Origin of the sequence: Rhizobium album (genome assembly GCF_003122325.1) — a bacterium.
Taxonomy (GTDB): domain Bacteria; phylum Pseudomonadota; class Alphaproteobacteria; order Rhizobiales; family Rhizobiaceae; genus Metarhizobium; species Metarhizobium album.
Genome location: NZ_QFBC01000005.1, coordinates 173014 through 288356, shown reverse-complemented (window position 1 = coordinate 288356; position 115343 = coordinate 173014). Strand labels below are relative to the sequence as shown.

General features: G+C 64.2%; 102 protein-coding genes and 1 pseudogene (2 of these 103 only partly in view). 77 read left to right on the top strand and 26 right to left on the bottom strand.

From position 1 onward, the window contains the following. The 16 genes from DEM27_RS14220 to DEM27_RS14145 all read left to right on the top strand — a co-directional run. Positions 1 to 1140, top strand: partial view of a glutamine synthetase family protein gene (locus DEM27_RS14220; RefSeq protein WP_109458899.1) — the 3' portion only. It extends 204 nt beyond the left edge of the window; the window shows 1140 of its 1344 coding nt (coding positions 205-1344); the start codon falls outside the window, past its left edge; it ends in the stop codon at positions 1138 to 1140. A gap of 42 nt (positions 1141 to 1182) precedes the next feature. Continuing rightward, a complete protein-coding gene (locus tag DEM27_RS14215) occupies positions 1183 to 2331 on the top strand; it encodes an ABC transporter substrate-binding protein (protein ID WP_109458898.1) in 1149 nt (382 codons plus the stop codon). 87 nt (positions 2332 to 2418) lie between these two features. Continuing rightward, positions 2419 to 3513, top strand: a complete 1095-nt coding sequence (locus DEM27_RS14210; RefSeq protein WP_165823428.1) for an ABC transporter ATP-binding protein — start codon at positions 2419 to 2421, stop codon at positions 3511 to 3513. 2 nt (positions 3514 to 3515) lie between these two features. After that, a complete protein-coding gene (locus DEM27_RS14205) occupies positions 3516 to 4391 on the top strand; it encodes an ABC transporter permease (protein ID WP_109458896.1) in 876 nt (291 codons plus the stop codon). Then, entirely contained in the window at positions 4391 to 5224 is an 834-nt protein-coding gene (locus DEM27_RS14200; RefSeq protein ID WP_109458895.1) for an ABC transporter permease, read from the top strand. Before DEM27_RS14205 ends, DEM27_RS14200 begins: the two co-directional genes overlap by 1 nt. Positions 5225 to 5242: 18 nt before the next feature. Further along, positions 5243 to 6412: an iron-containing alcohol dehydrogenase gene (locus tag DEM27_RS14195; protein WP_109458894.1), complete on the top strand. Its 1170-nt coding sequence runs from the start codon at positions 5243 to 5245 to the stop codon at positions 6410 to 6412. A gap of 377 nt (positions 6413 to 6789) precedes the next feature. Further along, positions 6790 to 8364 (top strand): sugar ABC transporter ATP-binding protein, encoded by a 1575-nt coding sequence (locus DEM27_RS14190; protein ID WP_109458893.1) that lies wholly within the window; start codon positions 6790 to 6792, stop codon positions 8362 to 8364. Next, entirely contained in the window at positions 8364 to 9362 is a 999-nt protein-coding gene (locus tag DEM27_RS14185) for an ABC transporter permease (protein WP_109458892.1), read from the top strand. The genes DEM27_RS14190 and DEM27_RS14185 overlap by 1 nt, the downstream gene beginning before the upstream one ends. Beyond that, positions 9359 to 10390, top strand: a complete 1032-nt coding sequence (locus DEM27_RS14180) for an ABC transporter permease (RefSeq protein WP_109458891.1) — start codon at positions 9359 to 9361, stop codon at positions 10388 to 10390. The genes DEM27_RS14185 and DEM27_RS14180 overlap by 4 nt, the downstream gene beginning before the upstream one ends. 184 nt (positions 10391 to 10574) lie before the next feature. Continuing rightward, positions 10575 to 11792: a sugar ABC transporter substrate-binding protein gene (locus tag DEM27_RS14175; protein ID WP_109458890.1), complete on the top strand. Its 1218-nt coding sequence runs from the start codon at positions 10575 to 10577 to the stop codon at positions 11790 to 11792. Between the two features lie 74 nt (positions 11793 to 11866). Continuing rightward, on the top strand, positions 11867 to 13153 hold the full coding sequence (hisD, locus tag DEM27_RS14170) for a histidinol dehydrogenase (RefSeq protein ID WP_109458889.1): 1287 nt from the start codon (positions 11867 to 11869) through the stop codon (positions 13151 to 13153). 23 nt (positions 13154 to 13176) lie between these two features. Then, positions 13177 to 14226: a LacI family DNA-binding transcriptional regulator gene (locus DEM27_RS14165; RefSeq protein WP_109458888.1), complete on the top strand. Its 1050-nt coding sequence runs from the start codon at positions 13177 to 13179 to the stop codon at positions 14224 to 14226. Further along, entirely contained in the window at positions 14223 to 14786 is a 564-nt protein-coding gene (locus DEM27_RS14160) for a hypothetical protein (protein WP_109458887.1), read from the top strand. The genes DEM27_RS14165 and DEM27_RS14160 overlap by 4 nt, the downstream gene beginning before the upstream one ends. Before the next feature lie 21 nt (positions 14787 to 14807). Next, entirely contained in the window at positions 14808 to 15698 is an 891-nt protein-coding gene (locus tag DEM27_RS14155; RefSeq protein ID WP_109458886.1) for an N-acyl homoserine lactonase family protein, read from the top strand. Further along, positions 15695 to 16642, top strand: coding sequence for a 3-hydroxyacyl-CoA dehydrogenase (locus DEM27_RS14150; RefSeq protein WP_109458885.1), 948 nt, complete (start codon positions 15695 to 15697; stop codon positions 16640 to 16642). Before DEM27_RS14155 ends, DEM27_RS14150 begins: the two co-directional genes overlap by 4 nt. After that, a complete protein-coding gene (locus tag DEM27_RS14145) occupies positions 16639 to 17382 on the top strand; it encodes an SDR family NAD(P)-dependent oxidoreductase (RefSeq protein ID WP_109458884.1) in 744 nt (247 codons plus the stop codon). Before DEM27_RS14150 ends, DEM27_RS14145 begins: the two co-directional genes overlap by 4 nt. 35 nt (positions 17383 to 17417) lie before the next feature. Here DEM27_RS14145 and DEM27_RS14140 read toward each other — a convergent pair whose 3' ends face one another. Both DEM27_RS14140 and DEM27_RS14135 read right to left on the bottom strand, forming a co-directional pair. Beyond that, positions 17418 to 18494: a four-carbon acid sugar kinase family protein gene (locus DEM27_RS14140; protein WP_165823427.1), complete on the bottom strand. Its 1077-nt coding sequence runs from the start codon at positions 18492 to 18494 to the stop codon at positions 17418 to 17420. Between the two features lie 16 nt (positions 18495 to 18510). Beyond that, positions 18511 to 19290, bottom strand: a complete 780-nt coding sequence (locus DEM27_RS14135; RefSeq protein ID WP_109458882.1) for a DeoR/GlpR family DNA-binding transcription regulator — start codon at positions 19288 to 19290, stop codon at positions 18511 to 18513. Positions 19291 to 19456: 166 nt separating this feature from the next. On the opposite strand from DEM27_RS14135, the gene pdxA reads away from it, so the two are divergent. Both pdxA and DEM27_RS14125 read left to right on the top strand, forming a co-directional pair. After that, positions 19457 to 20476, top strand: a complete 1020-nt coding sequence (gene pdxA / locus DEM27_RS14130) for a 4-hydroxythreonine-4-phosphate dehydrogenase PdxA (RefSeq protein ID WP_245445831.1) — start codon at positions 19457 to 19459, stop codon at positions 20474 to 20476. A 98-nt stretch (positions 20477 to 20574) separates the two neighbouring features. Continuing rightward, a complete protein-coding gene (locus tag DEM27_RS14125; protein ID WP_109458880.1) occupies positions 20575 to 23022 on the top strand; it encodes a heavy metal translocating P-type ATPase in 2448 nt (815 codons plus the stop codon). A gap of 82 nt (positions 23023 to 23104) precedes the next feature. Here DEM27_RS14125 and amaB read toward each other — a convergent pair whose 3' ends face one another. Beyond that, positions 23105 to 24643: an L-piperidine-6-carboxylate dehydrogenase gene (amaB, locus tag DEM27_RS14120; protein ID WP_109458879.1), complete on the bottom strand. Its 1539-nt coding sequence runs from the start codon at positions 24641 to 24643 to the stop codon at positions 23105 to 23107. 111 nt (positions 24644 to 24754) lie between these two features. Beyond that, positions 24755 to 26038: an NAD(P)/FAD-dependent oxidoreductase gene (locus DEM27_RS14115; RefSeq protein WP_109458878.1), complete on the bottom strand. Its 1284-nt coding sequence runs from the start codon at positions 26036 to 26038 to the stop codon at positions 24755 to 24757. 150 nt (positions 26039 to 26188) lie between these two features. Here DEM27_RS14115 and DEM27_RS14110 point away from each other — a divergent pair, with 150 nt between their 5' ends. Together DEM27_RS14110 and DEM27_RS14105 are read left to right on the top strand one after the other, a co-directional pair. Then, positions 26189 to 27079, top strand: a complete 891-nt coding sequence (locus DEM27_RS14110) for a LysR family transcriptional regulator (RefSeq protein ID WP_109458877.1) — start codon at positions 26189 to 26191, stop codon at positions 27077 to 27079. A 95-nt stretch (positions 27080 to 27174) separates the two neighbouring features. Then, positions 27175 to 27411: an Lrp/AsnC ligand binding domain-containing protein gene (locus DEM27_RS14105; protein ID WP_109458974.1), complete on the top strand. Its 237-nt coding sequence runs from the start codon at positions 27175 to 27177 to the stop codon at positions 27409 to 27411. Here the strand turns inward: DEM27_RS14105 and DEM27_RS14100 are convergent, their stop codons facing one another. The 4 genes from DEM27_RS14100 to kce form a co-directional block, all read right to left on the bottom strand. After that, positions 27412 to 27816, bottom strand: coding sequence for a DUF3307 domain-containing protein (locus DEM27_RS14100; protein WP_109458876.1), 405 nt, complete (start codon positions 27814 to 27816; stop codon positions 27412 to 27414). Between the two features lie 86 nt (positions 27817 to 27902). Further along, positions 27903 to 28937, bottom strand: a complete 1035-nt coding sequence (locus tag DEM27_RS14095; protein ID WP_109458875.1) for a histone deacetylase family protein — start codon at positions 28935 to 28937, stop codon at positions 27903 to 27905. A 24-nt stretch (positions 28938 to 28961) separates the two neighbouring features. Beyond that, on the bottom strand, positions 28962 to 29474 hold the full coding sequence (locus DEM27_RS14090; protein WP_109458874.1) for a GNAT family N-acetyltransferase: 513 nt from the start codon (positions 29472 to 29474) through the stop codon (positions 28962 to 28964). After that, the gene (gene kce / locus DEM27_RS14085) at positions 29474 to 30406 is read right to left on the bottom strand and encodes a 3,5-dioxohexanoate:acetyl-CoA acetone transferase (protein WP_109458873.1); all 933 of its coding nucleotides are present in this window, start codon (positions 30404 to 30406) and stop codon (positions 29474 to 29476) included. The genes DEM27_RS14090 and kce overlap by 1 nt, the downstream gene beginning before the upstream one ends. A 242-nt stretch (positions 30407 to 30648) precedes the next feature. Here kce and DEM27_RS14080 point away from each other — a divergent pair, with 242 nt between their 5' ends. The 3 genes from DEM27_RS14080 (at position 30649) to DEM27_RS14070 (ending at position 33952) form a co-directional block, all read left to right on the top strand. Further along, positions 30649 to 31473, top strand: a complete 825-nt coding sequence (locus tag DEM27_RS14080; RefSeq protein WP_109458872.1) for a transporter substrate-binding domain-containing protein — start codon at positions 30649 to 30651, stop codon at positions 31471 to 31473. A gap of 58 nt (positions 31474 to 31531) precedes the next feature. After that, positions 31532 to 32812 carry an NAD(P)/FAD-dependent oxidoreductase gene (locus DEM27_RS14075; protein WP_109458871.1) on the top strand — a complete coding sequence of 427 codons (1281 nt, stop codon included), beginning with the start codon at positions 31532 to 31534 and terminating at the stop codon, positions 32810 to 32812. Between the two features lie 168 nt (positions 32813 to 32980). After that, complete coding sequence (locus tag DEM27_RS14070) at positions 32981 to 33952, top strand: amino acid ABC transporter permease (protein ID WP_109458870.1); 972 nt, start codon at positions 32981 to 32983, stop codon at positions 33950 to 33952. Between the two features lie 104 nt (positions 33953 to 34056). Here DEM27_RS14070 and DEM27_RS14065 read toward each other — a convergent pair whose 3' ends face one another. Beyond that, positions 34057 to 34494 carry a PfkB family carbohydrate kinase gene (locus DEM27_RS14065; protein ID WP_109458869.1) on the bottom strand — a complete coding sequence of 146 codons (438 nt, stop codon included), beginning with the start codon at positions 34492 to 34494 and terminating at the stop codon, positions 34057 to 34059. Positions 34495 to 34665: 171 nt separating this feature from the next. Here DEM27_RS14065 and DEM27_RS14060 point away from each other — a divergent pair, with 171 nt between their 5' ends. The 5 genes from DEM27_RS14060 to DEM27_RS14040 all read left to right on the top strand — a co-directional run bounded on the left by DEM27_RS14060 (position 34666) and on the right by DEM27_RS14040 (position 39351). After that, on the top strand, positions 34666 to 35397 hold the full coding sequence (locus DEM27_RS14060) for a GntR family transcriptional regulator (protein ID WP_109458868.1): 732 nt from the start codon (positions 34666 to 34668) through the stop codon (positions 35395 to 35397). A gap of 142 nt (positions 35398 to 35539) precedes the next feature. Further along, positions 35540 to 36451: a glycine betaine ABC transporter substrate-binding protein OsmF gene (gene osmF, locus DEM27_RS14055; RefSeq protein WP_109458867.1), complete on the top strand. Its 912-nt coding sequence runs from the start codon at positions 35540 to 35542 to the stop codon at positions 36449 to 36451. Positions 36452 to 36509: 58 nt separating this feature from the next. Beyond that, entirely contained in the window at positions 36510 to 37676 is a 1167-nt protein-coding gene (locus DEM27_RS14050) for an ABC transporter permease (RefSeq protein ID WP_109458866.1), read from the top strand. Further along, positions 37673 to 38611 (top strand): ABC transporter ATP-binding protein, encoded by a 939-nt coding sequence (locus DEM27_RS14045; protein ID WP_109458865.1) that lies wholly within the window; start codon positions 37673 to 37675, stop codon positions 38609 to 38611. The genes DEM27_RS14050 and DEM27_RS14045 overlap by 4 nt, the downstream gene beginning before the upstream one ends. Continuing rightward, positions 38608 to 39351, top strand: coding sequence for an ABC transporter permease (locus DEM27_RS14040; RefSeq protein WP_109458864.1), 744 nt, complete (start codon positions 38608 to 38610; stop codon positions 39349 to 39351). The genes DEM27_RS14045 and DEM27_RS14040 overlap by 4 nt, the downstream gene beginning before the upstream one ends. Positions 39352 to 39552: 201 nt before the next feature. On the opposite strand, the gene DEM27_RS14035 is transcribed toward DEM27_RS14040, so the two are convergent. Then, positions 39553 to 40440 carry an aldose 1-epimerase gene (locus DEM27_RS14035; RefSeq protein ID WP_109458863.1) on the bottom strand — a complete coding sequence of 296 codons (888 nt, stop codon included), beginning with the start codon at positions 40438 to 40440 and terminating at the stop codon, positions 39553 to 39555. Positions 40441 to 40607: 167 nt separating this feature from the next. Between DEM27_RS14035 and DEM27_RS14030 the strand changes: the two genes are divergently transcribed. The 9 genes from DEM27_RS14030 to DEM27_RS13990 all read left to right on the top strand — a co-directional run bounded on the left by DEM27_RS14030 (position 40608) and on the right by DEM27_RS13990 (position 49771). Next, the gene (locus tag DEM27_RS14030; protein WP_245445829.1) at positions 40608 to 41546 is read left to right on the top strand and encodes a DUF1403 family protein; all 939 of its coding nucleotides are present in this window, start codon (positions 40608 to 40610) and stop codon (positions 41544 to 41546) included. Between the two features lie 314 nt (positions 41547 to 41860). Further along, on the top strand, positions 41861 to 42076 hold the full coding sequence (locus DEM27_RS14025; protein WP_109458861.1) for a hypothetical protein: 216 nt from the start codon (positions 41861 to 41863) through the stop codon (positions 42074 to 42076). 472 nt (positions 42077 to 42548) lie between these two features. Then, positions 42549 to 43289, top strand: coding sequence for an ATP-binding cassette domain-containing protein (locus tag DEM27_RS14020; RefSeq protein ID WP_420028820.1), 741 nt, complete (start codon positions 42549 to 42551; stop codon positions 43287 to 43289). Continuing rightward, a complete protein-coding gene (locus DEM27_RS14015) occupies positions 43286 to 44329 on the top strand; it encodes an ABC transporter permease (protein ID WP_420028819.1) in 1044 nt (347 codons plus the stop codon). The genes DEM27_RS14020 and DEM27_RS14015 overlap by 4 nt, the downstream gene beginning before the upstream one ends. An 87-nt stretch (positions 44330 to 44416) precedes the next feature. Continuing rightward, positions 44417 to 45352, top strand: a complete 936-nt coding sequence (locus tag DEM27_RS14010) for a sugar-binding protein (protein ID WP_420028825.1) — start codon at positions 44417 to 44419, stop codon at positions 45350 to 45352. A 159-nt stretch (positions 45353 to 45511) separates the two neighbouring features. After that, a complete protein-coding gene (locus DEM27_RS14005) occupies positions 45512 to 45967 on the top strand; it encodes a MarR family winged helix-turn-helix transcriptional regulator (RefSeq protein WP_109458972.1) in 456 nt (151 codons plus the stop codon). Further along, a complete protein-coding gene (locus tag DEM27_RS14000; protein WP_165823426.1) occupies positions 45964 to 47943 on the top strand; it encodes an FUSC family protein in 1980 nt (659 codons plus the stop codon). Before DEM27_RS14005 ends, DEM27_RS14000 begins: the two co-directional genes overlap by 4 nt. A 162-nt stretch (positions 47944 to 48105) precedes the next feature. After that, on the top strand, positions 48106 to 48717 hold the full coding sequence (locus DEM27_RS13995; RefSeq protein WP_109458857.1) for a transglutaminase-like cysteine peptidase: 612 nt from the start codon (positions 48106 to 48108) through the stop codon (positions 48715 to 48717). 205 nt (positions 48718 to 48922) lie between these two features. Beyond that, entirely contained in the window at positions 48923 to 49771 is an 849-nt protein-coding gene (locus tag DEM27_RS13990; RefSeq protein WP_109458856.1) for an MBL fold metallo-hydrolase, read from the top strand. 129 nt (positions 49772 to 49900) lie between these two features. Here the strand turns inward: DEM27_RS13990 and DEM27_RS13985 are convergent, their stop codons facing one another. Next, a complete protein-coding gene (locus DEM27_RS13985) occupies positions 49901 to 50110 on the bottom strand; it encodes a hypothetical protein (protein WP_109458855.1) in 210 nt (69 codons plus the stop codon). A gap of 156 nt (positions 50111 to 50266) precedes the next feature. Between DEM27_RS13985 and msrA the strand changes: the two genes are divergently transcribed. Further along, positions 50267 to 50791, top strand: a complete 525-nt coding sequence (gene msrA, locus DEM27_RS13980; protein ID WP_109458854.1) for a peptide-methionine (S)-S-oxide reductase MsrA — start codon at positions 50267 to 50269, stop codon at positions 50789 to 50791. 62 nt (positions 50792 to 50853) lie between these two features. Here the strand turns inward: msrA and DEM27_RS13975 are convergent, their stop codons facing one another. From DEM27_RS13975 to DEM27_RS13965, 3 genes are all read right to left on the bottom strand, one after another. Then, complete coding sequence (locus DEM27_RS13975; RefSeq protein WP_109458853.1) at positions 50854 to 52344, bottom strand: DHA2 family efflux MFS transporter permease subunit; 1491 nt, start codon at positions 52342 to 52344, stop codon at positions 50854 to 50856. A gap of 119 nt (positions 52345 to 52463) precedes the next feature. Further along, a complete protein-coding gene (locus DEM27_RS13970; protein WP_109458852.1) occupies positions 52464 to 52961 on the bottom strand; it encodes a hypothetical protein in 498 nt (165 codons plus the stop codon). A 92-nt stretch (positions 52962 to 53053) separates the two neighbouring features. Continuing rightward, positions 53054 to 54154: a D-TA family PLP-dependent enzyme gene (locus DEM27_RS13965; RefSeq protein WP_420028824.1), complete on the bottom strand. Its 1101-nt coding sequence runs from the start codon at positions 54152 to 54154 to the stop codon at positions 53054 to 53056. A gap of 121 nt (positions 54155 to 54275) precedes the next feature. Here DEM27_RS13965 and DEM27_RS13960 point away from each other — a divergent pair, with 121 nt between their 5' ends. The 6 genes from DEM27_RS13960 (at position 54276) to DEM27_RS13935 (ending at position 59718) form a co-directional block, all read left to right on the top strand. Further along, positions 54276 to 54665: a RidA family protein gene (locus DEM27_RS13960; RefSeq protein ID WP_109458850.1), complete on the top strand. Its 390-nt coding sequence runs from the start codon at positions 54276 to 54278 to the stop codon at positions 54663 to 54665. Between the two features lie 93 nt (positions 54666 to 54758). Continuing rightward, complete coding sequence (locus DEM27_RS13955; RefSeq protein ID WP_109458849.1) at positions 54759 to 55901, top strand: ROK family transcriptional regulator; 1143 nt, start codon at positions 54759 to 54761, stop codon at positions 55899 to 55901. Then, the gene (locus DEM27_RS13950) at positions 55898 to 56665 is read left to right on the top strand and encodes an ATP-binding cassette domain-containing protein (protein ID WP_109458848.1); all 768 of its coding nucleotides are present in this window, start codon (positions 55898 to 55900) and stop codon (positions 56663 to 56665) included. The genes DEM27_RS13955 and DEM27_RS13950 overlap by 4 nt, the downstream gene beginning before the upstream one ends. 36 nt (positions 56666 to 56701) lie before the next feature. Beyond that, positions 56702 to 57742, top strand: a complete 1041-nt coding sequence (locus tag DEM27_RS13945) for a sugar ABC transporter substrate-binding protein (RefSeq protein WP_109458847.1) — start codon at positions 56702 to 56704, stop codon at positions 57740 to 57742. 213 nt (positions 57743 to 57955) lie between these two features. Continuing rightward, on the top strand, positions 57956 to 58951 hold the full coding sequence (locus DEM27_RS13940; RefSeq protein WP_109458846.1) for an ABC transporter permease: 996 nt from the start codon (positions 57956 to 57958) through the stop codon (positions 58949 to 58951). Continuing rightward, a complete protein-coding gene (locus DEM27_RS13935) occupies positions 58948 to 59718 on the top strand; it encodes an SDR family NAD(P)-dependent oxidoreductase (protein WP_109458845.1) in 771 nt (256 codons plus the stop codon). The genes DEM27_RS13940 and DEM27_RS13935 overlap by 4 nt, the downstream gene beginning before the upstream one ends. 51 nt (positions 59719 to 59769) lie before the next feature. On the opposite strand, the gene DEM27_RS13930 is transcribed toward DEM27_RS13935, so the two are convergent. The 3 genes from DEM27_RS13930 to DEM27_RS13920 all read right to left on the bottom strand — a co-directional run bounded on the left by DEM27_RS13930 (position 59770) and on the right by DEM27_RS13920 (position 66227). Further along, a complete protein-coding gene (locus tag DEM27_RS13930) occupies positions 59770 to 60429 on the bottom strand; it encodes a peroxiredoxin (protein ID WP_109458844.1) in 660 nt (219 codons plus the stop codon). A 168-nt stretch (positions 60430 to 60597) separates the two neighbouring features. Further along, positions 60598 to 62577 carry a CHASE2 domain-containing protein gene (locus DEM27_RS13925; RefSeq protein WP_109458843.1) on the bottom strand — a complete coding sequence of 660 codons (1980 nt, stop codon included), beginning with the start codon at positions 62575 to 62577 and terminating at the stop codon, positions 60598 to 60600. Further along, on the bottom strand, positions 62577 to 66227 hold the full coding sequence (locus DEM27_RS13920) for a FecR domain-containing protein (protein WP_109458842.1): 3651 nt from the start codon (positions 66225 to 66227) through the stop codon (positions 62577 to 62579). The genes DEM27_RS13925 and DEM27_RS13920 overlap by 1 nt, the downstream gene beginning before the upstream one ends. A 169-nt stretch (positions 66228 to 66396) precedes the next feature. Between DEM27_RS13920 and DEM27_RS13915 the strand changes: the two genes are divergently transcribed. Beyond that, entirely contained in the window at positions 66397 to 66906 is a 510-nt protein-coding gene (locus DEM27_RS13915; protein WP_245445843.1) for a Pycsar system effector family protein, read from the top strand. A gap of 3 nt (positions 66907 to 66909) precedes the next feature. Here the strand turns inward: DEM27_RS13915 and DEM27_RS13910 are convergent, their stop codons facing one another. Continuing rightward, positions 66910 to 68406 carry a hypothetical protein gene (locus DEM27_RS13910; protein WP_128755507.1) on the bottom strand — a complete coding sequence of 499 codons (1497 nt, stop codon included), beginning with the start codon at positions 68404 to 68406 and terminating at the stop codon, positions 66910 to 66912. Positions 68407 to 68770: 364 nt separating this feature from the next. Here DEM27_RS13910 and DEM27_RS13905 point away from each other — a divergent pair, with 364 nt between their 5' ends. From DEM27_RS13905 to DEM27_RS13880, 5 genes are all read left to right on the top strand, one after another. After that, positions 68771 to 70084, top strand: coding sequence for an ABC transporter substrate-binding protein (locus DEM27_RS13905; protein ID WP_109458840.1), 1314 nt, complete (start codon positions 68771 to 68773; stop codon positions 70082 to 70084). 230 nt (positions 70085 to 70314) lie between these two features. After that, positions 70315 to 71196: a branched-chain amino acid ABC transporter permease gene (locus DEM27_RS13895; protein WP_109458838.1), complete on the top strand. Its 882-nt coding sequence runs from the start codon at positions 70315 to 70317 to the stop codon at positions 71194 to 71196. Then, the gene (locus tag DEM27_RS13890) at positions 71193 to 72155 is read left to right on the top strand and encodes a branched-chain amino acid ABC transporter permease (protein ID WP_109458837.1); all 963 of its coding nucleotides are present in this window, start codon (positions 71193 to 71195) and stop codon (positions 72153 to 72155) included. Before DEM27_RS13895 ends, DEM27_RS13890 begins: the two co-directional genes overlap by 4 nt. Further along, positions 72143 to 72874 (top strand): ABC transporter ATP-binding protein, encoded by a 732-nt coding sequence (locus DEM27_RS13885; RefSeq protein ID WP_109458836.1) that lies wholly within the window; start codon positions 72143 to 72145, stop codon positions 72872 to 72874. The genes DEM27_RS13890 and DEM27_RS13885 overlap by 13 nt, the downstream gene beginning before the upstream one ends. 2 nt (positions 72875 to 72876) lie before the next feature. Continuing rightward, positions 72877 to 73575 (top strand): ABC transporter ATP-binding protein, encoded by a 699-nt coding sequence (locus DEM27_RS13880; protein WP_109458835.1) that lies wholly within the window; start codon positions 72877 to 72879, stop codon positions 73573 to 73575. On the opposite strand, the gene DEM27_RS13875 is transcribed toward DEM27_RS13880, so the two are convergent. Then, entirely contained in the window at positions 73568 to 74008 is a 441-nt protein-coding gene (locus tag DEM27_RS13875; protein WP_245445827.1) for a MarR family winged helix-turn-helix transcriptional regulator, read from the bottom strand. The two genes, DEM27_RS13880 and DEM27_RS13875, sit on opposite strands and share 8 nt — an antisense overlap. Positions 74009 to 74298: 290 nt before the next feature. On the opposite strand from DEM27_RS13875, the gene DEM27_RS13870 reads away from it, so the two are divergent. The 7 genes from DEM27_RS13870 to DEM27_RS13840 all read left to right on the top strand — a co-directional run bounded on the left by DEM27_RS13870 (position 74299) and on the right by DEM27_RS13840 (position 83162). Continuing rightward, positions 74299 to 75150 (top strand): FAD binding domain-containing protein, encoded by an 852-nt coding sequence (locus DEM27_RS13870; protein WP_109458833.1) that lies wholly within the window; start codon positions 74299 to 74301, stop codon positions 75148 to 75150. Next, positions 75147 to 77948, top strand: coding sequence for a molybdopterin-dependent oxidoreductase (locus DEM27_RS13865; RefSeq protein WP_205908898.1), 2802 nt, complete (start codon positions 75147 to 75149; stop codon positions 77946 to 77948). The genes DEM27_RS13870 and DEM27_RS13865 overlap by 4 nt, the downstream gene beginning before the upstream one ends. 12 nt (positions 77949 to 77960) lie before the next feature. Next, positions 77961 to 79454 (top strand): 6-hydroxynicotinate reductase, encoded by a 1494-nt coding sequence (locus DEM27_RS13860; protein ID WP_109458832.1) that lies wholly within the window; start codon positions 77961 to 77963, stop codon positions 79452 to 79454. A gap of 3 nt (positions 79455 to 79457) precedes the next feature. Continuing rightward, the gene (locus DEM27_RS13855) at positions 79458 to 80408 is read left to right on the top strand and encodes a UPF0280 family protein (protein ID WP_245445825.1); all 951 of its coding nucleotides are present in this window, start codon (positions 79458 to 79460) and stop codon (positions 80406 to 80408) included. After that, a complete protein-coding gene (locus DEM27_RS13850) occupies positions 80378 to 80959 on the top strand; it encodes an amino acid synthesis family protein (RefSeq protein WP_109458831.1) in 582 nt (193 codons plus the stop codon). The genes DEM27_RS13855 and DEM27_RS13850 overlap by 31 nt, the downstream gene beginning before the upstream one ends. Continuing rightward, positions 80956 to 81540, top strand: coding sequence for an amino acid synthesis family protein (locus tag DEM27_RS13845; RefSeq protein ID WP_109458830.1), 585 nt, complete (start codon positions 80956 to 80958; stop codon positions 81538 to 81540). The genes DEM27_RS13850 and DEM27_RS13845 overlap by 4 nt, the downstream gene beginning before the upstream one ends. A gap of 548 nt (positions 81541 to 82088) precedes the next feature. After that, a complete protein-coding gene (locus tag DEM27_RS13840; RefSeq protein ID WP_109458829.1) occupies positions 82089 to 83162 on the top strand; it encodes a DUF475 domain-containing protein in 1074 nt (357 codons plus the stop codon). A 49-nt stretch (positions 83163 to 83211) separates the two neighbouring features. Here DEM27_RS13840 and DEM27_RS13835 read toward each other — a convergent pair whose 3' ends face one another. The 3 genes from DEM27_RS13835 to xylF all read right to left on the bottom strand — a co-directional run bounded on the left by DEM27_RS13835 (position 83212) and on the right by xylF (position 86562). Next, on the bottom strand, positions 83212 to 83994 hold the full coding sequence (locus tag DEM27_RS13835; protein WP_109458828.1) for an ATP-binding cassette domain-containing protein: 783 nt from the start codon (positions 83992 to 83994) through the stop codon (positions 83212 to 83214). A gap of 15 nt (positions 83995 to 84009) precedes the next feature. Then, the gene (locus DEM27_RS13830) at positions 84010 to 85323 is read right to left on the bottom strand and encodes a sugar ABC transporter permease (protein WP_109458827.1); all 1314 of its coding nucleotides are present in this window, start codon (positions 85321 to 85323) and stop codon (positions 84010 to 84012) included. Positions 85324 to 85521: 198 nt separating this feature from the next. After that, positions 85522 to 86562 (bottom strand): D-xylose ABC transporter substrate-binding protein, encoded by a 1041-nt coding sequence (gene xylF / locus DEM27_RS13825; protein ID WP_109458826.1) that lies wholly within the window; start codon positions 86560 to 86562, stop codon positions 85522 to 85524. 235 nt (positions 86563 to 86797) lie between these two features. On the opposite strand from xylF, the gene DEM27_RS13820 reads away from it, so the two are divergent. Continuing rightward, positions 86798 to 88024, top strand: coding sequence for an ROK family transcriptional regulator (locus tag DEM27_RS13820; protein WP_109458968.1), 1227 nt, complete (start codon positions 86798 to 86800; stop codon positions 88022 to 88024). A 154-nt stretch (positions 88025 to 88178) separates the two neighbouring features. Beyond that, positions 88179 to 91106: an aminotransferase gene (locus tag DEM27_RS13815; RefSeq protein ID WP_109458825.1), complete on the top strand. Its 2928-nt coding sequence runs from the start codon at positions 88179 to 88181 to the stop codon at positions 91104 to 91106. A gap of 14 nt (positions 91107 to 91120) precedes the next feature. Here the strand turns inward: DEM27_RS13815 and DEM27_RS13810 are convergent, their stop codons facing one another. The 3 genes from DEM27_RS13810 to cueR all read right to left on the bottom strand — a co-directional run bounded on the left by DEM27_RS13810 (position 91121) and on the right by cueR (position 92985). Further along, a complete protein-coding gene (locus DEM27_RS13810; protein WP_109458824.1) occupies positions 91121 to 91804 on the bottom strand; it encodes a M15 family metallopeptidase in 684 nt (227 codons plus the stop codon). Continuing rightward, positions 91801 to 92484, bottom strand: coding sequence for an NADase-type glycan-binding domain-containing protein (locus DEM27_RS13805; protein ID WP_109458823.1), 684 nt, complete (start codon positions 92482 to 92484; stop codon positions 91801 to 91803). The genes DEM27_RS13810 and DEM27_RS13805 overlap by 4 nt, the downstream gene beginning before the upstream one ends. 93 nt (positions 92485 to 92577) lie before the next feature. Beyond that, positions 92578 to 92985, bottom strand: a complete 408-nt coding sequence (cueR, locus tag DEM27_RS13800; RefSeq protein WP_109458822.1) for a Cu(I)-responsive transcriptional regulator — start codon at positions 92983 to 92985, stop codon at positions 92578 to 92580. Between the two features lie 193 nt (positions 92986 to 93178). On the opposite strand from cueR, the gene DEM27_RS13795 reads away from it, so the two are divergent. The 4 genes and pseudogenes from DEM27_RS13795 to DEM27_RS13780 all read left to right on the top strand — a co-directional run. Next, positions 93179 to 93574 carry a hypothetical protein gene (locus DEM27_RS13795; RefSeq protein WP_128755506.1) on the top strand — a complete coding sequence of 132 codons (396 nt, stop codon included), beginning with the start codon at positions 93179 to 93181 and terminating at the stop codon, positions 93572 to 93574. Positions 93575 to 93661: 87 nt separating this feature from the next. After that, complete coding sequence (gene secD / locus DEM27_RS13790; RefSeq protein ID WP_109458820.1) at positions 93662 to 96181, top strand: protein translocase subunit SecD; 2520 nt, start codon at positions 93662 to 93664, stop codon at positions 96179 to 96181. Between the two features lie 134 nt (positions 96182 to 96315). Further along, positions 96316 to 96771, top strand: coding sequence for a baeRF12 domain-containing protein (locus DEM27_RS13785; RefSeq protein WP_109458819.1), 456 nt, complete (start codon positions 96316 to 96318; stop codon positions 96769 to 96771). Between the two features lie 184 nt (positions 96772 to 96955). After that, a pseudogene (locus tag DEM27_RS13780) lies at positions 96956 to 98374 on the top strand (NAD(P)-dependent oxidoreductase); the annotation flags it as partial. Positions 98375 to 98377: 3 nt separating this feature from the next. Here the strand turns inward: DEM27_RS13780 and DEM27_RS13775 are convergent. After that, the gene (locus tag DEM27_RS13775) at positions 98378 to 99394 is read right to left on the bottom strand and encodes a LacI family DNA-binding transcriptional regulator (RefSeq protein ID WP_109458817.1); all 1017 of its coding nucleotides are present in this window, start codon (positions 99392 to 99394) and stop codon (positions 98378 to 98380) included. A 300-nt stretch (positions 99395 to 99694) separates the two neighbouring features. Here DEM27_RS13775 and DEM27_RS13770 point away from each other — a divergent pair, with 300 nt between their 5' ends. The 14 genes from DEM27_RS13770 to DEM27_RS13705 form a co-directional block, all read left to right on the top strand. Next, positions 99695 to 101311 (top strand): extracellular solute-binding protein, encoded by a 1617-nt coding sequence (locus DEM27_RS13770; protein WP_109458816.1) that lies wholly within the window; start codon positions 99695 to 99697, stop codon positions 101309 to 101311. 85 nt (positions 101312 to 101396) lie between these two features. Next, positions 101397 to 102257, top strand: a complete 861-nt coding sequence (locus DEM27_RS13765) for a carbohydrate ABC transporter permease (RefSeq protein ID WP_109458815.1) — start codon at positions 101397 to 101399, stop codon at positions 102255 to 102257. Between the two features lie 29 nt (positions 102258 to 102286). After that, positions 102287 to 103207: a carbohydrate ABC transporter permease gene (locus tag DEM27_RS13760; protein ID WP_245445823.1), complete on the top strand. Its 921-nt coding sequence runs from the start codon at positions 102287 to 102289 to the stop codon at positions 103205 to 103207. A gap of 3 nt (positions 103208 to 103210) precedes the next feature. Continuing rightward, positions 103211 to 104305, top strand: coding sequence for an ABC transporter ATP-binding protein (locus tag DEM27_RS13755; RefSeq protein ID WP_109458813.1), 1095 nt, complete (start codon positions 103211 to 103213; stop codon positions 104303 to 104305). A 2-nt stretch (positions 104306 to 104307) separates the two neighbouring features. Next, positions 104308 to 105366: an ABC transporter ATP-binding protein gene (locus tag DEM27_RS13750; RefSeq protein ID WP_109458812.1), complete on the top strand. Its 1059-nt coding sequence runs from the start codon at positions 104308 to 104310 to the stop codon at positions 105364 to 105366. Between the two features lie 36 nt (positions 105367 to 105402). After that, a complete protein-coding gene (locus DEM27_RS13745) occupies positions 105403 to 106494 on the top strand; it encodes a Gfo/Idh/MocA family protein (RefSeq protein ID WP_109458811.1) in 1092 nt (363 codons plus the stop codon). A gap of 21 nt (positions 106495 to 106515) precedes the next feature. After that, positions 106516 to 107430: a sugar phosphate isomerase/epimerase family protein gene (locus DEM27_RS13740; protein ID WP_109458810.1), complete on the top strand. Its 915-nt coding sequence runs from the start codon at positions 106516 to 106518 to the stop codon at positions 107428 to 107430. 227 nt (positions 107431 to 107657) lie between these two features. After that, a complete protein-coding gene (locus DEM27_RS13735; protein ID WP_109458809.1) occupies positions 107658 to 108839 on the top strand; it encodes an aldose 1-epimerase family protein in 1182 nt (393 codons plus the stop codon). After that, complete coding sequence (locus tag DEM27_RS13730) at positions 108836 to 109630, top strand: SDR family NAD(P)-dependent oxidoreductase (protein WP_109458808.1); 795 nt, start codon at positions 108836 to 108838, stop codon at positions 109628 to 109630. The genes DEM27_RS13735 and DEM27_RS13730 overlap by 4 nt, the downstream gene beginning before the upstream one ends. A 30-nt stretch (positions 109631 to 109660) precedes the next feature. Continuing rightward, on the top strand, positions 109661 to 110854 hold the full coding sequence (locus DEM27_RS13725; protein WP_109458807.1) for a CaiB/BaiF CoA transferase family protein: 1194 nt from the start codon (positions 109661 to 109663) through the stop codon (positions 110852 to 110854). Position 110855: 1 nt separating this feature from the next. After that, a complete protein-coding gene (locus DEM27_RS13720) occupies positions 110856 to 112001 on the top strand; it encodes a type 2 periplasmic-binding domain-containing protein (RefSeq protein WP_109458806.1) in 1146 nt (381 codons plus the stop codon). 7 nt (positions 112002 to 112008) lie between these two features. Beyond that, positions 112009 to 112779, top strand: coding sequence for an enoyl-CoA hydratase/isomerase family protein (locus DEM27_RS13715; protein ID WP_109458805.1), 771 nt, complete (start codon positions 112009 to 112011; stop codon positions 112777 to 112779). A 120-nt stretch (positions 112780 to 112899) separates the two neighbouring features. Then, complete coding sequence (locus DEM27_RS13710; protein ID WP_109458804.1) at positions 112900 to 114051, top strand: fumarylacetoacetate hydrolase family protein; 1152 nt, start codon at positions 112900 to 112902, stop codon at positions 114049 to 114051. An 18-nt stretch (positions 114052 to 114069) separates the two neighbouring features. Further along, positions 114070 to 115343, top strand: partial view of an aldehyde dehydrogenase family protein gene (locus DEM27_RS13705; protein ID WP_109458803.1) — the 5' portion only. It continues 160 nt past the right edge of the window; only the first 1274 of its 1434 coding nucleotides appear in the window; it begins with the start codon at positions 114070 to 114072; the stop codon falls past the right edge of the window.

The window sequence follows — 115343 nt, the reverse complement described above, 5'->3', positions numbered from 1 at the left end:
CGCGACGGCTCCTTCGTGGATCGTTCGGCAACGATTTTTGCCGACAGCGTCCGCCGCTATCCCTTCGCCGAAAATACCGCACTGTGCCTGGCCGATTTCAGTGGCGAGTTCGGCCGCCGGTCGCCGCGCAATGTCTGCATCTCCCAGCTTGAGCGGGCCGCAGACCTCGGCTTCGACGTCCATTCCGCCTTCGAATTCGAGTTCTTCGTCTTCGACGAAACGGCGGAAAGCATGCGTGCGAAGCAATATCGCGACCTGACGCATTTCGCCCAGGGAAACCGCACCTATTCGCTGCAGACCTCGGCGCTCTACGGCGACCTGCTGCAGGGCCTCGATGCGACCATGGCGGCCATGGACGTCAGGCTCGATGCCATCCACACCGAGCTCGGCCCCGGCTGCTTCGAAGCGCCGCTGGTGCATGCTGAAGGCATCAAGTCGGCCGACGACGCGATGCTGTTCAAGAATTTCGCCCGCGCCTATTTTGCCCGCAACAACAAGACGGTGAGCTTCATGTCGAAGCTTTCGCCAAAACTGTCCGGTCAATCGGGGCACCTGCATCTTTCGCTGCGCGACAAGGCCGGCAATGCCGTTTTCGCCGATCCTTCCGCGCCGGACGGATTGAGCGCGACCGCCCGCCACTTCGTCGGCGGCCTCCTGAAATACATGCCGGAACTGCTGGCGATGTGCTCCTCGACAGTCAACGCCTACAAGCGGCTGGTGCCGGGCGCCTGGGCGCCGACCGCGGCGAACTGGGGCGTGCAGAACCGCACGGCTGCCATTCGCGTCATCAACGATACGCCCGAGGCGACCCGCATCGAGTTTCGCGTGCCCTCTGCCGACACCAACCCCTATCTGGCGCTGGCCATGCTGCTCGGCTCCGGCCTTGCCGGCATCCGCGAGGGCATCGAGCCGCCGCCGAGCAGCGGCGAGGATTTTTACGCCGGCACGCCGGCACCGCAGGCGGTTTTCCCGCGCGATCTTCACGAAGCATCCGCCCGCCTGCGGGCGAGCACATTCGCCCGCGAAACATTCGGGGATGATTTCGTCGAAAGCTTCGCGGAAAGCCGCGCCGTGGAACATGCCGAATACCAAAGGCAGGTCAGCGAGTGGGAGATCAGGCGCTACCTCGGTGTCGTCTGAGCATTTCCAGTCGATCGATAGTGAGAAGAGAGGAAGGAAAAAATGAAAAAGGGAACAGCAGATATCGGCAACACATTCGGCAGCATCGGCCGCCGCTCGGTCCTCAAGGGCATGGGCGGTCTGGGCCTTGCCGCGGTCGCCGGCAACTTCCTGGCGTCGCGAGATGCCAGGGCGGCCGAAAGCCTCAACTACATGTGCTGGGAAGGCTACAACGCCCCCAGCATTCTGGAGCCCTTCCAGAAGCAGAAGGACGCGTCGATCTCCATCGACTTGATCACCGATTCCGCCGGCGGTTTCGCCAAGCTGGCGGCCGGCGCATCGCGCGATTTCGACCTCGTTTCGTCCGACAGCCCGTGGATCCAGCGCATGGGTCCGGCCGGCTTCTGCCGCTTCATCGACGAGGCGGATTTCGCCGGGCAGTTTGCGGAATTCTATCCGCAGTTTCGCGCCCCCTTCGCGCCGCTTGCCTTCGAAGGCAAGGCGACCGGCCTGCCGACGCGCTGGGGCTGGGTCGGCCCGACCGTCAACACCAAGTTCGACAAGCTGGAGACCTGGTCCAGCTATGCGCCCGTCTTCGACAGCGCCTACAAGGACAAGATTTGCCTGCTCGATTGGGGTGACTGGCCGATCATGCCGCTGGCCCTCTATGCCGGCATCAACCCCTACGAAGAACTCGATGAGGCGGCGCTGGAAGAAGTCCGCAAGGTGCTGCGCGCCGCCTTCAAGAACACCCGCGCCATCGTCGCCGACCTTGCCGTCGCCCAGAAGGGCCTGATCGACGGTTCGTTCCGCGCGCTGATCGGCGGCGGCACCTATGCCACCTCCGCCCTGCGCATGAAGGGCCACGACTACATCCAGTCGATCGTCCCCGAGCCGAAGAACGGCCTGAAGCAGGGCATCATCTGGATGGAGGCCACCGGCCTCATCGACAACGGCAAGAATTCGCAGATCGCCGCCGACTTCCTGAAGTATATCGTCTCTCCGGAAGTCGCAAAGCAGCTTGCCATCACCGAAGCCACCTGCAACCTCGTGCCGAACAGCAAGGCGGAAGCCCTGTTCTCCGAAGAGGAGAAGAAGGCCCTGCAGATGGACTACATGTGGACGGCCTGGGACAACAGCCAGTTCCACACCGTCGCGCCGAATATCGACGATATGCTGGCGATCTGGCAGGAAGAACTTGCAGCCCGCTGACCGGGTGTGAAATGCTGTTGCGACGGGCTGCCCCCGGGCCGGCCCGTCCTGTTCCATTTCTTTATTCAGAGATCGAGGAAGCTGAGCTTGGTAGGCCCCATTATCGATGCCGCCGACATTGTGAAGGACTACGGGTCGGCGCGCGCACTGCACGGCGTTTCCCTGGAAGTCGGAGCAGGCGAATTTCTGGCGCTGGTGGGACCGTCCGGCTGCGGCAAGACGACACTGCTCAAGATCCTCGCGGGTTTCGAGGAGCCGACCGGTGGCCGCCTCGAAATCCAGGGCAAGGACATGCGCGGCGTTCCCGCCGCCAACCGGCCGACACGGATCGTCTTCCAGAAGCTGGCGCTGTTCCCGCACAAGACCGTCGCCGAAAACATCGGTTTCCCGCTGAAACTGCAGAAGGTCGCGAAACCGGAATCGGACAGCCGCGTCCGCGCCATGCTCGACCTGATGCATCTCAAGCCGGAATATCTCACCCGCTACCCGGCGCAGCTCTCCGGCGGCGAGCAGCAGCGCGTGGCGCTGGCGCGGGCGCTCGTTTCCCAGCCCGGCGTCCTGCTGCTCGACGAGCCGATGAGCGCGCTGGATGCCAAGCTGAAGAAATCGCTGCAGGCGGAGCTGAAGAAGCTGCACCGCGAGATCGGCACCAGCTTCGTCCTCGTCACCCATGACCTGGAAGAAGCCATGATGCTTGCCGACCGCATCTGCGTCATGCGCAGCGGCCATGTCGTGCAGATCGGCACGCCCGCCGACATCTATTACCGTCCGGCCAACATGTTCGTCGCCGGCTTCATCGGCGAGACGAACTTTTTGCCGGTTACCGCCACGAAAACCGCCGCCGGCGCGACCGTCACCTCGCCCTTGATACCGGGCGCCTCCGCCGAAATCCCGGCCGAGCACGTCTCGCCGGCCCTGTCCGCCGCCGGCACCGCGCTTCTGGTGCGGCCGGAAAGCACGCGGTTCGTCAAGGGCGACGCGTCTCCCGGCGAATGGGTGCTGGACGGCGAAGTCGAGGAATATTTCATCAAGGGCGCCTCGACGCAGTATCGCATCCGCGTTGCCGGCCTGCCCGCCGCCGTCGTCATGGACCTGCCCGGCTCCATCGTGCTGCCGGCCCGCGTCGGTGAAAGCGTCCGGGTCGGTTTCCAGCCCGCTCACGCCTTTCTTCTGTCGGAGTGAGCATGCAGATCGAGCAGAAATCCTGGAAAGATCCTGTCCTGATCGCCATGGTCGCGCCGCTGGCGATCGTCATGGTGGTTTTCTTCCTCATCCCGCTGTTGATGACGGCGGTGCTGACCTTCCAGACAACGCAATATTACCGCCTGTCCTGGACCTGGAACCTGAAGATCTGGACGGAGGTCTTCTCCAAGCCGCATTACTGGACGATCATGCTGCGCACGGTCGGCATGGCGGTGGTCTGCGTGCTTCTCTGCGTGCTGATCGCCTATCCCGCCGCCTACGCAATGGCGACGCGGCTCAAGTCCTACAAGACGCAGATCCAGATCCTCATCATCTTCGCCTTTCTTACCGATGCCGTGCTCAAGACCTTCGGCTGGATCCTCATCCTCGACAAGAACGGCGTGGCGAACTGGCTGCTGATGCATATCGGCTTCCCGCCGGAAATGCTCAACCTGCTGTTCAGCCCGGCCGGCACGATGATCGGCATGGTCTACAATCTCGTCACCTATCCGATGTTCACCATCTATCTGTCGCTCGTGCGCATCGACCGCGACCTGGTGCTGGCCGCCTATGATGCCGGCGCTTCGCGGCTGCGGACCTTTTTCGAGGTCACCTTGCCGCTATCGCGTCCGGGCCTTTATTCCGGCGCGGTGCTGGTCTTCGTGCTCAGCCTCGGCGCCTTCCTCGAACCCCGCGTTCTCGGCGGCGGCACCTCGCCCTTGGCGTCGGAACTGATCCGCCAGAGTTTTGAAACACGTGTCAACTGGCCGCTCGGGGCGGCGCTGACCCTCGTGCTCATCGCCATCGGTGCGCTGACGCTCGCCGTCTCCGCGGCGCTGACCTTGCGCCGCAGGCCGAACCAGCGGAGTGCCGCCTGATGTCGCCGCGCTTCAAGAATATCCTTCTCGATACGTTGCTCATCGGCAGCGTCTTGGTATTGCTGCTGTTCTTCTACGCGCCGATCATCACGCTGGTGGCCTTTTCCTTTACGTCGAGCCGGGTCCTGACCCTGCCGATCGAAGGGTTTTCGCTGCAATGGTATGGCGAACTGGTCAGCCGCCCGGATTTCTTCCCCGCAGTGTTGAACTCCGCGGTGGTGGCGGCGATATCGATGGTGTTCGCCACGGCCTTCGGCACGGCCGGCGCCGTCGCCTGGATCCGCTATCGTTTCCGTCTACAATCGGTCTTCCGGGCCGTGACGTTCGCACCGCTTCTGTTTCCCCAACTGCTGCTCGGCGTCGTCATGCTGTTGTGGTTCTCCGTGCTCGGCAACTGGCTCGGCTTTTCGACCGGGCTTGTCACCGTGGTCATCGGGCACGTCGTCTACATCACGCCGTTCGCCCTCGTCATCGTCGCGGTCCAGGTCTACGGCTTCGACGATACGCTGGAGGATGCCGCCCGCGATGCCGGCGCGACAGGCTGGCAGGTGTTTCGCGAAATCACCTTTCCGCTGCTGTGGCCGGGGATCTTTTCCGCCGCCATCTTTGCCTTCCTGCTCTCCTGGGGCAATTTCTACGTCTCCTATTCGCTGGCGGGCACGGCGCGGACGCTGCCGATCTTCGTCTATAGCGGCATCGCCGTCGGATCATCGCCGATCTATCCGGCACTGGCGACGCTCAATCTCATTCCCGCACTGCTGCTTGTCGTCACCGCCGAGGTTTTCCGCCGCCGTGCGCTGAAACGCCAGTCGGCATCCCTTCCGTCTTCCTGACAGATCAAGAGTTTACCCATGCCCATCGATACGCTTGCCACCACCAGCAACTGGAGCTTTCCGACCGCCGTCCGTTTCGGCAACGGCCGCATCTCGGGCCTTGCCGAGATGGTGCGCGAACTCGGCGCCAGCCGCCCGCTCGTCATCACCGATGCCGGCCTGAAGGACCTGTTCCCGGTTCAGCGGACGCTCGAAGTGCTGAAGGCCGGCGGACTGCCGGCCGGCCTGTTTTCCAACGTCAAGCCCAACCCGACCGGCGCCAATGTCGCCGACGGAGTGGACGCCTTCGTCAGCGGCGATCATGACCTCGTCGTCGCCATCGGCGGCGGCAGCGCGCTGGATGCGGCCAAGGCCGTCGCCTTCATGGCCCGCCAGACGATCCCGATGTGGGATCTGGAAGATATCGGCGACAACTGGACGCGCGCCAACACCGACCGCCATGTGCCTGTCATCGCCATTCCGACTACCGCCGGCACCGGGTCCGAACTGGGTCGCTCCTCGGTGATCACCCACGATGCGGAAAAGCGCAAGGTCATCGTCTTCCATCCGAAGATGATGCCAAACATCGTGGTCATGGACCCGGAACTGACCGTCGGCCTGCCGGCCCACATCACCGCCGCGACCGGCATGGATGCCCTGTCGCACGCGCTCGAAGCCTTCAGCGCGCCGTCCTTCCATCCGATGGCGGAAGGCATCGCCCTCAACGCGCTGCGCCTGATCAAGACATGGCTGCCGCGCGCCGTGCACGAAGGCAACAATCTTGAAGCCCGCGGCCAGATGCTGATCGCCTCCGGCATGGGCTGCGTCGCCTTGCAGAAAGGCCTGGGCGCCATCCATGCGCTCGCCCATCCGCTCGGCGCGCTCTACGACGCCCATCACGGCCTGCTGAACGCCGTGCTGATGCCCTATGTCGTCGAATTCAACACGCCGGCGATTGCCGACAAGCTCGCCTTGCTGGCCCGCTTCCTCGACCTGCCGCGCCATGACGCGGAGGGCGTCGTCGACTGGATCCTCGACCTGCGCCGCGATCTGTCGATCCCCGAAAAGCTTTCCGGCATGGGCCTGACGGATATCGACGCCGACAAGGTGGCAACCATGGGCGTCGTCGATCCTTGCGCCGGCGGCAATCCGGTGGCGCTCGACGAGGCCGGCTTGAAGAGCATTCTTTCGGCGGCGTCCGGGGCGTAAAGCCGCTCAAAGCGGGCCAATGCGGGCTGGGACCGCAACATCAATACCCGCACACATGAGTTTCATCCCTGCAATTGAGTGGGCGCAAGATTGTTGCGCCCATTTTTGTTGAGTATTTTGCAGCGTCCGCTACGTCATCCTCGGTCGCGAGACGATAAATTAAACTATATCAATAGGTTATAAGATCACCAGTTCACGGCCTGAGATGACGGACGTTGGAGCTTTGCAGCTTTTCCGGTCATCCCCGGCAGCGACGTTAACCCATCCGAATCCTCTGCGCATGCAATTACCCCGTTGACACGGAAAATACGTTGATCTACGAATGAGAACGTTCTCAGAGAACGTTACCAGCGCTCTGAGGATCATGGGAGGAATGCATGCAAGAGCCGGTTTCCGGGCCTGCCGTGCCTGTTGGCGCGGGGGAGGTGGCCCTGTCCATTGAAGCGATCCGCAAGGCGTATGGCGCAACCGTCGCCGTCGAGAAAGCGGCGATGACGCTGATGGCCGGCGAAGTGCATGCGCTGCTTGGCGAAAACGGCGCCGGCAAATCTACCCTGGTGAAAATTCTGAGCGGCGTCGTGCGTCCCGATGCCGGCGGCATGGTGCTCAAGGGCCGGCCCTATGCGCCGACCTCCATTTCCGCAGCCCGCGCCGAAGGCGTGGCGACCGCCTTCCAGGAACTCAGCCTGCTGCCTAATCTGTCCGTTGCCGAAAACCTGCTTCTGCCCAGGCTGCCGAAAGGCGTTGCCGGCATGACGTCGGCGGCCGGCACCTGGCAGGCCGGCGCCGAGATCCTGGCGCGTTACGGCCTCGACCATATCGATCCGGGTGCTGCGCTGGAAAGCCTGCCGCTCGCCGATCGCCAGCGCGTCGAAATCGTCCGCGCCTTCGTCAATGCCCGCCATGTGCTGGTGCTCGACGAGCCGACGGCAGCACTTGCCGATACCCAATGGCTTTTCGACCATGTTCGCGCCGCCACGGCGAAGGGCATGGCCGTACTCTATATCTCCCACCGGCTGAGCGAGGTGCGGGCATTGTGCAGCCGGGCGACCGTGCTGCGCAACGGCCGCTCCATCGCCACGGTGGAGCTTTCCGCCGCCACCGATGGCGACATCTTCGAGATGATGGTCGGCCGCCGCGGCCATGCGGCCCGCCGCGCCGCAACCAGCACGGCAGCGACATTGAACGCACCCGTCGTCCTGTCCGTCTCCGGCATGGCCGGCGATACGCTGAAGGATGTCTCCTTCGAGCTGCGCAAGGGCGAAATCCTCGGCATCGCCGCGCTCGAAGGGCAGGGACAGCGTGAATTGTTCCGCACGCTGGCGGGGTTGCGCCAGCCGGCCTCCGGCACGATTTCCGTCGATGGCGTGGCGCAGGCGCTGCGCGGCCCGAGCCATGCTCTGCGCGTCGGCGGCGGCATCGCCTACCTGCCGGAGGAGCGCAAGACGGAAGGCATCCTTTCCGGCCTCTCGGCGGCCAGCAACATCGTGTTGCCGATCCTGCCCTCGGTGAGCAAGGCGGGGCTCGTCTCCGGCCGCAACGAGCGGGCGGCGAGCGAAGAACATGCCCAGCGCGTCGAGATGAGCCAGCGTTATCTCTCCTTCCCCATCGGAGACCTGTCGGGCGGCAACCAGCAGAAGGCGCTGCTCGCCCGCGTCATGGCGACCGGCGCCCAGACCTTGCTGCTCTTCGACCCGACCCGCGGCGTCGATGTCGGCACGAAACAATCGATCTATGCGGCGATCAGCAATTTTGCCGAACAGGGCGGCTCGGTGCTGTTCTACTCTTCCGAACTGCCGGAGATCGTCCAGCTCGCCCATCGCTGCATGGTGCTCTACGGCGGCCGCATCTTCAGCGAATTCACCGGCGAGGACATCGACGAACAGGCACTGGTGGCAGCCCTGATCGGCCATGGCGGCGCAGAGCGCCGGGCAAGCGCAGGAGTGCATTGATGGCCAGTCTCACCCATTCCACCCCGCACCGTATGCGACGCGCCCAGCCGATGAAGCTGCTGACCAGCGGCGCCGGTATCGTCTTCGTCCTCTACGTGCTGCTCTACGCCATTTATGCGAGCCTGCAGCCGAGCGCCCTGTCGTCCAGCACCTTCACCAACCTCGTCAACAATTCCGTGCCGCTGGCAATCGCCGCCGCCGGCGAGACGCTGGTGGTGCTGTCGCGCGGCTTCGACCTGTCGGTGGCCGGCGTCATCTCGCTGACCAACGTGTTGATGGCGGTCTATCCTCAGGAAGGGCCTTTCGGCGCGCTGGTCTCGCTGGCGATATGTCTGGCTGTCGGCGGCATCGTCGGTGCGGTCAACGGCTGGCTGGTGGCGATCCTGCGGCTGCAGGCGATTGCCGCGACGCTGGCGACGATGATCGTCTGCCAGGGGCTGGCGCTGGTGATCCTCGATGCGCCGGGCGGCATGGTGGCCGACTGGGTGAGCTACGAACTCACCGACCGCCTGTTCGGCGTGCTGCCGATCTCCGGCCTGTTCGTGCTCGCCGTCGTCCTCGCCTGGCTTGTCTTCAAGCGCACCAATCTTGGCCTCGGCCTCTATGCCGTCGGCGCCGACGAGCAGGCCGCCTCGCTTTCGGGTATCTCGGTCATCAAGGTGCGTTTCGCCGCCTTTGTCGGCGCCGGCATGATCTACGGGCTCGCAGGCTTCATGCTCAGTGCCCAGACCGCGACCGGCAATCCGAACTCCGGCACGCCGTTCCTGATGCTGGCCTTTGCGGCCGTGGCGCTTGGCGGCACCTCGCTTTCCGGCGGTCGCGGCGGGTTGATCGGCTCGATCCTCGGCGCGGCGACGCTGATGCTTTTGCAGAAAGTGCTGTTTTCCGGCGGTGTATCCTCTTTCTACACCGGTATTTTCCAGGGCGTCGTCCTGGTGCTGGCCATCGTCTTCGGCAGCGCCTTCGCCCGCCTGACAGGCCGGAGGACGACCGCATGACATCGCAGGTAGACGTGATGAGCAAATTCCAAGCAGAGCAGGATACACGCAAGGCACGCCGCATCGACCGGCACACGGTCAGCGCCATCGCCGTCTTCGTCCTGTGCGTCGTGCTGATCCTCGCATCGCGGCTGGTCAGCCCGTCGCTGGGCTCCTGGCAGCAGGTGCTGACGGTGCTGACGCTCGCCTCCTTCCTCGTCGTCCTGTCCTTCGGGCAGGGGCTGGTGATCCTCACCGGCGGCCTCGACCTGTCGTTGCCGGCGGTGATCACCCTCGGCGGCGTCTTGACCACCACCTGGATCGGCAACGGGCCGGGCGCCTGGTACATGCTGCCCTTCGTGCTGGCGATCTGCGGCGGCGTCGGGCTGGCCTCGGCGATCGGCATCGTATGGCTGAAGGTACCGCCCTTCATCATGACCATGGCGACGTCGATCATCGTCTCGTCGGCCGCCCTCGGCCTCACCAACGGCACGCCGCGCGGCGCCTCGCCGGACGTGCTGCTGCTGTTGATGAAGGGCTCGTGGCTCGGCATCCCCGCACCCGTCTATTTCCTGGTGATCTTCGCCGTCGTCGGCTGGATCGTGCAGAGCCGCACCGTCTTCGGCCGCTACCTCTATGCGCTCGGCACCAACAGGGATGCCGCACGGATCGCCGGCGTGCCGATCACCCTGGTCTCCGTGCTGCCCTACGTCATCAGCGCCGTCTGCGCCGGCTTCGTCGGCATGATGCTGGTGGGGTATGCCAACGGCGCGACGCTGCGCATGGGCGACAACTACATGCTGCCGTCGATAGCGGCCGTCGTCATCGGCGGCTCCTCCATCCTCGGCGGCAACGGCAACTTCGCCGGCACGGTCGGGGGCGCGATCCTGCTCACCACCGTCGGCACCGTCATCGCCGCCATCGGTCTGGAGCAGGGGCTGCGTACCATCATCGAAGGCGGAATCATTCTGGTCGCTCTCCTCCTGCTGCGCGAGGAACTGTTCGAGCGGCTTCGAGGACTGTCCGGCAAACCAAGGTCGGGCGGGTAAAACAATTCCGGCAAAAGCGCGGGAGCGGTTTTGCCTTCGGAATTGCGTGAAAACAAAAGGACAGGGGCATTTTAGCGTTTCCTGGAAAAGCGAAATGACCCTGGGGGAAGCACAGGCATTTTTTTGAAGAATAGTGGGAACGTTCTCACTGTAAGTCCGCAGAGGCTTTTAAAGGAGGAGACTGATGAAGCGTTCAATGTTTATGCTCGCCACGGCCATGATGGCGGCGACCTTCGGATCGGGCATGGTCAGCCAGCCGGCGCATGCCCAGGACGGCAAGAAGTTCAAGATCTACCTGAGCTTGAGCTACAGCGGCAATTCCTGGCAGTCGGAAGCCGCCAACATCGTCAAGGCGCTGGCGGCCACACCGCCCTACAACGATATGGTGGAACTCACCGAAGTGATATCGGGCACCGATCCGCAGGCGCAGATCTCGGCCTATGAAAGCATGATCGAAGCCGGCGCCGACGGTATCGTCAGCTTCCCGATTTCTTCGACGGCGCTGAACCGCACCATCAAGCGCGGTTGCGAAGCCGGCGTGCTGTTCTTCATGTACGACGCCACCGTGACGCAGCCCTGCGCCTACAATGTCAGCTACATCACGTCGGGCTTCGGCGAAAACTCCGCCCAGGCGCTGGTCAACGAACTCGGCGGCAAGGGCAAGATCTTCCTGTCGCGCGGCGTTCCCGGCAACTCGGTCGACAAGCGTCATACGGACGGCGCGCTGAGCATCTTCAAGAAATATCCCGGCATCGAGATCGCTGCCGAATATTATTCCTACTGGGACGACCGCACGACGCAGCAGGAAACGGCCAAGGCGCTCGTCGCCCATCCTGATGTCGACGGCATCTGGGCGCAGGCCGGCGAATACGGCGCAATCCAGGCGCTGCTCGACAAGGGCGGCAAGCTGGTGCCGATGACCGGTGAAAACTCCAACGGCTTCCGTCTGGCGCTAGCCGATCCGGCGATGCAGGAAAAGGGCCTGCGCGGCGTTTCCGCCGGCTCGCCGCCGGCTCAGTCGGGTTACGCCTTCAAGCTGATGATGGAAATCCTCACCAAGAAGCGTGAACTGGCCGCCACCAACATCGAATATCCGCTGCCGTGGGTCCCGGCCGACAAGGTCAAGATCTGCAAGGGCGAGAAATTCGAAGACGGTTGCAACGCCTTTGCCGATGGCGTCGTGCCTTCCTCCTTCGTGACGGAAGTGCTCGATCCGGTGCTTTTGCCGGAACTCTCCATCCAGTCCGCCCTGAACGGCACGCCCGTCGAAGGCGCGACGATCCAGGCCCTGCCGGCAGAGGTCAAGCAGGCTCCGAACGAGCCGGACATCAATTGCCAGGGCTGCGAGCCGCCGGCCGATCTCTATCACCTGACGAAGATCGAACCGACCGTCCAGCCGTAAGCTGCATCACACGAAAAATCGGGGCAGCGCGCCGTGCGCTGTCCCTCCCCGAAAGGTCGAAAAGGTACGCAGACATGAGATTTTTGAAGAAGGGTCAGGATGCCGACGCAATCGCCGCCAATGATGCCGCGGTGAAGACGACGGTGGAAGGTATTCTGGCCGATATCGGCACACGCGGCGATGCGGCCGTTCGGGAACTATCGGCCAAATTCGACAAATACACGCCGAAGGCCTTCCGGCTGACGGAAGCCGAGATCGAAGCGGCGATCGCCAAGGTTTCCCCGCGCGATCTCGACGACATCCGTTTCGCCCAGGCCCAGGTCCGCAATTTTGCGGAAAAGCAGCGCGCCTGCATCCTCGACCTCGAGGTCGAAACGCTGCCCGGCGTTTTCCTCGGTCACAAGAACATCCCGGTCAACGCCGTGGGCTGCTACGTGCCCGGCGGCAAATATCCGATGGTCGCCTCGGCGCATATGAGCGTCGTCACCGCCAAGGTCGCCGGCGTCAAGCGGGTGATCGCCTGCGCGCCGCCGTTCAACGGCGAGCCGCATCCGGCCATCGTCGCCGCCATGCATCTCGGCGGCGCCGACGAGATCTACGTGCTGGGCGGTGTCCAGGCGGTCGGCGCCATGGCGCTCGGCACCGAAAGCATCGAGGCGGTCGACATGATCGTCGGCCCCGGCAACGCCTTCGTGGCGGAAGCCAAGCGCCAGCTCTACGGCCGCGTCGGCATCGACCTCTTCGCCGGGCCGACGGAAACGCTCGTCATCGCCGACGAGACCGTGGACGGCGAGATCTGCGCGACCGATCTGCTCGGCCAGGCCGAGCACGGGCCGACCAGCCCGGCGGTGTTGCTCACCACCTCCGAAAAGCTCGCCCATGACACGATGGCGGAAGTCGAACGCCAGCTCGACATCCTCTCCACCGCCGACATCGCCCGCAAGTCGTGGGCGGATTACGGCCAGGTGATCGTCTGCGACAGCGACGAGGAAATGCTGGCGGTCGCCAACGACCTCGCCTACGAGCATGTGCAGGTGATGACCGCCGATCCCGACTATTTCCTCGACAACATGAGCAACTACGGCGCGCTGTTCCTCGGGCCGCGCACCAACGTCGCTTACGGCGACAAGGTGATCGGCACAAATCACACCTTGCCCACGAAGAAGGCGGCCCGCTATACGGGTGGCCTGTGGGTGGGAAAATTCATCAAGACATGCACCTATCAGCGGGTTGTCACTGACGAGGCCAGCGCGCTCGTGGGCGAATATTGCTCACGTCTGTGCCAGCTCGAAGGTTTTGCCGGCCATGCCGAACAGGCGAACATCCGTGTTCGTCGGTACGGCGGCTCCAACTCGGCCTGATCGGGAAAACCAGCGAGGAGCGCATGAAGGCCAAGACCCTGAATCGTCAAAGTAAGCCGCGCGTGACCGTCAAGGATCTGGCGCGGGATCTCGGGATGTCGGTTTCCACCGTCTCCCGGGCCTTCTATGCCGATGCCGTCATCGCTCCCACCACCCGCGAGGCCGTGCTCGCCCGCGCCCAGGAGATCGGCTACAAGCCGAACCCCTTCGCGCAGAGCCTGATCACCAAGAAGACGCAGATCGTCGGCATGGTGGTCTCCGACATCAACAACCCCTTCTATCCGGAGGTGATGACACGGCTGACGGAGGACCTGCAGGCGATCGGCATGAATGTCATGCTGGTGGCGGCAAGCGATTCCGCCAAGGTCGACGATGCGGTGAGGCTGCTCCTGTCCTACCAGCCGGACCTGGTGATCATCCTGGCAGCCTCGCTGTCGTCGGAAGCGATGCGGGAATGTCGGGTGGCGGGCAGCCCCTGCATCTTCTTCAACCGCCTGTCGCTCGATCCGGAATGTTTCGGCGTCAGCTGCGACAACCGCGAAGGCGGGCGTCGCGCCGCCGATTTCCTCATCGACCGCAACCACCGCGCGCTTGCTTATGTCTCGGCCTTTCCCGACGCCTCGACCAATGTCGAGCGCAAGGAAGGTTTTGTCGACCGGGCGAAGGAGCGGGGCCTGGCGGAACCGGTGGTCATCGAGGCCGGCCGCTTCAGCTACGACGCCGGTTATGCCGCAGCCGACGCCTTCGCCGCGCTGCCGTTCCGCCCGGACGGCGTGTTCTGCGCCAACGACATCCTGGCGATCGGCTTCATCGAAGGCGTACGCGAGAAGCTGGGGCTGGATGTGCCCAAACATCTTTCGGTGATCGGCTTCGACGATATTTCCATGGCCCACTGGCCCTCGCACAGCCTCACCACCATCCGCCAGCCGGTGGACGAGATGCTGGCGACGACGGTGGAATTCGCCCGGGCGCTGGCCGCCAATCCGGAGGAAAAGCCGGTGGTGCGCCGCATCGTTCCAAGCGGCGTCATCGAACGCAACACGACACGCTGGCGTATGGAGGAGACGGAATGAGCGAAGCCCGTGCCCTTTTCGACCGATTGGTGACCGTGCACCGGCCGGATTGCGAATTGCTGGCTTCGGCTGGCTCGTTTGCCGCGACACCGGCGATCGACCAGGGCACGCTTGCCCGCGACTTCGAAAGCGATGCCGCCGGATCTTATGCCTTAGCCGCCCGCGTCGTTTTCGAGGACCTGCGCCGCATCGTCGGCCAGCTTGCCGGGTTCCTGATCCTGGCGCGGCTGACGCGCCGCCGCGAGCTGCTCGACCTGCCGGAAATGGAAGCGGCACGGCAGCGCTGGCAGAAATGTGTCGCCGCCCTTTCGGCTCTGATCGCGCCACCGCCGCTTGCCGAACACCGCCGCCGGCTGGAGGCAGCGACGATCTGCTGCGGCGAGGTGTTGGCGCATATCGAAAAACTCGGCCGGCCGGACCGCACCGAAGAGGCGCTCGACCAGGCCGGAGACCGGATCAAGGAGGCCTACCGCGCCCTGCAGACCACGGCGAGCGAGAAGGCCGGTCTTGCCATGGTCGATTTTAGCCATGCCTGTTGCAGCTGCGGGCCGCAGCACTGATTTTTATCCAAGGGAGGAGAAATGAGCGATTATTCGATCTGGGTCTGCGAATACAGTTTCGTGGCCAAATACCACAAGAGCGGCGTGCTCTACGGCGCACATAACCAGGGCTACGTGAAGCTTCCCTATTGCTACGTCGTCATCAAGGGCAAGGACCACATTGCCATGGTCGATGTCGGCTACAACGACAAGGCCTACGGAAAACACCTGGGCGACAAGTTCGGCGTCGAGAACTGGCGCAGCCCCAAGGTGGTGCTGTCCGAAATCGGCGTGGCGCCGGAGGATGTCGACACGGTGTTCATCACCCACGCGCATTTCGACCATTTCGGCAATGTCGAGGATTTCCCCAAGGCGAAATTCTACATCCAGGAGCGCGAAATCGCCAAATGGGTCTGGGCCATGTCGCTGCCGGACCGCATGCGCTGGATGATGGTCGCCGTCGATCCGGGCGATATCGTCCGCGGCGTCGATCTTGCCCGCGACCGCCGGCTGGTGACGGTGGACGGCTCGCTCACCGACGTGCTGCCCGGCATCGACCTGCATGCCGCCTTCGACAGCCACACCTACGGCTCGATGTGGGTGACGGTTCGCAATGACGGCAAGACGGAATCGGCCGATCCCTGGGTGCTCGCCGGCGACCTCGTCTATGTCTTCGAAAACATCAAGGGACCGGGGTCCGCCGTCGATCTCGACGATATCTACGTGCCGGTCGGCCTTGCCGTCGGCAGCCAGACCAACCTGGTGCTGGCAACCGAAGAGATGATGAAGCAGGCCGGCCATGACGCCCATCGCGTCATCCCGATCCATGAGGAGCGCCTGCGGGATACATTCCCGTCGCGGATCACCGCGGAAGGCCTGCGGATCACCGAAATCTGCCTCGCGGACGGCGAACCCTCCAAGGTTTCGGCATGAGCGGGGATATCCGTAGCATCGGCATCGTCGGAGCCGGCCTCGTCGGCTCCGGATGGTCCATCGTTTTTGCTCGCGCCGGCCTCGACGTGACGATCTTCGATCCGAACGAGGCGATCCGGACCAAGGTCAAGGGCCATATCGAGACCGGCCTCAAGGACCTGCAGGCCGCCGGCCTCGTCGACGATCCTGCCGCGGTGCTCGACCGCATCAGCGTCGTCGACCAGTTGGAGGCAGCGGTTAGCCAGGCCGACTACGTGCAGGAATCGGTGTTCGAACGTGTCGACGTCAAGACCGAGGTGTCGCTGGCGATCGACAAGGTGATGGGGCCGAAAACCATCGTCGGCAGCTCCAGTTCCGGCATCCCGGCCTCGGCCTTCACCGAACAGTGCGCCAACCGGGCGCGCTTCATGGTATCGCATCCCGTCAATCCGCCGCATCTGGTGCCGGTCGTCGAAATCGTGCCGGCGCCCTGGACCGATGCCGGCGCCGTGGCCGCCGTCGACGCGCTCATGACAGGCGTCGGGCAGGTGCCGGTTCTGGTGCGGCGGGAGATCGAGGGTTTCATCCTCAACCGCCTGCAGGGCGCATTGCTCAACGAGGCCTGGGCTCTGTTCGAGGAAGGGTATGCCAGCGCCGCCGATATCGACAAGACCGTGTCCTACGGGCTCGGCCTGCGCTGGTCGTTCATGGGACCGTTCGAAACCATCGACCTCAACGCCCCCGGCGGCGTCAAGGATTATGCCGAACGGCTGGGGCCGCTCTACCACGGCATCGCGCAGTCGCGCACCGCGCCGCGCCCATGGTCGGCGGACCTGATCGCGGACGTCACCGCCGAACGGCGGGCAGCCCTGCCGGCCGAAGACCTTGCCGGCCGGCGCGATTGGCGGGATGCCTATCTCACCAGGCTCGCGGCCTTCCGCAAGAGACAGGAAGAGGGGAAATGATGCGGCTGGATGGCAAGACGGCCTTCGTCACCGGCGGCGCCGGCGGCCTCGGCAAGGCGATCTGCATGGCGCTGGCGAAAAGCGGCGCCCGTGTCGCGGTCGGATACAACACCGCCGCCAAGGCAGAAGCGCTTGTCGCTTCGCTGCCGGGCGAGGGGCATCTGGCCGTGCATGCGCCGGTGACGGACACGCCGGCATTGGCATCGGCCGCCGAACGCCTGAAGGCGGAATTCGGCGGGCTCGATATCCTCGTCAATTGCGCCGGCATCACCCGTTTCGTACCGCATGGCGATCTCGACGCGCTGGACGATGCGCTGATCGACGATATCCTCTCCGTGAACGTCCGCGGCGTCATTGCCGTGACACGGGCAATGATGCCGCTTCTTCGGGCGGGGAAAGAAGGCCTCGTCGTCAACATCTCCTCGATTGCGGCAAACACGGCCATGGGCAGCAACATCGCCTATTGCGCCTCGAAAGCCGCCGTCGACAACCTGACGAAATCACTCGGCCGGGCACTGGCACCGCAGGTGCGTGTCGTCTCGGTGGCGCCAGGACTGGTCGATACGGAATTCGTGCAGTCCCTCGACGTCTCCTGGCGCAACCAGCAGGCCGAGCGAACGCCGCTGAAACGGCTCGCCGATCCCGACGAGGTTGCGCAGGCCGTCATCGCCGCCGCGACAACGCTGACCTTCATGACCGGCGCCGTCATCCCCGTCGATGGCGGACGGCCGCTCGGATGAGGCGTGGAGCGTTTCGAACGGATCGAAACGCTCCCTCACTTCACCGAAAGCAGGTCGCTGAGCAGGCTTTCCTTGCCGAAACCGCCGGATTTGGTGATGAGCGTCACGCCCTGCCACCTGCCGCCAGCGATGCGGCAGATCGGCACGCCCGTCGCCACCTCGCCAAAACATTCCAGAAATTTTGCGCCGACCGATTGCAGCACCTTCGAAAGCGTGTCGCCGCCGACGATGATGAAAGCCGTTTCCGCCGGATTGCCGATGCTGATCTCCGGCACCAGGTCACCCAGGCGCGCCGACGTCTCCGAGGCGTCCGCGCTCGAAAGCGACGGCGCGATCAGGGCCGGCCTTCCATCCTTTTCGGGCTCGGCATCATCCGGCACTGCCAGGCCGGATGCCACCGCGTGGCTGATCTGATCCAGGGTCACCGGATGGGTGGTGCCGACGATGACCGCCCGGACCGGCGGCATGGCCCGGAGGGATCGCTGTCGCGACAGCGCAGCAGCCAGCCCGCCGGTCCCGACCCATAGAGTGCGTTGCTTTGCCTTGTGCCGTAGGGTGGTTATGCGTTTCACCAGCGTCTCCTGTGTCTCCGCATCGATGATCGAAACCGTTTGATCGCCGGATGCCGTTATGGAGCGGCCGTCTCCATCGAAAGCCAGCAGCCCGGCAGAAAACCCACGAGCTTCGAAATCCACGCAGAAATCCGGCCCCACCTGTCGCCGCTCCGCCCCGGCAAGATATTGCCTGCCATCCACCGTCACACGGCCCATATCCGGGAAGGCGGGAGCAAAAACGCAGTGCTCGAACCCGCCGGTGTGCATGGCCGCGACCGTCTCCGCCACGGGATGGCCACGCATGACGCTGTCGATTTTCTTGAACCATAGCGTTGGGGCGTGGCTCCCGGGTTCCAAGCCTTGCAAAACGTCCGCCACGACGGCGACTGCCGCCGCTTCGTCGAGATCGCGGGTCTCCGTGCTGACGGCGATGCGCGGGCCTTCCGGCAGCGGTTGCCACGGCAGGCCGATCAGCACAGACTCCTGCTGCGTCGCAAAGGCGCAGCCGCTGTCCAGTGCGCCGGTCAGATCGTCGGCGATGAGGCGAAGGTTCGGCATGCGTGATCGGTCCTGACTACGAAGAGGCGGCGACACATTCGACCGGTATACCGAGCGCGCGGATCGTTGCCGCATGATCGGGGTCGAGCCTGTCGTCGGTGATGATGAGGTGGACGTCCTTCAGCGATCCGAAGCTGCAGAAGGACCGGCTGAAGAACTTGCTGCTGTCGGCGAGAAGCACAACGAGGTCCGCAGCCCGCAAAATGGTCTGCTTGATATCGGCCAGTTCCGTCGATGTATCCGACAGCACCTCCGCCGTTAGCGCATGGGTGCCGATGAAGGCGATGTCGGCATGCAGGCGCTCCAGCGTGCGCATGGCGGCAACGCCCAGCAGCGTGGTCGAGCCCGCCCGCACGGTGCCGCCCGTCACCGTGGTCTGGATCGCCGCATTGTCGGAAAGCAGGGTGCCGATATGCAGGTCGTTGGTCACCGCCGTGAACGGAATGGTGCGCTCCCGCGCCGAGCGCGCCGCCGCACCCGTCGTCGTGCCGCTGTCGAAAATCACCGTCTGCCCCGGCTGGATCAACGCCGCGGCGCGCTCCCCGATCGCCTTCTTCTCGGCGCTGGCGATGGCGCGGGCGATGTCTTTTTCCGGCTCGAAACCGCGCATCGCCGTCGCCTCGATCATGGCGCCGCCATGAGTGCGCTGCAGATGCCCGGTATCGCAGAGATAATCGACATCGCGCCGCACGGTGGACAGCGAGATGGCGAGCTTATCCGCCATCTCCCGCAGCGATGCCGATTGCTCGACGCGGAGAAGCTCGATGATGCGCGCGCGCCGTTGTGCCGGGAACAAGTTTCACCTCGAAATCGAATTTTACGAACGTTAGGCCAAATCAATTGGCGTCACAAGACGCGTCAAAAAATTCCACATAATTTCAAAACATTCAAAAATTCTCTTTCTGGTGGGTGATAATCTGGTACAAATCCGCCACAAGACCCGCAGGATGGACAGAATTGACATGAAGACGATCGCAATCACGCTCGGAGACCCGGCCGGCATCGGCCCGGAAATCGCCCTCAAGGCCATCCAATCCCTCACCGCGGCGTCTGACGCCGCGCACACCCGCCTGCTGCTGATCGGCGACGCCGGAACGCTGACAGCGACGGGCAGCAAGCTCGGCCTCCCCGTACCGCCCGTCATTCAGGCGGACGATCTCGACACCGCGCCATCGGCGGCCATCCTGCCGACCAGCCGGCCGGCGGAACCGATCGAGACCGGCCGCGTCTCCGCCGAAGGCGGGCGTCAAGCTTTCGAGGCCGTGCGCATGGCGGTGGACCTCGCGCTCTCCGGCCGGATCGGCGCCATGGTGACGGCACCGCTCAACAAGGAAGCCCTGCATCTCGGCGGCCACCATTATCCCGGCCACACCGAAATGCTGGCAGACCTCACCGGCGTCCGCGACAGCGTCATGATGCTGGCGCACCAGAACTTTCGCGTCAGCCACGTCACCACCCATTGCGCCCTTGAGGACGTTCCGAAAAAAGCGACGGCTGCCCGCATTCGCCGTGTCGTCGATCTCACCCATGCAGCACTCGTGGCGCTCAGCATAAACGATCCGCGTATCGCCATTGCGGCGCTGAACCCGCATGCGGGCGAGGGCGGCATCTTCGGCCGCCACGATATCGACATCACCGCCCCCGTGGTCGCCGACTACCAGGCGAAGGGATGGCGGATTCTCGGCCCGGTGCCGGGCGACACCGTCTTCGTCAAGCTGCGGGCAGGCCAATACGACGCCGTCATCGCCATGTATCACGACCAGGGGCACATTCCGGTAAAACTGCTCGGCTTCGTCATCGACGCTGCGACCGGGACGTGGACCGAGCTTAGCGGCGTCAACGTCACGCTCGGCCTGCCGATCATCCGCACCTCCGTCGATCACGGCACCGCCTTCGACATCGCCGGTCGGGGCGTGGCGCAGCCGAGCAGCCTGATCGAGGCCATCGCTTATGCGCAATATGCGCTGACCCGGCAAGCTTAGCTGGTTTCCGTCAAGAACGGCCCTTTTTTGCTGTTGACCTTCCCGTTGCTGGAAGCTTTAGACCCGTTTCCAACTGAAATTGGATCGAGGATAAAACCATGGCGGCAGATCTGCGGCAGAGCTTTCCGGTCGAGGGGATGACGTGCGCCTCCTGCGTGCGTCGTGTCGAAACGGCGATCCGCAAGGTCCCGGGCGTCAGCGCGGCCAACGTCAATCTGGCGAGCGAAACGGCCGAGGTCACCTTCGAGACGTCCGTCGATCCCGCGCCGGTCATCGAGGCGATCCACAAGGCCGGCTATGAAGTGCAAACGACCCTGCGTGACTTCGACATCGAAGGCATGACCTGCGCCTCCTGCGTCCGGCGCGTCGAAACGGCGATCGCCGCCGTGCCCGGCGTCATCGCGGCAAACGTCAACCTTGCGACCGAACGGGCGAGCGTCCGCGCCATTGCCGGCGTGCCGAACAGCGCCATCGCGGCGGCGGTTCATAAGGCCGGTTACGAGGCGCGGGCGCCTCAGCTTTCCACGACCGGGGACGCGCGCGCCGAGATCCGCGAGCAGGAGATGCGGCGGCTGAAACGCGACCTGATCCTTGCTGCGGTCCTGACCCTGCCGGTCTTCGTGCTGGAGATGGGCGCGCATCTTTTCCCCGCCTTCCATCACTGGCTGGCGATGACGGTCGGGCAACAGGCGGTGTTCGTCCTCTGCTTCGTGCTGGCGTCGATCGTGCAGTTCGGCCCCGGCCTCCGGTTTTACGCCAAGGGTATTCCGGCGCTCTTCCGGCTGGCTCCGGACATGAACTCCCTCGTCGTGCTCGGCACCGGGGCCGCCTGGGGATATTCCACCGTGGCGACCTTCCTGCCGTCGCTGCTGCCGGCGGGCACCCGCAACGTCTATTTCGAATCCGCGGCGGTGATCGTGACGCTGATCCTCTTCGGCCGCTACCTCGAAGCTCGCGCCAAGGGCAGGACGAGCGAGGCGATCAAGCGGCTGATGGGCCTGCAGGCGAAATCCGCCCGCGTCGAGCGCAACGGACAGTTTGTCGACGTGCCGATGGACGCGGTGCAAGAAGGCGACATCGTGCAGGTGCGGCCCGGCGAACGCATCCCCGTGGACGGCCTCGTGACGGAAGGCCAGTCCTTCGTCGACGAGTCGATGATATCGGGAGAGCCGGTGCCGGTCGCCAAGGCGGCGGGGAGCGAACTGGTCGGCGGCACCGTCAACAAGGCCGGCAGCCTGACCTACCGCGCCACCAAGGTGGGCGCCGATACCGTGCTCTCCCAGATCATCCGCATGGTGGAGATGGCGCAGGGCTCGAAACTGCCGATCCAGGCATTGGTCGACCGGGTAACGGCGTGGTTCGTGCCGGCGGTGATGGCGGCTGCCGTGCTCACCTTCCTCGTCTGGCTGGTCTTCGGTCCGGAGCCGGCGCTAAGCTTTGCGCTGGTCAACGCGGTTGCCGTGCTCATCATCGCCTGCCCCTGCGCCATGGGGCTTGCGACGCCCACCTCGATCATGGTCGGCACCGGCCGCGCCGCCGAACTCGGTATCCTGTTCCGCAACGGCGACGGCCTGCAGACCTTGCGCGACACGCAGGTGGTCGCCGTCGACAAGACCGGCACGCTGACGGCCGGACGGCCGGAACTGACGGATTTCGAGGTGACGGAAGGGTTCGAAAGAGCTGACGTGCTGGCGCTGGTGGCAGCCGTCGAGGCGCGGTCGGAGCATCCGGTCGCGGAAGCCATCGTCGCGGCAGCGCGGCAGGAGGGCATCTCGCCCGCCGCGGCAAGCGATTTTGCCGCGGAAGCCGGTTATGGGGTCTCGGCCACCGTGAACGGCAGGACGGTCGCCATCGGCGCGGATCGCTACATGGCAAAACTCGGCCTCGATGTCGCGCCCTTTGCCGAAAAGGCCCGCGCCATGGGCGAGAAGGCGCGCACGCCGCTCTATGCCGCCGTCGATGGCAGGCTAGCCGCCGTCATCGCCGTTGCCGATCCGATCAAGCCGATGACGCCGGAGGCGATCCGGGCCCTGCACGGCATGGGGCTGACGGTGGCGATGATCACCGGCGACAACCGCCGCACCGCCGAAGCCATCGCCCGCGAACTGGGCATCGACGAGGTCGTGGCAGAGGTCCTTCCCGGCGGCAAGGTGGATGTGGTCAGGCGGCTCGGTGAAGGCGGGCGGGTGGTCACCTTCGTCGGCGACGGCATCAACGATGCCCCGGCATTGGCGGAGGCCGCCGTCGGCATCGCCATCGGCACGGGCACCGACATCGCCATCGAAAGCGCCGACGTCGTGCTGATGTCGGGCGATCTCCTCGGCGTGTCGCGGGCCATCGCACTGTCGAAGGCGACGATCCGCAACATTTCCGAAAACCTGTTCTGGGCCTTCGCCTACAATGTCATCCTGATCCCGGTGGCGGCCGGCGTGCTCTATCCACTGACCGGCACGACGCTTTCGCCGATGCTGGCTGCCGGCGCCATGGCGCTGTCGAGCATCTTCGTGCTCGGCAATGCCATGCGTCTGAAGCGATTCAGGGGGTGAGACGAAAAAAAGCTACCCCGACACGCAATCGGGGTGGCCTTTTTTTCAGGGTGGAGACGCACTCCTCCGAACAGCGAAGCCCTCACTCCACGTCGAACTTGACGCCCTGGGCGAGCGGCAGGGTCTTGCCGTAATTGATGGTGTTGGTCGAGCGGCGCATGTAGCCCTTCCAGGCATCCGAACCGGATTCGCGGCCGCCGCCGGTTTCTTTTTCGCCGCCGAAAGCGCCGCCGATTTCAGCGCCCGAGGGGCCGATGTTGACGTTGGCGATGCCGCAATCGGAACCGCGGGCGGAAACGAAGGTTTCGGCTTCCTGCATGTTGTTGGTGAAGATCGACGACGACAGGCCCTGCGGCACGGCATTGTTCAGCGCCAGGGCTTCGTTGAAATCGCTGTACTTGATGACGTAGAGGATCGGCGCGAAGGTTTCGTGCTCGACCGGACCGCTCTGCGACGGCATTTCCACCAGCGCCGGACGCACGTAGAAAGCGTTTTCCGAGCCGTTGTCGACGCGGTCACCACCGGTGATGGTGCCGCCGGCGGCCTTGGCACCGTCCAGCGCCGTCTGCATGTTGGCGAAAGCGGCCTTGTCGATCAGCGGGCCGACGAGCGTGCCTGACTCCAGCGGGTTGCCGACGGCGACGGAGCCATAGGCCTTCCGCAGGCGCGGAACGAGCTGGTCGTAGACGCTGTCATGCACGAAAAGACGACGCAGCGTCGTGCAGCGCTGGCCGGCCGTGCCCATGGCGGCGAAGGCGACGCCGCGCAGCGTCAGGTCGAGATCGGCCGTCGGGCAGACGATGGCGGCGTTGTTGCCGCCGAGTTCGAGGATCGAGCGGGCGAAACGCTGCGCCAGACGTGGACCGACCACGCGGCCCATCGCGGTGGAGCCGGTGGCGGAAACCAGCGGCACCTTCGGGTGATCGACCAGCACCTCGCCGATGGCGCGGCCGCCGATCAGAAGCGTCGAGAGGTTTGCCGGCGCCGTACCGCCTTCGGCGACGAAACGCTTGACGGCACGCTCGAACAGCGCCTGCGTGGCCAGCGCCGTCAGCGGCGTCTTTTCCGACGGCTTCCAGATCGTCGCGTTGCCGCAGACCAATGCCAGTGCGGCATTCCACGACCAGACGGCCACCGGGAAGTTGAAGGCGGAAATGATGCCGACGACGCCGAGCGGATGCCAGGTTTCCATCATGCGGTGCTCGGAGCGCTCGGTGGCGATCGTCAGGCCGTAGAGCTGGCGCGACAGGCCGACGGCGAAATCGCAGATGTCGATCATTTCCTGCACCTCGCCGAGGCCTTCGGAGGTGATCTTGCCGACTTCGATCGAGACGAGGCGGCCGAGCGCGGCCTTGCCGGCGCGCAGTTCTTCGCCGAGCAGACGGATCAGCTCACCGCGCTTCGGCGCCGGCACCTGACGCCATTCGAGGAAGGCCTTGTGGGCAGCTTCGATCTTTTCGGCCGTTGCGGCGGCGCTGTCCTCCGGCAGGCGGCCGATTTCGGCGCCCGAGATCGGCGACGTCACAGACAGCGTGCCGCCGGTGAAGCGTGCTTCCGAAACGCCGAGGTCGGCAAGGATCTTTTTGACGTCTGCGGCGAGATCAAGCTGTGCGAGGGTCATGTTGGTCTTTCCAATGGTTCTTGTGGTTGTCACGACGACGGATGGAATGCTTTCGATTCTTTTTTGCCGCATTGTCCGACGCCGAAGCGCCTCGCTTCGGCTGGACATGCGTCAGAAACGTTCGCCGGCAAAATGCGCCACCTGCGCGCCGGCCTCATACCACGCTTCCTTGACGGCGCGGAAGCTCTGGTCTTTAGGATCGGTGACCGGCAGAGGCAGGTCGGCCTCGGCGATGTCACCGAGAATGTGGCGGGCGAGCGTCTGGCCGAAAACGGTTCCGGGCGCAATGCCGCGACCGTTATAGCCGGAAAAACCGACGACACGCTCGGCAAAACGATGGAAACGCGGCACGGCATCGGCGGTCATGCCGATCTTGCCATACCATTCGGACTCGAACTCGATATCGCCGAGCTGCGGGAAGAGGCGTTTCATCGCGCGCTTCGCCCAGGCCTTGTGAACGGCATAACCGGTGTTGCGCAGGGCGCCGACGCTGCCGAAGACCAGGCGTCCGGCCTGGTCCATGCGGAAGGACGACAGAATTTCCTTGGTATCCCAGCAGCCTTCGCGGCCAGGCAGCACCGAGCGCGACAGGTTGTCGCCAAGCGGCCTCGTGGCAAAATTGAAATAGGGAAGGTGGATCTGCTCTGTGCGGACGGACGAGAAGGGGCCGGTCGAATAGGCATCGGTGGCAACGAGGATCCATTGCGCCGTTACCGATCCCCCGGGCGTCCTGACGCGCCAACCGCTGCCGGTCTTTTCATAACCTTCCACCGGGCTGCCGGTGTGGAGGCCGGCGCCGGCAGCAAGGGCGGCATGCGCAAGGCCGCGCACATAGGCAAGCGGCTGCAGCGTCCCGGCCCGGCGATCATACAAGGCGCCGGAATATCCGGTCGAACCGATCCGCGCCGCCGTCTCTTCCGCCGAGAGAAGCTCGACGGGCGCGCCGCGCGCCTTCCATTGACGGTGCCGCTCTTCCAGTTCCTTGAGGCCATCGTCACCGACGGCGCAATGCAGGGTGCCGTTCGTCTCCAGCTCGCAGGCAATGGCATGTTTTTCGATCAGCTGGCGCACGACCAGCGGCGCACCGCCCAGAAGCTCCAGAACCCGCTCGCCATAGGTGGGGCCGAGCACGCCCGGCAGGTCGTTGGGCATCACCCACATGCCGCCGTTGATCAGCCCGACGTTGCGGCCCGCGCCGCCGAAACCGACCTCCGTCGCCTCCAGCACCACCGCCTTGCGACCGGCCTCCGCCAGATGCAGCGCCGCCGAAAGCCCGGTAAAACCGCCGCCGACGATGGCGACATCGGCGGTGACATCCCCGATGAGCGACGACGTCACGGGCGCGGGCGGGGCGGTCTTTTCCCAGAGACCGTGGGAGCGGGGGTCGTTCAGCATCGTTGTCTTCCCTGTCGCCAGACCGTCTGCGGATCTGCCCGAATGCACCTGATCGGACAGCCGAAATCTGCGATCGTCCGTCTTTACAGCCACGGCATGATGATGAATATCGACTTATTATCAAGAGTTCATTCTGATTGGGAATGACCCATGCTGCCCGCCCGCCGTTTCCTGCCCTCGCTGTCGCTGCTGGCGGCCTTCGAAGCCGCCGCCCGCACCGGCAGCGTCACCATCGCCGCCCGCGAACTGGACCTGACGCAAAGCGCGGTCAGCCGGCAGATCAAGGCGCTGGAAAAGCAGCTGGGCGTCGCACTTTTCGTGCGCGAGCGCCAGACGATCCGGCTGACGCTCGCCGGCGACGCCTATGCGCGAGAAATCCGCGAGGCGTTGCGGCGCATTTCCAGCGCCTCGCTGAACCTGCGGGCCAACCCGGACGGCGGCGCCCTGACGCTGGCGATCCTGCCGACCTTCGGAACCCGCTGGCTGGCGCCGCGTCTCGGGCGGTTTCTGGAAAGCAATCCGGGTACGACGGTCAATCTCGTCACACGGCTTTCGCCCTTCGATTTCCGGCTCGATTCGATCGATGCCGCCATTCATTTCGGCCATCCGCACTGGCCGGGTGCCGAGCTTGCCTTCCTGATGTCGGAGCGCGTCGTGCCGGCCTGCAGCCCGGCCTTTCGCGCCCGTCACCGGCTGGAACAGCCGGCGGATTTCCTTTCCGTGCCCTTGCTGCACCTGACCAGCCGGCCGGATGCCTGGGAACGCTGGCTGATCGACCATGCGGTGCCGGAGCCGAGCGTCCACGGCATGTTGTTCGACCAGTTTGCCACAGCGGCGCAGGCGGCGGCGGCCGGTCTCGGGGTGGCGCTTCTGCCGACCTTCCTGATCGAGGAGGAGTTGCGGCGCGGCGAACTGGTGGCAGCCGGCGCCGACATGCAGAGTGCGGGCGGTTATTATCTCGTCTGTCCCGCCGAACGGCTGACCTATCCGCCGCTCGCCGCCTTCCGCGAATGGATTCTTCGCGAGGCGGCCGCGACATAAGCATGCCTTGCATGCTGGTACCGATTTCGCCCATATTGTTTTCGGCCGCTCTCGTCTTTAAGAAGGGCGGCATCGCTATTTCGCAGGAAACCAGCATGAAACCGATCTTCGTCCAGCTTCAATGCGCGCCCGGCAAGACCTACCAGGTGGCCGATGCGATCTACAAGACCGAACTGGTCTCGGAGCTTTATTCCACCAGCGGCGAATACGACCTGCTGATGAAGGTCTATGTCAACGAAGACAAGGACATCGGCAAGTTCATCAACGAGCACATCGCCAACATTCCGGGCATCATGCGCTCGCTGACGACGCTGACGTTCACGGCGTTCTGATCAGGCGGCCTTTGCCGCGGCAAGGGCGACGACGAAGACCAGATGCGTCGCATGGTGCAGCGTCTGATCGATCCCCATCAGCCACCAGAAGCCGGATGAGGACGGGGCAAGCGTCAGCTTGCGCCCGAAGATGCCCTTCATCCTGTCGATGAAGAAATGCACGCCGAAATCGGCCGCGGCGAGCCAGACAAGCGCCGGCGCGGCGACAGTGAAGATCAGGGCGGTGATGGCGGCATGCACCGCCACATGCGCCGCCAAAGGCGCCAGCCAACCGCGTTCCGCCTCCTTGCCGCGCGCCATCCAGTCCGTTTGCAGCAGGAAATCCGCGGCGAGATGCTTGAGCAGGAAAGCAGTCGCTGCCGCGAGTAGCCAGAACGTCGGAACGGTGTCTGGCATCGCGACCATGGTTCAGCGCGCTCCCTTGCACCGGCAGCAGAGCGGCGAGCCATCGGCCTCCGCCGTCCTCGATATCGCCTCCGGCCGAAAACCCCTCATCGCGCCCCGCCCGCGCCGATAAAGCCGCCGAGGAAAGATGTCAGGTTATCGCCGAGCGCATCGCAGAGATAGCCGCCCTCCTGGACGATGACGGTCGGCAGGCCCATGTCGGCGATCGCTTCGCCGATGCGGGCAAAGCCGGGCGTCGTCACCGAGAGCCCTCCGAAAGGGTCGCCTTCGAAGGCGTCCAGCCCCAGCGCCACCACCAGCGCATCCGGGGCAAAGGCTTCAATGCGTTCGGCCGCAGCGGAAAGCGCTTCGAGAAACTCCGCGTCGCCGGATTTCCGCAGCAGCGGCAGGTTGAGGTTGTAGCCGAGGCCCGGGCCTTCGCCGCGCTCGTCCGCATATCCCCAGAAGAACGGATAGAAGCGGATCGGATCGGCATGGATGGAAACCGTCAGCACGTCGTCGCGGCGGTAGAAGATGCCCTGCGTGCCATTGCCGTGATGCAGGTCGACGTCGAGGATGACGAGACGTTTCGCCTGGCTGCGCAGATGCTGGGCGGCGATGGCGGAGTTGTTGAGGAAGCAGAAGCCGCCGGCGACATCGGCAAAGGCATGGTGGCCCGGCGGGCGGCAAAGCGCATAAGAGGCCCGCGCGCCGGACAGCACCGTCTCGGCGGCCTCCACCGCGCTCCAGGCGCTCCAGCAGGCGCTCAGCCAGGTGTCGGCGGAAATCGGGCAGGCGGTATCGGCCATGTGGTAACCGGCCTGGCCGACGGCGGAGGCCGGATAGCTGCCGGCGCGTGCCAAGGGGTGAATATTGGGGATCACCTCTTCGGAGGCGCCTTCGATGCGCTGCCAGCGTTCGAAGATGGTGCGCAGGAAGGCGAGGTATTCCGGCGTATGAATGGCGGCGATCGGCTTCAAACCGTGGTCGCGGGGCCGCTCGATGGTGGACCCGGCCGCCTTGGCGCCGGCGAGCAGGCGGTTGGTGCGCTCCGGCTTTTCCGGATTGGGTTTCTGCGCCCCGCTGGACAAGAACATTCGGGGGTCGTGGATCGCCTGTTCTTCGGCAAAAAAGGTCTTCATTTCGCTTCCGTATCCTATCGTCTGTCAGACGCCGCTTTCATCGAGGCCGGCGAGGGCATCGAAGGCGTCACCGTAAATAGCATGAATATGTTCTTCCGGCTGGTGCAGCAGGCCGACCCGCTCGTAAAAATGCCGGGCGGTGAGGTTTTCCGCATCGACGGAAAGGCGCAGGTAGACGCCGCCCTTGTCTCGGACATGCCGTGCCGTCTGCCGTAACAGCGCCTCGGCAACGCCGGTGCCGCGAAACGCCGTGTCGACCACCAGATCCTGGATGTAGGCCCCCGGCTTGCCGCGCCAGGTGGAAAAACTCGCAAAATACAGGCAGAGCCCGGCGAACGCGCTGTCGATTTCGGCAATCAGCACCTCGAAGGCCGGCGAGGGGCCAAAGCCATAGCGGCGGAAATCCTCGGCCGTGGCGCTGATCTTGTGCGGCGTGCCGAGATGATCGCCGATCATGCGGATGCCGGCCAGGATGGTTTCGGCATCGGAGGCTGTCGCCTTGCGGATCAGCAGCGCATTTCGGTTTGCCGTCACCATCAGAAGGCCACCCGGTCGCCGCCCTTGAGCGCCAGCATGCTGCGCGCCTCTTCGGGCGTGGCCACCTCCAGCGAAAGGTTTTCGAGGATGGTGCGGATACGCGCCACCTGCTGCGCGTTCGATGTCGCCAGTTCGCCGCGGCCGATATAGAGGCTGTCCTCCAGCCCGACACGGACATTGCCGCCCAAAGTCGCCCCCATGGTGATCAACGGCATCTGGGCGCGGCCGGCGGCCAGAACGGAGAAACGATAGTCGTCGCCGAACAGCTTGTCGGCGATACGTTTCATGTGCGCGAGGTTTTCCGGATCGGCGCCGATGCCGCCGAGGATGCCCAGCACGAACTGGATGAACAACGGCCCCTTCACCAGCCCGCGATCGTAAAAATGTTTCAGCGAATAGAGATGGCCGACATCGTAGCATTCGAATTCGAAACGCGTGCCGCAGCCCTCGCCGAGCCGCTTCAGGATGTCCTCGATATCGGCGAAGGTGTTCTTGAAGATGCCACTGCGCGTCGCTTCCAGCAGCCGCGGTTCCCAGTCGTGTTTCCATTCCATGCCCGGTTTGGCCAGGCCGAAAATGCCGAAATTCATCGAGCCCATGTTGAGCGAGCACATTTCCGGCTCGGCCTTGAGTGCGGCGGCGAGCCGCTCGTCGAGCGTCATCAAAGAGCTGCCGCCGGTGGAGATGTTGATCACCGCATCCGTCGCCTGCTTGATGACCGGCAGGAACTGCAGGAAGACGGCGGGATCGGCGGAAGGCCGGCCGTCGGACGGATCGCGGGCGTGCAGGTGCAGGATCGAGGCGCCGGCCTCTGCAGCAGCGATCGCCTGTTCGGCGATCTCGGCCGGCGTCACCGGCAAATGCGGGCTCATCGACGGCGTGTGCACCGAGCCGGTGACCGCACAGGTGATGATGACCTTGTTCTTCGACATGCCTGCCACTCGCTTGTTCTCCACAACCGCCTTCGGCGGATCTTCGCCGCTACACTAGCCAAAGAATGGAGCGAAATGCCAGAGGCGGGACGGTCCATACGGCAATCATTCGCGTCGGCGATTTTGTTTCGCCGATCCCCTTGAGTCGCTATTGACGAAGCTCGTGTCTTCGGATCAACTGAAGTTGTCAGACATCTTATAGAAACGGGAACAAGGTCTGATCCGCGACGAAGGAGGATTTCGTGAAGAAACTATTCGCATATCTGGCGGTCGGCGCCGCGCTGGCTTTTGCCTCGACCGCCCAGGCCGGTGAAACGCTGGACCGTGTCATGGGCAAGAAGGCGATGGTCGTCGCCACCAACAGCGGCTGGCCACCCCAGAGCTTTCTCGACGACAACAACGAGATGGTCGGCTTCGACATCGACGTCGCCCGCGAGATCGGCAAGCGCCTCGGCGTCGAGGTGAGCTTCGAGACACCGGACTGGCAGACGCTGACCGGCGGCCGCTGGCAGGGTCGCTACGACCTCGGCGTCGGCTCGGTGACGCCCACCAAGGCGCGGGCCCAGGTCATCGATTTCGTCGGCATCTATTATTACAGCCCCTATGTCTATGTCGTCCACAAGGACAGCGACGCCAAATCCGTCACCGATCTCAACGGCAAGGTGATCGGCGTCGAAACGGCGACGACATCGGAAGATTTTATCAATCGCAAGCTTGAAATCGACGCGCCCGGCCTGCCGCCGATCGAATACAAGCTGGAACCGGGCGAAGTCCGCACCTTCGCCGATTCGATGTTGCCCTTCGACGACCTGCGCCTCGGCAACGGCGTGCGCCTCGACGCGGTGATCGCGCCGGAGCAGACAGCGATGAACGCCATCAAGAACGGCTATCCGCTGAAGGTGATCGAAGGCGAATACGCCTTCCGCGAGCCGCTCGTCGTCATCGCCGAGAAGGTCGATCCGGATTGGACCGCCAAGGTCGGCGGCATCATCCAGGAAATGAAGAAGGACGGCACGCTCGGGACGCTGACCACCAAGTGGTACGGCAAGGATTATAGCGCCGATTGATTTCCGATACGGGCGGCCCTGCCGCCCGTTTCTCTGTTTCGGTTGCACGAGCCCATCCATGTCCTATCCCGATACCTATTACAAACGCACCCTGAGCGAGGCGAAGGTCAGGCCTGTCCTTGCGGAAAACATCGATTGTGATGCCGTCATTGTCGGCGGCGGCCTTGCTGGTCTGACAACGGCGCTGCAGCTGGCCCGCGCCGGCCGCTCCGTCACCGTGCTGGAGGCGGAAAGCGTCGGCTTCGGCGCTTCCGGCCGCAACGGCGGCTTCGTCAGCGCCGGTTATGCCACCGGCAGCGAAGAGATCGCCCGCCACGCCGGTGAAGCAGCGGCCAAGGCCTTGCATCGGCTGTCGATGGAGGGCGTGGACTTTATCCGCGACACGATCCGCGACCTGTCGATAACCGGTGCCAAGCCGCAGAGCGGTATTCTCGGCGTGCTGCGCTACGACGGCGGCGACAGTCTCAGGACCTATGCCGACGAGATTGCCCGCACCTATGGCTACGAGCTGGAATTCTACGACCGCGACCGGGTGCGCGCGGTGCTGAAATCGCAACGTTATTATCAGGGCCTGCGCAATCCCACCGCCTTCCACATGCACCCGCTGAACTATTTGCGGGCGCTGGCGGCGGAAATCGAGCGCCTGGGCGGACGCATCTACGAACAATCCGCCGCCGAAAGTACCGATTTTTCCGGGCCGGAAAAGATCGTCCGCACCGCCAAGGGCACCGTGCGCGCCCACGACGTCGTCTTCACCACCGGCGGCTACACCGGCGCACTGGTCGGCAAGCTCAACCGCGCCTTCCTGCCGATCGCCACCTATGTGATGGTCAGCGAGGAAGCGCCGGATCTCATCCGCCAGGCGGTCGCCACCACCGATGCGATCGGCGACGACCGCCGGGCCGGCGATTATTACCGCGTCGTCGACGATGGCCGGCGCCTGCTCTGGGGCGGGCGGATCACCACGCGCGCCGCCTCCGCCGAGGCGCTGGCGAAAGAATTGCGCCGCGAAATGGTCGGCACCTATCCGCAGCTGAAAGAGCTGAAGACCGAACTCGCCTGGTCGGGGCTGATGTCCTATGCCCGCCACCTGATGCCGCAGATCGGCCGGCTGCAGCCGGGCGTCTGGTATTGCACCGCCTTCGGCGGCCACGGACTGAACACCACGGCCATTGGCGGCAAGGTGATTGCCGAGGGCATTCTCGGTGCCAGCGAGCGCTACAGACTGTTCGAACCCTTCGGCCTCGTCTGGGCCGGCGGCATCGCCGGGCTGGCCGTGGCGCAGCTGACCTATTGGAAACTGCAGGCCCAGGACTGGTGGCGCGAACGCGCCGCCTAAAGCATTTCCAGCCGAAGCAGAGGTGCTTCAGCGGCGGACAATGCGAAAAACAAAAGGATGGAGCATGTCGCGCAAGATTGCGCAGCGGTTTTGCGCCAGAACAAGGGAATGGAACGCTTACGCGTTTCGGAGAAAAGCGGAAATGCTCCAAGGGGGAGGGGAACGCAGATGATCGGCAGGTTCATCCTGAACTATCCGGAGGCGGCGCGGCGCACCGGCGTGCTGCTGGCGCTTGGCCTCGTCGCCCTCGCTCTCTTCGCCATGGGCGTCAGTTCGGTCTGGCTGGGGCGGCTCGTTCCGCCGCTTTCCGAATGGCTGGCCGCCAACGATAGCCTTGGCCGGCTGCTGGCCGCCATCGCCATTGCGTTGATCCTTGCCGCCAACTGGAAGCTGCTCAGGCTTCTGCCGCGCCGGCAGCAGGTGATCGGCGTCTGGCTGGAGCTGTTCGTGCTCCTGATGCTGTTCTTCTATTCCTTCGACCTGTCTTTCGCCTTCATCGCCAAGAAGATCGGCTTCCTGATCACCCAGGGCGTGGTGACGACACTCTACATCTCGGCGATCTCCATCGTCATCGCCACGGTGATCGCGCTCGTCGGCGCCATTGCAAAACTCTCGAAGAACGGCGTCATCTACGGCCTCGCCACCTTCTACACATCGCTGTTCCGCGGCCTGCCGCTGTTGATGCAGATCTACATCATCTATCTCGGCCTGCCGCAGGTGGGTTACGTCATCGGCGCCGTGCCCGCCGGCATCCTGGCGCTGTCGCTCTGCTACGGCGCCTACATGACGGAAATCTTCCGCGCCGGCATCCAGAGCATTTCGCGCGGCCAGAGCGAGGGCGCCACGGCCCTCGGCCTCAGCCCAAGCCAGACGATGGCACTGGTCATCCTGCCGCAGGCCATGCGGGTGATCATTCCGCCGACCGGCAACCAGTTTATCGCAATGCTGAAAGACTCGTCTCTTGTCTCGGTTGTCGGCGTATGGGAGATCATGTATCTCGCCCGTACCCAGGGGCAAACGGAGTTCCGCCACATCGAGATGCTGATCACGGCCTCGATGATCTACTGGATCCTGTCCATCGGCCTGGAGTTCCTGCAGGCGCGCATCGAGGAGCGTTTCGGTCGTTTCAATGTCCGCTGACATCCCTGCCTCATCCGCCCTGGGCATCGGACCGCGCTCCAACCTGCGCGGGGTGCTGTTTGCCGCACCGGTGAAGATCTACACGATCATCGGCGCCGGCATCATCATCGCCTCAGGGTGGCTGGTGCTTCGGCAGGAAGAACGAGCGGCAAGAGCTTCTGCGGAAAGCCGCCGACATGCGTGCAGGTCAGCGCCGCCCGCTCGGCTCCGGTTTCGAGGCAGGCCTGAAGCGAACGCCCGGCGACAAAGCCCGACAGAAAGCCGGCAATAAAACTGTCGCCGGCGCCGGTCGTATCAACCACGTCGACCGGCTTGATGCCGCTTCGTGCCAAATGTCCCTCAGCACTGCCGGCCATGGCACCTCGGGCGCCCCGCGTCACGACCGCGAACCGGGCACCATCCGACAGCAAGTCCCGGATGACACGTTCCGCCTCGTCGTCGCCGCCTTCAGCGGAAGCGAAGGCCACGGTCAGCCCCTCGACGCCACGACATGTCTCCAGTTCCATTTCCATGGGAACACCATATTGTAAGACAACTGACATCTTCGATTTTTTCTGTCAAGCGCTGCAACGAAGCGAGGCCACGGGAACACGCTGGATGGATCAAAACGCAAGGCCGGCCGGGATTTTTGCGCGGAACTGACCGCCCTTGACCTTGCGTCATTTGTCAGACAGGAAGGAGGAGATGTTTTGCACCCCACGAGGTCGGAATTTTTGGAAGAGCCTTTTCGCGATACGCGCACCCTGGTCATCCAGCTTCGCGACCGCATTGCCGATCTGATCCGCACCGAGGGCCTGCAGCCGGGCGACAAGATGCCGACCGAGGCGCAACTGACGCAGCGGTTCAAGATTTCCCGCCCGGCGCTGCGCGAGGCGCTGAAACTGCTCGAACAGGACGCGGTCATCTACGTCGAGCATGGCCGCGGCCGTTTCGTGTCGGCGCTGTCTGCCGTGCAGGTCGATCGGCCGATCACCGTGTTCGAGAGTGTCACCGACATGGGCCGGCATTGCGGCTACCAGATGGTCAACAAGGTACTGTCGATTTCCGAGGAAGCACCGGAAGCATCGGTTGCCGAGCAGCTGAAGCTGGAGGCCGGCGAACGTGTCATCCGGCTGGAGCGGCTGCGGCTCGAGCAGCAGGAGCCGATCATGTACTGCCTCGACTACATTCCGAGGCGGATCATTCCCACCCGCCTCTACGACATCGACTGGGGCGGATCGCTGCTCTCGCTGCTCGAACAACATCGCCACCGCCCGCGCATGTCGGCGGCAAACGTCTCGGCAGTGATGCTGCCGGACGACGTCGTGGGGCGAAACGACCTTAGGGATTTCGGCCCGGCACTGCTGATCACCGAAACCTGTTTTGATACGAGCGGCATGCCGGTGATCTACGCCATCGATTATCACCGCGGCAGCCATTTCACCTTCAGCCTTGCCAGGACGTAAAATCCTTCCCGCAAATTCAAACCCTCAGCGGGCGGCTTCGGCGCTCTGTTTTTTCGGAAGCGCCGCCATATATGGCACTGCGTACCCGGACGGCGCCGATGATCCGTGGTCAAAATTGCACGTTCATTTCAAGGAAACTTCCATGTCCATCACAAAGAATTTTATCGCAACAGCCTTTGCCCTTGCCTTCACCGCAACCATCGCTCAGGCACAGGTCGTGGTCTCGTCGAAGATCGATACGGAAGGCGGCGTGCTCGGCAACATCATCCTCGCCGTTCTCAATGCCAACAACATCCCGACCACCGACCGGGTGCAGCTCGGCGCCACGCCGGTCGTCCGCAAGGCGATCGCCGCCGGCGAGATCGACATCTATCCGGAATATACCGGCAATGCCGCCTTCTTCTTCGAAAAGTCGGACGACCCGGTCTGGAAGGATGCCGCCAAGGCGTATGAAGAAGCCAAGAAACTCGATTACGACGCCAACAAGATCGTCTGGCTGACGCCGTCGCCGGCCAACAACACCTGGGCCATCGCGCTGCGCAAGGACGTCGCCGAAGGCAATCAGGTGAAGTCGCTCACCGATTTCGGCAAATATGTCTCGAACGGCGGCACCGTCGTGCTCGCTGCATCGTCGGAGTTCGTCAACTCCGCCGCGGCCCTGCCGGCCTTCCAGACCACCTACGGCTTCACCCTGAAACCCGATCAGCTGATCACGCTTTCGGGCGGCGACACCGCCGCCACCATTGCCGCTGCCGCCAACCAGACCAACGGCGCCAACGCCGCCATGGTCTACGGCACCGATGGCGGCATCGCGCCGTCCGGCCTCGTCGTGCTCGAGGACGACAAGGGCGTGCAGCCGGTCTACCAGCCGTCGCCGATCATTCGCGAAGCGGTGCTGAAGGAGCATCCGGAAATCGAAACCCTGCTGAAGCCGGTGTTCGAAAAGCTCGATCTCGTGACACTGCAGGAACTGAACGGTCGCGTGCAGGTGGGCGGCGAGCCCGCCAAGGCCGTAGCCGAAGACTTCTTGAAGAAAAACGGCTTCCTGAAGTAAGACGCATGGGAGGGCCGGCGAACGGGCCGGCCCTCGTTCTTTTCGACAGGGGCGCCGCGTGAGATTTCGACCTGATAAGCTGGGCGTCGTGATCGCCGCGCTTGCGCTGTGCGGGGTGCTGCTTGCCCCTTTCAGCCTGTTTCGCGCCAACCGCATCGTGCCGGGCGAAGCGAAATCCCTGCTCGACTCGCTGCCCGCCTGGGCCGGCCTTCTCCTGCTCGCCGCCGTCATCGCCGCAAGCTTGGTGGCGCTTGCCCGCTCGCCGGCCGTCGTCCGGCTTGCCGTGGCTGCCGTCTGCCTCGTTGCGCTGCTGCTCGGCATCGGCCTTGCCGCGCTCCACCTGACACCGCCGGAAAACAGCTATGCGCGCGTTTCGCCGGCATCGGGTTTCTGGCTTTTGTGTTTCGCCTTCGCGCTGCTGGCTGCCGATGCGATCACGCGGCTGAAGCCGAAACCTCTGGCCCGCATCCTGTTCCTGGCCGCAGCGCTTCTCGTCATCGCCTTCGTCCTCTTGTCGGGAAGCTGGGACGAGCTGTCGCTGCTGAAGGAATATGCCAACCGGGCCGAAACCTTCTGGCTGGAGGCCGGGCGGCATGTCATGCTGGCGCTCGGCTCGCTGCTTGCCGCCGTCGTCGCCGGACTGCCGCTCGGAATCCTCTGCCACCGCACGCCCGCCCTGCGCGGCGCGGTGCTCAACAGCCTGAACATCGTCCAGACCATCCCGTCGATCGCCCTGTTCGGCATTCTCATCGCGCCGCTCGGCTGGATCGCCCTCAACGTGCCGGGGGCGGCCGCCATCGGCATCCGGGGCATCGGCATGGCGCCGGCCTTCGTGGCGCTGTTTCTCTATTCGCTGCTGCCCGTGGTCGCCAACACCGTGGTCGGTCTCGGCGGCGTGCCCCGCGACGTCAACGAGGCGGCCCGCGGCCTCGGCATGACGGACAGCCAGCGGCTGTGGCGTGTCGAATTTCCGCTGGCGCTGCCGGTCATCCTCACCGGCGTCCGCATCGTGCTGGTGCAGAACATCGGGCTTGCGACGATTGCCGCGCTGATCGGCGGCGGCGGTTTTGGCGTTTTCGTGTTCCAGGGCATCGGCCAGACGGCAATGGACCTCGTGCTGCTCGGCGCCGCCCCGACCGTCCTTCTCGCCTTCGTCGCCGCCATCGTTCTCGATGCCCTCATCGACATGAACGCGAAAGCGTCCAACCGGAAGACAACAGCATGATCGAAATCAACACCGTCACGAAGCGTTATGGCGCAAACACCGTGGTCGACGCGGTGACGATGACGATTGCGCCGCAAACGATCACGGTCATCGTCGGCACCTCCGGCTCCGGCAAGACGACGCTGCTGCGGATGATCAACCGGCTCGTCGAACCCTCGGAGGGAACGATCCGCATCGACGGCGAGGATATCCTGGCGATCCCCGGATACCAGCTTCGCCGGCGCATCGGTTATGCGATCCAGGGCCACGGGCTTTTTCCGCACCGCACGGTGGCGCAGAACATCGCCACGGTGCCCGAACTGCTCGGCTGGGACCGGGCGCGGATCGACGCCAAGGTCGCCGAACTGCTGACCCTGTTCCAGCTCGATCCCGCCGCCTTCGGCAACCGTTTCCCGCATGAACTGTCCGGCGGCCAGCAGCAGCGTGTCGGCGTGGCCCGCGCGCTCGCCGCCGAACCCAACGTGCTCCTGATGGACGAACCTTTTGGCGCGCTCGATCCGATCATCCGGGCGAAAGCGCAGGATGATCTGCTGGCGATCCAGAAACATTTCGGCACGACCATCATTCTCGTCACCCATGACATGGACGAGGCCTTCCACCTGGCCGACAAGGTGGCGGTGATGGATAAGGGCCGGCTGCTGCAATACGACGCGCCGGCCGAGCTGGTGCTGCGGCCGGCCACGCCGTTCGTCGAGACGCTGATCGGCGCGGCGGACCGGCCGCTGCGGCTGCTGTCCATCGCCAAAGCGGCCGAAGTCGTCGAACCCGGTGCTGCCGAGGGCGAACCGCTGTCCGCCACCGATTCGCTGCGTGACGCGCTGTCGGCGCTGATGTGGTCCGGCCGGGAAACGCTGCCGGTGGCCGGCGAAGACGGCACGATCCTCGGCCATGTCAGTCTGCAGGCCCTGCTCCAGCGCGCCGCGAGGCCGCAATGAGCCGCTGGCTGCCGCCTTTCCTGCGTCTTGGCCTGCTGGCGCTGCTGCTCGCCTTCCTGTTCCGGCCGGCCTGGTTTTCCGGTCTGCTGCAGCCGCTCGTCCAGGACGGCGCCCCGGCGATCTACAATCAGGGCGACCTGCTGACGCTGACGCTGCTGCACCTGCGCACGGTGGCCATCGCCACGCTCGGCGCCACGGTGGTGGCCATCGCGCTCGCCGTGCTGGTGACGCGGCCGATCGGAGCGGAATTCCTGCCGCTCTCCCGCAGCCTCGTGAATATCGGCCAGACCTTTCCGCCCGTCGCCGTCCTGGCGCTTGCCGTGCCGGCGGTGGGTTTTGGCGAAAAACCGACGCTGATCGCGCTGTTTCTCTACGGATTGCTGCCGATCTTCGAAAATGCCCTGACCGGGCTGACCACCCTGCCGCCTTCGGTGATGGAAGCGGCAAGGGGTGCCGGCATGACCGGCTTCCAGCGGCTGGTGCGCATCGAGATCCCGCTGGCATCGCCGGTGATGCTGGCCGGCATCCGGCTGTCCGTCGTCATCGGCCTCGCCACGGCGACGATCGGCTCCACCGTGGCGGCCAAGACGCTCGGGGAAGTCATCATCGCCGGCCTGCAATCCAACAACCTGGCCTTCGTCCTGCAGGGCGGCCTGGTGGTCGCAGCGCTTGCCGTGCTGATCTATGACGCGTTTTCCGCCCTCGAACGGGCAGCGGCCCGCCGGATGGGACGAATTTAAACCACAAGGTCGCCAAATCCGGATGCCGGGCTTCCCGATACCACCTGTAATAAATTTTATTCATACCAGCGATTGAGCAAATTCGTTGGATCGCGGCGCGGCGAGCCTTTACCAAGGGGCCAGTACCCCTTTCTGGTGCACTCCGGGCGTCCATTTCCTCTTCATCTGGACGCCCGGTTTCTTTTCCCCGTTTCGTTTTCTTCAGGCCGCCAGGATGCCGCGCACGCTTGCGGTCAACGACAGCGTAGCGCCCGGCGGCAGGACGACCATGCCGTGCGCCACCGGGCCTTCCGCCAGGTTGAACGCATCCACCGGATGGGACACCGGCTCGAAGCAAAGATAATCCGCATCGCCGGAAGGCGAAAAGAGGACGTATTGGTCAAGACCGCTGCCACCGATGATGTCGGCGGCAAGACCGCGATCCGGCCAATCGAGCCGGGCCTTCCCCGGCCAGCCGGAAAACCAGTTGTTGATCCATCCCTGCGGCAATTTTCGCGGCCACGAAAAATCCATCTCCGGATGCATATTGACGTCCCCCAGACCATCCGGCAGGTGATCGTCCCGTTCGAACCAGACTTTTTCAGCCGGCGCCGTCAGAAGCGTATTGCCGTCGCGGACGAACCAGGGGTGGAACCCGCCGCCATAAGGCAACGGCAACGCGGCACGGTTTGTGGCGCCCAGCGTCATCGTCAGCGTCGTGCCGTCGAGGCGGTAGGTCATCGTCGCATCATAAAGGAACGGTCCCGGGCCTGCCGCGGAAACCGCAAGCGTCACGCTTTCTCCGGTCGTCTCGACGATCGTCCAGACGGCGGAAAAGGCGCTGCCGTGCAGCGGGTATTTTTCACCCGGCATGTTGGGTTCCATCGGGTGGAACCGATCGCCGAAGCGGAAACCGCCGCCCGATACCCGTCCGGAAAACGGCAGCAGCAGAATATTGGAGAGCGCGAAGGGATGCGTCGTTGCCTCGTCCACCCGGCGGAAGATCGGCAGCCAGTCATCGCCACGGCGGATATCGAAGGCGGCAAGCCCGGCGCCGAGATCCGGCCGGATCAGGATGCGTGCCGCACCATTGCCGAGGGATAACGCCATCGATTTTTCTCCCGCATGATCGGATCGCCTTGTTAAACAAGCTTTTCCGCTCGGGAAACCATTTCCACAGCCTTCGGCTCGATTGTTTCCGGTTCGGACAGGACAACAGGCTCCCTTGGCCAAAGACGGCCACGATGCCTATACTGCGTCCCATGGATTCGCAGAAATTGCCACCCCCGCAACCGCGCCCGCGCGCCAGAACATTGCCCGACTGGGCTTCCGCCAGGACGGAAGCGCCCGGAGAGGCGGATGCCGCGTTTGCCGCCGGCGCGGCGCTTCACTCTCTGGACGCACTGGTCAAATCCGAGCCTGTCTGGGCGGGCTGCTGGCGCGGGCGGCTGGTGATGAAATCGGCACTCTCCGCCGTGCGGCTGCTCGGCCGTCGCGAGGACGAGGCCGCGCTGCGGGACGCCATCCACCTATGCACGCCCGGAAGCGATCCGGGACCGGCGGGACGCATTTTCCTTGGCTACGCAAAGCTCCGCGACCGGAGGGCGGTTATCGACGCAGCTTTGGTGCAGGAACTCGCCGGTCTCCTCTCGGTCCCCTGTGGTGACGAGGCCGAAATAATTGCCGGACTGGTCGCCGATGCCGCGCGTTCCAAGCGTGCCGCTCCCTTCGCCGCCGCCGACCTGATCACCGCCGTGTGGACGGCCTATCCGGAGGCGGAAGTGCTGGCCTGGTGGCTGGCGGACTGGCTGCTGGCGGTAAAGCTCGGCTGGTCGCGCCCGGTCTGCCTGCTGCTGCCGGAACGGTTCGGCGCATCCTTCCGCACGACGACGGGGCGGGGACGGTTGCGGCCGGGGGAAGACGGATTTGGCCGGGCGCTGTGCCGGGCGCTCGTGCAGGCGGTCGCCGATGCCCTGCGGCTGGCAAACGACATCGAACGCCGGGCGGACGCCCTGCTCGCCGTCGCGCCGAAGGTGCGGACCAAGGGGGCGGGCGTGGTGATCCGGCAGCTTCTCGACGAGGATGCGGTCTTCGCTTCGGCGCCGGGGGCAAACCTGTCCCGCTGGGCGAGCCGCCGGTTCTTCGAGCGGCTGGAAAGCCTCGGCGGCGTGCGCGAACTCTCCGGGCGCCCAGGTTTTAGGATCTACGGTTTGTGATGGCATTTCCGGCGCGGGCGGCATAGTGTGCGGCAATCGAGGCGGCTTGCTGCGATACCGTTAAATTGCAACCGGGACGTGAGGCGCGACCGAACCTCTTGGACACCGCCATCTTTGTGCCGTAAGACATTGAAATAAGCTACCGGTTCCATGGTTTAACAAAGTCATTGCATCGCGACGGCAATCGGCGGCGGTAAAACTTCACCGCTTCGTCGACTGCTCGTCACGAAGTCGGCGTAGCAATGCTATGGCCCACATTGGCCAACAGCCCGCACCCGGTTGTTGTCGCGTCAAAAAATAGGAGATTGCATTTCATGACGCCCGAACGATTCAACGAATGTTTGCGTCACATACGCTGGACGCCGATCAACATCGCATCGGCGCTTCAATGTGACCTCTCGTGGATCGAAGCGCTCGAAGTGGGCAATGCGGACGTTCCCGAAGAACTGGCCAAGTGGCTGGAAAAGCTGGCGCAGATGCATGAGGCCAATCCGCCGCCGGTAACCTACCGCGTCAACCGGCTCCCCTGAACGACCGGCCGCAAGAGCAAATCCATTCCATATCGTAACCAATCCGCGGTCCGGCATGCCAGACCGCGGATTCGTTTTGCCGGCAGGACGGAAATCATCATCCGTCCCTTGCGTCCATTTTTAAAGTCATATTGTATTATTTTATAAGTTGCGCTTAAATGCCATCCGTTCCGGGAGACGAGCGGAATGTGCTGTGGAGGCAGACAAGTCAAAACAGGGGAATTGCCTTCCCGCTCGGGAGGGGCGTTGCCCTGTATTTCGGGAATAATTTCGTGCGGGCGTCTTCACCGTTGAGGATGCGCCGCCCAGGGACGTTCATCGGCGGCGCGGCGGTCTTCGCTTCGCGCCGGTAAGGTTTCATCACAAGGCAAACATCACAGGGCAAGCAAGGAGTGCAACAGCCGGCTTCGGGCGAAAAATAAAACAGGCGACTCGCCGGGCACGTACCTCAACGCCAAATCGGGAGGAGATATTGGCATTACTCGAACTTCATGACGTCACGAAAGATTTCGGCGCCATCCGCGCCCTCAGCGATGTCAGTTTTTCCGTCGGTCCGGGAGAGATCGTCGGGCTCATGGGCGACAACGGCGCTGGCAAGTCGACGCTCGTCAAGATCATGTCCGGCATCTACCAGCCGACGGCGGGCACGCTGCGGTTCGGTGGCGAGGCGACGCAGATCCAGTCGCCGGCATCGGCCCGCAAACTGGGCATCGAAACGGTCTACCAGGACCTGGCGCTCGCCGACAATCTCACCGCCTCAGCCAATATCTTTCTCGGACGCGAGCTGAAATTCAACATCGGCCCGTTCCGCTTCCTCAGGCACCGCGCCATGAATGCGCGCGCGGTGGAACTGTTTGCCGAACTGAAATCCGAAACGCGGGCCGACGACTATGTGCGGCAGATGTCCGGCGGGCAGCGCCAGGCGGTCGCTATCGCCCGCACCCGGCTTTCCGACGCCAAGCTCATCCTCATGGACGAGCCGACGGCGGCGATTTCCGTGCGGCAGGTGGCCGAGGTGCTGAACCTGATCCATCGTCTGAAGGATGCCGGCATTTCCGTCATCCTGATCTCGCATCGCATGCCCGATGTCTTTGCGGTCTGCGAACGGGTGATCGTCATGCGGCGCGGTAGGAAGGTCGCCGACAAGCGCATCGCCGACACCTCTCCCGAAGAAGTAACCGCGCTGATCACCGGTGCGCTGGAGACCGCATGATGACCGATACGACCCAAGCTTCCCCGCCCCAGGGATTTTCGAATGTCCGGCGCACGCGTTTCTGGCAGCGCGGCTTTCTCGCCAGCCAGTCGGCCTATGTGCTGGCCGCGCTGATCGTCCTGATCGTCTTCATGAGCTTCGCATCGCCGAACTTCCTGACGGCGGGCAATGTCGGCAACATCGTCCGCAATTTCTCGTTCATCGCCATCGCCACGCTGGGCATCACGCTGGTGATCATCACCGGCGGCATCGACCTCTCGGTCGGCTCGACGATCGCGCTGACAGCGACGGTGACCTCGCTGACCATGGCCGGCCTCAGCCAGGCGGCGTTCCATCCCTTTCCCGGCTTCGCGCTGATCGTCTCGATCGCCGCCGGCCTCGCCGTCGCTGCCCTGATCGGCTTCGGCAACGGCGTCGCCATCGCCAAGCTGAAACTCTCACCCTTCGTCACCACGCTCGGCACGCTGTCGATCGTGCGCGGCCTCACCTACGTCGCCACCTACGGACGCGGCACCAGCCCGACAGGCCCGGACAAGGACCTGTTCCTCGCCATCACCTCCGGCCATGTCGCCGGCATCCCGATCGGCTTCATCTACCTCATCCTCATCGCCGTGATCATGTGGATCGTGCTCAACCACACGGCCTGGGGCCGGCACGTCTATGCCATCGGCGGCAACGAGGCGGCCGGGCGGCTGACCGGCGTACCCGTCGACCGGGTCAAGATCCAGGTCTACGTCCTCTGTGCGCTTGGCGCCGGCATCAACGGCATCATCATCTCCGGCTGGCTGGGCTCGGCGCCGGCCAACCTCGCCACCGGTTACGAACTGACCATCATCGCCGCCGCCGTCATCGGCGGTGCCAATCTTGCCGGCGGCATCGGCGGGGCTGCGGGTGCGATCATCGGCTGCGTGCTGATCGAGGTGATCCGCAACGGCCTCGTGCTGGCACGCGTCGACCCTTACTGGCAGCAGACCCTGGTCGGCTGCATCATCGTCGCCGCCGTTCTCGTCGACCGCTTCAGATCTCTCCGCAACGGCTAAACGGCGCGGGGAAAAGGCGGACAACCGCCGAAAAAGGGAGCCTGGCTCTATTTCCAGGCGCAAAGTGGAGGAAGAAAAATGAAATCTCTGAAAATCTTCGCGCTTGCCGCCCTGGCGTCCGTCGCGATCTACAGCGGCGTGCAGGCCCAGGACAGCTACAAGTTCGCCGTCGTCCCGAAAGCGATGAACAACCCGTTCTTCGACCTGACGCGGGACGGTTGCGTCGCCGAGGCCGCCAAGCTCGGCAATGTCGAATGCATCTATCTCGGCCCCGTCGAGCATGAGCCGGCCACCCAGGCACAGATCATCGACGACCTGATCACCCAGGGCGTCGACGGTCTGGCGATTTCCGTTTCCGACATCGCCGCCGCTTCGACGGTCATCGACAAGGCCGCAGCAGCCGGCATCGCCGTCATCACCTTCGATTCCGATGCGCCCGATTCCAAGCGCACCGCCTATGTCGGCACCAACAACAAGGATTTCGGCAAGGCGCTCGGCGAAGAACTGCTGAAGCTGAAGCCGGAAGGCGGCACCTACGGCCTGATCTCCGGCGGCGCCGCAGCCCCCAACCTTGCCGAACGCGTCGATGGCGTGCGCGAAGCGCTGGCCGGCTCGAAGTGGACGGAAGTCTCGGGTTCGCCGACCTTCTCCAACGACGACATCGCGCTTGCCGTGCAGCAGGCGTCCGACCTGAAGACGGCCAATCCGGATATCGGCGCCATCGTGCCGGTCGGCGGCTGGCCGCTGTTTGCTCCGGACGGCTGGAAAAATTTCGTCGAGCCGCTGAAGGCCGATGTCGACTCCAAGAAGCTGGCGCTGGTCGCCGCCGACACGCTGCCGGTCGAACTGCAGCTGTTGAAGGATGGCTACGTCCACGTGCTCGTCGGCCAGCGGCCGTATGAAATGGGCGAAGTCGCCATTCAGACCCTCCTGAAGATCAAGAAGGGCGAGACCGTCGACAACATCATCTATACCGGCCTCGACCGCGTCACGACCGAAAACGTCGACAGCCTGCTGAAGTAAAGCCACCATCGGCAAAGGCGCAGCGATGCTCGCAAGGGGTCGCTGCGCTTATTTATCCGAATGCGCAGCGAGAGGCTGGAGATCAACACACGGCAGCCCTGCACTACATGCATATACAAATGATTTGATATTAAAACTATTTTGATGATAAATCATTTCATGCTGCTCAAAGATCTCCCCCTTCGCGACCGCTTCGGTCTGCAATTCTCGCTATTTGCCCGCCAGTGGCGGCGCGTCATCTACAAAAGGCTGGAAGTCTCCGGCCTGACGGATGCCACATGGTCACCGCTCGTTCATCTTGCCGCCCACGGCGACGGCGTCACCCAGAAGGAGCTTGCCGCCCTGGTCGGCATCGACGGCTCGACGCTGGTACGGCTCTTGGACATCCTTGCCGGCAAGGACCTGATCGAGCGCCGTACCGACGAAACAGACCGCCGGGCAAAAAAGATCTACCTGACGGAGAAAGGGCGAACCGCCGTCCGGGACATCCGCATCGAGCTCAATCGCACGGAATCGGAGTTCCTTGCCGGAATTTCGGATCAGGAGCTTGCCCTGGTGCTGGATGTGCTTGCCCGCATCGCACCCCATCTCGACCAGGCGGAGCGCGCGCTGTGAGTTGGAACGAACGATCCGCCCACTGGGGTTTCCTGCCTGCCCGCTTTCCCTTTGCCTTGCGCACGGCCCTGGGTGGTTGCCTGGCTCTGCTGATCGCCTGGGCCATCGGCCTCGAACATCCGCAATGGTCGGCGATGACCGTGTTCGCCGCCGCCCAGCCGGTGCGCAACATGCTGGTGGAGAAGAGTTTTTTCCGGGCGCTCGGCACGGTCGCCGGCGTGCTCGTCGGCATCGGCCTCATCGTCGGTTCGGGACAGGATAGCTGGCTGCTGGTGGTTGGCCTCGCCCTCTGGGTCGGCCTGTGCGCCGGGCTCGGCAATGTCCTGCGCGGCTTCGTTTCTTACGGCGCAATCCTCGCCGGTTATTCCGCCGCCATGGTGGCCCTGCTTGAAACCGCGCATCCGGGGCATCTCTGGGCGCTGGGCCTCGATCGCGCCCTGACGGTTCTCGTCGGCGTCGCAACCGGCGTCGTCCTGGCCATGATCTTTTTGCCGAAGGAAACGGAAGCCGAAATCGCCGGCCGGACGCGGCGGCTGACTGCCCGCGTGCTTCGCGCCATGGCCGATTTCGCCCGCGACGGCCAGGCCCCGGCGGCCGACGTCCAGGCAAGCCTGCTGGCCGAGATGGCGGAGATCGACGAAGGCATCGATCCGCATGGTGCCGGCTCGCTGGCCTCGCGCCAATCCGCCCGCGCCCTGCGCGCCGTGATCGCCGCCCAGGTTTCCGCCGTCGTGCATCTGGGCACGGCCCGTTCCGGCCTGCCCGGCAATACGCTCGCAGACATGTTCGACCGCGCCGGCCAGGCGCTGGAAGACGCCGACATCGCGGCGGCGGCCGTGGCGCTGGAACAGGCAGCCCGGCTTGCCGACGGCCACCCTGGATTAAGCGACATCCTGGAGCGGCAGGCGGTGGCGTTGCGGAACTGGAGCGGCCACGACCGCGCCGATCCCGAGCACGCCGCAGCACTGCACGAGGAACGGGACCGCCTGCTGCATGCCGTTGTGCTGCATCGCGACTGGATCGGCGCGCGCCAGGCGGCGCTGAGGGCATTCGGCGTCATGATGCTCGTCGGCCTCGGCTGGGTGGTGACGGACTGGCATGCGGGGCCTTATGTGCTGCTCGGCACCTCGGTGATGATTTCCCTGTTTTCCACCTTCGAAAACCCGGCCTTCATGATGCGCAACGTGCTGGCCGGCCAGTTGGCCGGTGCCGGTGCCGCGCTGGCCTGCCGCTGGCTGGTCTGGCCCTTCGCCCCGTCCGAAATCTGGCTGGTCTTCCTGATCATGCCGTTCATCCTCAGCGGGGTCCTGCCGCTGTCGCACCGGCGCACCCTGCTTGGCGGGACGGACTACGTGATGATTCTGCTCTTGCTGTCGCAGCCGGTCTATCCGCTCACCGGCACCTTTTCCACCTCGCTGTCCATCGCGGCCGCCGTCGTGGTTGCCCCGGCGATCGCCTTGCTGGCCTACAGGCTGGTGTTCCCGACCGATGCCCGGCGACGGCTCGAAACGCTGATCGCCATGATGGTGCGCGAAATCGGCAGCATCGCCGCCGCGCCGGATGCCCTGCAACACCGCCCGGTCTGGCGGGCGCGGCTCTATCACCGGCTGCTGCGGCTGGTGCGGCTGGCGCAGACGTCAGGGGAGCGGACGTTTTCGCCAGCCGAAGGCGGCCTGGCAGTCCACGCGCTCGGGCTGGCGGCAATTTCCATGCATGCCGAGGTCGAAGATGCCTCGCTGCCTGCAGGCGCACGGCGCGGTATCCGCATTGCCTTGCGCAGGCTCGAAAAGATCGCCGAACGGCCGGAGCATGTTCCCGCAGCACTTCTCAGGGCCGCCAGCCGACTGGAGCGGGTCGGCGCGGGCAGGGGCGAAGTCATCCGCGCCGCAGCCGAGGCGATGATGCGCAACCGGGCATTCTTCGACCGGGCCGGCAAGGGCCGGGCGGTCTTCCTGACCCGACTGTCGCTGATCTGATTACCGATGGACCGCACTTTCGGCACGCAAGGATCCGGCAAGCCCGGCGTGAGAAATTGGGGGCAAGAATTTTGAATAGCTGTGATCTGCCGATCGATTAAACATCGGTTAACGAAGCGGCTCCACGGAATCGCCGAAAACTTCACTGTTCGGGACGCCTTCATGCAGAATTCCATTCTCGCTGTTCTTCTGGCTGCCACCTTGCTGACCGGCGCCGTTTCCGCCAATGCCGCCAGTGAAACCGCAAGATGGATGCAGCCCGGACCGGTGACCACGGTTCCCATCGGCCACTACAATTTCTGCAAGTCGCATCCGGCCGAATGCCTGCGCCATCCGGGCGAGACCGGCGCCACGACCGTTTCGGCGCAAGCCTCCCTGGCCATGATCGACGCGGTCAACCGCGAGGTCAACGCCGCGATCAAGCCGGTCCTCGATATCGACCTCTACGGCAAGCAGGAATTCTGGACCTATCCGACCACCGCCGGCGACTGCGAGGATTTTGCCCTGCTCAAGCGCCGCAAGCTGATCGAAAAAGGCTTGCCGGCCGGCGCGCTGCTGCTGACCACCGTCAAGAAGGCCAATGGCGAAGGCCATGCCGTTCTGACCGTCCATCTCGATACCGGCGATTTCATCCTCGACAATCTCGACAACAGCGTCAAACTCTGGACGCAGACGCCGTACAAATTCGTCAAGCGGCAGGCGTCGGCCGATCCGGCACTGTGGCTCAGCCTTGGAGAAACCCCGGTCGTCGCTTCGGCAGCCGTCGCCAAGTGAGCCTTTGCCGGTGCCGTCCACATGTCCGGCGGCAGCGCTGATATAGCAAACAGTATGATTTTCGTCATCGGCGGCCGGACCTCGTCTTGCCACCGGGAAAATTCTTCCGCGTAAATCGGTCGTGGTGCGCCGGGCCGGGAGGGCCTGGTTGCCGCTCCGTGCCCATTGCCGGGCATCGGACGACGGAAAAGGAGGAGGGACGAGGATGGCGCTGCAGATTCACTTGCTCGATTATGGCGATATCGAACTGGAAACCAGTTTCCTGGTGCTCGGGCTGGAATGCGGCCGCATTCGCCGGGTGCCGGTCTACGGCTTCCTGATCCTCGGCGGCAAATACCCGATCGTCGTCGATACCGGCTATCGCGACAATGCGATCATGGAAAGCCTCGGCATGCGCGGGCTGCAGTTTCATGACAACCTGATCCAGAACCAGCTTGCCAGACACGGGGTCAAACCGGGTGACGTGCGTTACGTCGTGCACACCCACCTGCATATCGACCATGCCGGCAAGGACGACATCTTTCCGATGAACACCACGGTGGTGGTCAACCGGCGCGAAATGGAATGCTCCGTCTCCGGGCTGATGCATCCGCAATATCCGAAACCGGATATCCAGCACCTGATCGAGCGCATCCATACCCGCGACGCCATGCGGTTCCTCGACCTGGAGATCACCGGCGCCGAAGAGATCATTCCCGGCGTCTGGTGCGAACCGGCCAATGCCCATACGGAAGGCTCGGCCAATGTCATCGTCGAAACGGCGGATGGCCTCGCCTGCATCTGCGGCGACGTCATCTACGATTTCAACGACCAGATCGTTTCCGACCGCTGGCGGGTCAACGACATGGAACCGCGCGTCACCGGCAACCATGCCGGCTCCAAGCGGGCGGAAAAGGGCGCGATCAAGAAACTGCTCAACACCTACCGCTACCTGCTGCCGATCCACACGCCGCCGGCGATGATCGAGAACGGCCATGTGGTGGCCAGGCTCGGCATGAGCGTTCCCGGCCCGATCGTGCAGACCGTGCCGGTGCCGCAATGGCGGCCGGTATAAAGCAATTCCAGCAAAGCGCGGAGCGCTTTTGCGTCCGGAATTGCATAAAAAAGATAGAGACGAAAGATTGCGGCGGTCCGCACGACCGCCGTGGCCTGCGGCTGCTTCCCAGCGGCAGGACCGCAGCCGTCATTCGGCCTCCTCGGCCGTCTCCCAACCCGCCATGTCGTCTTCGGCGCAGTCTTCAGGCGACATGGTTTCGAAATCCGGGTCCTGCCAGTAGATCTGCGCCATTTCCTCGGCATAATAGCGGACCGGCGTGCCGTCCTCGAAATGGACGATCCCCGCCTGCGCCAGCATATGCGCGACGAAACGCTGCTGGAACTCTTCTTCCGACATGACATGCCTCCTGCGTGAGCGGCAATCATACAGCTATCTCCATGACGACGGTAGCGCGTGAACCGCGCAGCGTTTCGAAAGTCGTGCAAAAAGGCCGTTGAAGATCGGCGCGCGGATCGCCATTTTAACGGCACGAGAAAACCCAAGGAGGACGTTATGACGACATCGACCGAACGGGCAGTCCTGGCCGGCGGCTGCTTTTGGGGCATGCAGGATCTGATCCGCCGATATCCGGGCGTCGTCTCGACGCGGGTCGGCTATAGCGGCGGCGATGTGCCGAACGCGACCTACCGCAACCACGGCACCCACGCCGAAGCGATCGAAGTCATCTTCGACCGTGAAAAGACCAGCTATCGCGACATCCTGGAACTGTTTTTCCAGATCCACGACCCGACGACGCCGAACCGCCAGGGCAACGATGTCGGCACGAGCTACCGCTCGGCGATCTATTATGAAGACGACACCCAGAAGCGGATCGCCGAAGAGACCATCGCCGACGTCGATGCCTCCGGCCTGTGGCCGGGCAAGGTGGTGACGGAAGTCGAGCCGGTCGGTGATTTCTGGCAGGCGGAACCGGAGCACCAGGATTATCTGGAGCGCTATCCGAACGGCTATACCTGCCATTTCCCGCGCCCGAACTGGAAGCTGCCGAAACGGGCCGCTGCCGCCGCCGCGGAATAATCCCCGGTCATCACCATGGCCGATGCATCAGGCCCGGGCCTTGTCTCGTTCAGTCGGGCAATTCAGTGCGCCCCGCCATGCGGCTCGGCGCCGGAGGCCGAGCGGCGAATGAACAGGGCCGTGACGACGCCGACGATCGCGATGAGGGCGCCGCAGAAGAAGGCGGCGCGGATACCGGCGGTCAGCGCCGCCGCACCGTCCGCGCCAGCCGCCCCCGCCTGCATGGTCATGATCGCCACGAACAGCGCCGTGCCGGCCGCTCCCGCCACCTGCTGCGTCGTGCCGACCATGGCGCTGCCGTGCGAATAGAGGTTCGGCGGCAACGAGCCGAGGCTGACGGTGAAGAGCGGCGTGAACATCAGGGCAAGCGCGATGCTGAAGAGGATATGGGCGGCCAGCAGCAGCCAGACCGGCGTATCCGCCTGTAGCAGCAAGGCCAGCATCCACATGACGACGGCAAACAGCAGCGCGCCGGGAATGACCAGCGGCCTTGGCCCTACCCGGTCGTAAAGCCCGCCGACGGAAGGCGCGCAGAGCCCCATGATCAGGCCGCCCGGCAGCAGCAGCAGGCCGGTCTGCAGCGTCGAAAGACCGAGGACGTTCTGCATGTAGATCGGCAGCAGGATGAAGGTTCCGAACATCGCCAGCATCAGGATCGACATCAACAGCGTGGCGATGGTGAAGGCGCCTGTCGCCAGCGTGCGCAGGTCGAGAAGCGCACGGTCCTGCTTTTGCAGCTGCAACTGCCGCAGAACGAAGAGCGCCACCACGACCATGCCGACGCCGAGCGGAATCCACGGCGAGACCGGCGGCGGATGCAGCACCATCTCCCCCAGGCCGCTCAGCCAGTAGACGAAACCGCCGAACCCGATGGCCGAAAGGATGACGGAGAGCACGTCGATCGGCGCCTTCGTCGGCACCGTCACGTTCTCGATCTTCGCGGCGCCGAGCGCCAATGCGGCAACGGCGACCGGCAGCACGGCGAGGAAAAGCCAGCGCCAGTCGAGCATCGAAAGGATGAGGCCGGACAGCGTCGGGCCGATGGCGGGCGCCACGGAAATGACGATCGAGATGTTGCCCATGGTCTTGCCGCGCGATTCAGGCGGCACGAGGTTCATCACCGTGGTCATCAGCAGCGGCATCATGATCGCCGTACCGGATGCCTGGACGATGCGGCCGACGACGAGCACGGCAAATCCGGGCGCCAGTGCCGAGAGCAGCGTTCCGGCGCAGAACAGGCTCATGGCGAGAATGAACACCGGCCGCGTGTTCAGGCGCTGCAGCAGATAGCCGGTCACCGGGATGACGACCGCCATGGTCAGCATGAACGCCGTGGTCAGCCATTGGGCAGCATTGGCGCTGATGCCGAGATCGCTCATGAGATGCGGCAGCGCCACGCCCATGATGGTTTCATTGAGGATCACCACGAAGGCGGAGACCAGCAGCAGGCCGAGAACCAGCCGGTTGCGGGCGCGGTGATCGGCGGCCGATGCCTCGTTCGGCATCGCATCTCTTGGCAAGGCGTCGGTCGAGGTGGATTGCTCTACGGTCATCACGGTACCCGGTTCGCGTTGGACATCATGCAGCTCATCGACAAGACGAACTGGCAGTGCGCATTCCGACAGTTGTGGCAATTTATTCAGGAAAACCTGTTCGGAGCGGCGGCCGGACGTCAGCCCTTCCGTGGCTCCAGCGTTTTCATGTAGCGTTGCAATTCGTATTCGAGTCGCTTTCGTCCGCTGCCCGCCTCCCGCGCGACGCGCTGCAGATAACTGACCATCGTCGTGGAAATGCGCATGTTGCGGTTGATATAGCAGATCGTATGGCCGACCGACACGTCGAGGCCGCGGGCACAGACGATCGTCACCTCGTGCCCGTCGGCGATGGGAAAGTCGTAACCGGCGATCTCGACATGGATATCGCCTTCCTGCCGGTGCAGCGAAAAATCCATGGTCGGCACGCCGCGTCGCAAGGTCCGATGCCGGTCCACCTCGTAGACGACGCCCTTGTAGTGCCAGAAGGTATAGTGGGCGAGGCGATCGTTGGGGGACACGACGTCATCGGGCCGCGTCACCGCCGATGCGATGCGCCTCCACGCCGATTTCAGGCGGGATGGCAGGCCTCGCCGTGCCAGGCCGTTTCCGTCGTCGTAGTGGTGATGCTCCGCCATGCCATGAATTCCGCCGATATTTCCCTGAGCCTCTATTTAGGAATGAACGGCGGCAGGGAAAGGGCCTTTCGCTGCCGGCATGGCAGCCGATATCACCAGACCAGCCCGCGCGCGGCGATATCCTCGACGCGCGTAACGACACCGTTGCGATGAAACACCATCGTATCGAACATGTTGGTGACCACGCAGGTATGGTTCGGAATGATGCGGACCATCTCGCCGATGCCGGGGAAGGTATCGTTGCAGGCGGAGATGTCGAGAACGCCGTGCTCCTCCGACAGCCCCTTGATCACCGCCTGCGGATGGCCGACGACGAGGCCGAAATCCTGGAACCCGAAAAGATCCGGCGTCAGCGTCTTGGCGCCGGCATCGATCACCGCGCGGCCAGGGGCGGGGCGGGCAACCACCGTCGCCAGCACATGCATGGCGCAGTCCGCTTCGGTGCAATGACCGGCCTTCAGCATGCCGCGGTCGTTGAAGACATAGGTGCCGGCGCGATGCTCCGTCGCCGCGGGAACCAGATGGGCGTCGAACAGGCTGGGCGTGCCGGCATTGCTGACGATGGGGCAGGCGATGCCGGCCTGCTGCAGCAGCGCGATGCTCTCGGTGAGAAAAGCTTGCACGGCGGAAGCCGCACCCGGCTTCGGATAGTTGGCCAGTCCGCCGAAGATCAAGCCGGGCAGCCCGGCGATGAGACGGGCGAGTTCGAGAACGTCTGCCGGCGTCTGCACGCCGCAACGCCCGGCGCCGGTGTCGCATTCGACGAGCACGACGAGCGGCTTCTCGCCGGCAAAACGGCGGGAGAGGCCTTCCACCGTTTCCCGGCTGTCGGCGACCACCTTCAGGCTGGCGAGGCGATCGTTCAGCGCGGCCAGCCGGTCGAGCTTCCTGGCGCCGTGGATGTTGTAGGTGATCAGGATGTCGTCGAAGCCGGCATCGGCAAAGACTTCCGCTTCTGTGACCTTCTGGCAATTGATGCCGCGCGCACCGGCCGCCACCTGCGCTTTCGCAATCGAGGGCAGCTTGTGCGTCTTGATGTGCGGGCGGAAGGCGAGGCCGTGTCCGTCCATATAGGCCTGCACGCGGGCGATGTTCGCCGCCATCACGTCCTCGTCGATGATCGGCCGTGGCGTCGGAATATCGGCGATCCGGTCGCCGACCTCGGGAAGCATTTCATATGGACGGGCGTGCAGCATGATCTATGCTCCGGCGGGGTTTGGACGGGCGGGAGAATCCCGCATGGTTGCGGGAGGATTTGCCGAGCGCCGTCCGGCTGTCAATCGACGATCGAAACGAAAAGGGAAGGACTGCTTCATGAGCATCAAACGTTATGGGACCGGACAGACGGGCGCCGGCGGCAAGCCGCTGCCTTTCGCCCGCGCCGTGGAGGCCGACGGCTGGCTTTACGTCTCCGGCCAGGTGGCGATGGAGAATGGCGAGATCATCGACGGCAACATCGTCGCCCAGACGCACAAGACCATCGCCAACCTGCTCGCCGTCCTCAAGGAAGCGGATTACGGGCCGGAACACATCGTCCGCGTCGGCGTCTGGCTGGACGACCCCCGCGATTTCTGGACCTTCAACAAGATCTACCAGGATTATTTCGGTGCCCATCCGCCGGCGCGCTCCTGTGTCCAGTCCTCGATGATGGTGGATTGCAAGGTGGAAATCGACTGCGTCGCCTACAAGCCGAAAAGCGCCTGACGCCGCAGTTTCGTTCCGCCGATCTTTTTTGAAATCCATTTGACTAAATCCGAAGCCGGTGTCAATCTCCCTGCATTCCAAGGGGCGAGTGACATGACGTTGCGGGGGACCAATCAGGAATCGGGGCGGCCGTACAATCGCCGGATCGTGCTCGAAACGATCCGGCTCAACGGCCCGACGACCCGCGGCGAGATCGCCAAGCGTGTCGGCCTCACCGTCCAGACCGTCTCCACCATCGTCCGCGAACTGGAGGAGCAGGCCTACATCCTCTCCACCCGCGAAGAGCCGAAGGGCAGGGGCATTCCGCCCTCGACGCTCAGCATCAACCCCGAAGGCGGTTATACCATCGGCATCCACCTGACGCCGCTCGGCATCGATGCGGCGCTGGTCAACCTGCGCGGCGACATCGTCGAGCGGGCGATGCGCAAGGCGCCGAACGTCGCTCCGGACCATGCCTTCACCCTGATCGGCGAACTGGTGGCCGAGATGCGGGCAACGCGGGCAGAAAGCCGGGTGCTCGGCGCCGGCATGGCGCTGCCGGGACCGTTCGGTGTCGAATCCATGAGTTTCGTCGGCCCGACGACGATGAGCGGCTGGAAGAACGTCGATATCCGTTCGCGGCTGGCGGAAGCGGCCGGCCTGCCGGCCTTCATCGAGACCGATACGGCCTCCGCCGCCCTCGGCGAGCAGCTTTACGGCCTGGGCCTGCAGCTTTCCGATTATTATTACCTCTATTTCGGCGTCGGCCTCGGCGGGGCCATGGTGCATGAGGGCGCGGTGATGCGCGGCGCCTGGGGCAATGCCAGCGAAATCGGCCATATCCCGGCCGTGCTCGACGGCGAGCCGTGCCCCTGCGGCAATCGCGGCTGCCTGGAACGCTATCTCTCGCTCGAGGCCTTCAACCGGCGCGGGGTTTCGGAAGCGCAATGGGTGGCGGAGATCGCGCCGATCTTCCGCAATGCCGTCCGCACCATCGAAAACCTTTTCGATCCGCAGACCATCGTGCTCGGCGGCCTGGCGCCGCTGGCGCTGATCGAGCAGTTGGCCGCCGCCAACACCGACCTGCCGAATTCCGTTGCCGCCCGCAGCAACCGCACGCAACCGCGCATCGTCGTCGCCAGCGATTGCGAGCAATCGGTGCTCAGGGGCGCCGCAGCGCTTGCCGTATCCGGCGTGCTATCGCCCCGCTTCGGACAGATGTTTTCGACCGCCGACGAGAAAGGCATTGCCGCATGAGAGAGCCGCTTCTGGTCCTCGACACTATCCGCAAGAATTTCGGCGCCATCGAAGCGCTGAAAGGCATCACCTTTTCCATCGGTAAGGGCGAGGTCGTGGCGCTTCTGGGCGACAACGGCGCCGGCAAGTCGACGCTGGTGAAGATCATCTCCGGCGGGTTGCAGCCGAGTTCGGGTCGCATGCTGTTCGAAGGCGAGGAATTTCAGGCAAAGACGCCGGCGGAAGCCAAGGATGCCGGCATCGAGACGGTCTACCAGGACCTGTCGCTCTGCACCAATGTCGATGTCGTCGCCAACTTTTTCATGGGCCGCGAGATCACCCGAAAAATCCTCGGCGTGCCGTTCCTCGACGAAAAGGCGATGGAAACGGTGGTGCAGAAGGCGCTCGCCAATGCCGGCACCCGCATCCCCTCGCTGCGCACCAAGGTCGAGCATCTCTCCGGCGGCCAGCGCCAGGCGATCGAGCTCAACCGCTTCGTCCACTGGGGCGGCAAGCTGGTGCTGCTCGACGAACCCTTTGCAGCACTCGGCGTCGAGCAGACGCGCCGCGGCCTCGACATGATCCGCCAGGTCGCCGACCAGGGCATCGGCGTGGTCATCATCACCCACATCATGCAGCAGGCCTTCCAGGTCGCCGACCGCATCGTCGTCATCCGCCAGGGGGTCGTCGCCGGCGACGTGGAGCGCTCGAAAACCAGTCCAGACGCGGTGATCGAAATGATCACCGGGCAAAACCTCGCCGGTGCCGGACCGGCAGGCCAATAATCAAAGAGGGTCCGGCGCAAAACAGGAGAGAACGCTATGAAGCGAATAGTTTTAGCCGTGATGGCCGTCTTGGCCCTCGGCCTGTCGCTATTGACGCCCGCCTTCGCGCAATCGAAGGGCGTGGTTTATTACCTCGTGCCGACGCTGCTCGACGAGTTCCAGACCGGCTCGGTCAGTGCTCTTGAAATGTTCCTGAAACAGACCGGCTACGAGATGAAAACGCTCAACGCCGACAACAAGACCGATGCGCAGCAATCGCAGATGAACGACGTCATCGCGTTGAAGCCTTCGGCGATCATCCTCGCCGCCGTCGATTTCAACGCGCTGAAACCGTCGATCGAGGCAGCGCGTGCCGCCGGCATTCCGGTTGTCGAGTTCGACCGGCAGATCACCTCGACGGTTTCGGACTTCACCTCCGTCGCCGGCACCATCGAGATCGGTTATGTCGCCGCCGAACAGGCCGAAGCCCTGCTCAAGGCCAAGCACGGCGACGTCAAGGGCAAGGTGCTGCAGGTGCTCGGCGATCCAGGCGACCCCTATACGCTGGACATCCAGAAGGGTTTCGAGGAAAAGATGAAGGCGTTTCCGGGCGTGACGATCGTTTCCGTCCCGGCCATGCAGTGGGAAGCCAGCAATGCCGGCACCATCGTCGCCGACCAGATGCTCGCCAATCCTGATATCGACCTGATCTTCAGCCACGCCGCCCATCTTTCGGTCGCCGCCGTCGCTTCGCTCGAAGCCGCCGGCAAGAAGCCGGGCGACGTGATGATGATGAGCTCCAACGGCGCCCCCGTCGGCCTCGACCTGATCCGCAAGGGCTGGCTGAACGTCGAAGTCGAGCAGCCGCTCTACGCCCAGGCTGCCGCCGTCGCCATGTTCATGGACAAGATCGCCGGCAAGCAGGAGATCAAGGCCGGCGACTATGACGTCCTCGGCCTCAAGGGTACGGTGACGATCGAGGCCTGGGGTCCGAACATCAAGATCCCCGGTGCGGCGATCAGCAAGGACAACGTCGACGACCCGGCCTTCTGGGGCAATCTGAAACCGCCGACAGCGGAAGTGAAGTCCGTACCGTAAGGTCGGGACGGTTCCGCCTGCCCCTTATCCCCTCGGGGAGAAGGGGCCGTAAGACGCAGGGGGATGAGGGGGTGCCATACGGCTAGACCTGTCTGTTTGGCCTCCCCCTCATTCGACCCTTCGGGCCACCTTCTCCCCGTGGGGGCGAAGGGGAAATCGCAAACACGGCGCATTGATTTTTGCGCACCAAAACATTCAAACCGGAACAGCCGCATGACGCCACGCACGCGCAAAACACTGGAATTCATACTCGACAACCTCGTCTGGTTCATGCTGCTGTTCGTGCTGATCGTCTTTTCGGCACTGATCCCGAACTATTTCCAGCTCGGCATCTTCGCCAATATCATCGAGGCTTCGAGCGTTCTCGGCGTCATGTCGATCGGGCTGTCGCTGGTGATCATCGCCGGGCACATGGACCTCTCGGTCGAATCCGTCGCCGCCCTGTCGGCGATGGCGGTCGGCGTGCTGTTCTGCTCGGCCGGCATCGGCCTCGGGATAAAACTGTCGCCGGAATGGCTGATGGTGCCGGTGTCGCTCATGGTGGCGCTTGCCGTCGGCGGCCTGATCGGCCTGTTCAACGGTTTTCTCATCGTCAAGCTGAAGATGAATGCCTTCATCATCACGCTTGCCTCCTACATCTGGGTACGCGGCGTCGTGCTCGCGGTGTCCGGCGGCCGGTCGGCGCAGGATCTGGCACCCGCCATCCGCTGGTTCGCCATCCAGCGCCTGCTCGGCATTCCGCTGACCGCCTGGATCGCCATCCTCTGCTTCGTGGCCTTTTCCGTGATGATGGCCAAGACGCGGTTCGGCCGCCACCTGATGATGATCGGCGGCAACGAGACCGCAACCTTTCGCGCCGGCATCCGCGTCACCCGCAACCTGATCATCGCCTTCGTGCTGGCGGGCGCCATCGCCGGGCTGTCCGGCTGGCTGCTCGCCATCCGCACCTCCGGCGCCACCGCCAATCTCGGCGTCGGCCTGCTGTTCAACGCCTTTGCCGCCGTCGTCATCGGCGGCGTCAGCCTCAAGGGCGGTATCGGTGCCTTGCCGGGTGTCTATGCCGGCGTGCTCTTGCTCTCTTCCATCAACACGGCGATAAACCTGATGGGGTTGCCGGCGAACTTCACCCAGGTGATCCATGGATTCCTGGTTCTGGCCGCCGTGCTTCTCGATACATTCAAGCAACGACTGCGTCAGAGGCTCGCATGATAGGACGGTTGGAAGACAAGGTAGCGCTGGTGATCGGCGGCGCCCGCGGCATAGGCAAGGCAACGGCAAAACGGTTCCATGAAGAAGGGGCGAAGCTGGTCATCGCCGATTTCGAGGAGGAAGGCGGCAAGTTCGCGGCGAGCGAATTCGACGCGCCGTTCATCCATGCCGATATTTCGAAGATGGCCGATGCCGAAGCGGCGGTGGCGCTGGCGCTGAAGCATTACGGCCGGCTGGACATCATCCTGCAGAATGCCGGCGTCTATCCCTGGCAGCTGATCGAAGACACGTCGCCGGAGGACTGGGACCAGGTCATGGCGGTCAACCTGCGCGGTTCCTTCAACGCGGCGCGCGCCGCGCTGACGCCGATGAAGCAGCAGCATTACGGCCGTATCCTCTTCACCTCGTCGATCACCGGGCCGCATGTCACCAGCCCCGGCCACGGGCACTATTCCGCCACCAAGGCCGGCATCAACGGCTTCATCCGCGCCGCAGCGCTGGAATTTGCGGGATACGGGATAACGGTCAACGGCGTCGAGCCGGGCAACATCCTGACGGAAGCAATGCAGCTTCACCGCGGCCCGGCCTTCATCAAGAACATGGAGGATGCCATTCCGCTCGGCCGGCTGGGCAGTCCGCGGGACGTCGCCAACGCCTTCCTGTTCCTCGCTTCCGACGAGGCGGCCTATATCACCGGCACCACCATCGTCGTCGACGGCGGCCAGCTTCTGCCCGAAGGCAGCAATTTCCGCCTCCAGCCTCCCTGAGCCGGACGAAAAAACCCCGCTCCGCCATCGCAGCAAAGCGGGGTTTCATCTTTAAAGAGCCGGCTGCCTGGTCTTGCGCAGGTAGGGCAGGACCGTATCGAAGCTGCCGAAACGCTCGGTGGCCTCGTCGTTCGAAACGGCAGCCGTGATGATGACGTCATCGCCCTGCTGCCAGTTTGCCGGCGTCGCCACCTTGTGGGCGGCGGTCAGCTGCATCGAATCGAGGGCGCGGATGATTTCCGCGAAGTTGCGGCCGGTGGTCATCGGGTAAGTGAGGATCAGCTTGATCTTCTTGTCCGGGCCGATGACATAGACCGAGCGAACCGTCGCGTTGTCGGCGGGCGTGCGGCCTTCCGAGCTGGACCCCGCTTCGGCCGGCAGCATGTCGTAGAGCTTGGCGACCTTGAGGTCGCGGTCGCCGATCAGCGGATATTCGACGTCGAAGCCGGTGGCGACCTTGATGTCGTTCTTCCACTTGCCGTGGCTTTCAACCGGATCGACGGAAATGCCGATCACCTTGGTGTTGCGGCTGCGGAACTCGCCTTCGATGCCCGCCATGGCGCCGAGTTCGGTGGTGCAGACCGGCGTGAAATTTTTCGGGTGGGAAAACAGGATCGCCCAACCATCGCCGATCCATTCATGGAAATGGATGGTTCCCTGCGTCGTCTCGGTAGTGAAATCGGGCGCGGTTTCGTTGATGCGCAGGCTCATGGCTGACCTCTCTCGTCTATGGTTCTGTCGGGCGAAGGATATCGGAAAGCCTCCGCCTATTGAGCGAACAAACTTCGCGCAAGCGACCAACTCTTGAACGATAATCGCGAGTTACGGGGATTTCATGAAATGCCATTCCCTTCACCGTGCAGCCGGGCGAAAACCCCTTCAGGGCAGGTGGCTGCGGATCATCGCGTAGTAGGGCGAAAGTGCGGGAATGGCTTGCGCCAGATGGTCGAGCAGCGGGTCGGAGGTCGAGAGCGTTCCGTCGTATTTCGCCGCCAGGAAGCGCTCGTGTTTGGCCAGCACCTCGGGCGAGGGCCGCTCCCGCAGCACCGTGAACACCGGTGACGGTTCGGTCCGGCCCTTGACGGTGATCCGGTCGAGCTCGATCGTGCAATAGGCGTCCGCGGCCTGCCGGGCCGTCTCCTCGCCGATCAGCAGCGCCAGGCCGACGTTCTTGGATTCACCCTCCAACCGCGAAGCGAGATTGACGGAATCGCCGAGCGCCGAATAATCGAACCGGCTCGACGAACCCATGTTGCCGACGACACAATCGCCGGTGTTGATGCCGATGCCGATCCTGAGGCCATAAGGCTCCTCGCCACGCGCCGCCAGTTCGAGCCGCAACTCTTCGTTAAAACGGTCCATCGCATCGAGCATCTGCAGCGATGCCCTGACGGCATTGACGGCATGCCGGTCGTCGTCGAGCGGCGCGTTCCAGAAGGCCATGACGCAGTCGCCGATATATTTGTCGATCGTGCCGCCGCAGGCAAGAATCTCCTCAGACAGCGGCGTCAGCAGCCGGTTGATCAGCGTCGTCAGTTGCTGCGGATCGTTTTTCATCCGTTCGGCGATGGTCGTGAAGCCGCGCACGTCGCAAAACAGGATGGAGAGCGTGCGCGTATCGCCGCCCAACTTGAGCTGCGTCGGATCGCCGGCAAGGCGCTCCACCATGGCCGGCGAGAGATATTGCGAGAAAGCACGGATGATCTGCTTGCGGCTGCGGCGCTCGGCGGCATAGTCGAAACCCGCCTGGCCGACGACGACCATGAGGAAAGCTACGGAAGGGCCGACCGGGGAGGCGAAAACCTGGCCGAAGCGGATCGCGGCATAACTGCCGAAAACGAACAGCGCCACGACGAGGGCACCGGCGACGGCGGTCCACCAGTTGCTGTCGCGATAGACCGCCAGGCTGCCGGCAAGCGCGCCGAACAGCACGAGCAGCAGCGTCACCGTCATGCCCGCATGGCGGATGGAGAGGCCGTTGACGAGATTGTCGAGGATCGTCGCCTGCACCTCGACGCCGGCCGTCAGCCGCCCGGTATGGACGGTAAACGGCGTGGCGAAGGTGTCGGGCGCGCCGGCCTTGACGTCCGGCGCCGTCTGCAGGCTGAGGCCGACGAGAACGATGCGGTCGCGAAAATAGCCGGGCGGCAGGAAACCTTCCGGGTCGAGACCCTGGTAATAGGAGACCGTGGGATAGGTTCGCGCCGGTCCGAAGGACTGCATCATGCTGTTGCCGCCGGGCTGCGGCACGGAAAACCCCGCCGCACGGGCGGTCTCCGCCGCAAAGCTGTCGTCGTAATGCGGCATCGCGCGCAACACGCCGTCTCCATCCAGGCCGACGGAGGCGATGCCCACCCGGGCGCCGGCATCGATGAAGCGCGGCAGCGGTTCCGTCCGCACCAGTTGGTCGGCCTGGGGCGTGGTGATCAGCGTTTCGTCGCCGGCCAGCACGACATCGGGGCCAAGCGCCGCCTGCAGGGCATCGTCGTTTTCCGGCGCTGCGGCCGGTTCGGAGAAGATGATATCGAGGCCGATGGCCTTGGCGCCGGCGGCCCGCAACTGATCGATCAGCCGCGCATGCAGCGCCCGAGGCCATGGCCACTGATGCTGGATCTCGGCAAGCGACGGTTCGTCGATCGCCACGATCACCGGCCCTTTCTCCGGCAGGGGCGGATTGTCGAGGGTCGTCAGGTAGTCGTAGCTGCGCAGCTCGATCAGCGACCAGGGCGAGGTGAAGGTCAGCGCCGAAACGATGGCCACGGTCGCGACAAACAGCACCGCCAGCTCGATCAGCCGGTAACGCCGCCGCGTGCCCGGCGTCGGCGCGGCCCGCCCGGCGGCGCGAAAGATCGACACCATCAGAAGCGGACTTTGAGGGAGCCCATATAGGTGCGCCCCCATCCGGGAATGAAGGTCGAGACCAGGAAATCCTCGTCGAGCAGGTTATAGACGGCAAGGTTGACGGCGAAACGTTTGTCCAGCGGCTCCCATTCCAGCTTGGCGTCCACGGTCCAATATCCGTCGAGTTCCGTCCCCAGGTCGTCGCCCTGGCGCTTGCCGGTGTAGTTTGCGGCAAGCGTGGTCTTCACATTGTTGGTGTTGACCCAGGTGAGCGCCACCTGTGCCGCCTTTTCCGGAACATAGGGCAGGCCGCGGCCATAACCGAAGCTGTCGCGATCCTGGTTTTCGGAATCGGCATAGACGGCCGTGGCCGAAATCCCGAAGCCGTAGTCGAGCGCCAGATTGGCGGTGACGCTGACGCGGTCGATGCGGCCCCTGTTGAGATCGATGGTGTTGGTCGTCAGCGGAATATCGATCGACAGATTGTGCATCTGCTGGTGCTGGACATCGACGGCCGTAAAGAAACGGTCGTTCCACTCGGCTTCCCAGCGGGCTGCGAACGTGTCGGTATAACCATTGAAACCCAGCTGTTGCTGGTTCGACTGCATGCCGACCATGCCGATCGGCGCGAGCGTCGGGATGTTGAGGTCGAACCCTTCGCGCAGGATGCCGGCACGCAGCCAGTGGCCTTCCGCCGGCGACCAGGCAACGCCGGCGCGCGGCTCCAGCCGCGACACCTGCACCGTGTCGCCATCGAGATAGCGGCCGAAAAGGGCACCCTCGAATTTCAGGTCGGGTGTCGCCTCGTACAGCGCATCGACATAGGCGCGGCCGACTGTGATTTCGTCCTCCACGTCGTTGAAGGTGACATCCGTAGGCGTAAGGCTCGGCGGGGTATATGTGATCGCCAACCTTTGCCAATGCGCGTCGATGCGCCCGCCCTCGACGCCATAGCGCCAGGTGAGATCGTCATCGCCGACCGTGTGGTTGATGGCGCCGACCAGATTCTTCTGCGTATCGAGGCCGTAATTTTCCCCAAGCGGGAAATCACCGAAGACGCCGATCTCGCGGCTGTCCTTCTTGATATCGCCATAAAAGACGGCGGCATTCAGGTTGTTGCGATAGCCGAAGGAATGGCTCCAGGCGATGCCGGCATTGGTCGAATCCTGATTGTAGCTGCTGCTTGCGCCGGCAAGGATATCACCGAGCAGCAGCGGCGTGACGACGTTCTGTTCCGATTTGTTGCGCGAAAAGAAGCCGACCACATGATCGTCAGGAGTCGGCGATGCCGAGATGTAGGCGGTGCCACTCCTGATATCGGTTTCGCTGACGAAGCCGCCGGGAAGACCTTCGAAGACGCGGGTATCCGGATTGGTCTCGAATCGTGCCGTGCCGTAGAAGCTGACCGGGAAGGGCGTGTTGCTGTAGCCCTGCAGCTCTGCTTCCTTGACGCGGCCATCCTTTCCTTCGCCGTCCGGGCGCGTCAGCGTGCCGCCGATCGATCCTTCCAGAAACGGGCGCCGCAGCAGGTTGGCGGTGCGCGACCGTCCCGTCAGCATATGCGGATCGAGCATCAGGCCCTGCATGAAGGAGGAAAAACTCGCGCTGTTGTCGGAATAGGCGGCGGTGTTGTCCTCATAACCGAACGTGTTCGAATAGGGGTTCGGACTGCCGCGCAGCGTCTGGTCGATATAGCTGCTGCCGGCGAACGGATCGAAGACGACATCGCCGTAATATTGCCCCCAGGCATCCAGCCCCTGCAGGCGGAACGCATTGTTGAGCGTCGATCCCGCATCCTGGTTGGCGCTCAGCGCACCGTAATAACCGCCGCGGGCGCGGGCGCGGCGCAAGAATTCCTGCGCATAGCGGATTGCGCCTGCGGCATCGTAGTCGTCGATGGCGATCGCGGTGCGGACGGACGAAACGACGGGGTCGTTCGCATCGAGCCGGTCGGCATTGTCGATCGCCTGCGCGGCGGCATCGCGGTTGCCTGTCTCGTAATGAACGGCGGCGAGCATCAGCTGCGCCTGCGAATAGCCGGGATTGGCGGTCGAGCCGGCGAGCAGGTCGCTCATCGCCTTGTCCATTTCGCCGGTCTGCATGTAGTAGCGGCCCCGGGCGATCAAAGCGAGATCGAAGGAGGGATCCGCCGCCATGGCGGTGTCGATTTCTTTCTTCGCTTCCTTCACCCGGCCCTGGTCGAGATAGAGGATCGACAGGTTGATGTGGGAGACCGGGTCGCGGGGATCGAGGGCGATGGATGTCTTCAAAGCCTCTTCGGCCTTGCGGTTGTCGCCGATGGCGGACAGCGCAAGCCCGAGCGAATTCCATGCCGAGGTGGAACCCGGCGCCACGACTAGCGCGGCGTTGAGGTCGGCAATGGCGCCCTTCAGGTCCGCCTCGTATCCGGCCTTGTAATGCGCTCGCGCTTCGAGCGCCATGGGATGCGTCGGATCGAGCGACAGGGCGCGGTTTGAAGCGTCCATCACCTGTTCTCGGTCGTCGATCAGCAGGGCAAACTGCGCCCGCGCCGCCGGCAGGGTCGCATCGTCGGGAAAACGCTGCTCCGCCTTCTTGAGAATATCGACGGCCGCCTTGATGTCTTTCAGGAAACCGGCCGTCCAGGCTTCGGCGAGCGCCCCGTAGGGACCGGCATAAGAGGCTGGCGGCTGTTCGACGCGGTTGGGATCGCGAAGCGAGCGGGCGTAATAACCGCCATATTGCGCAATCGTCCGGCGCTGCGGGTCGAGACCGGGAACCGCGAGCTTGAAGAGTTTGGCCGCGTCGTCGTAGCGGCGCTCGGAACCGGCGATCAGGCCCGAGATCAGCGCGGCGCGCGCCCGCTGCCCGGCCGTCAGTCCGCGGGTTTCCGCTTCCGCCAGGGCGGCTTCGGCGTTGCTGCGGCCGTTCAGGCTCATGTCGATTTCCGCCAGCGTCAGCCAGTCTTCGGCGGATCGCGTTTGCGGCGCGGTCGCCTCGATGCGCTGCTTTTCCGCGCTCATGCCGCGCACCGACAGCGGCGAGGCCGGCATCCAGCCGAACGAATCGCGCAACTGCAGGTAAAACAGCATCTGTTCGCGATCCTTGGGATCGACGATGACCACCTTCTGCGGCGCCTGGCCGATGGACGCCACCGCCGCCTCACCCTGCGCCACCTGCACGCTGCCCTGGGCATTCTTCAGCTCGACCAGGCCTTCGAGCACGATCAGCGAGGTCTTGCCGCTGGCGTCGACCGTCAGCGTCCAGTCGGTGCCGCGGATCGCCGCCGTTGCCGCGGGCGTATCCACGGCGAGACCCTGGCCGCCACGCTCGGCACGCGCCCAGATGGTGCCGGACTGCAGTTCGAGGCCGGTTTCGGCGCTGCCGCCGTTCATGTTCTTGACCAGCAGCGAGGTATTGCGGGCGAGGCGTACCTGGGTACGATCGGAAAACAGGACGGCGAGCTGGCCGGTGGCATTGGTGCGCAGCACGTCGCCGGCCAGCAGGTTCTGCTGCAGGTCGACATATTGCCAATTGCTGATATCGACGAACCGCACTTCCTCGCCGGACTTGCGGGCGATCACGGCACCGGCGGCAGGCTGGGAACGCAGGACCGGCTCCGCCATGGCGGGCCAGGCCAGGCAAAATGCCACTCCCGCAAGCAAAACTCTCGCCAAGTGAGACCGCATCACCACCCCCAGTCAATCATCGGTCATCACTGAAGAGAGGGACCGAAAAAGTCAATAAGCACAGGCGGCCGCCTGTTGCTTTGCAGGCCAAGTGTATTATGAGGGCTACATAAACAAGCCGGGGAGACGTGTTTTGGCCGATATCGACGCAGGTGGTCCAACGGAGCTTTTGGACGATACGGGCCTGGATTTCGAAAAACACAAGGAATATTTCGACCACATCCGCAAGATAAACGACATTTTTTACGACCAGATCAAGATATCGGATCAGAAGGCGGCGTATATCTTTACTTTCATGCTGGCCTTCCTGGTGTCTTCGAGCGAAGGCCGCGGCGTCTTTACCATGGAGCGTTACGTCAATGGCAGCCTGCCCGGCATCATTGCTTCGGCGCTGCTTGCCTCAGCCTCCGTATTCTCGATCATCTGCGCCATTTGTGTGGTGCTGCCGCGCAAGAGCACCAAGACCAGCTCGCTGTTCTGGGGTGCCTGGGGCCAGCACCGCATCGAATTCCTGCAGGCGGCGCGGATGAACGATGCCCATTATCTTTTCAACGAATATGTTTCCAACGTCGATACGCTGTCCGAAATCGCCAGGGCCAAATACGGTTTTGCCGGTTACGCCTTTCGCGGCCTCGTCGTCACCGTTCTCGCTTATGTCTTCCTGCTCGTCGCCGTCTGATCGTCAGCCGGCCACCGGGGTGGACAGCAGCCACAGGCCAAACACCGTATAAACCACCATCGCCGCCGCCAGCGGCACCTGGCTGACCGCCGCCCTGAAACTGGCTCCCAGCCGCTCCACCGCGATCATATGGGCGAGCAGGATACCGACGACGTGCCCGCCGACGATGACAGATGTCTGGACCATCCATAGCCGCGTGACGCTGTCGAGGTTGCTGGTGAAGGATGTCGTCACATGCGCCGGTCCCGCGGCGCTCCACTGCCAGCCGAGCGAAAACGGATCCGCCAGCGCCAGCGCGAAATACTGGCCGTTGATCAGAAGGATGGTCAGGTAGTGGCTGAAGTGGAAGGCAATCGAGATCGGGATCACCGAATAGACGAGGTGGCCCGCCATGCTGCGCAGCAGCGCCCCGCCGGGAACGCCGGCCATGCGGTTGCCGAGAGCGACTGCGATGTAGAAGACCGAGCCGAGCAGCAGCGCCGCGCCGACCAGCCCAAAACTGTTGGCGATGGTCACGGCGCTGCGGCCGGGAAACTCCAGCGGATTGATGCCGTTCGCCGAAAGCCAGCGGAAGGTGAGGGCGAGACCGTCGAAAGAAACGCTGGAGAGGCCGAGCAGGATGAACAGCGTGGCGCTCACCGGTAGCGGCTTGCGCCGGATGCAGCCCGCGCCCGGCCAGGCGAGGGCCAGGAAGCGCCGGCCGGCATGGCCGGGCTGGGCGATCCGCACCAGCGGCGCCAGCAGGCCGACGAACCGGAAGAAGATCGAAAAGGGCTCGCAACGCTCCAGCCAGACCGCACCGCCGAACAGGATCATGCCGCACAGGGTGGCAAGCCAATAGAGGGCGACGGTCACGGCCAGTTCCGGCGGGTCCTGCGGCGACAGCGAAATCAGTTCATACCAGGCAAACAGGAAAAACAGCAGGATGGCAGGGCCATAACCGAAGGACTTCGGCAACCGCAAGAGCGGCACACGACCAAGCTGCGTCCCGGACAGGCCGCGCAGCACCGCCAAAGGCCCCGTCCACGGGTTGAGCCACGGCCAGAGATTGCCGACGACGGCTTGCAGCAGGGTGAAACCCACCCACCACATCGTCCATATCGTCAGTGGCAGCAGATTGCGCAGCGGGTCGTGCGTGCCGAACAGCCCGATGCCGACGATCAGGGCGAGAAACACAAAAGAGAGGCAGCTCAGGACATTGCGGCCGGCCATGACAGCCGGAAAGAGCGGAAGTTTTGCCGCAAACACCGACCGCATCCAGCGGGCCGGCACCATGGCGAGGGCGACGAAGGACAAGGCGACGGCAATGGCCCCGCCCGTCTGGGCAAAACCGGTGGGCAGCAGCATCACCAGCCCCCGTTCACTGCCATGCGCCAGGGCCGCAACGGCAGATGACAGAAGCGCGAACGATGCCCAGGCGGCGAACGGCAGGCCGCGCCTGGCGACAGAACGGACCGTCGATCCCTGCTTCCCCCCCGCACGCCGTATAAATTGCTCCATCGACATCCCCAAATTCGTTTGCATGCAAATACACAAAGCAGGCCGCTCCGGCTGCACTGCGGTGTTCGGCATATGCGCCGGCATCAGTTTGCGCAGCGACCCCGACCGCAAACGATACGTACACACGCATTGGCAAAATAGAACCGGCACGGAGCCAAGGACAAGCCGCAATGCTGGAAAACGTCGCAGCGCCGCAAAAATCCCGGCTGTTTTCCTGCACGGAGGACGTGTTCCCGGCCTGGCGCGTCCCATGCGCACCAACGGCACTTGTCAAGGCGGATGTCTCGTGTTCTGTTAGCGGACGAACGATCTGACACGGCATAAACAAACGGCAGACGTCCGCTTCCAGCAGAGGGAAAAAACCATGTCCAAGACAATCATTACGCCCAAGAAAGGCCTTACCAGACGCTCGACGCTGCTCGGAATGGGTGCAGCGGCCGGTGCGGGCCTGGCTTCCCAGGTCATGCCCGGTTTCGTGCGTTATTCCCAGGCCCAGACATCCGAGCCGATCAAGATCGGCCTGCAGCTGCATCGCACCGGCATCGGCGCCTCCTACGGCCGCTGGTACGAGCGCGTCACGGCCGCCGCCGTCAAGGAAATCAACGATGCCGGCGGCATCAACGGTCGCCCGGTCGAGGTCATCATCGAGGATGACGGCACCGATCCGAAGCGCGGTGCCGAAGTCGTCGAAAAATTCGCGACGCAGCACAAGGTCGACCTGATCTACGGGACGCTGTTCTCACACGTCGTCATCGGCTCCGCGCCGCGCGCCGGCGAGTTGAAGATGCCTTATGTCGTGGTTTCCGAAGGCTATCACGTCGCTTCCGGCGCGCTCAACCGCTACTGTTTCCAGCCCGGCATCACCGACGTGCGCTCGCAGGTCAGCGCCATGGCGCCCTGGGTGTCGCAAAACCTTGGCAAGAAGGTCACCATGGTCTTCCCCGACTACGCCTTCGGCCACGATCACCGCGACTATTTCTCGGCGGCGATGAAGGCGCAGGGCGGCGAGATCGTGCAGATGATCGCCATTCCGCCGACGGAATCCTCCTTCACCCGCTACCTGCCGCAGATCCCGTCGTCGACGGAAGTGCTCTATCACGTCATGGTCGGGCCGGCCGTGCTGACCTTCGTCAAGGAGCTCGGCGATTTCTACGGCTCGCAACGGCCGCAGATCTTCGGCTTCATCGACAGCCTCGAAGCCGTCGACCTGAACACGCCGCAGCTGGAATTCCTCGACGGCACCTATTTCTGGGAAGGCAACCCGCGTTATGCGCAGGCCAACCAGACGGAATACGACAAGTTCTACCGCGAGAAGGTCGGCGTCGACGCCAACGGCGCCAGCACCAGCGACCCGAAGGACATCTCCACCTACGCCCACATGTTCGGCTGCTGGGAAACGCTCTACGTCATCAAGAAGGCGATGGAGATGAGCGGCTATTCCGGCCAGACCGCCAAGGACAAGCAGGGTTTCGTCGAGGCGATGGAATCGCTCACCGCCTTCGAGGAGGGCAAGGAGCATCCGCAGGGCGCAAAAACCTTCAACGGCAAGAACCACCAGGTCTATGGCAGCCAGTATATTTCCAAGGTCGCCGGCGGCCGCATGGATGTGGTGCACAAGACCGCGATCGAGGACGGCATGTACGAAATCACTGCCGACTACACCAAGATGTCTCTCTGACCGGAGCGGTCGGTTCCGACGGCGGCCTCTTCCAGGCCGCCGTCTTTCCCGCCGCCGGGCAGGGTTTCACAGTCACCGGAGTGTGATCTGGCCGGGTGCAGCAGGATGCGCCGCGGCAGGTGGATGGTTTTGTTTTCGGCCGGCCATGACCGGTTCCTGTTGACGGCGGGCATCATTTCCGCTCGGTTTGCAGGGACGGGTGGGCGTGGCGAGAGCGGAGGATTTTCGGTTTGGATCTCGGTCCTTTTTTGGTGCTGGCGACACTGGAAGGCCTGCTGCAGGCAGCGGTGCTGACGCTGATCGCACTCGGCCTGTCGCTGGTCTTCGGGGTGATGCGCATCGTCAATGTGGCGCATGGCGAATTCTACATGCTGGGCGCGGTGATCGCCTGGTTCGTCGCCTCGTTGCTGTCGCTGCATCCCGCCGTCGGCTTTTTCCTGGCGCTGGTCATCAGTCCGCTGCTGGTCGGTCTCGTCGCTTATGCCAGCGAGCGGCTGATCCTAAAACGGCTGAAATACGATCCGGAAGCCACCATCGTCGCGACAATCGGCATGCTCTACGTCATCCAGCAGGTGGTGCTGATCGGTTTCGGGCCGGATGCGCGGCCGGTTGAGGCGCCCTTCTATTACCGCATCCGCCTGCCTTGGTTCGGCTATTCCGCCTATAACCTCTTCGTCATGGCCGCGGCCGTGGTGCTGCTCATCGGCTGCTGGTATATCCTCACCCGCACCCGCCTCGGCCTGATCATGCGCGCCACACAATTCGACAGTGAGACGGCGCAGGCCTTCGGCATCCCGGTCGACAAGGTCTACGGCTATGTCTTCGCCGCCGGCGCCATGCTGGCCGCCGTCGCGGCGGTGCTGATCGTGCCGATCCGCCAGGCGCATTACCTGATGGGGCTCGATCCGCTGCTGCTCTCTTTCATCGTGGTGATCATCGGCGGCCTCGGCAGCCTGCGCGGCACGGTGGTCGCGGCGCTGATCATCGGCCTCAGCGACGGCATCATCTCCGTGTTCTTCTCGCCGACGCTGGCAAAAATGCTCTCGACGCTCTTGGTGGCGCTGGTGCTCGTCTTCAAGCCGGAAGGCCTGTTCGGAGCGAAGGCGCGATGAGGCAACATTCTGCATTCAAGGTCGTCGGCCTGCACCTCGCCGTCATCGTCCTGTTTTTCCTGGCGCAGTTCGTGCTGCCCGAATACCACCATCTCGCCGTCACCCGCGTGATGATCCTGGCGATTTTCGCCCTCGGCTACAACCTGCTGTTCGGCTACACCGGCCTGCTCAGCCTCGGCCATGCCTTGTTTTTCGCCGCCGGCCTCTACGGCGCCGGCCTGACGGCCTTTCATCTCGGCTGGAGCGTACCCGCCGCCTTCGCCGCCGGCGTTGGCGCCGGCTTCTTCGCTTCGCTGGTGATCGGCGTCGTGGCGTTGCGCACCAGCGGCGTCGCCTTCATGATCGTCACCATGATGTTCTCGCAGGTCGCCTATCTCGCCAGCCTCTACTTCACCACCTACACGCGCGGCGAAGAGGGGTTGGTGATGCCGGAGGCGGCGCGGCATTTCGACCTGTTCGGGGTGACGTTCAGCCTCACCGATCCGTCGCTGCGCTACAACATCGCCCTGCTGCTGCTGGCGGTGACGCTGATCGTTATCCTGATCGTCGTGCGCGGGCCGATGGGCCGGGTGCTGATCGCCATCCGCGAAAACGAGCCGCGTACCCTCATGCTCGGCTACAACACTTTCCTGATCAAGCTGAAGGCCTTCGTCATTTCCGGCACCATCTCCTCGGTCGCGGGCGCCGCCTATGCGCTGCTGTTTGCCTATGTCGGCTCGTCCTTCGCCTCGATCCAGTATTCGATCGAGGCGCTGCTCTTCACGCTGCTCGGCGGGGCAGGCACCGTGCTCGGCCCGATCCTCGGCACCTTCGCGATGTTCTACCTGATCGACATCGTCAGCGGTTTTACCGTCGCCTACCTGCTGGTGACGGGCATCGCGCTGATCGCCCTCGTTCTGTTCTTCCCGAAGGGCATTTTGGGGACCATCCGGGAAAGGTGGATGACATGGCTGCCGTGACCTTGCTCCATACGAAGGGCCTCAGCCGCCGGTTCGGCGGGCTGAAGGCGGTGCAGAACGTCGATTTCGACCTCAAACAGGGGGAGATCCGGGCGCTGATCGGCCCGAACGGCGCGGGAAAAACCACCTTCGTCTCGCTGCTGTCGGGGAGGATCGTTCCCAGCGAAGGCCAGGTGTTCTTCGAAGGCGAAGAGGTGACCGGCGATCCCGCCTGGCGACGGGTGCGAAAAGGCATCGCCTACACGTTCCAGATCACCAGCGTCTATGCCAAGCTCACGGCCTATGAAAACGTTGCGCTGGCGGCGCAGAGCGCGCTCAGCCGCAGCGGCGCCGTCAGGAAGAAGGATCTCGACCGCGCCGTCGCCGAGGCCATCGAAAAGGTCGGCCTGTCCGACAGAGCCCGGATGAAGGCCGGGGAACTGTCCTACGGGCATCAGCGGCTGCTGGAGGTCGCTATGGGCCTGGCGCTGCGGCCGAAACTGCTGATGCTCGACGAGCCGACCCAGGGACTTTCCGATGCCGAGATCGACAATTTCTGCAATCTCGTGCGCGATATCGCCCGCACTGCCACGATCCTGCTGATCGAGCACAACATGCCCGTCGTCATGCAGCTTGCCGACAGCATCACCGTGCTGAATGCCGGCGAGATCCTCGCCAATGGAACGCCGGCGGAAATCCGTGCCAATCCCGCCGTGCAGGCGGCCTATCTGGGATCGTGACCATGCTCGAAATCACGGATCTGAACGTCTATCACGGCAGCAGCCGGACGCTGAAGGATTTCTCCCTGGCGCTGAATGCCGGCGAGGTGCTCTGCCTGCTCGGCCGCAACGGCGCCGGCAAGACGACGGCGCTGAAATCGATCATGGGCCTGCTGCCGGCACAATCGGGCAGCATCCGGCTCGAAGGCCGGGAGCTCACCAGCCTGCGGCCCTACGAGGTACCAAAACAGGGCATCGGCTACGTACCGCAGGGCCGGCGACTGTTTTCCGAGCTGACCGTGCAGGAAAACCTCGACATCGGCCTGATGACCCGCAAGACCGGCCGCGACGTGCTGGAGAACGCCCTAAAACTGTTTCCGAGGCTGCGGGAGCGGCTGGGGCAGGTCTCCGGCACGTTGTCCGGCGGCGAGCAGCAGATGCTGGCCACCGCCCGGGCGCTGTGCATCGATCCGTCCGTCATCCTGCTGGACGAGCCGACCGAAGGGCTGATGCCGTCGATGATCGCGACAATCCGCGATGTCGTGTTGCAGCTGCGCGACCAGGGCAAGGCGATCCTGCTGGTCGAGCAGCGCGTCGATGCGGTGCTTTCGGTGGCCGACCGGGTATGTTTCGTCGAGAACGGCAAGGCGCATCCGGCCTTGCCGGTTGCAGCCCTCAGGGACGACCCGTCCTTGCTGGAGCGTTATGTCGGCGTCAGCTGATCTTGCGCAGCAGTTCCACCAGCATCATCCGTTCCGCCGTCGTCAACGGCTTCAGCGTCTCTTCGGAAACGTCGAGCGCGGCATCGACATTGCGGGCGATCGCCTTGTGCCCGTCTTCGGTCAGCGACAGCACGAGGCGGCGCGCATCCGTCTCGTCGCGCAGCGTCGTCAGCAGGCCGCGCTTCGCCAGCCGGTCGACGACGCCTTTGATGGTGGCGACGTCCATGGCCGTTTCCCGCCCCAGCTGGTTCTGCGAGCAGGGCTGGATTTCCTTGAGCTTGCTGAGCGCCGCCCATTGCGTCGTCGTCAGCTTGTCGCCGATCCGATTTGCAAAGATCGCCACATGCCGCTGGCTTGCCTGACGGAGGAAAAAGCCGATCTGCTCGTGCAGCGCATAATCCCGCGGCGCGGCCCCGGCCTTCTTCTTCTCCATCACCGTATCCATCGCTGCGATGCTGCTTCCTGGATGAGCGCCCCATCCCTTCGCGCCGGCAGTCGAGCCGGCATCCGAATTATCGAGAATTCTTTATGTGTTTTTTGGCCGGAAATCCAGCCTCTCCGCCACCCTAACATGGAAGCAGAATGGCGGATAACATTTTTTATCTTTTAAAACAGCAAATTAAGAGAAACAGACGCCGCGTCGGCTTTTACGCAAGGTCACTTGACAGGGGGCCTGTCCAGTCCGATACTCGTTTGCATACAAATAAAAAAATGGGAACGATGATGCGTTACTTTTCGCCGCACAGCGCCGAGGAGGCTGTCGAGGCCCTGGCGTCCGGACCGTTCACGATCCTGGCGGGGGGAACGGATGTCTATCCGTCGTTGCGCGACCGGCCGGCGCCGGCCGACATCCTCGATATTTCCCGTATCGCCGAACTGCGCGGCATCGAGCATTCCGGCGACTGTTGGCGCTTCGGCGCGACGACGACGTGGACAAGCGTCGCCCGTGCCAAGCTGCCGCCCGCCTTCCACGGGTTGCAGGCCGCCGCTCGCGAAGTCGGCTCGGCGCAGATCCAGAATGCCGGTACGATTGCCGGCAACATCTGCAACGCGTCGCCGGCCGCAGACGGCGTTCCGCCGCTGCTTTCGCTCGACGCCAGGGTGGAAATCCTTTCCCCCCAAGGCCGGCGCACGGTGCCGCTTTCGGATTTCATCAAGGGCGTGCGGTCAATCGACCTGCATCCCGGCGAACTGGTCACCGCCATCCTGATCCCCGATATCGATGCCCGCTCCGCCTTCCTGAAACTCGGCGCCCGTCGCTACCTGGTGATCTCGATCGCCATGGTCGCCTGCACGATCGAAACCGCCGCCGATGGTCGCGTCAAGGCGGCACGGATCGCCGTCGGCGCCTGCTCGCCGGTGGCGCGCCGTCTTCCGGGGCTTGAGGCAGCGCTTGCCGGCTTGCCGATGGAGGGTGGGGCACTCGCCGCCGCGGTCCGTTCCGATCATCTTTCCGTGCTGTCGCCGATCGACGACGTTCGCGCCGACGGCGCCTATCGCCGCGAGGTGGTGGAGGAACTGGTGAAACGCGCATTGCAACAGGCACTTGGTTCCGCAAGGGAGATGGCCGCATGAACAAGGTCATGTCCCTCGATACGGCGCTGGCCGTGATGCCGATCGCCCTCGAACTCAACGGCAAGGCCGTGCAAACCCATGTGCAGCCGGCCCGCCGCCTCTCTGAGGTGCTGCGCGAGGAGCTGGGCTGCCGGGATGTCAAGGTCGGCTGCAACGCCGGCGATTGCGGCGCCTGCAGCGTCTTGATCGACGGCGCGCCCGTCTGTTCCTGCACCACGGCGGCGGCGCAGGTCGCGGGCCGGTCGGTGGAGACCCTGCGTGGCCTCGTCGAGACCGATGCCATGGCTGCGGATCTCAAGGCCGCGTTCGAGAAACACGGCGCGGCGCAATGCGGCATCTGTACACCGGGCGTGATGGTCACGGCAGCGGCGCTGCTGCGCTCGGGCGAAGCCTTGACGGAAACCGTCGTGCAGGATGCGCTCGGCGGCGTTCTGTGCCGCTGCACGGGTTACCGCAAGATCATCGATGCCATCATGGATGCCGGCGGCGTCTTGGCCGTGCCGGAAACCGCCGGGCCGGCCGCCGACGTCGATGCCATCGTCGGCGCCCCCATTCCGCGGCTGGACGGCTTGCCAAAGATCACCGGCACCGAAGTGTTCGGCGACGATGCGGCACCGGCGGATGCGCTGGTGGTGCGGGTGGTGCGCTCGCCCTATCCGTATGCCGCCTTCAGTTTCGGCGATCTCGATGCCTACCGCCGCCGTCACCCCGGCATCCATCTCATCCTCACGGCCAAGGACATTCCGGGCAAAAACTGTTTCGGCGTCATCCCGCCGTTTGCCGACCAGCCGGTGTTTGCCGAAGGCATCGCCCGCTTTCGCGGCGAGGCGATTGCCGCGGTGGCCGGCGATGCGGATACCGTCAACACGCTCGATTTCGGCCTTTTCCCGATCCTCTGGGAAGAGCGCCCGCCGGCCATGACCGTCTCGGATGCGCTGTCCCCCGAGGCCGCCCAGCTGCATGAGGGCCGCGCCGGCAACATCATGTGCCGTGGCCTGGTCAAGAAAGGCGATGTCGAGGACGGTTTTGCGAGCGCCGACATCATCGTCGAAGGCTCCTATTCCACCGGCTTCATCGAGCATGCCTATATCGAGCCGGAAGCCGGTTATGCCCTGCGCGTCGGCGACAGGCTGGAGATCTACGGCTGCACGCAGGCGCCTTTCATGGACCGCGACAGCATGGCCGAGATCATGGGGCTGGCGCCGGATATGGTGCGTGTCGTGCCCACCGCCTGCGGCGGCGGTTTCGGCTCGAAGCTCGATATCTCGATGCAGCCCTATATGGGCCTTGCCGCCTGGATCCTGAAACGGCCGGTGCGGATCACCTACAGCCGCATCGAATCCATGCAGTCGACCACCAAGCGCCATCCGAGCGCCATCGACCTGAAGATCGGCGCCACGCGCGACGGGCGGATCACCGCTTTCCATTTCCGGGGCGATTTCAACACCGGCGCCTATGCCTCCTGGGGACCGACCGTGGCAAACCGCGTGCCGGTGCATGCCTCCGGCCCCTATCTCATCGACAATTACCTGGCGCAAAGCCGGGCCATCCACACCCACTGCCCGCCCTCCGGTGCCTTTCGCGGTTTCGGCGTGCCGCAATCGGCCGTGGCACAGGAACAGCTGTTCGACGAACTGGCCTTGCAGCTCGGCATCGACCGTCTGACGCTGCGCCGGCTGAATGCGCTGCGCAACGGCCAGCCGACCGTCACCGGCCAGGTTTTCGAAACCGGCGTCGGCATCGCCGACTGTCTGGAAGCCGTGCAGCCGGCCTGGGACAAGGCGCTGGAAGACGCCGCACGGCTGAACGCCGAAGCCGAGGCAAATGGCAGCCCCTTGCGCCGCGGCGTCGGTGTTTCCTCCGGCTGGTACGGCTGCGGCAACACCTCGCTGCCCAATCCCTCGACGATCAAGGCCGGTGTCCGGCCGGATGGCACCGTGGTGCTGCACCAGGGCGCCGTCGATATCGGCCAGGGGGCCAACACCGTCATCACCCAGATCTTCGCCGAGGCGCTCGGCGTGCCGCTCACCTCGGTGAAGCTTCTGGGCGCCGATACCGACATCACGCCGGATGCCGGCAAGACCTCGGCCTCGCGCCAGACCTATGTTTCGGGCAATGCCGCCAGGCTGTGCGGCGAAGCGTTGCGGGCGAAAATCCTGCGGCTCGGCAATGTGTCCGAACAGGCGCGTATCCGTATCGAAAACGGCGAGATCCACCTGATCGACGGCAGCGAGCGCCGCACGGTGGCAATCGCCGAGGCGATGCCTGCCAATGCCGAAGGTTACGTGCTGGTGGCGGAAGCAAGCTACGATCCGCCGACCTCGCCGCTCGACAAGAACGGGCAGGGCAATCCCTACGCCGTCTTCGGTTATGCCGTCCATGTCGTGGAGCTGGACGTCGACCTGGCGCTCGGGACGGTGAAGCTGAAAAAATTCACCGCCGCCCACGACGTCGGCAAGGCGATCAACCCGATGCTGGTCGAAGGCCAGGTGCAGGGCGGCATCGCCCAGGGCGTCGGGCTGGCGCTGATGGAGGAATTCATCCCCGGCCGCACCGAAAACCTGCACGACTACCTGATCCCCACCTTCGGCGACATTCCGCCGATCGAGACGATCATCGTCGAGACCGGCGATGCCCACGGCCCCTACGGCGCCAAGGGATTGGGGGAACACGTGCTGATCCCCACCGCACCGGCGATCCTCAATGCCATCCGGCATGCGAGCGGCGCCAAGATCCATCACCTGCCGGCCACCCCGGCGAAAGTCCGTGCCGCCATCCGCGCGGCACAGCAGAAGTAACGGAAGACGACCATGGTCAAGCTCGGCACCGAAAGTGCAGTCAACGGCAAGATCCGCTGCGATGCCTGCCCGGTGATGTGTTACATCGCCGACGGCAAGTCAGGCGCCTGCGATCGCTACGCCAACATGGGCGGCGACCTGATCCGCGTCGATCCGCTCACCATCATCGAGGCGACGATCAGCGAGGGCGGCAAGGTCGTGCCCTTCCTGCCCGCAACCGATAGCGACGAGTGGGACGGCGACCTGGTGCAGGCCAAGCGCAGCTTCGTCACCGCCGTCGGCGCCGGCACCACCTATCCGGACTACAAGCCGGCGCCGTTCATCGTCAGCCAGAAGGAACGCGGCGTCGACATGGTGACGGTCGTCACCGAAGGCATCTTCAGCTATTGCGGCGCCAAGGTGAAGATCGATACCGACCGTTTCCTCGGGCCGGAATCCTCGCCCGTGCGGGTCGATGGCGAGCAGATCGGCCATGTGACGACGGGCGAATACGGTTCGCAGATGCTCTCCCTCGGCGGCGTGCATCACCTGACCGGCGGTTCCAAGAAGGAAGGCCGGGTGACCTGCGACGCACTGATGCGGCTGTGCAACGGCGAGGCCGTCGAGATGGTGATCGATGGCGGCGCCCAGCTCACCGTCAAGGCGGGCGCTGCGCCCGTCATCAACGGCGTCGAGGAAAAACGCATGCGGGTCGGCTGCGGCTCGGCGACGATCGGCATGTTCGCCAAGCAATGGGCGCCGTTCCTCGACGAGGTGGTGGTGGTCGACGACCACATCACCGGCGTTCTCTCGGAACACCAGGCGGGAAAACTGCTCGACGTCAAGCCGACCGGCATCAAGATCAAGGGCCGCCGCTCGACGCCCGGCCGCTATTTCCAGGTGGCCGAGCCCGGCACCGGCTGGGGCGGCACGAACATCACCGACCCGCTCGATATCATCGGCGATTTCGACCCGAAGGTCGCCTATCCGGGGCTGCGGATGCTGATGGTCTCCACGACGGGGGAACAGTCGGGCTATTACGTTCTCGACGAGACCCTCAGGCCCGTGCTGCAGACCGACCTGCCGGCGGCGGTGCGGGAGACGGTCGAGCTGGTCGAGGACAATTGCGAGCCGGCGGTCGCCACCGTGCTGTTCATGGGCGGCGCCGGCGGCAGCCTGCGCGCCGGCGTCACCCGCAACCCGGTGCAGCTGACCCGCTCGGTCAAGGACGCGATCACCTATGTCTCCTGCGGCGGCGCACCAGCCTATGTCTGGCCCGGCGGCGGCATCACCGTCATGGCCGACGTGACGCAGATGCCGGCCAACTCCTTCGGTTACGTGCCGACGCCGGCGCTGGTCGCCCCCATCGAGTTCACCATGCGGCTCGACGATTACCGGGCGCTGGGCGGCCATATGGAGGCGGTGGTGCCGATCGAGGACGCGCTCAAGGTGGCCGAACGCAAGGTCGACCCCCGCGAACACGCCCCCTGGCCGACGGAGAAGCAGAACTTCAAGTGGCGGGCCTGAGCCTTGGTCGGGCCGGGCAAACGTTTCCTGCCGGACGACGAGCGGGCCGACGGCCGGCTGCATCTGCAGCACGGCCCGATCGACCTGATCATCGGTGTCGATGGCTGCGATGACGATCGCCGCCACGCCGCCTTTTCCGCCGCGGAGCAACGTTTCCGCAGCGTGCTGGAAGAACTAGTTGCCGAACTGCCGATGCTGAAGGCCGAAATGCGGGCCGATGCGCCGATGTTGCAGGGCAGCGTCGCGCGCCGGATGCAGCACGCCGTGCGGCCCTTCGCCTCGACGCATTTCATCACCCCCATGGCCGCCGTCGCCGGCGCCGTGGCCGACGAAATCCTCGACACCATGCTGGCGCCGTTTCCCACAGGCGAAAAGCCGGCCCGGGTCTACGTCAACAATGGCGGCGACATCGCCCTGCATCTGCAGGCCGACGCCGCCTTCCAGGTGAAGATCGCCCGCGAGGACGGCGCGACGCTCGGCTATTTCCGCGTCGAGGGGTCGAGCCCGCAGCGGGGCATCGCCACCAGCGGCCGGGGAGGGCGCAGCCTCTCCTTCGGCATCGCCGACAGCGTCACCATCCTGGCCGGCAATGCCGCTTCCGCCGATGCCGCCGCCAGCCTCGTCGGCAATGCCGTCGACCTGCCCGGCCATCCGGCCATAGACCGCGTCCCGGCCACCGATCTCGTCGATGACAGCGACCTCGGCGCCCGGCTCGTCGTGCGCGCCTGCGGCCGGCTGGCGCCGGGCGACGTCGAAACCGCGCTCGCCCGCGGGGTCGAGGAGGCGGAGCGTTTCATCGCGGCCGGGCATATCGCCAGAGCCGCCCTTTTCCTGCAGGATCAGGCGAGGATCGCGGAGGCTCCGAAGGAGCCTGCGCCTTTTTCCCGCCTGGTGCCCGAACCATCAGCAATGGAGCATGACAGATGCCTGAACCGAAAGTCCGCAAACTTCTGACCGTTGTCGAGGACGTCTACCACGAGGGTGGCACGCCGGTGGAAACGCCGCTGAAGCGCGGCGCCATCCTCGCCGTGATCGAGAACCCGTTCGCCGGCAGCTATCACGAGAAGATCGACGGCTTCATGAAGGACCTCGAACCGCTCGGCCTCTCGATGGCCAACAAGCTGGTCGAAGCCCTCGGCGGCAGGGACAAGATCGAAGGCTACGGCAAGGGCGCCATCGTCGGGCAGGGCGGCGAACTGGAACACGGCGCGCTCTGGCACGTGCCGGGCGGTTACGCCATGCGCGGCGCGCTCGGTGACGCCAAGGCCATCGTGCCCTCGACGAAGAAGGTCGGCGGCCCCGGCGCCCGGCTCGACGTGCCGGTGACCCATATCAACGCCTCCTACGTCCGCAGCCATTTCGACGCCATGGAAGTCGGCCTTGCCGACGCACCGCGCGCCGACGAAATCGTCGTGGCGCTGGTGATGACGACCGGCTCGCGCATTCATGCCCGCGTCGGCGGGTTGCGTGCCGAAGACATCAAGGGAGAGGATGGTCTGCGATGAAAGCCGAGATCCGCAAGATTGCCGTGTTCGTCGAAGAGGTTCACAGCGAGATGGGCAAGACCGTCTCGCCGCCGACCCGCAAGGCGGCCGCGGTTGCCGTCATCAAAAACCCGTTTGCGGGGCAATATGTCGAGGACCTGACGCCGCTGATGGATATCGGCGCCGAATTGGGCGGATTGCTGGGCGAAAAATGCGTCGCGGCCCTCGGCATCCTGCCGGCGCAGGCGGAAAGCTACGGCAAGGCGGCGCTGGTCGGCGAAAACGGCGAGCTGGAGCATGCCGCCGCCCTGCTGCATCCCACCCTCGGCAAGCCGTTGCGCGCCGCCGTGGAAAAGGGCGCGGCGCTGGTACCGTCGTCCAAGAAGCGCGGCGGGCCGGGGCAGGTTCTTGATATTCCGCTGGGTCACAAGGATGCAGCCTATGTCCGCTCGCATTTCGACGGCATGGAAGTCAGCCTCAACGATGCACCGCGTGCCAACGAGATCATGGTTGCGGTTGCCATCACCGACAGCGGCCGGCCGCTGCCGCGCGTCGGCGGCTTGAAAACGAGCGAGATCGAGGGCAAGGACGGGCTCCGGTAACCCGCTCCCCCCTTCGGGCGGCGTCAGGCCGCGGCTGCGACGGCGCTTTTCGCTGGCATTTTACCCGCCCTGCCATCTGGTAACCGTAAATCGGGCCGCGGCGGACTGTATCGCGCCGCGCTGCCCGTCATGCCGCCGCCGGCGTGGCGTGATCCCCTGCACAAGAACCGTCGGGATAAGCATTTGAGCGCGCTGAGTTCGCCATGCCGGGCGGGCGGAAAATGCCGCGCGGACACGCCGTCAAAAGCGTAACCATGCCGGCTGCACGCCGCGACGGACGCCGTCCGGGGTCTTGACCTTCTGGAATTTGCCTATAACTACTACCGCGTTTCCGCACGCCAGACATCGGCCTGCGGACAGAACCTGGTGCCGGGCCCCTCTGGCGAGAGTTTTTACGGCGCTCTCGTGATGTCGGTATCGCCTGCAAATTAGCCGGCGGATTCAAAAATCATGATCAGTCTTATCATGCCTCACCCGCATGCCCGTTTCGGCATGGCGGATTCTGTCTTGTCTTCCGATTTCAACCCGCATGTCGTGGAGGTCCGCTCATGAGCGCCGCCACCAAGACAACCCTCAGCTACTTCAAATGGGCGTTCATTGTCACAGTCACCGGTCTGATCCTCGGCGGCTGGCTGGGATGGACCACGACGGGCACGCTGGGCGGAACCGCCACGGTGTTCTTCATCTGCGTCGTGCTGGCGGTGCTCGAAATCTCGCTGTCCTTCGACAACGCCATCGTCAACGCCAACAAGCTGAAGGACATGACGCCGGTCTGGCAGCATCGCTTCCTGACCTGGGGCATCGTCATCGCCGTCTTCGGCATGCGTATCGTCTTCCCGCTCGCCATCGTGGCGATCGCCGCCCGGATCGGCCCGATCGACGCGCTGCTGCTGGCCGCGGCAAAACCGGAGGAATACGCCCGCATCATGACCGATGCGCACCTGCCGATCGCCGCTTTCGGCGGCACCTTCCTGATGATGGTCGGTCTCACCTACTTCTTCAACCATGAGAAGGACGTGCACTGGATCGTCTTCATCGAAAAACACATGGCGCGGTTCTCATCGATCAAGGGCATCGAGATCGCCGTGGTGCTCTTGACGATCCTGATCTTCGCGGCACTGCTGGAAGGCGAGGCATCCACCACCTTCCTCTATTCGGCCATCTACGGTCTCCTGACCTTCCTGGCGGTCGAAGTGCTCGGTGGCCTGCTCGACTTCTCGCAGCGGGCGATGAGCGAGGCGGCGCGCGGCGGCCTCGGCGCCTTCCTCTATCTGGAAGTGCTCGATGCCAGCTTCTCCTTCGACGGCGTCATCGGCGCCTTCGCGCTGACGCAGAACCTGTTCATCATCGCCATCGGCCTCGGCATCGGCGCCATGTACGTGCGCTCGATGACCATCATGCTGGTGGAGAAGGGCACGCTGGCGGAGTATCGCTACCTGGAGCACGGCGCCTTCTACGCCATCCTGATCCTGGCGGTGATCATGTATGTCCAGACGCTGTTCCACATCCCCGAAGTCATCACCGGCCTCGGCGGCGCGACGCTGATCGGCATCTCCTTCTGGGCCTCGATCCGCCACAACCGGCGCGAACGCGAACTGGGACATGCCCACGCGGCCGAATAAACGAGAAAAGGGCGGGTATTTTCAGCTACCCGCCCTTTTTCCATTCACCTCAGATCTTCATTGCCCCGGGACCGGGGATCGCCTTCGGCGGCACCTTGCCGAGAATGATCATGCCAAGCACCTCGTCCTTGGTGACGTCCTCGGTGCGGGCATGGCCGACGACCTGGCCGTTCTTCATCACCGAAACGCGGTCGGCGAGGTCGAAGACGTCGTGGATGTCGTGGCTGATCAGGAAGATGCCGATACCTTCCTTCTTCAACTGCTTGATCAGCTCGCCGACCTGGGCCGTTTCCTGGGGCCCGAGCGCTGCCGTCGGCTCGTCCATGATCAGGATGCGGGCGTCGAACAGGATGGCGCGGGCGATGGCCACCGATTGCCGCTGGCCACCGGAGAGCGCCTTGACCGGCTCCTTGAAACGCTTGAAGTTCGGGTTGAGCCTGCCCATCACCTCGCGCGCCTTGGCCTCCATGGCGACGTCGTCGAGCGTGCCCCAGCGGGTCTGCAGCTCGCGGCCGAGATAGAGGTTGGCGGCGGCGTCGACATTGTCGGCGACGGCGAGCGTCTGGTAGATCGTCTCGATGCCGTATTTCTTGGCGTCGCGCGGATTGCGGATCTCGGCGGCCTCGCCGTTGATCAGGATGTCGCCGCTGTCGCGCTTGTAGGCGCCGGAGAGGATCTTGATCAGCGTCGACTTGCCGGCGCCGTTATGGCCAAGCAGGGCGACCACCTCGCCGGGATAGAGGTCTATCGAGGCGTTGTCGACCGCGTGGATACCGCCGAAGGAGATGGAAATGTTTCTCATTTCCACGAGTGGAGTGCGATGTTCCGTCATTGTCTGGAACTCCTCTTACTTGGCACGCGCGCGGTAGATCGTGTCGAGCCAGACGGCCATCACCAGCACGACGCCGACGACGATCCGCTGGAACGGCGTGTCGATGCCAAGCAGCACCATGCCCGACTGCAGCGACTGCATGACCAGGGCGCCGAGCATGGCGCCGGCGATGGTACCGGTGCCGCCGGCAAGCGAGGTGCCGCCGATCACGGCTGCGGCGATGGTATAAAGCTCGTCGAGTTCGCCCTGCGCATTGGTGGCGGCATTGAGGCGGGCGGTGGAGATCGCCGCGGCGATGGCGCAGAGCACGCCCATCAGGGTGAAGATCTTCACCGTGACCCAGCGCGTCTTGATGCCGGCCAGTTCCGCCGCTTCCGGATTGCCGCCGATGGCGAAGACATACCGGCCGAAGCGCAGGCGCGTGGCGATGAAGGTCATCACGATGCCGACCGCAATCGCCATCAGCACCGGGATGGCGATGCCGTGGGGAATGAACAGCCCGGTTTCCGGCCAGGGAATATTGTTCGCTTCGGCATATTTGCGGGCGATGTTGACCGGCCAGTAGTAGCTGTTGGCGACGAAGATCGCTCCCATGACGATGGCGCAGCTCAGCACGCAGAGGAAATATTCCGCCCAGAGCGGCCGGCGCGGGAAGTGGAAGCGCTTGCGCTGCTGGCGGGCATTGATGATGGCGACGACGATGGCCATGCAGGCGAGCGCGCCGACCACCCAGCTGGCCGTCGCACCGATCGAACCTTCGGTCCCGCCGCCCATCAGGCGGAAGCTGGCATTCATCGGCGCGACCGTCTGTCCGCTGGTGACGAACCAGGTGGCGCCGCGCCAGACCAGCAGGCCGCCGAGGGTGACGATGAAGGACGGCACGTTGAGGAAGGCGATGATCGAGCCGTGCAGCGCGCCGATCGCGGCGCCGACAAGCAGACCGCCGGCCAGCGCCACGATCCAGGTGGCGGGATGGTTGAAGCCCATCAGCTGCGGCAGCATCTGCGCCTGCAGCACGCCCATGATCATGCCGGAGAAGCCGAGGATCGAGCCGACCGACAGGTCGATATTGCGGGTGACGATGACCAGCACCATGCCCGTCGCCATCACGGCCACCGACGCGGTCTGCACCGAGAGGTTCCAGAGGTTGCGCGGCGTCAGGAACAGGCCGCCGGTCATGATGTGAAAACCGACCCAGATGATCAGCAGCGCGCCGACCATGCCGAGCAGGCGGGTATCGATTTCGGTCGCGCGGAAGAAGCGCGTCACCGGATTGGCTTCCGCCTGGCGGGCGCCGCCGGATGTGCTGGATTGTAGCGTATCGGCCATTTTCTTTGCCGTTCCCCCCGTTTGGACGCAGGCAGGCGAGAGGAAAACCATCATCGCCGACGCGCCATTTCGTCTTTAAATAGGCCAGGGCGACCGAACGGCCAGCGGCACGCGTGATGCGGCAACGCTGCCTGCACGATCCGACGCTGCAACGGGGCGCTGCAGCGTCGGCAAGTCGTTCAGCCCGGGCGGTCGGTCTTAGTTGCAGGCAGCCACGGAGCCGGCCTTGACGCCCTGGCAAGCTTCGTCCTTGCTGATCCAGCCGGCATCGATGACAACGTTGAGGTTGTCCTTGGTGATCGGCAGCGGAGCGAGGAAGACCGACTTCATTTCAGCGCCCTTCGGGCCGCCGGTGAAGGTGGTGACGTTGGCGATTTCGTCCATCTTCTTGCCGCCGGCCAGCGCCAGGGCGATCTCGGCGGCATTCTTGCCGAGTTCACGCGAGTCCTTCCAGACGGAAACGGTCTGGGTGCCGAGCGCGACGCGGTTCAGCGCCGCCTTGTCGGCATCCTGGCCGGACACCGGAACGGAACCGGCAAGACCCTGGGCATCGAGGGCAGCGATCGCGCCGCCGGCCGTGCCGTCGTTGGAAGCCACGACCGCATCGACCTTGTTGTCGTTGGCGGTCAGGAACTGCTCCATGTTCTTCTGGGCATTTTCCGGCTTCCAGCCGTCGGTATAGGCTTCGCCGACATTCTTGATCTTGCCGGCGTCCATGGCTTCCTTCAACACCTCGACCTGGCCCGAGAACAGGAAGTCCGCATTCGGGTCGGACGACGAGCCCTTGATGAAGACGTAGTTGCCCTCAGGCTTGGCCTTGAAGACTTCGCGCGCCTGCATGCGGCCGACTTCCTTGTTGTCGAAGGTGATGTAGAAGGCTGCCGGATTTTCGATCAGACGGTCGTAACCGACGACCGGGATGCCTTCCGCAGCGGCCTTTTCGATGGCCGGGCCGATGGCGTCGCTGTCCTGCGCCAGGACGATGAGGGCGTTTGCGCCCTGAGAGATCAGCGACTCGACGTCGGTCAGCTGCTTGGCGGCGGAAGACTGGGCGTCGGCCGAAATGTATTTCGCACCCGCGGCCTCAAGCGCCTTCTTGATGGCGGCTTCGTCGGTCTTCCAACGCTCTTCCTGGAAGTTCGACCAGGAAACACCGACGACCAGATCAGCCGCAATGGCAGCGGAATGCATGGTGACGACGATGGCCGCGCCGGCCATCAGCTTCAGAAACGAATTCATATTGTCCTCCCAAGTGACATGCGGCCGGGCGCACAAGGTCTCCCCGCTGCCGCTCCCAACAAGCTGCCGAAACCTCCAAAAAGTTTTTTCTCGACAGTCGAGAAATTAGATGTCAGAGATTTTCGGGGCTGTCAACACCGGCAATTCCGGGATGCGGGGTGGCTGTTCTTGCTCTGGGAGGAGCGCTAGAGAAAGGCAGCGGCAAGCCGTCCGCAGCAGGGCCAGGGAGCGCGTCATACTGACGAAATCGAGCACGGAACTGGTACGCCAGCAGAACAGCATGCTTGTGCTGTCTGCCTTGCGCCGCCATGGCCGGCTGGCGCATACCGAGATTTCCGACCAGACCCGGCTTGCCTCCGCAACGGTCTCGGCGATTACCGCCGAGCTTGAACGCGCCCATCTCATCGAACGCACGGAGGTCCAGCCGGTCGGCGGCCGCGGGCGGCCGCGCGTGCTCTTCGAGCAGCGTCGGGACTGCGCCTATCTTGCCGTGGTGGTGATCTCCTCGGATGCCGTGCAATATTCGCTCGTCGATTATTCCGGCCGGCTGCTCGACCGTTTTGCCGAGCTTCGCCCGGCCACGACCGGTGCCGACCTGTTTGCCCGGACGGTGCGCGACGGCCTCGAGCGGCTGGCAGGGCGCGCACGCATCGAGCGCAACCGTATCCTGGTCATCTCGATCAGCAGCAAGGGCATCGTCGATCCGGGGCGCCCCGTGCTCGTCTGGTCGCCGGTGCTCGGCGCCGACCGGATCGATTTCGCGGACGCCCTGCGGCCCGACTGGCAGGCCGAGATCATGCTGGCCAACGAGACCCTGCTGGTGGCGAGCGCCCTTGGCACGACGATGGAGAAGACCGGGCTGCATCCGGGTTTCCGCTCGCTCGCGGCCCTGTCGCTCGGGCACAGCATCGGCCTCGGCATCGTGTCGCAGACAGGAACGGACCATCACGTCAGCGCGCTCAACTTCGGCCATATGCTGCATGTGCCCGACGGCGCCCTGTGTCGCTGCGGCTCGCGGGGCTGCATCGAGGCCTATGCGGGTTTTTATGCGGTGCTGCGCGGCGCGTTCGAGGTGCCGACCGACACCATTCCGGCGAAATTCGTGCCGCTCGCCGAAATGGACAAGATTGCCGCCAGCGCCCGCCAGGGCAACCGCATCGCCGGCTTCGCCTTCCGGCAGGCCGGCCTTGCCCTCGGCAACGGGCTTGCCCGCATGTTCAGCCTGCACGACCGCATGCCGGTGGTGCTGACCGGGCCGGGAACGCGGTATTTCGACCTGCTGCAGAAGGGAATGGAGGAGGGGCTGTCGCAATCGCAGATCGTCCGCCTCGAAGGCATGCCGCCGCTTTCGGTGGCGGCCGACGAACAGAATCTTGTCTTCCAGGGGCATCTCAACCGGGCGCTCGCTGCCATAGACCGGTCGGTCCTCGGTTTCCGGCAGAGTGCCGCCGTCGCTTCCTGACCAACATTCAGCCGTTGCCCGCCTGTCCTGCCCGAAAAACACCGCTTCGGCGGGAATTCGCCGTGGAACGGCACAGACGGGCAAGTTTCTCACCCTTTTCTTTGGCCGATGCTCCGGTCTAGAGTCGCAAATGACTGATTCTCGGGGGATATCCATGCCGGACGATGCGCTTTTACACCGTACGCAATTGCCTCGGCCCGATGTGACGGCCGAGGAGGCCGCGGCGATCCTCGACAGTTTCTACGACCTCAGGGGCGACATCAAGGAACTCGGCAGCCAGCAGGACCGCAATTATCGCATCGATACCGGCAGCGCCCGTTACGTGCTGAAGATCTGCCGCGTCGATTATGCGACCGTCGAGCTGGAAGCGCAGAATGCGGCGATGCGGCATCTTTCCGCCAAGCCGGACAGCCCGCGCGTGCCGCAGCCGTTCCCGGCAAGCAATGGCGAAGACATTCTTTTCCTGGCCGTCGGCGGCGAGGAATACCAGGTGCGGCTGCTTTCCTATCTCGACGGCGAACCGCTGACGCGCCGCAAATATCTGGCGGAACCGTCCGTCGCGGCGCTCGGCGCGATGACGGCACGCCTTTCCGTCAACCTCGCCGATTTCGACCATCCCGGCCTCGAGCGCGACCTGCAATGGGACCTGCGCCGCGCGGGTCCCGTTGCGCTGCATCTCTTGCAGGCGGTGACCGACCAGCAGGCCCGCGACCGGATCGCCAAGGTCATGGTCGCCGCCGTCCGGCGCATCCAGCCGCTCGGCGACCTGCTGCGCATCCAGCCGATCCACCATGACGTGACCGACGACAACGTCGTCAGCCGGCCGGATGTGAGCAGTCGGCCGATCGTCGACGGCGTCATCGATTTCGGCGACCTCGTCAACGGCTGGCTGGTCGCGGACCTCGCGGTCACCTGCGCCGCACTGCTGCACCACGCCGACGGCGATCCCTTCTTCATCCTGCCCGCCGTCAAGGCTTACCACGCCGTCAACCCGCTGACGGAAACGGAACTGAAGGTGCTGTGGCCGCTGATCGTCGCCCGCGCCTGCATCCTGATCGCCAGCACCGAACAGCAGCTCGCCATCGATCCGGACAACGAATACGTCATCGGCAACGCCGCCCACGAACGCGAAATCTTCGAGGTGGCGACCTCTGTGCCGCTGACGCTGATGGAACATGCGATCTTCGAGGCGGTCGGTCTCGAAACGCCCGCCCCGGAGATATCCTCGCTCGGACTGCTGCTGCCCGGCGTCAGCCCCGATGCCATCCGCCTGCTGGAACTCGACCTGTTCAGCCCGCACCTTTCGCAGGACACCTGGTCGCGGCCGGGCATCGAGCTCAAGCTTCTGGAATCGGCCGCCCGCGAAACCGGCATCGCCGTGACACGCTACGGCGAATACCGGCTGAGCGAGACGATCCCGGACTCGGCCTCCGAGCCGCAGACCTATGCGCTGCACATGGATATCTGCCTGCCCGCCGGTTTCCAGGCGGCAGCACCCTTCGCCGGCCGCGTCGAGCGGTATGGCGAACGCACCGTGCTTGCCGGCGACTCGATCCGCCTGCATCTGCTCGGCCTCGATTGCCTGCACGAGGCCGGCATGGCACTGACCGAAGGCGAACCGCTCGGCACCGTGGAAGGCTCCAGCGGCCATTTCGGCCTGCTGCGCATCCAGCTCGCCACCGAAGCGGGGCTCGTGCCGCCCTTCTTCGCCCGGCCATCGCATGCTTCCGCCTGGTCGCGGCTGTCGCCGTCGCCCTCCAGGCTGCTGGGCGTCGATTGCGATGCGCCGCCGCCGCGCAGTGCGGAAATCTTAAGCCGCCGCGAAAGCCATTTCGCCAAGCCGCAGAAGAACTATTACACCCGGCCGCCGCAGATCGAACGCGGCTGGAAGCAGCATATGTTCGACGTCACCGGCCGCACCTATCTCGACATGGTCAACAACGTCGCCACCGTCGGCCACGGCCACCCGCGTCTGGCGGAAGCGGTGTACCAGCAGTGGTCGATGCTCAACACCAATTCGCGTTTCCATTACGAGGTGGTCGCGGCCTTCTCCGAACGGCTGGCGCGACTGGCACCGGACAATCTCGACACCGTCTTCCTCGTCAACAGCGGCTCGGAAGCCAACGACCTGGCGCTCCGGCTCGCCTGGGCGGCCTCCGGCGCCCGCAACATGCTGTGCCTGCTCGAAGGTTATCACGGCTGGACGGTCGGCAGCGACGCCGTCTCCACCTCGATCGCCGACAATCCGCAGGCGCTGACGACCCGGCCGGACTGGGTTCATCCCGTCATGGCGCCCAACACCTATCGCGGCCCCTATCGCGGGCCGAACTCGACTGCCGATTATGTCGCCGCGGTGCGCCCGACACTCGACGCGCTGGATGCCAAGGGCGAAAAACTCGGCGGCTTCATCTGCGAAACGGTCTACGGCAATGCCGGCGGCATCGCCTTGCCGCCCGGTTATCTGCAGGAGATCTATGCGGAAGTGCGCCGGCGCGGCGGCATCTGCATCGCCGACGAGGTGCAGGTCGGCTACGGCCGGCTCGGCCATTATTTCTGGGGCTTCGACCAGCAGGGTGTGGTGCCCGACATCATCACCGTCGCCAAGGGCATGGGCGCCGGCCATCCGCTCGGCGCGGTCATCACCAGTCGCGCCATCGCCGATGCGCTGGAGAAGGAAGGTTATTTCTTCTCGTCGGCCGGCGGTAGCCCGGTCAGCTGCGTCGTCGGCATGACCGTGCTCGACATCATGACCGACGAGGAACTGCAGGAAAACGCCCGCGACACCGGCGATTATCTCAAGGCGCGGCTTGAAGCGCTCGGCCAGCGTTTCCCCATCGTCGGCGCCGTGCATGGCATGGGCCTCTATCTCGGGCTGGAATTCGTCCGCGACCGGCAGACATTGCAGCCGGCGACGGAGGAAACCGCGGCGATCTGCGACCGGCTCTTGGCGCTCGGGGTCATCATGCAGCCGACGGGCGATCATCTCAACGTGCTGAAGATCAAGCCGCCGCTGTGCCTGACGCGGGAAAGCGCCGATTTCTTTGCCGATTGCCTGGCGCGGGTGCTGGAAGAGGGCTGGTAAGAGCCTCGATTATCCTATTCTCGAACGTCAAAGTCGAAGGCTTTGCCAGCGAAGGGCTCTTTGCGGAAGCTGAAGTGCCACCATTCGCGATCGTAGTTGGCAAAACCGGCCTGCTGCATCGCCTTGACCAGCAGTTGGCGATTTGCCAGCGCCTCGGCGCTGACAGCTTTCGAGCGGGTATGGCTGCGCGGGTCGAAAAAGTCGAAATCCGTGCCCATGTCGAGCGCTTCGAAGCCCGTTGGCGTCAGTTTCCCGAGGGTCAGGTCGATGCTTCCGCCGCTGGAATGGCCAGAGCGGGCGGCAATGTAACCTTTGGCGATCAGCGTGTTGCGGGCGAACTCAGGATAATACTCCGGATCGGGCTTGCCCTTTTCCGACGCCCACGCGACGAAAAATTTTACCGCGCGCGACGGACGGTAACAATCGAAGACCTGCAGGCCAAGCTGCTGCGGTTTCAGCGCCTTCTGCACCTGCGCCAGGGCTTTCGCCACCGGCTCCGCCAGGATGCAGGCCGGTGCGACATAACCGGGAACGACGCTGCGGGTGAAATTATTGTCAGTGGCATACCGGATATCCTGCCGGATCGTCGGATCGATGGCGCGCAGGTCGGCAAACCCGGGCGGCCGCTCGCCGGCACCGACCAAAGACAGTGTGGTCAGGCTTACGGCAAGCACGATCGCCGCCAACCGCCGTTTCATCGGATATCCAGTCCGCTGATCGCCGTATCGCGGTATTTCGAGCCGCGATAGACGGACGAGATCGTCAACATCAGCCACGTCGTCTTTTCCGGCAGGGAAACGCCGAGGTTCTGCCAGTCCTCGTTATCCGTCAATTCCACGGTTTGCGCGCTGCCGCTGGCGGTCGAAACGGTGAGGTTGCGCACCCGGTTGTTCTTGTCGAAAATATCGCTGTTCTTGGTGTATCCGTTGGCAATCTCCAGGCCGGAGACGATCACGGGCGCGTCGAACTCGACGGCGACATATTCGCCGATGCCATCGCCCGACGCACCCTCCACCCAGGCCGTGCTCTTCCTGCCGTCCGTCAGGTTGAGGGAGCCGTAGCGGTTGCCGAACTGCGGCTCGAGTATGGAGCTGACGCAGACCGTCGCTTCGCCGATGGTGAAACGTTGCCGCTGGCAGATTTCGCCGCCGGTGACCGGGCGGGTGGCAAACACCGGCTCCACCTCCTCGGGCATATCCGGCTCCAGGTCCTCCGGCATGTCCCGCTCGATCCTGCGCTCCGGCTGCCGTTGCTCTGTGCTGGCATGCGGCATCTGCTGGACCCCCGGCTCACCGGCAGCCGCGGCTGGCGATGCCATCACCAGCAAAGCCAGCGTGCCGGCGAAAATTCGTCCATTCATCGAGAAATCGCCAAGCATCGTCCCAATTCTCCTGAAGAAGTCACCGGACAAAGGTTGTAAAAATCTCCTCTGTCTTCTTCAAACGTTTTCCGGCACGGTTTCCATCCAAGCTCAATGCGTCTCGCAGGCGACGGTCGCGCCGGAAAGACCGTCGATGATCGGGCAATCGGGCCGGTCGTCGCCGTGGCAATGGTCGACGAGATGTCGCAGAGCGCTGCGCAGGCTGGTGAGTTCCGCGAGCTTGCGGTCGATGTCGTCGAGCTTGGCCTCGGCGATCGCCTTCACCTCCGCGCTTGCCCGCTGCTTGTCGTCATAAAGCGACAGAAGCTGCCGGCATTCCTCGACGCTGAAACCGAGGTTGCGCGAGCGGTGGACGAATTGCAGGCGATTGACGTCGGCGGCGGAATAGTCGCGATACCCGTTTGCGGCCCGATCCGCCTTGAGAAGGCCGATTTCTTCGTAATAACGGATGGTCTTGGCCGGAAGGCCGGATTTGCGCGCGGCGCTGCCGATGTTCATGGCCTGTCTCCCTGTCGATGACGCATCACTAGACCTTCCAGTATCTGGAAGGTCAACCGGCGTTCTTCAAATATCGGCGTCGCCGATTTCCGCCGCCAAGCTTGCCCGCGGCGGCCGAAACGTATAATGCGACGGGATTGACCGCAAAAAACCAACGAACGGAAAGCTTGTTTTGAGCCGAATGGGCAGGAACGTGAAAGCGAAGACGGCGCAGCTGCGGCGCGCCTTGATTTCGCCTGCGCCGCTCGCGCCGAGTTTCCTGGTTTTCCTCTTTGCGATCTTCAGCTTCACGCTCGGCAATGCGCAGGTCATTCATTCCGCCGCCCGCGCCGGTGCGACGGGCACGGAACGAACGACGCAAGGCTCCCATATCGCGACGCGCGACGTGGGTCGCCTGGTGCTGGTCGCCGAGCGCAAGGACCTGCCGCAGACCGGCTGGAACGGTGACGAGCCGGCCCTGCCTCCCGGGCAGATCCTTCTCTACATTCTCCCCGGCAAGGCAGCCGAAGGCATCGTGGCGGCATCGCCCGCCCGCCTGCATGCCGATCCGCACGGCTTTCTTCCCCGCGGCCCGCCGACGATCGCCTGAGCGCGGCGCCTGGCGCCTCCCTGCCATCTTTATTTCCGGCCGGCCGTGGAACAAGCGGTTGGCATCCGTCTTTTCAAGGACTTCTCCATGCGCAATTCACCCTGGCTGGTGATAAGCTATGCGATCATTATCGTGATCGGCATCCTCATCGCCCTCCCGAACGTCGTTTCCAAGGAAACGCTGGAAAAACTTCCCTCCTGGCTGCCGCACAGCCAGGTTTCCCTCGGCCTCGACCTGCGCGGCGGCTCGCATCTCGTTCTCGAAGTGGATGCGGCAGACCTCGTCAAGGAGCGGCTGCAGAGCCTGATCCAGGATTCCCGCCGCACGTTGCGCGAAGCCAACATCCAGAGCACCTCCGCCCGCCGCGTCCAGGATTACCTGCTGATCACGCTGACGGACGCCAGCCAGCGCCAGGCCGCCATCGACGCCCTGACCAAGCTGTCCAATCCGGTCGGCATCGGCCTCACCGCCGGGCAGTCCGACCTCGCGATCACGGCGGACGGCGAGAGCGGCATCCGCATCGCCATGACCCCAGCCGGCCTGGAACACAATATCAGCGCCGCCGTCGAGCAGAGCCTTGAAATCATTCGCCAGCGCGTCGACCAGGTCGGCGTGTCCGAACCGACGATCCAGCGCGTCGGCGGCAATCGCGTGCTTGTCCAGCTTCCCGGCGCCGAAGACCCGTCGCAGCTGCGCAAGCTTCTCGGCTCCACCGCCAAGATGAGCTTCCACATGCTCGGCAATCAGGGCGAGCGCGGCGTCACCGTGCTGAAGGATGAGGAAGGCGCCAGCTATCCGATCCAGGACCGCGTCGAACTCTCCGGCGACCGCCTGTCGGATGCCCGCGTCTCCTTCGATCCGAACACCCAGGAGCCGGTGGTCAACTTCCGCTTCGACAATGCCGGCGCCGTCCGCTTTGCCGATATCACCCGCGCCAATGTCGGCAAGCCTTTCGCCATCGTCCTCGACGACAAGGTCCTGAGCGCGCCGGTCATCCGCGAGCCGATCACCGGCGGTTCCGGCCAGATCTCCGGCAATTTCTCGGTGCAGAGCGCCAATACGCTGGCGGCCCTGCTGCGCGCCGGCGCGCTGCCGGCCAAGCTGACCGTCATCGAGGAACGCACCGTCGGCGCCGACCTCGGCAGCGACGCGATCCGCATGGGCGTCTATACCGGCCTCCTGGGCTTCGCCTTCGTCGTCGTCTTCATGTTCGTGCTTTACGGCGCCTGGGGCATTCTCGCCAACTTCGCGCTGGCGCTGAACGTCATCCTGACCTTTGCCGGTCTGACGCTGATCGGCGCGACGCTGACGCTGCCCGGCATCGCCGGTATCGTGCTCGGCATCGGTCTTGCCGTCGACGCCAACGTTCTCATCAACGAGCGTATCAAGGAAGAGACGCGCAAGGGTCGAACGGTGTTCGGCGCCATCGACGCCGGCTTCAAGCGTGCCTACTCCACCATCGTTGACAGTAACGTCACCGCGCTGATCGCCACCGTCCTGCTCTTCTGGTTCGGCTCCGGACCGGTGCGCGGCTTCGCCGTCACCATGGGCCTCGGCATTGCCATCTCGATGTTCACGGCCGTCTCGATCGTGCGCGTCGTGATGATCTTCATCGCCGGCCGCTACAAGCTGAAGTCGATCAAGATCAGGCCGCTGCTGCCCTTCCAGATGATCCCGGACGGCACGCGCATCAACTTCATGAATGCGCGTTTCTTCGGCATCGGCTTCTCGGCCTTCCTGTCGATCGCCTCGATCATCCTGTTCATCACGCCGGGCCTCAATTACGGCGTCGATTTCCGCGGCGGCATCCAGATGGAAGTCGTCACCCAGCAGCCCGCCGATCTCGCGAAATTCCGTGCCGGCCTGGACGAACTGGGGCTCGGCGAAGTGGCGCTGCAGGAATTCGGCGACGTCAACCATCTGCTCGTCCGCGTCGAACGCCAGCCCGGCGGCGAGGAAGCGCAGACGGCCGCCGTCGAGCACCTGAAGGCCGAAGTCGTCAAGATCGATCCGACTGCCAAGGTCGAGCGCACGGAAGTCGTCGGTCCCAAGGTCAGCGGCGAGCTGGCGACGGCCGGCATCCTCTCCGTCGTGCTCGCCAGCCTGGCGATGCTCGTCTACATCTGGGTGCGCTTCGAATGGCCGTTCGCCGTGGGCGCCATCGTCACCCTTGTGCTCGACGTGACGAAAACCATCGGCTTCTTCGCGCTGACGGGGCTCGACTTCAACCTGACGGCCATCGCCGCGCTGTTGACGCTTGTCGGTTACTCGGTCAACGACAAGGTGGTGGTCTACGACCGAATGCGAGAGAACATGCGCCTCTACAAGACGATGCCGCTGCGCGAGCTGATCGACCTGTCGATCAACGAAACGCTGGCACGAAGCCTGTACACCTCGGTCACCGCCTTCCTGGCGATGCTGCCGATGGCGATCTGGGGCGGCAGCGCGGTGGAAAGCTTCGCCGTTCCGATGGTCTTCGGCATCGTCGTCGCCGCATCGTCGTCGGTGTTCATCGCCGCGCCGATCCTGTTGTTCCTCGGCGACTGGCGGACTGCCCGCCGCAAGCGTGTCGAGGCCGAGACCCCGACCGAAGAAGCAACCGCCTGACGGCGGGAACATTGCGCCTGGAAGGCGAGTTACTCCTTGGTGCGGTCGTCTGTAAGGGCGGCCGCAGTCCACGACCGGTCCGCGACTGCACTGGTGCAGAACCTGCGGTCCGGCCTAGCCAATGGAGGAATTTGATGGACCCGATCCGAATCCCCTGGAAATCCTGGGTCGTCGTCTGCGACGGCGCCAAGGCGCTCATCCTGCGCAACGACGGCGATGCCGACCTCATCAACCTGAAAGTCGTCGATACGCTGACACAGCCGAACGACAAGACCAGAGAGATCGGCACGGACCGGCCCGGCCGCGCCTATTCCCCGCCGGGTGTTTCCCGTAGCGCGATGGAAGAGACGGACTGGCATGCACAGGCCGAAGAGGATTTTCTCAAGGAGGTCGCGGCCAGGATCTCGGACATCGCCGCGGGCAACGAAACGCAACGGATCGTTCTCGTGGCGCCACCGACGGCGCTCGGCATTCTCCGGCAATCGCTCGGCAACGCGGCCGGCACGGCCATTACAGCCGAAATCCCCAAGGACTATGCCCAGATGCCGGTTCCCGAGATCGAGAAGAACCTGCTGAGGCTGGCGGCCTAACCTCTCCGCCCCTCATTCCCCTGGCGCGCCGGCACTTCACCGGCGCGCTTTTTTCGGCCGACCGGACGCTTTTCGCCCGCGGAGAGCTTTCACGCGATCGTAATTTTCGTCTAGATCCTCCCAGATCAATGGAGGAGGGTCCGCGATGCAGGCACAAGAACAGCCGGTGCAGGGGGAATGGCCGCGCCACGACGAGGCCGGCCGCGCCTACAAGGTGCTGATCGCCGACCTGGTCGGCCTGAAATTCGGCCCCGACGGCAGGCCCGATGCGCGCGAGGTTCGTGCCCATATCGAGGAAAAAGGCGGCGTGTTCCACGAAGGGCCGCTTGAAGATGCAGGCGCCCTGGCAACAGGCGTCATCCATTTCTTCTATCAGCCTGACCTCAGCACCGAAGCCGAATTGCTGGCCGAAACCGCCGATGGCCGTTACGACGCGCTGATTGCGGCGGCGACCTTCATCCCGAGGGCCGCCCGTTTCGATCTCGGCGGTGTCCGCATCGGCGCCGGAACGGGCAATATGGGCTCCGCCTCCTGGGGCGGAGGCGGCGGCGAAGGCGGCATTGCGCCCTTGATGAACACGCCGGGCTTCAACAGCCGGGCAACGGCGCAGATGGTGCTGAAGGCGATCCTCAAGGTCTCGCCGGACCTGCCGGTCGACCGGTTGCACGCGCTGGTCGCCGCCGGCGATTTCGACACCGGCCGGCAGTTGCGCGATTTCCCGACGGAAAAGCTGGAGGGCAAGCGGCTCGCCGTCATCGGTTACGGCAATATCGGCCGCGAAGTCGCCAAGCTCGGACGGGCCTTCGGCATGACTGTGACGATCTACGCCCGCGAACGGCACCGGCAATGGATCGAGTCCGAAGGTTTCGGCTATGCATCCACCCCCGTCGAGGCGGCCTCCGGCGCGCATTTCCTTAGCGTCCATACCGGCCTTGGCAGCATCGGCGCCGATGGGCGATACGCCAATGCCGGGCTGATCGGTGCGGACGTGCTGAACGCCATGGCCGAGGGTGCCGTGCTGGTCAATTACGACCGTGGCGAGGTTGTCGATGCCTCAGCCCTCGACGCGGCCCTTGCCGGCGGCAAGGTGCGGCACGCGGCCATCGATGCCGACCTGTTCAAGAATGCCGCCACGGGCGAACTCTCCGGTCCCATGCTGCCCTATCTGCCGCTGGCGGCCCGCCATCCCGGCAAGACGGAGCTTTTGCCGCATGCCGCGGCCGATACGGATCACCCGTCGCGCGTTGCCGGCGCAAAGCAGGCCGTCGACCAGATCGTCGATGTCATCCGCTATCGGCGCGTCACGAACCGCAAGGGCACGCTGCCGGACGGTTTTGTCGACGCCGGTGCCAAAAGTGCTGCCGGCGTCGGCAAGGTGACGGCGCAGCATGTGGCGGAAATCGCCGCCGATCCGGCCGTGCTTGCCGAACTGCGGACACTCGCCGGGCAATCGGCTGCCATCTGGAGCGCGCTGGAGGCTGCCGGCGATGCGACGGAGCGTCTTTCGCTCGCGTCCGCGCAGGCTCGCGATTTGCTCATGCTCTCGAACCGCTACGTCACCCTGCTGCAGCAGGCGGGTCTGCAGGGACCTGCAGAAGACTGACGCTCAGCTTTCGGGGATGTTCTCGCGAAAAATCACCTGCAGCCGCGGCGGATGATAATCGATCGACTGGCCACGAACCGAGCGGCTCAGCATCGACAGCGCCTCACGTGCCTCGACCCGCGGGTTCTGGTCGATGATGGCATCGATCGTGCCGTTGAGCAGCAGGCTTTTGTTGTGCTCGGTCAGCTCGTGGCCGACGAAGATGATGTTTTTCGCCCGGCCGGTTTCCGCCAGCGCCTGGCCGATACCGGTATTGCCGGCACCGATATTGTAGATGCCGGCGAGATCGGGATGGCGCTTGAACAGCGCCATGGCCTCCTCATAAGCCTTGGTGCGGTCGTCGCGGATTTCCCGCAGCTCGACGATTTCAAGATCGGGAAAATCCTCGCCGATGATATGGCGAAAACCCATCTCACGCTCCTCGTGGCCGCGATAGGACAGCGAGCCGGCAAACAGCGCGATCTTGCGCCGGACGCCGCTGCCGAGGAAGCGCCCGAGCAGGTAACCGCCAAGGCGCCCGGCCGCACGGTTGTCGATGCCGATATAGCCGATGCGCGAAACATGCAGGATGTCGGAGACAAGCGTGACGATCGACACGCCGGAGGCGGCCAGCGACCGCATAGCCTCGCGTACCGTCGGATGGTCGAGGGCGATGACGCCGACGCCCATGGTCTGCCCCTGCAGCTCGTGCAGCGTCCGGGCCAGCGTATCGGGATTGAAGCCCTCGATCGAATGGATATGCACGTCGAGATCAGGCTGGGCCGCCGCCTGCTTTTCCAGTTGATGCAGCAGGTTGGCGATGAAGGTGTTGGTGCCGGCCGGCAGCACGAAATCCAGTCGAACGCGCGTCTCCGGCATCAGCGCCGGCGCGCCGTTGCCGAGATATCCCAGCCTGCGGGCCGTTTCGATGACGATTTCACGCGTCCGCTCCTTGACGCCGGAGCGGTTGTTCAGCACCCGGTCCACGGTCGCGCTCGAAACACCAGCCTCACGGGCGATGTCCGTCAATGTTGATCGCAAAGCGATTCCCTTCCGCCAAATGATGTAAATTGATGTATTTCCATTTTGGCGCGATGCAAGGGGTCAATCGGGCAATTCGCTCGAAATCTTTGGCATAGACTGTTGTTTTTCACCGAAAAAACCTCCTCTTCCTCAAAGCCATCACCTCCATGATGGGTTTGAGACTCCCGTAAACATCATTATTGAAGAATTTTATGATGTAAAATGATTTATTATGATGTTGACTTCGATCATTTTGCACGTCAATAATCCCCGCACATCGGCAGAGGAGGATTGCTGCCGGATGGGGAGGAGCTCAATATGTCCAATTTGATCCGCATGTCGCGGCGCAGCCTGCTGTCGACCGGTGCCAAGGCTTTCGCGCTGACCGCCGCCGCCGGCATCGCGCCGCAATTCATTCGCCCGGGCCGCGCCTACGCAGCCGACGCGCTTGCCGCCGGCATGATCGGCGGCCCGACCGGCTTTGCCGGTGCCGAACGTTATCAGTACGGCGCCGAGACGCCGGAAGGCCGCGCCATCGAGGCCGTCAAGGCGCTGAAGGGTGCCGGCAAGGCGCCTGACAAGATCGTTCTCGGCCTTTCCGACGGCTCGATCGGCCAGCTGACGCAGCCGTTCCCGGCCGGCGCGCCGTCGATCAAGGAACTTTGGGAGAAAGAAACCGGCATCACGCTCGACATCGTCGGCGTGCCGAACGGCCAGGAATTCACCAAGACGATGCAGGACATCTCCACCAAGGGTGGGGCGTTCGACATCTACGCCGTCGAATGGAACCGTCTCGGCGACCTCGCCGAAACCGGCGGCATCATCGCGCTCGACGATTTCGTCGCCGCCCACAAGCCGGAATGGGACGATCCCGAGCGCGGCTACGTCAACGGCCAGAAGGGCGTTTCGCTGCTCAACCAGTATCGCGGCTCGACCTACGGCGTCTCGCTCGACGGCGACTTCCAGACCTGGAACTTCCGCACCGACCTGTTCAACGACGAGACCGAGAAAAAGGCCTTTGCCGACCAGCACGGCTACGAGCTGGCAGCGCCGAAGACCTGGAAGCAGCTCGACGAAGTCGCGGCCTTCTTCCACCGTCCCGACCAGGGCCTGTTCGGCTGCACCGACCTGCGCAACCAGGGCTGGGGCTATACCAACTGGTATCAGCGCTACGTCTCGATGGGCTCGCCCAACCAGTTCCTGTTCGGTGACGACGGCAAGCCGCTGATCAACTCGGATGCCGGTTTCCAGGCGACGCAGGAATATGTCGACTCGCTGTCCTACCACTCGCCGGACGCCATTTCCTGGGGCTGGCCGGAACAGTACGGCAACTTCGCTTCCGGCGGCGCGGCCATGACCTGCGCCTTCTCCAACCTGCCGAAGTTCCTCGACAACAAGGCGAACGAAGGTTCGAAGGTCACCGGCAAGATCGGCTCGATGCTGCCGCCCGGCCGCGAAATCGACGGCCAGCTGGTGCGCCGCTCCGTTCTGTGGCTCAACCTCTCGGCCTCGGTCTCGTCGCAGAGCAAGCATCCGGAAGCCTGCTACCTGCTGCTGCAGTGGCTCGGCTCCAGCCGCATCTATTCGTGGATGACGGCCAATCCGGGCGGTTACTTCGACCCCTTCCAGCTGTCGAACTTCGCCGACCCGCTGGTGCGCGAAACCTATCACGACTACCACATGGACGTGGTGCGCGACACGGTGGCCCGCACGGTGCCGACCATCAACTATCCGGGTGCGACGGCCTTCCACAATGCGCTCGACGAAAACCTCGTCGCCGCACTGACCAAGGCAAAATCGCCGGAAGAAGCAATGGCGGACACCGAAAAGCAGTGGACGCGCATTGCCCGCCGCATCGGCGAGGACAAGCTGATCTCGGCCATCAAGGCGAACAAGGAGGCGTGGCCCACCGTGCTCGATTCCGCCGCCGGCTGAGCCGGCCGCCGATCGTCGGGATGCCGGCCGGGAGAAAATCCCGCCGGCATCCCGGACCCCTCGCACCGATGCTGCTGTAGATCCGATGAACCGCTCCATACCCTTTGAAATCTTCCGCTATGCGGCGATCCTTCTGGCGCTGGCCGTCACCTTGATCCCGACGCTCTGGATGGCCTCGATGGCCTTCAAGCCGATCGCGGAATGGTCGGCCACCGGCGGCGATCTCACCTGGTGGCCCAAGGCGCCGACGCTCGACAATTTCCGCTTCATCTTCGGCACCTCGACCAGTGACCTCATCGTCGCGCTCGACCGCACCGCCGGCAAGCCGATCCTGTCGTCGCTCTTGTCGGCCGTCTTCGGCACGATCATCGCCATGGTCTGCGGCACCTCGGCGGCCTACGGCCTGTCGCGCTTCGGCTCCGGGCAGAACCTGCCGCTGGCGCTGATCCAGCTGCGCCTTTTCCCGCCGATGGCGGTGATGATCCCGGTGATGATCATGTGGGCCTTCTTCGGCCTGGTCGATACCTGGTGGGGCCTGGCGCTGATCTACGGCATCGTCACGCTGCCCTTCGCCTTCTGGCTGATGAAGACCTTCTTCGACGACATGCCGCGCGAAATCGAGGATGCGGCGCTGGTCGAAGGCTGCTCGCGGATGCGGGTGTTCATGAAGATCACCCTGCCGATGATGCGCCCGGCGCTCGCCAGCTCCGCCCTCTTCGTCTTCATCCTCAACTGGTCCGACTACCTGATCGCCCTGCTTTTGACGACCCGCGAATGGGTGACGATCCCGGTCTACATGGCCTCTCTGTCGTCGTCGATGACCGGCCAGCTCTACGGCGCCAAGGCCGCCCTCGGCCTCATCGCCGCCGTCCCGCCCGTCATCATGGGCATCGCCATCCAGAAACATCTGGTCCGCGGACTGACCTTCGGAGCGCTGAAGCAATGAACGCTCTCGTTACTGAGGAGAAAATCCCCTTGGCCCACGATCTCGCCAGCACGTCACCCCGCGCCGAAGACGGCGGACGCCGGCTGGGCTTCCTGCTGACGCTGCCGGCGCAGATCCTGGTGCTGTTCATCGCCGTTTTCCCGCTGCTGATGCAGCTCTATATCAGCCTGACCGACTGGTCGCCGCTCGACGGCGTCAGCTGGTGGCAGGCCTACGGTTCCTGGAACAGCTTTGCCAACTACACCGACCTGATGGGCGATACCCGCTTCTGGAACGCGCTCGGCCGCACCGCTCTGGTGATGGCCATCTGCGTCCCGGCGGAATTCCTGCTCGGCCTCGGCCTCGCCATCCTGTTCATGGACGATTTCGCCGGCAAGCGGGTGTTCTATTCGATCATGCTGATCCCGATGATGGTCGTGCCCGCCGTCGCCGGTTACATGTTCTTCATGCTCTTCCAGTCGGGCGGGCCGATCAACGACATCCTCTCGACGCTGACCGGCCAGCCGATCACGCTCGCCTGGCTCTCCAACCCGACCACGGCGATGATTGCGGTGATGATCGCCGACATCTGGCAGTGGACGCCGCTGATGTTCCTCATCCTGCTCGCCGGCCTCGTCGGCGTGCCGGAGGACCAGGTGAAGGCGGCGACGCTGCTCGGCGCCTCCTGGTGGCAGCGCTTCCGCACCATCGTGCTGCCGAAGATGAAGACCATCATCATCATCGCGCTCGCCATCCGCGTCATCGAGAACTTCAAGATCTTCGACACGCTCTACATCATGACCGGCGGCGGCCCCGGCGTCGCGACCGAGACCATCTCCGTCTACATCTACAAGGTGACGCAGAACGACCTGATCTGGGGTTATGTCGCAGCGATCGCTCTTGTCATCCTCATCGTGCTCTCCATCGTCGTATCGCTGGCGATCAGCCGGATGAACCGGAAGGAAGCCTGATCCATGACCTCGATCCACCTCAACAACCTCGTCAAGACATTCGGTGCCTTCACGGCGCTGAAGACCATGGACCTGGAAATCCGCGACGGCGAATTCATGGCGCTGCTCGGCCCGTCGGGCTGCGGCAAGTCGACCACCATGAACATGATCGCCGGCATGGAGGAGCCCTCCGAAGGCAAGATCCTCTTCGACGGCCGCGACATGAACGGCGTGCCGATGGGCCGCCGCGGCGTCGGTTTCGTCTTCCAGAACTATGCGATCTTCACGCATATGAGCGTCTACGACAATCTGGCTTACGGCCTGAAGGTCACCGGCGTCGCAAGCAGCGAAATCGACCGCCGCGTCAAGGCGATCGCCGATTTCCTGCAGCTGACGCCGATGCTGAAGCAGCCTTCGGCAAAACTGTCGGTCAACATCCTGCAGCGCCTGGCGATCGGCCGTTCGGCCATCGTCGAGCCGGCGATCTTCCTGCTCGACGAGCCGCTGTCGAACGTCGATGCCGCCTTCCGCGCCGTCATGCGCACCGAACTCAAGCACCTGCAGCGCCAGTTCAGGCAGACGATGGTCTACGTCACCCACGACCAGCTGGAGGCGATGACCATGGCCGACCGCATCGCTGTCATGGACCACGGCGTCCTGCAGCAGGTCGGCACGCCGCTCGACGTCTACAACAACCCGAACAACCTCTTCGTCGCCAGCTTCATCGGCTCGCCGGGCATGAACCTGATCAAGGGCAAGCTTGCCGACAGCGACCGCGGCCTGATCGTCGATCTCGGCGGCCTCGGCCGCAGCGCGCCGCTGGATGCGGCTCTTGCGGCAGCAGCCCGCAAGGCCGGCGTACAGGATGTGATCTACGGCTTCCGTCCGGAACGGGCGACCCTATCGGCCGCCGGCGAGGGCCTGGCTTTGCCGGTGACCTTCGTCGAGCGCATCGGCGCGCGCACCGTCGTCCATCTCGGCGACGGCGAGCAGCGGGTCAAGGCGGTTTTCGACAACGACGTGTCGGTCGAGAATGGCACCACGGCGCATATCGCCGTCGAGCCGGGTTCGGTTCGTCTCTTCGACGCCCGGAGCGGCGCCAGCATCAAGGGAGCATGACGATGGCCGGCATTTCCTTCCGCAACGTCACCAAGCGCTACGGCAAGACCGTCGCCGTCGACAATGCCAGCTTCGATATCCAGGCAGGCGAATTCTTCTGCTTCTTCGGCCCGCCGCTCTCCGGCAAGTCGACGATCCTGAAGCTGATCCTCGGCCTCGAAACGCCCGACGAGGGTGAGGTGCTGATCGGCGGCAAGCCGGTCAACCATGTCTCGCCGGCCGGCCGCAACGTCGCCATGGTGTTCCAGAACCTCGCGCTTTTCCCGCATATGACGGCGGGCGAAAACGTGCGGTTTCCGCTGGTCGAACGGAAAATCCCGGAAGCGACGATCAAGGCGCGTGTCGATGAAGTGGCCGGCAAGCTGCATATCGGCCACCTGCTGCACAAGCCGCCGGCACAGCTTTCCGGCGGCGAGCGCCAGCGCGTGGCAATTGCCCGTGCGCTGGTGCGCGATCCCGTCGCCTACCTGATGGACGATCCGATCTCGGCGCTCGACGCCCGCCTTCGCGAAGAGACCCGCGTCGAGCTGAAGCGCATCCAGCGCGATCTCGGCCAGACGCTGATCTACGTCACCCACGACCAGGAGGAGGCGATGTCGGTGGCCGACCGCATGGCGATCATGGAACAGGGCTCGATCCGCCAGATCGGCACGCCGGTGGATATCTACGACCGGCCGGCCAGCCGCTACGTCGCCCAGCTTCTGGGGGCGCCGATGATGAACATCATGAACGCCACGACGTCCGGCCGGCTGGAAGCGGGCGAGGGCACCATCGTGCTGCCGCTGGACGCCGCGCCGCAGGGCGTTTCCGGTCTCGGCATCCGCCCGGAAGACCTGAAGGTCGAGCCATGGGCAGAGCGTCATACCGGCAAGCCGGCCAAGGTCTACGAAGTCGAACCGCTCGGCGGCTACACGGTCGTGACGCTGGATACCGGTGCGCAAAAACTCCGGGCGCTGATGCGTGGCCAGCCGCAAATCGCGCTCGACAGCGCCGTGGCATTGAGCTGCAACCCGGCACGGGTACATTTCTTCGGAGCAGCGGGCGAGACGTTGCGTGCGTAAGCTCGAACGAACAAGCATATGAAATGGGAGGATACCATGAGTGATGCCAAGGGCTTCGTGCCCGACCCGCCGGTACGGTCAAAAGATTTCAAGATCGGCTGCATCGGCGCCGGCATGATCATGGCGGAATGCCATCTCGCCGCCTACAGCCAAGCCGGTTTCCCGGTCGCCGCCATCGCCTCGCGGACGCAGGAGAAGGCCAAGGCCGTTGCCGAGCGCTGGGGCATCCCGACCGTCCACGCCACGCCGTCCGAGCTGATTGCCGATGCCAACGTGCAGATCCTCGACATCGCCTATCCGCCTGACCAGCAGCCGGCGCTGATCCGCGAAGCGCTGAAGCAGCCGCACATCAAGGCAATCCTGGCGCAGAAGCCGCTGGCATTGACGCTGGACGAAGCCAAGGCGCTGCGCGATGAAGCGGCCGCCGCCGGCAAGATCCTCTCGGTCAACCAGAATATGCGCTACGACCAGTCGATGCGCGTGCTCAAGCAGATCCTCGACAAGGGCGAGCTTGGCACCGTCGTCATCGCCACCATCGAGATGCGCGCCATCCCGCACTGGCAGACCTTCCTCGAAGATTACGACCGCCTGACGCTGTCGAACATGAGCGTGCACCATCTCGACGTCTTGCGTTTCCTCTTCGGCGATCCCGATGCGATCACCACCGTGACCCGCACCGACCCGCGCACCAAATTCGACCACAAGGACGGCATCACCGTTTCGACGCTGACCTTCCCGAGCGGCGTTCTCGCCGTATCGATGGAAGACGTCTGGTCCGGCCCGCGCGAAGAGGGTTTCGACAGCGACATCTACATCAAGTGGCGCGTCGAAGGCACCGACGGCGTGGCGCAGGGCACGATCGGCTGGCCGGACGGCTCGCCGTCGACCCTGTCCTATGCCTCGAAGACCACCACCGGCGGCAAGTGGGTCACCCCCACCTGGGAGACGATGTGGTTCCCGCAGGCCTTCGTCGGCGTCATGGAACAACTGCAATACGCCGTGAAGACGGGCGAGCCGCCGGCACTTTCCGTCGCCGACAACGTCAAGACCGTGGCGCTGGTGGAGGCGGGTTACCGCTCCATCGCCGAAGGGCGCACGGTCAAGCTTTCCGAAATCTCGATCAACTGATTCCAAGGGAGGATTTTTATCATGATGCAAGCAGGTATTTTTACGGGCTATTTCCCGTACGGCCTTGAAGAGACCGCCAAGAAGATCCGTGCGCTGGACTTCAACACCGTCCAGCTCGACATGCACTTCAAGGACGTCGACGTTTCGGCCGGCCAGATCACCAAGGAGAAATGCGTCAAGATCCGCGAAACCTTCCGCGATCACAACCTGCCGATCTCCTGCATTTCCGGCTACACCAACATCATCCATCCGGATAAGGACGAGCGCGCCCGCCGCGTCGGCTACCTCAAGGAAATCATCCGCCACGCCCAGTATCTCGGCAGCCCCTATGTGATTTCCGAAACCGGCACCTACAACACCGAATCCGACTGGGTGCATCACCCGAAGAACAAGACGGAAGAAGGCTTCGAGGAATGCCGCAAGGTCATCGCCGACCTCGCCCAGCATGCCTATGACCACGGCGCCGTCTTCCTGCTCGAAACCTACGTCAACAACGTCGTCGGCTCGGTCGAGGAGACCGTAAAAATGTTCGCCCAGGTCGATCATCCCGGCCTCGGCCTCTTGATGGACCCGACCAATTATTTCGAGTCCCACAACATCGACCGCATGGACCAGATCCTCAACCAGGTCTTCGACACGCTGTCGGACAAGATCAAGATCGGCCATGCCAAGGACGTCAAGCGTTCGGGCGACGACAAGACCGAGAAGCATGCCGATATCGGCGATACGGACGCGCTCGAAAGCCACACCTTCCGCGGCGTCGGTGAAATCGAACTGCCGGCCCCCGGCCTCGGCTCGCTGAACTACGACCTGTACCTGAAGCGCCTGGCGCAGAAGCACCCGAACATCCCGATGATCATCGAGCACCTCGACGAAAGCGACGTTCCGCGCGCCAAGAAGTTCCTCGACGGCAAGCTGCGCGCTCTGGGGCTTTGATGCATCTGGCGGCCGGGCCTTCGGTCGGGCCGCCAACGACTTCTCCTCCCGTCATCCTCGGGCTTGACCGAGGATCCAAGCACCGTGCGGCAGATGCTCGGGTCAAGCCCGAGCATGACGAGAGGGAGGCTGGTTCCCCAAACAAACGACTGCCGGGCCTTCCGCCCGGCACCTCACCACCGACAACGCAAGGGTCGCTTGCGGTTAAGACAAACAGGAAGAAGACCATGGTCGAACTCTACGGGAAGGCGCGGTCGCGCCGCGACATCGCCGCCAGCGCCGGTTCCTTTTCGCAATTTGCCGGCGTCCGCCTGATGACGCTCGGCGACGGCGTCGAACGCGGCATCCGCCTCCTGGAGTTTCGCAGCGGCACCGGCCTGCGCTTCACCGTCCTCATCGACCGGGCCATGGACATTGCCGATTGCGACTATCGCGGCATGGCGATCGGCTGGAATTCGCCGGCCGGCTTCAAGCATCCGGGCCTTGCCGAATATGAAGGCGAGGGCGGGCTTGCCTGGCTGCGCTCCTTCTCCGGCCTGATGGTCACCTGCGGCCTCGACCACATCCTGTTCATGAACGACGAGCCGGGCGACACCTATGTCTACGGCCCGCGCAAGACGATCAGCCACTCGCTGCACGGCCGCATCGGCACCATACCGGCCAAGCTCACCGGCTACGGCGAGGAATGGCAGGGCGACGACTGCACCCTCTGGTGCGAAGGCGTCGTGACCCAGGGCACGGTGTTCGGCGAACACCTAGAGCTGATCCGCCGCATCGAGATCAAGGCCGGCACCAACGACATCAGGCTCACCGACCGCGTCGTCAACCGCGGCTTCTACCGCACGCCGCATATGTATTGCTACCACATCAATGTCGGCCATCCCGTGCTGTCGGAGAATTCGCGCTACATCGCACCAGTCAAGGACGTCGTCTGGGCGGCGCATGCCGGCGCCGACTACCGCAAGCAGGGCGTCGGTTACCGCACCCTGCCGGCGCCGCAGCTGAATTTCCACGAACAGGTCTGGCAGCACGAGATGGCGGCCGATGCGAACGGCGAGGTGCCGGTGGCGCTGGTCAACGATGCGCTCGGCATCGGCTTCGAGGTGACCACCCGCAAGGACCAGTTCCCCTGCATGTACGAGTGGCAGAACCTGCAATCCGGCCAGTATGCGCTGGGCATCGAACCCTCGACCAACCACGTGCTCGGCCACACCGCCGCCCGCGAGCGCGGCGAACTGATCTGGCTGGAGCACGGCGACGAGCGCCGCTACGACACCACCTTCCGCATCCTCGGCGATGCGGCTGCGATTGCGGCCAGCGAAAGCCGTATCACGGCGCTGGCACAGCAGCCGGCCGAAGAATACCCGCAGCCTTCCGGCAATCACCTGCCGATCGGGGGCCGGGCATGAACATGCAGCTGACGCAGACCATGGAGAAGGTGTCGATGATGTCGATCGCAGGCAAAGTCATTCTCTACACCGGCGCGGCCGGCGGGCTGGGAACCGAAACGACGCTGAGCTTTTTGCGCGCCGGCGCCAGGGTCGTGGCCGTCGACAACAATCCGGAAAAGACGGCCGGGCTTCTCGAAGCCGCTGCCCGCGAAAACCTGTCGGGCCTGACGGTGAAGGCGATCGATCTCTCCGACCTCGCCGCCCTGCGGCAGGAACTGGAAGCGGTGGCAAAGGACGTCGGCGGCTTCGACGTCGTCATCAACAATGCGGCGATCTATCCCTCGAAACCCTTCGAGGACTATACGATCGAGGAGATGCAGGCGGTGCAGCGCGTCAACGTCGATGCCGGCATCGTCTGCGTGCAGGTGGCCTTGCCGCATATGCGCGCCAACAACTGGGGCCGTATCGTCAACATCGCCAGCGTCACCTTCTACGGCGGCTGGGCGAACCTGTCGCCCTACGTCCAGTCGAAGGGCGCGCTTGTCGGCCTGACGCGCGGCTGGGCGCGCGAATTCGGCGCCTACGGCATCACCGTCAACGCCATCTCGCCGGGCGCTTTCCCGACCGACGCCGAAAAGATCCATCCCGATCCGGAAGGTTATGCGCGCTTCGTGCTCGACCACCAGGCGGTGAAGCGCCGCGGCGGCCCGGCCGACATCGCCAACGCGCTGACCTTCCTGATTTCCGATGCCGCGGGTTTCATCACCGGCCAGACGCTGAACGTCGATGGCGGCTGGGTGATGCACTGACCGTTCGTTCAATACAAGGAATTGAAAACAATGGGTATTCTTAGCGGCTTCCGCGTTCTCGACTGCTCGATCGCGATGGCAGGCCCGTTTGCGGCGCAGCGTCTCGGCGATCTCGGCGCCGATGTCGTCAAGGTCGAGCCGGTGACCGGCGAATGGCAGCGCCATGTCGCCGCCGGCGGCGCCGAAGGCAACAAGGTCAACGTCTCCTTCCTGTCGCTCAACCGCAACAAGCGGTCGCTGGCGATCGACCTGAAATCGCCGGAAGGCAAGGCGGTGCTGCTCGACCTCGTCAAGACCGCCGACGTCTTCCTGCAGAACTACCGCCCCGGCGTCGCAAAACGCCTCGGCGTCGACTACGACACCCTGTCGAAGCTCAATCCGCGTCTCGTCTATGTCTCGATGTCCGGTTACGGCGAGGACGGCCCTTATGTCCAGCGCCCCGGCCAGGACCTCGTGCTGCAGGGCATGTCGGGCGCGATGCTGTCCGCCGGCCGCGAAGGCGAGGCGCCGACGGCGGCGGGCCAATATCTGGTCGACGCCATCACCGCCTACACCGCCTTCGAAGGCGCGCTGGCAGCGCTCTTCCACCGCGAGCGCACCGGCGAAGGCCAGCTCGTGCAGGTCAACATGCTGGATGCGATCACCACCATCCAGATGCAGGAGCTCTCCGTCTACACCGTCGGCCATAAGCCGCAGCAGCGTTCGGCCGAGCCGCATGCGCATGTCTACATCCGCGCCCCCTACGGCGCCTTCGCCACCAGCGACGGCTTCATCATCGTCGCCTTCCCGAAGCTGAAGACGCTCGGCGAGGTGATCGGCGAGGACAGCTTCCTCACCATGGTCGATGAGGTCGACAGCTGGTCCCGCCGCGACGAAATCTTCGCCAAGACCCGCGAAAAGCTGAAGACGAAAACCTCGGAAGAGTGGCTGGCGCTGCTGCGCGCCGCCGATATCTGGTGCGGTCCGGTCTATGGTTATGCCGATCTCGTCGAGGACGAGCAGATCAAGCACAACGGCACCTTCGTCGAATACGAACATCCGACCGAAGGCCTGGTGAAGACGCCGGGCTTCCCGATCAAGTTCTCCAAGACGCCCTCGACGGTCGAGCGCGGCGCGCCTGTCACCGGCCAGCACACCCGCGATATCCTGCGCGAAGCCGGATACGACGATGCCCGCATCGACGCCCTGGAAAAGGCGGGCGCCATCGCCTCTGGAGAGCTCTGACATGCATCGCCTGAAAGCGCTGACATGGGATCACCCACGCGGCTACAATGCGCTGGCGGCTGCCGCGCAGCGCCCCGAGCTTGCCGAAGCCGGCCCTGCCATCCACTGGGACAAGCAGCCTCTCGAAGGTTTCGAGTCGCATCCGATCGCCGATCTCTGTGCCCGCTACGATCTCGTCGTGCTCGACCATCCGCATGTCGGAGAAGCCGTTGCCGGCGATTGCCTGCAGCCGCTGGAAGAGGTGTTCGGTGCCGAGCTGATCGCCGGGCTTGAGGCGGACAGTATCGGCCCATCGCTGCGCAGCTATCGATTTGCCGGATCGCATTGGGCGTTGCCGCTCGATGCGGCAACGCAAGTCATGGCCGCACGCGCCGATCTGATCGACGGCATCCCGGCTCTTTGGGACGAGGTCGTCACCCTTTCGGAAAAGACCGGCAAGGTGGCCCTGTCGCTTGCAGGCCCGCATGCCGCGCTCTCCTTCCTCTCCATCGCCGCCGCCTTCGGCGAGCCGCCGGCGGAGAAGGACCCGGACCTGCTGGTCTCGAAGGAAACGGGCAGGGCAGTCTACGACCTGATGCTGCAGCTTGCGGCCAAAAGTCCGCTGTCCGTGCGCGAAAAAAACCCGATCGGCATTCTCGGCCACATGGCAACCCATGACGACGTGGTGCTCTGCCCGCTCGTCTACGGGTATGTGAATTACGTCGCCCCGCAATCCGGCCGGCCGCTCGCCTTCCACAACGCCCCGCGGAAAACCGCCGGCGGCCGGCCGGGCTCGACGCTCGGCGGCACCGGCATCGGCATTTCGCGACGCTGCAGCGTGACCCCGGAACTGCGCCGGCACCTGCTCTGGCTGATGGGCACCGACGCGCAGACCCACTTCATCCCCGGCCATGAAGGCCAGCCGTCCCGGCGGGATGCCTGGCACGATGCCGGCCTCAACGCCCGCTGGGGCGATTTTTACCAAAACACCGCCGATACGCTGGAGCAGGCCTATGTGCGCCCGCGCCACAACGGCTACATCGCCTTCCAGGGTCAGGCTTCGGCCTTCCTGCGCCAGGCATTCGAAGAAAGAGCGGCGGCAGATGCCGTGCTCGACCGCCTGCAGGCACTTTACACCGACCATCGCGGCGCCGGTGGCGAAAGGTAGGATAACAATGACCGAAGACATCCTGTTCACCATCGACGGCGCGATTGCGACGATCACCCTCAACCGGCCGCAGAAACTCAACGCCGTGACGCCTGAAATGGCCGACGCCATCGTTTCGGCGGTCGAGGCCTGCAACGACAGCGACACGATCCGCTGCGTCATCCTGACGGGTGCGGGCGAACGTGCCTTCTGTGCCGGTTCGGATATTCGCGAACTCGACACCTACGAGACCCCCTGGCAGTTCCGCAACCGCCCCGACTATTGCGACGCCTTTCGCGCCCTGCTGAAGCCGACCATCTGCGCCGTCAACGGCTATGCCTTCGGCGGCGGGCTGGAGACGGCAATGTCCTGCGACATCCGCATCGCGTCCGACAACGCCCAGTTCGCCGCCCCCGAGATCAAGCTCGGCTGGATCGGTGGCGGCGGCATGGCGGCGCATCTGATGCATTCCATCGGCGCGTCCAATGCCGCGCTGATGCTGATGACCGGCGATCCGATCCCGGCCGACAAGGCGCTCGCCTGGGGCCTCGTCAGCGAGGTCGTGCCGCAGGCCGACCTCATCTCCCGTGCCCGCGCCATCGCCGAGGTCATCGCCGCCCGTGCGCCGATTGCCGCCGAGACCGCCAAGCTCAACCTCAAGGCCGCCAGTTCGATGCCGCTCGAAAAGGCGATCGAATACGAGCGCGACCTGCAGACCATCTGCTTTGCCACCGCCGACGCCGCCGAGGGCAGGGCCGCTTTCAAGGAAAAGCGCGCCCCCGTTTTCAAGCGGCGCTGAGGCTGGTTTCCGCCGTGGGCGCGCGCTATGGTCGCGCCCAAAGCATTTCCAGCCGAAACGCAATCGCTTCGGCGTCAGAGAATGCGCCAGAACAAAAGAATTTCAGGGAGCAATCATTTCATGTCGTCATCCGATTTCGCCAGGGCCGGAACATTCGTCGGCCGTGTCTGGGACCCGAAGGTCGAAGGTCCGCTGCTCGTTGCTGTCAGGGGCAATGATATCATCGACATCACCTCGAAGACCGTGCCGACGATGCGCGATCTCCTGGAACTCGACGATCCCGCAGCCTATGTCGCCAAGGCGACCGGCCCGGTCGTCGCCACCCTTGCCGATCTTCTCGCCGCGAAAGCGGGCGCACTGGATACGGCGGCACTGCACCTGATCGCGCCGAACGACCTGCAGTCCGTCAAGGCCTGCGGCGTCACCTTCGCCCGCTCGATGATCGAGCGCGTCATCGAGGAGCGCGCCGCCGGCAATCCCGAACTCGCCCTCAAGATCCGCGAAAAGGTGACCGAAATCATCGGTGACAGCCTGCGCAATCTCAAGGCCGGCTCCCCGGAGGCCGCCAAGGTCAAGGAAGCGCTGATCGAGGAAGGTGTCTGGTCGCAATATCTGGAGGTCGGCATCGGCCCGGATGCGGAGGTGTTTTCCAAGGCGCAGGTGCTGTCGTCCGTTGGTTATGCCGCCGATGTCGGCCTGCATCCGATCTCCAAGTGGAACAATCCCGAGCCGGAAATCGTGCTTGCCGTCAATTCGAAAGGCGTGGTGCAGGGCGCGACGCTCGGCAACGACGTCAACCTGCGCGACGTCGAGGGCCGTTCGGCGCTGCTGCTCGGCAAGGCGAAAGACAACAATGCCTCCTGCTCGATCGGCCCGTTCATCCGCCTGTTCGACACCACCTATTCGATCGACGACGTGCGCAATGCCGATCTCAGCCTGACGGTCGAGGGCGAGGACGGTTTCGTGCTGCACGGCAAGAGCTCGATGAAAGAAATCAGCCGCGATCCGCTGGACCTCGTTTCCCAGACCATCGGCCGCCATCATCAATATCCGGATGGTTTCATGCTGTTCATGGGCACGCTGTTTGCACCGACGGAAGACCGTGATACCAAGGGCCAGGGTTTCACCCACAAGGTCGGGGATATCGTGACGATTTCCAACGGCCTGCTGGGCGCCCTGACCAACCGTGTGCGGCTTTCCACGGAGTGCGCTCCGTGGACGTTCGGCGCATCAAAGCTCATGCGCAACCTTGCCGCTCGCCAGCTTATCTAATTCGATCGGAAAGACATTATGACCATCCATCAGAACCTGATCGCCGGTGAATGGACCGGCGTGGATGCCAGCGACAACATCAACCCGTCGGATACCAACGATGTGGTCGGCCGTTATGCGCGCGCATCGGCTGCCGACACCGTCCAGGCGATCGCCGCCGCCAAGGCCGCCTTCCCGGCCTGGTCGCGCTCGGGCATCCTGGAGCGCCATGCGATCCTGAAGAAGACCTCCGACGAGATCATCGCCCGCAAGGAAGAACTCGGCCGCCTGCTCGCCCGCGAGGAAGGCAAGACCCTGCCCGAAGCCATCGGCGAAACCATCCGCGCCGGCCAGATCTTCGATTTCTTCGCCGGTGAATGCCTGCGCCTCGCCGGCGAGGTGCTGCCCTCGGTGCGCCCGAATATCGGCGTCGAGATCACCCGCGATCCGCTGGGCGTCATCGGCGTCATCACGCCGTGGAACTTCCCGATCGCCATTCCCGCCTGGAAGATCGCCCCGGCACTCGCCTACGGCAACACCGTCGTCTTCAAGCCCGCCGACCTCGTGCCCGGCTGCGCCTGGGCCATCGTCGACATCCTGCATCGCGCCGGCCTGCCCAAGGGCGTGCTCAACCTCGTCATGGGCAAGGGCTCCGTCGTCGGCCAGGCCATGCTCGACAGCCCGGATCTCGCCGGCATCACCTTCACCGGCTCCACCGGCACCGGCAAACGCGTCGCACTCGCCTCCATCGAGCATAACCGCAAGTTCCAGCTGGAAATGGGCGGCAAGAACCCGCTGGTCGTGCTCGACGACGCAGACCTGACCGTCGCCGTCGAAGCCGCCGCCAATTCCGGCTTCTTCTCCACCGGCCAGCGCTGCACCGCCTCTTCGCGCCTGATCGTCACCGAAGGCATCCACGACAGGTTCGTCGCAGCCCTCACCGAAAAGCTGAAGACACTGACCGTCGACAACGCCCTGAAGGCCGGCACGCATATCGGCCCGGTGGTCGACGAAAAGCAGCTGAAGACCGACACGGACTACATCGAGATCGGCAAGTCGGAAGGCGCAAAACTCGCCTTCGGCGGCGAACTCGTCAGGAACGAGACGCCCGGCTTCTACCTGCAGCCGACGCTGTTCACCGAGGCGTCCAACAGCATGCGCATCGCCCGCGAAGAGATCTTCGGGCCCGTTGCCGCCGTGATCCGGGCGAAGGATTACGACGAGGCGCTTTCCGTTGCCAACGACACGCCGTTCGGCCTGTCGGCCGGCATCGCCACAACGAGCCTCAAGCATGCGACGCATTTCAAGCGCAA

Bases quoted from the DNA above. Each gene is read 5' to 3' on its own strand.
- DEM27_RS13785 (WP_109458819.1), top strand. From the start codon at position 96,316: ATGGACCCGATCCGAATCCCCTGGAAATCCTGGGTCGTCGTCTGCGAC.
- DEM27_RS13735 (WP_109458809.1), top strand. From the start codon at position 107,658: ATGGTCGAACTCTACGGGAAGGCGCGGTCGCGCCGCGACATCGCCGCC.
- DEM27_RS13750 (WP_109458812.1), top strand. From the start codon at position 104,308: ATGGCCGGCATTTCCTTCCGCAACGTCACCAAGCGCTACGGCAAGACC.
- DEM27_RS14095 (WP_109458875.1), bottom strand. From the start codon at position 28,937: ATGAAGACCTTTTTTGCCGAAGAACAGGCGATCCACGACCCCCGAATG.
- DEM27_RS14185 (WP_109458892.1), top strand. From the start codon at position 8,364: ATGGCCAGTCTCACCCATTCCACCCCGCACCGTATGCGACGCGCCCAG.
- DEM27_RS13810 (WP_109458824.1), bottom strand. From the start codon at position 91,804: ATGAAACGGCGGTTGGCGGCGATCGTGCTTGCCGTAAGCCTGACCACA.
- osmF (WP_109458867.1), top strand. From the start codon at position 35,540: ATGTCCATCACAAAGAATTTTATCGCAACAGCCTTTGCCCTTGCCTTC.
- DEM27_RS13940 (WP_109458846.1), top strand. From the start codon at position 57,956: ATGACGCCACGCACGCGCAAAACACTGGAATTCATACTCGACAACCTC.
- DEM27_RS13860 (WP_109458832.1), top strand. From the start codon at position 77,961: ATGGTCAAGCTCGGCACCGAAAGTGCAGTCAACGGCAAGATCCGCTGC.
- DEM27_RS13945 (WP_109458847.1), top strand. From the start codon at position 56,702: ATGAAGCGAATAGTTTTAGCCGTGATGGCCGTCTTGGCCCTCGGCCTG.
- DEM27_RS14160 (WP_109458887.1), top strand. From the start codon at position 14,223: ATGAGCGAAGCCCGTGCCCTTTTCGACCGATTGGTGACCGTGCACCGG.
- DEM27_RS13890 (WP_109458837.1), top strand. From the start codon at position 71,193: ATGAGGCAACATTCTGCATTCAAGGTCGTCGGCCTGCACCTCGCCGTC.
- DEM27_RS13910 (WP_128755507.1), bottom strand. From the start codon at position 68,406: ATGGAGCAATTTATACGGCGTGCGGGGGGGAAGCAGGGATCGACGGTC.
- DEM27_RS14040 (WP_109458864.1), top strand. From the start codon at position 38,608: ATGAGCCGCTGGCTGCCGCCTTTCCTGCGTCTTGGCCTGCTGGCGCTG.
- DEM27_RS14105 (WP_109458974.1), top strand. From the start codon at position 27,175: ATGAAACCGATCTTCGTCCAGCTTCAATGCGCGCCCGGCAAGACCTAC.
- DEM27_RS13930 (WP_109458844.1), bottom strand. From the start codon at position 60,429: ATGAGCCTGCGCATCAACGAAACCGCGCCCGATTTCACTACCGAGACG.
- DEM27_RS14075 (WP_109458871.1), top strand. From the start codon at position 31,532: ATGTCCTATCCCGATACCTATTACAAACGCACCCTGAGCGAGGCGAAG.
- DEM27_RS14175 (WP_109458890.1), top strand. From the start codon at position 10,575: ATGAAGCGTTCAATGTTTATGCTCGCCACGGCCATGATGGCGGCGACC.
- DEM27_RS14155 (WP_109458886.1), top strand. From the start codon at position 14,808: ATGAGCGATTATTCGATCTGGGTCTGCGAATACAGTTTCGTGGCCAAA.
- DEM27_RS14065 (WP_109458869.1), bottom strand. From the start codon at position 34,494: ATGTCAGTTGTCTTACAATATGGTGTTCCCATGGAAATGGAACTGGAG.
- DEM27_RS13880 (WP_109458835.1), top strand. From the start codon at position 72,877: ATGCTCGAAATCACGGATCTGAACGTCTATCACGGCAGCAGCCGGACG.
- DEM27_RS13745 (WP_109458811.1), top strand. From the start codon at position 105,403: ATGAGTGATGCCAAGGGCTTCGTGCCCGACCCGCCGGTACGGTCAAAA.
- DEM27_RS13925 (WP_109458843.1), bottom strand. From the start codon at position 62,577: ATGGTGTCGATCTTTCGCGCCGCCGGGCGGGCCGCGCCGACGCCGGGC.
- DEM27_RS13815 (WP_109458825.1), top strand. From the start codon at position 88,179: ATGCCGGACGATGCGCTTTTACACCGTACGCAATTGCCTCGGCCCGAT.
- DEM27_RS13805 (WP_109458823.1), bottom strand. From the start codon at position 92,484: ATGCTTGGCGATTTCTCGATGAATGGACGAATTTTCGCCGGCACGCTG.
- DEM27_RS13960 (WP_109458850.1), top strand. From the start codon at position 54,276: ATGAGCATCAAACGTTATGGGACCGGACAGACGGGCGCCGGCGGCAAG.
- DEM27_RS14200 (WP_109458895.1), top strand. From the start codon at position 4,391: ATGTCGCCGCGCTTCAAGAATATCCTTCTCGATACGTTGCTCATCGGC.
- DEM27_RS14100 (WP_109458876.1), bottom strand. From the start codon at position 27,816: ATGGTCGCGATGCCAGACACCGTTCCGACGTTCTGGCTACTCGCGGCA.
- pdxA (WP_245445831.1), top strand. From the start codon at position 19,457: ATGAAGACGATCGCAATCACGCTCGGAGACCCGGCCGGCATCGGCCCG.
- DEM27_RS13875 (WP_245445827.1), bottom strand. From the start codon at position 74,008: ATGGAGAAGAAGAAGGCCGGGGCCGCGCCGCGGGATTATGCGCTGCAC.
- DEM27_RS13985 (WP_109458855.1), bottom strand. From the start codon at position 50,110: ATGTCGGAAGAAGAGTTCCAGCAGCGTTTCGTCGCGCATATGCTGGCG.
- DEM27_RS13995 (WP_109458857.1), top strand. From the start codon at position 48,106: ATGCAGAATTCCATTCTCGCTGTTCTTCTGGCTGCCACCTTGCTGACC.
- DEM27_RS13885 (WP_109458836.1), top strand. From the start codon at position 72,143: ATGGCTGCCGTGACCTTGCTCCATACGAAGGGCCTCAGCCGCCGGTTC.
- DEM27_RS14125 (WP_109458880.1), top strand. From the start codon at position 20,575: ATGGCGGCAGATCTGCGGCAGAGCTTTCCGGTCGAGGGGATGACGTGC.
- DEM27_RS13720 (WP_109458806.1), top strand. From the start codon at position 110,856: ATGCATCGCCTGAAAGCGCTGACATGGGATCACCCACGCGGCTACAAT.
- DEM27_RS13755 (WP_109458813.1), top strand. From the start codon at position 103,211: ATGACCTCGATCCACCTCAACAACCTCGTCAAGACATTCGGTGCCTTC.
- DEM27_RS14070 (WP_109458870.1), top strand. From the start codon at position 32,981: ATGATCGGCAGGTTCATCCTGAACTATCCGGAGGCGGCGCGGCGCACC.
- DEM27_RS13920 (WP_109458842.1), bottom strand. From the start codon at position 66,227: ATGCGGTCTCACTTGGCGAGAGTTTTGCTTGCGGGAGTGGCATTTTGC.
- secD (WP_109458820.1), top strand. From the start codon at position 93,662: ATGCGCAATTCACCCTGGCTGGTGATAAGCTATGCGATCATTATCGTG.
- DEM27_RS14145 (WP_109458884.1), top strand. From the start codon at position 16,639: ATGATGCGGCTGGATGGCAAGACGGCCTTCGTCACCGGCGGCGCCGGC.
- DEM27_RS13770 (WP_109458816.1), top strand. From the start codon at position 99,695: ATGTCCAATTTGATCCGCATGTCGCGGCGCAGCCTGCTGTCGACCGGT.
- DEM27_RS14035 (WP_109458863.1), bottom strand. From the start codon at position 40,440: ATGGCGTTATCCCTCGGCAATGGTGCGGCACGCATCCTGATCCGGCCG.
- amaB (WP_109458879.1), bottom strand. From the start codon at position 24,643: ATGACCCTCGCACAGCTTGATCTCGCCGCAGACGTCAAAAAGATCCTT.
- DEM27_RS13830 (WP_109458827.1), bottom strand. From the start codon at position 85,323: ATGGCCGATACGCTACAATCCAGCACATCCGGCGGCGCCCGCCAGGCG.
- DEM27_RS14215 (WP_109458898.1), top strand. From the start codon at position 1,183: ATGAAAAAGGGAACAGCAGATATCGGCAACACATTCGGCAGCATCGGC.
- DEM27_RS14115 (WP_109458878.1), bottom strand. From the start codon at position 26,038: ATGCTGAACGACCCCCGCTCCCACGGTCTCTGGGAAAAGACCGCCCCG.
- DEM27_RS13870 (WP_109458833.1), top strand. From the start codon at position 74,299: ATGCGTTACTTTTCGCCGCACAGCGCCGAGGAGGCTGTCGAGGCCCTG.
- hisD (WP_109458889.1), top strand. From the start codon at position 11,867: ATGAGATTTTTGAAGAAGGGTCAGGATGCCGACGCAATCGCCGCCAAT.
- DEM27_RS13710 (WP_109458804.1), top strand. From the start codon at position 112,900: ATGTCGTCATCCGATTTCGCCAGGGCCGGAACATTCGTCGGCCGTGTC.
- DEM27_RS13955 (WP_109458849.1), top strand. From the start codon at position 54,759: ATGACGTTGCGGGGGACCAATCAGGAATCGGGGCGGCCGTACAATCGC.
- DEM27_RS13845 (WP_109458830.1), top strand. From the start codon at position 80,956: ATGAAAGCCGAGATCCGCAAGATTGCCGTGTTCGTCGAAGAGGTTCAC.
- DEM27_RS14140 (WP_165823427.1), bottom strand. From the start codon at position 18,494: ATGCCGAACCTTCGCCTCATCGCCGACGATCTGACCGGCGCACTGGAC.
- DEM27_RS13840 (WP_109458829.1), top strand. From the start codon at position 82,089: ATGAGCGCCGCCACCAAGACAACCCTCAGCTACTTCAAATGGGCGTTC.
- DEM27_RS14190 (WP_109458893.1), top strand. From the start codon at position 6,790: ATGCAAGAGCCGGTTTCCGGGCCTGCCGTGCCTGTTGGCGCGGGGGAG.
- DEM27_RS13935 (WP_109458845.1), top strand. From the start codon at position 58,948: ATGATAGGACGGTTGGAAGACAAGGTAGCGCTGGTGATCGGCGGCGCC.
- DEM27_RS14150 (WP_109458885.1), top strand. From the start codon at position 15,695: ATGAGCGGGGATATCCGTAGCATCGGCATCGTCGGAGCCGGCCTCGTC.
- DEM27_RS14005 (WP_109458972.1), top strand. From the start codon at position 45,512: ATGCTGCTCAAAGATCTCCCCCTTCGCGACCGCTTCGGTCTGCAATTC.
- DEM27_RS14025 (WP_109458861.1), top strand. From the start codon at position 41,861: ATGACGCCCGAACGATTCAACGAATGTTTGCGTCACATACGCTGGACG.
- msrA (WP_109458854.1), top strand. From the start codon at position 50,267: ATGACGACATCGACCGAACGGGCAGTCCTGGCCGGCGGCTGCTTTTGG.
- DEM27_RS13765 (WP_109458815.1), top strand. From the start codon at position 101,397: ATGAACCGCTCCATACCCTTTGAAATCTTCCGCTATGCGGCGATCCTT.
- DEM27_RS13715 (WP_109458805.1), top strand. From the start codon at position 112,009: ATGACCGAAGACATCCTGTTCACCATCGACGGCGCGATTGCGACGATC.
- DEM27_RS13865 (WP_205908898.1), top strand. From the start codon at position 75,147: ATGAACAAGGTCATGTCCCTCGATACGGCGCTGGCCGTGATGCCGATC.
- kce (WP_109458873.1), bottom strand. From the start codon at position 30,406: ATGTCGAAGAACAAGGTCATCATCACCTGTGCGGTCACCGGCTCGGTG.
- DEM27_RS13835 (WP_109458828.1), bottom strand. From the start codon at position 83,994: ATGACGGAACATCGCACTCCACTCGTGGAAATGAGAAACATTTCCATC.
- DEM27_RS14205 (WP_109458896.1), top strand. From the start codon at position 3,516: ATGCAGATCGAGCAGAAATCCTGGAAAGATCCTGTCCTGATCGCCATG.
- DEM27_RS14045 (WP_109458865.1), top strand. From the start codon at position 37,673: ATGATCGAAATCAACACCGTCACGAAGCGTTATGGCGCAAACACCGTG.
- DEM27_RS14015 (WP_420028819.1), top strand. From the start codon at position 43,286: ATGATGACCGATACGACCCAAGCTTCCCCGCCCCAGGGATTTTCGAAT.
- DEM27_RS14090 (WP_109458874.1), bottom strand. From the start codon at position 29,474: ATGGTGACGGCAAACCGAAATGCGCTGCTGATCCGCAAGGCGACAGCC.
- DEM27_RS14180 (WP_109458891.1), top strand. From the start codon at position 9,359: ATGACATCGCAGGTAGACGTGATGAGCAAATTCCAAGCAGAGCAGGAT.
- DEM27_RS14195 (WP_109458894.1), top strand. From the start codon at position 5,243: ATGCCCATCGATACGCTTGCCACCACCAGCAACTGGAGCTTTCCGACC.
- cueR (WP_109458822.1), bottom strand. From the start codon at position 92,985: ATGAACATCGGCAGCGCCGCGCGCAAATCCGGCCTTCCGGCCAAGACC.
- xylF (WP_109458826.1), bottom strand. From the start codon at position 86,562: ATGAATTCGTTTCTGAAGCTGATGGCCGGCGCGGCCATCGTCGTCACC.
- DEM27_RS13950 (WP_109458848.1), top strand. From the start codon at position 55,898: ATGAGAGAGCCGCTTCTGGTCCTCGACACTATCCGCAAGAATTTCGGC.
- DEM27_RS14110 (WP_109458877.1), top strand. From the start codon at position 26,189: ATGCTGCCCGCCCGCCGTTTCCTGCCCTCGCTGTCGCTGCTGGCGGCC.
- DEM27_RS13905 (WP_109458840.1), top strand. From the start codon at position 68,771: ATGTCCAAGACAATCATTACGCCCAAGAAAGGCCTTACCAGACGCTCG.
- DEM27_RS13970 (WP_109458852.1), bottom strand. From the start codon at position 52,961: ATGGCGGAGCATCACCACTACGACGACGGAAACGGCCTGGCACGGCGA.
- DEM27_RS14165 (WP_109458888.1), top strand. From the start codon at position 13,177: ATGAAGGCCAAGACCCTGAATCGTCAAAGTAAGCCGCGCGTGACCGTC.
- DEM27_RS13730 (WP_109458808.1), top strand. From the start codon at position 108,836: ATGAACATGCAGCTGACGCAGACCATGGAGAAGGTGTCGATGATGTCG.
- DEM27_RS13990 (WP_109458856.1), top strand. From the start codon at position 48,923: ATGGCGCTGCAGATTCACTTGCTCGATTATGGCGATATCGAACTGGAA.
- DEM27_RS13975 (WP_109458853.1), bottom strand. From the start codon at position 52,344: ATGACCGTAGAGCAATCCACCTCGACCGACGCCTTGCCAAGAGATGCG.
- DEM27_RS13850 (WP_109458831.1), top strand. From the start codon at position 80,378: ATGCCTGAACCGAAAGTCCGCAAACTTCTGACCGTTGTCGAGGACGTC.
- DEM27_RS13740 (WP_109458810.1), top strand. From the start codon at position 106,516: ATGATGCAAGCAGGTATTTTTACGGGCTATTTCCCGTACGGCCTTGAA.
- DEM27_RS13725 (WP_109458807.1), top strand. From the start codon at position 109,661: ATGGGTATTCTTAGCGGCTTCCGCGTTCTCGACTGCTCGATCGCGATG.